Here is a 113528-nt window from a genome sequence, read left to right as displayed (position 1 = left end):
TTCCTTCAGCTCGTACAGCCTGTCGCCCTGACGGCGATAACCGATATAGTCGCCATCAATTTGGATAAAGCCCTCATCAACCCGCTCGAGGTGGTTAATGGCCCGCAGCAGAGTGGATTTCCCCGAGCCGGAAGGCCCGAGGATCACCGTTACCGTGCCGGGCTCTATCTCAAGGGAGACATCGTCCAGCGCCTTATGGCGGCCAAAATATTTGCTGACGCCGGTAATCGAGATGTGGCCGTTATGAGAGTTGGGCATGGACGGGCTCCTGCGTCTGCGGTGAACGAGAGGCTTCGGCAACGCGAGTGCGGCGCGGGCTGTTTACCGCCGAGCGGCGCTCGCTGCGCGCCAGCGCACGTTCGACCAGATATTGGATAAGCGACAGTACGCTGGTGATCGCCAGGTACCACACCGCGCCGACCATCAGCAGGGGGATCACTTCCTGGGTGCGGTTGTAAATCATCTGAATAGTGTAAAACAGCTCCGGCATCGCCAGGACGTAGACCATCGCCGTCCCCTTGGCGAGGCTGATAATTTCATTGAAGCCGGAGGGCAAAATAGTGCGCAGCGCCTGCGGCAGAATAATGCGCAGGGTACGCCGCCACGCCGGCAGGCCGAGCGCCGCCGCCGCTTCATACTGACCGTGATCGACGCCGAGGAAGCCGCCGCGAATAATTTCCGCGGTATAGGCGCTCTGCACCAGCGTCAGCCCGACTACCGCGGTGGAGAACTGCCCCAGCACGTTGATGGTTTGATAGCTGCCCCAGCTGATGCTGGTAAAGGGAATACCGAGCGACAGCGTGTCGTACAGATAGGAGAAGTTGTAGAGAATAATCAGCACCACGATCAGCGGCAGCGAGCGGAACAGCCAGATATATCCCCACGAAAGGCTGCTCAGCAGCCACGAGGAGGAGAGCCTGGCCAGCGCCAGCAGGCCGCCAAAGATCACGCTCAGCACGGTACCGAGCAGGGTCAGCAGCAGCGTTTGCCCAAGCCCTTCGAGGATAACCGGATCAAAGAACCAGCGCGCGAAGACCGCCCACTCCCAGCGGGGGTTAAAGGCCACCGACTGCACGACGACGGCCAGCACCAGCAGCGCCAGCACCGCGCCGACGGCGCGCAGCGGATAGCGCGCCGGGATAACTTTTATCGTTTCAGATGTTTTCATCATTGCTCCTCAGGCGCTCTGGCCTAGCGCGCTAACCGCCAGCGCTTTGCTAAACCGCAGCCGTCCGTCATAGGGCGGCTGGCTGTACTCTTCCGGGTTGCGGTCGAGGTCGAACTGCGGCTCATAGCCCTGGCTCAGATAGAGCTTCACCGCCTCCGGCTGACGAAAGCCGGTGGTCAGGTAGATATGGCTGTAGCCCGCCAGCACCGCCCGACGCTCCAGCTCCTGCACCACCTTTGCCGCCAGCCCCTGCTGGCGCAGCGCGTGGTGGGTCCAGATGCGTTTAATTTCGGCGGTGTTGGCGTCTTTGGGCTTGTAGGCGCCGGTGGCGATAATCTCCCCCTCGCGCTCGAGTACGATAAACAGCCCCTGCGGCGCCAGATACCATTCGGTTAGCTCAACTTCGGCATCGCGGGAAAAATAGTCCCCGTAGCGCGAAGCGTACTCGGCAAACAGGCCGTCAATAACCGGCTGCAGCTCAAGGGCTTCGGGTGAAACATCGCGGAATACGTCGCTCATACTGACTCCTGTTAATCGCCCAGTCCGGCCGGATTAATCTCTGACTGCGGGATGCTCTCGACGCCTTCCCCCCAGCGGTTAAGCACTTTGGCGTAGTCGCCGCTCTGGATAGCGCCATTCAGCGCCGTCTGCACCGGGGTGACCAGGCCGCTGCCCTTTTTCACCGTCACCGCGATATGCGCCGCCTTCGGCCAGCCGCCATCGACGCTGCCAACCAGTTTGGTTTTGCCGGTGAGCGCCGCTTTCCATGCGCCAATCACGTTGGGGCCAAAGAAGGCATCGGCGCGGCCGGACTGCAGGGCGAGGGTCAGCGCGGCGTCATCCTTGGTGTAGATCGGGGTAAAGGGCTTCAGCCCCTTCTTCAGATTCTCCGCGTTCCACGCCAGCAGAATGGCCTCCTGGTTGGTGCCGGAGCCGACGATAATGCGCAGGCCGGCAATCTCCTCCGCGGTGTCAATTTTGTTCAGCGGGCTGGTGCTCTTGACGTAGAAGCCCAGCGAATCCTTGCGGTAGGTGGCGAAATCAAACTTCTCTTTGCGCTCTTTGGTCACCGTAATATTGCTGATCGCGGCATCATATTTGCCGGAGACCACGCCGAGCGGCCAGTCCTCCCACGAGGTCGGGACCACGTTCAGCTGCAGGCCGAGGCTATCGGCCACCAGGCGGGCGATATCCACCTCGCTGCCGAGCAGGGTTTTGTTATCGTCAGAAAAGACGGTGAGCGGCGGCGAGTTCAGCGCCGCGACCGCGACGGTGAATTTTCCCGGTACCGCGAGGCGCAGATCCTTCGGCAGCTGGGCAATCGCCTGCGGATTTTTTGCCGTATGCACCGGCGCTTTGTTGGCTTCGAGGCTGACCCCGGTGCCGTTGATATTGACGTTCTGCGCCCACGACGAAGCGCTTGCGGCCAGGGCGAACGCGAGGATAAGTGACTTTTTCTGCATAGCGGGTGTTCTCTTATTATTGTTTATTGTTGTTGGAATTGATTGACCGGCTCGGCCAGCCCTAAGCTTGCACGCAGGGTGGTGCCGGGATACTCCTCGCGGAACAGCCCCCGCTGCTGCAGAAGCGGCACCACCTGGTCAACAAAGCGCGGGAAGGCGTCCGGCGTGCCGCCCTGGATAATAAAACCGTCGGCGGCCCGCTGTTCAAACCACTGCTGCAAACCGTCGGCGACCTGCTGCGGCGTTCCGGAAAAGCGCGGACGCGGGCTGGCGGCTTCCAGCGCCACCTGGCGCAGGGTCAGGCCTCGCTCGCGGGCGCTGCGCTTGATCTCATCCGTGGTGCTGCGGAAGCTGTTTTGTCCGAGATCGCCGATGTCCGGGAACGGCGCATCAAGCGGGTACTGCGCAAAGTCGTGATGTTCGAAATAGCGTCCGAGGTAGTTCAGGGCATCCTCAATCGAGACCAGCGCGGCGGTGGTCTGATACTGCTGCTCCACGTCTTCGGCGCTGTCGCCCACGATGACGCTGACGCCCTGGAAAATATGCAGCGAATCTTCCTGACGGCCGTGCGCCGCGAGCTGACCTTTAACATCGCGATAAAACGCCTGCGCCTCCTCAAGCGAGTCCTGATGGGTAAAAATGGCGTCGGCATGGCTCGCCGCCAGCTTTTTACCATCATCAGAAGCGCCTGCCTGAAATATAATGGGGCGCCCCTGCGGCGTGCGGGCAATATTCAGCGGACCGGCTACCTTAAAAAAGTCGCCATGATGATCGAGGGCATGCAGCTTATTTTTATCAAAGAACTGGCCGCTGGCCTTATTGCGCACGAAGGCGTTCTCTTCCCATGAATCCCACAGCCCTTTAACCACCTTTAGATATTCGTCCGCGATGCGATAGCGCAGCGCATGGTCGGGGTGCTGAGCGCGGGAGAAGTTTTTTGCCGAGCCCTCCAGCGGCGAGGTGACGACGTTCCAGCCCGCCCGCCCCTGGCTGAGATGGTCGAGGCTGGCGAACTGCCGCGCGGTGGTAAAGGGCTCGCTGTAGGAGGTTGACAACGTACCTACCAGGCCGAGGTTGCGGGTCACCGCCGCCAGCGTGGAGAGCACCGTCAGCGGCTCAAAGCGGTTTAAAAAGTGCGGGATGGATTTCTCGTTAATATACAGGCCGTCGGCGACGAATATAAAGTCGAGCTTACCCTCTTCGGCTTTTAACGCCGTTTGCTTAACAAACTCAAAATTAATGCTGGCATCCGCCTGCGCTAACGGGTGACGCCAGGCGGACATATTTCCCGAGGCGCCGTGTAATATGGTGCCAAGACGCAGCTGTCGTTTTTCAGACATAGTTCACCCTTCCCTTGCCGGTAATTAAAATTTAAATTTGCTGTAAAGCCCGTTCCGCCAGGGTCGCAAAATAGCGCGCCGCCGGGGCGATTAAATTCTCATCCGGATTAAATCCGGGATGGTGGAGACCGAATTCGCTGGCGCTGCCGATGCTGACAAAGGCGCCGGGAATATGCTGCAGGTAGACGGCAAAATCTTCCCCGCCCATATGCAGGTCCGCGTGATGGGTGCGGTAGCCGACCTCGTCGGCAACCTCGCTGGCAAACGCCGCCCAGCGATCATCGTTCACCAGCGCCGTTGGCCCGGAGTACCAGAAAACGTCGATCTGCGCGCCGAAGGCGCTGGCAAAACCGGCGGCGATTTCGCTTACCCGCGCCTTCACCCGCTGCTGCACTTCGCTGCTGTGGGTGCGCAGCGTCCCTTCCAGCTCCACGCTCTCCGGCAGGACGTTCCAGGTGTTGCCGCCCTGGATCCGCGTCACGCTCAGTACCACCGAATCGAGGGTATTAACCTCCCGGCTGGCAACGCTCTGTAGCAGAGTGACCAGCTGGCTGGCAAGCAGGATGGCGTCTTTGCCTTCGTGCGGGCGAGCGGCGTGAGCGCCTTTGCCGGTGACCTTAAAGACGAAGCGATCGACGTTGGCATAAAAGGCGCCGCCGCGGGTGGCGAACTCCCCAACCGGCAGCCCCGGCTCATTGTGCATCCCGAAAATGGCCGCCACCCCTTCCAGGGCGCCGGCGCGGATCAGCGTTTTGGCGCCGCCAAAATTCTCTTCCGCCGGCTGGAACAGGATCCGCACCCGGCCCGGCAGCTGCGCTTCGCGCTCTTTGAGCAGCAGGGCGGCCCCCAGCATCACGCTGGTGTGAATGTCGTGGCCGCAGGCGTGCATCACGCCTTCGTTTTGCGAGCGATACGCGAGGCCGGTCGCTTCTTCGATCGGCAGCGCGTCAATATCCGCCCGCAGGGCAATGAGCTTTTCGCCGCTGCCCACCTCAACCACCAGGCCAGTTTTCAGCTCGTAGGGCAGCAGGCGCAGGCCGCCGCTTTGCAGCCAGTCGCGGATGCGCGCGGTGGTAGCCACCTCCTGCAGGGAGAGCTCCGGGTACTGGTGCAGCTCGCGCCGCCAGCGGATCAGCTGTTCAGCAAAGCTCATGGCAGCACCTCCGCACCCTGATGGGCCTGGGCCAGCAGGCGCAGCGAGTTGAGCCGCGCCTCACCTTCGGCGACCGGCGTATCGATGATGAATTCGTCAATTCCCCACTCCGCGTGCAGCTCGTCCAGCTGCGCTTTGACCTCCTCGGCGGTCCCGGCCAGCAGGGAGGATTCGCGGCGGGCGATGCGCGTTGGGGCGCTCCCCGCCTGGCGGGCAAAGGCGATCCCCTGAGCCTCGCTGCCAACGGTCACCCGCTGGCCGTTTTCCAGCTCCACGCCCCAGACCTCAACCTGCTGCGCGAGATCCCGCGCCGCCGCGCGATCCTCGGCGACGATCGCCTGCACGGCGATAATGGCATCCCGGCGGCTCAGCGTGCGCCAGCGGGTCAGCACCTCGCGAAGCAGCGCTTTATCGCCGTTAAGGTGGGCGGCAAAGACAAAGTTCCAGTCAAGCTGGGCGGCGAGACGAGCGCTCTCAAGGCTGGCGCCGAGCAGGAAGCCGTCCGCGCGCCGGGGCGGGATCGGCGTTGCCCGCACGCTCTCTTCGCCTTCAGCCTCGGTCAGCGACAGCCAGTTATCAAGCTGGGCCAGCTGGTCGGCAAAGGTGCCCTTATCTTCCTGATTCAGCCCCTGCTGCAGCGCGCGGGTGGAGAGCGGCATGCCGCCGGGCGCTTTGCCGACGCCAAGATCCACCCGGCCCGGCGCAATAGAGGCCAGCAGGTTGAAGTTTTCCGCGACTTTATAGGGACTGTAGTGCTGGAGCATCACCCCGCCGGACCCGACGCGAATCTGCCGGGTCTGGCCGAGGATCCAGGCGATCGCCAGCTCCGGCGACGGGCTGGCTAATTGATCGGTATTATGGTGTTCGGCTATCCAGAAGCGATGATATCCCCAGGCCTCAGCCTGTTGCGCAAGGGTTAAAGTTCGGGTCAGTGCCTGAGCGGCCGTTTCCCCAGCCCCAAGCGGACTTTTATCCAGAATACTGATTCGATAAGACATTTCGCAGACTCGTATTAACTAACGTGTCTGCATTATTAGAATCTGGGGAGGCGGCTGAGAAACAATTTATTTACATGTGCTCTGCCGGAAAATAGATATACGGGCTTAATGCTGAGCAGGCTGCGCTGTCAACTGGCGGAGAAAATCCTCCGTCTGACGCCGGTTACGCAGGCGCACAAAGCGGATATGCTGCCAGGCCGGGTCGGCCATATCGGCAAGGTAGCGCTGGCGATTGTGACGCCAGGTTTTGATGGTCCACCAGATAATGGATTCGCGGCTAAAAAAGGAGCGACGGAAGCTTTCGCAGTTGCCGGTACCGGGCCACAGCTCCTGATGGCGGCTGGCGCGGGCGGCGGCGCGACACACCGCCTGCCGCAGCGTGCGGCAGAATCCGTAGTCGAGCCAGACCACCAGATCGACATCGCGCCATTTGATCTGACGGCTGCGGTTATAGTTGCCGTCCAGCACCCAGCCCGGCGCGGCGGTAGCGGCGGCTAATTTGGCGAAGAACGCTTCGTCCGGCGTGCCCTGCCACTGCGGAAGCCAGTAGAGCCGATCCATTTCGATACAGGGAAGCGCCAGCTGCCGGGCAATCCGCCGGGCGAGAGTCGATTTTCCGACGCCGCTGGTCCCTACTACGTTTATTTTCATCCTGCGCTCTCAGCCGTCCTTTGGGGTAAGAATATTAACCCACAAACGGCGCGTCGGGGATGAAAATTCCGGCTCAGCGCCTGCGCTACCCGGCTACGGTCGCGTTTAGCAGCCCTGGTACTGCTCGTCGCTGACGTGCTCCTGCCAGGTCACCGGGCTGCCGTTCTCCGCTTCGGCGATGGCAATATGCACCATGGCGGTGGTGCTGCTGGCGCCGTGCCAGTGCTTCACGCCCGGCGGGATCCACGCGATATCGCCCGGGTTCAGCGCCTGCGGCTCTTTATCCCACTCCTGCAGCCAGCCGCGTCCCTGGACCACAATCAGCGTCTGGCCCAGCGGATGCGTATGCCAGGCGGTACGCGCGCCGGGTTCGAAGGTGACCGTCGCGCCGCCCACTTTCGCCGGCTCGGTGGCCTGAAAAGGCGCGTCGATACGCACGTCGCCGGTAAACCAGTCTGCAGGACCTTTTCGTGATGGCTGTGAGCCGCTGTGGCTAATATTCATGATGCTCTCCTCTTAGGTGTTGCACTAAAGATAGCGCAAGCGCCGGGCCGCGATTAGACTGCAAAATAAGAAAGGAACCATGAGCCAAATTCATTAATCCGGAAAACGATGCTTAAAGACAATATTAACGACCTGCTGTCATTTATGGCGGTGGCCCGCGAGCGCAGCTTTACCCGCGCCGCCGCCCAGCTCGGCGTTTCCCAGTCGGCGTTGAGCCACGCCATGCGCAACCTGGAGGCCCGGCTCGACGTGCGCCTGCTGACCCGCACCACCCGCAGCGTCGCGCCAACCGAGGCCGGCGAAAGGCTGTTTCAGCGCCTCGGCCCGCATCTGCAGGAAATTGAGCAGGAGCTCAGCGCCCTGCGCGACACCCGTGAGCATCCGGCCGGCAATATCCGCCTTACCGCCGGCGAGCACGCCGCCAGCGCGGTGCTCTGGCCGACGTTGAAACCCTTTATGCTGCAGTATCCTGACATTCATATCGAAATTACCGTTGATAACGGCCTGACCGATATCGTCGATGGGCGCTTTGACGCCGGGATCCGCCTCGGCGAACAGGTGGCGAAGGATATGATTGCGGTGCGTATCGCCCCCGATATGCGCATGGCCGTCGTCGGCTCGGCGGACTACCTTGCGCGCTACGGCACGCCGCAAACGCCCTATGAGCTCGACCGCCACCGCTGCATTAATATGCGCTTACCAACCCTCGGCGGTATTTATGCCTGGGAGTTTGCGCACGAGGGGCGCGAAGTGCGCGTCCGCGTTGACGGACAAATCACGCTAAACAGCCTTCCGCAGCGCATAGATGCCGCCGCCGCGGGCCTCGGGCTGGCCTATGTCCCGGAGGATTCCGTTGCCGAAGCTCTCGCCGACGGCCGGCTGGTGCGGCTCCTCGAAGCCTGGACACCCTCCTTCACCGGTTACCATCTTTATTACCCCAGCCGCCGCCAGCACACCGCCGCCTTTTCCCTGCTTGTGGACGCTCTACGGCGCTGAACCCATTGATATATAAGCAAGTGCGGTGCAGAAATGTTTTACGTGCGTCACTATCACGTTGCGTGTAGGATGCTGCGCCATGCTCTGCTTATCTCCTACGCCAGAATGATGAGAAAGCCAGCATAACGTGCTGCCAGTCGGCGGTGCGAGGACCACTCATGGACATTGACAGGAAAATGGGTACATCAATGAATACAAAACACAACGCCGCGGCCGAGCATCAGGCCGCAAAACGTCACTGGCTCAACTCGCAGGAATCGGGTTACCACAAGGCAATGGGCAACCGCCAGGTGCAGATGATCGCCATCGGCGGCGCAATCGGCACCGGTCTGTTCCTCGGCGCCGGCGCGCGCCTGCAGATGGCGGGGCCCGCGCTGGCCCTGGTGTATCTGGTCTGCGGCCTGTTCTCCTTCTTTATCCTCCGCGCGCTGGGCGAACTGGTGCTGCACCGGCCCTCCAGCGGCAGCTTCGTCTCCTACGCCCGCGAATTCCTCGGTGAAAAAGCGGCCTACGTTGCCGGCTGGATGTACTTTGTCAACTGGGCGATGACCGGCATTGTCGACATCACCGCCGTGGCGCTCTATATGCACTACTGGGGCGCGTTCGGCGACGTTCCGCAGTGGGTCTTCGCCCTCGGCGCGCTGGCGATCGTCGGCACCATGAATATGATCGGCGTGAAGTGGTTTGCCGAAATGGAGTTCTGGTTTGCGCTGGTCAAAGTGCTGGCGATTGTTGCGTTTCTCGTGGTCGGGACCATTTTTCTCGGCAGCGGAAAACCGCTGGACGGCAACACCACCGGCTTCCACCTGATTACCGATAACGGCGGCCTGTTCCCGCACGGCCTGATGCCGGCGCTGGTGCTGGTGCAGGGGGTGGTGTTCGCCTTTGCCTCCATCGAACTGGTCGGCACCGCCGCCGGGGAGTGCAAAGAGCCGCAGACCATGGTGCCGCGCGCGATCAACAGCGTGATCTGGCGTATCGGCCTGTTCTACGTCGGCTCCGTGGTGCTGCTGGTGCTGCTGCTGCCGTGGAATGCCTATCAGGCGGGGCAAAGCCCGTTCGTCACCTTCTTCTCGAAGCTCGGCGTGCCCTACATTGGCAGCGTGATGAATATCGTGGTCTTAACCGCGGCGCTCTCCAGCCTCAACTCGGGCCTGTACTGCACCGGGCGCATTCTGCGTTCGATGTCGATGGGCGGCTCCGCGCCGCAGTTTATGTCGAAGATGAGCCGCCATCAGGTGCCTTATGCCGGGATTCTGGCGACGCTGGCGGTCTACGTCATCGGCGTATTCCTCAACTATCTGGTGCCGTCGCAGGTCTTTGAGATCGTGCTCAACGTGGCTTCGCTGGGGATTATTGCGTCGTGGGGCTTTATTGTGGTTTGCCAGATGCGGCTGCGTAAAGCGATCGAGGAAGGTAAGGCGGCGGAGGTGAGCTTCAAAATGCCGGGTGCGCCGTTCACTTCCTGGCTGACCCTGCTGTTCCTGCTCAGCGTGCTGGTGCTGATGGCCTTTGATTATCCGAACGGCACCTACACCATCGGTTCAATTCCGCTGATTGCGGTGCTGCTGGTCGCCGGCTGGTTTGGCGTTCGTCGCCGGGTAGCGGCGGTTCATAGCACCGCACCGGGTGCGCAGACGGCGCAAAAATAGCGCGATTGCGGTTTGGCCGAAACCGGTCAAACCGCACTTTTCAACGACGATCCAGACTTAGTTATCTTTAACCAGCTGCGAAACGTCGCTGCTGTTAATTTGACGCTGGTTGCCCGATTCGTCGGTGTAGCTGGTCATGCCGGTATCTTTATCCAGCTGTGGCTTGCCGTGGGTCACAATGGTCTGCCCACTTTTCGTTGTCATCACATAGTTTGAAGTACAGCCCGCCAGTAAAGCCAGCATCGCGCCGGCGCACAGAACCATAAATGGCTTATTCATATCGTCTCCAGAATGATTACCACTCTCCCGCAGCAGGCGGGAAAGCGCTGATTGTAAAGCCATTACGTTAATACGGCTAACAGGTGTTTGTAACAGAGGGTGATGCAGGCGAGCAGGAGGGGTCTCCCCCTCCGCTAAATCTTTACAGCGCGATGCGGATAACGTCATCCGGCTGAGTGGCTTCTTTCTGACGGGTTGATTCCTGCTTCACGCTGACGTACAGCGTTTTACCGTCGGCGGAGAGCGCGAGGCTGTTAGGGTAGGTTGGCGTTTTGATGGTTTTCACGACCTTGTAGGTTTTACCATCGATCACGCTGACTTCGCCGGCCTTACGATGGGTCACGTAGGCTTCATTGCGGGTTGGGTTGAACAGCACCGCCAGCGACTCCGGCGCGGCGATTTTCTCCAGCACCTTGCCGTCGCGCAGATCGACAACCAGCACTTCCGGCTGCTTGCCGTCGGTGACAAAGGCGCGATGGCCCGCGGTGTCGAGGCTCAGGTTCAGGTAGAAATGCTCCTTACCGTCATCCTGCAGCTTTTTACGGCTCAGAATTTTGTTGCTGTCGCTGTCGATAGTCAGCAGCTCGCCGTCGGCATTGGTGGTGTAAATGCGCTTCGCGTCAGCATCCACCGCCAGCCCGGTCGCCATCGCGCCGGTGTTGGTAATGGTCTCTTTCAGGGTCAGCTTGTCGCCATCAACCACCCAGATAACGCTCTCTTTACCCAGCCCGGTAATATAAACGGTGTTGGTCTTCTCATTCACCGCCAGCTCGCGCGGCGCCAGCGGGCGCACGGTTTCGCTGCGCTTGCGGGAGTCAAGCACCAGGCGGCCTTTCACGGCGCCGGTTTTGGCATCAATTGCGGTAACGGTGCTGTCGGTGGTGTTGCCAAACCACAGCGTCTGGGTCGCGTTGTTGATCGTCGCCCCGAACGGCTTGAGGTCGTTATGGATAACCTGAGTGACCTCCAGCGTCGTCGGGTCGAGGCGATAGACGATCCCGCCTTTATCCAGCGAACGACTTTGCGAAGTCGCGACCCATAGCGCATTTTCCTGCTGGCTATAAGCCATCTCGTATGCGCCCTTTCCAACCGCCTTGCGCAGCATTTCTTCCGCCGCGTGAGCGCTGAAGCTCCCCGCCAGCAGCAGTGAAGTTAACAACAGTGAACGGCGCAGACGCGGCGTGGACAGATGACGTAATGACATGACGACTCCCTTTGATAAAACAAATATGTGCCTGCTCGACAGTGCTTCCGTGACGTAAAGTCATGGCTTTACGCTATTTTATAAATGCGAATAGTAATCATTATTTAACGCAAAGTGGAGCGTTAATTGCGCTCGCGGGCGAAAAAAATAGCCAATAGTTGCCATTATTTAACTAAACTTCCGTTAATAATTTTCAAAAAATTACAAAAGAGTTAACATATGGAGATATGTTCCGTTTGGTTCGTTTTGCGAGTGTTTACATGAAAATCCTTTCCGTGCGCACGGTTGCGCTTCCCGCCCTCCTCTTGCCGCTGGTCGCTATGGCTCAGTCCAGCCCCGAAGGCGAGCAGACGATGGTCGTCACCGCGGCCCCAACGACGGTCTCTGAACTCGATACCCCCGCCGCCGTCAGCGTGGTCAACGGCGACGAAATGCGCCACGCCGCGCCGCGGGTCAACCTTTCCGAGTCGCTGGGCGCGGTGCCCGGCCTGCAGGTGCAAAACCGGCAGAACTACGCTCAGGACCTGCAGCTCTCGATTCGCGGCTTCGGCTCTCGCTCCACCTACGGCGTGCGCGGGCTGCGGATCTACGTTGACGGCATTCCGGCCACCATGCCCGACGGCCAGGGGCAAACCTCCAATATCGATATCGGCAGCGTAGAGTCGCTGGAAGTTCTGCGCGGGCCCTTCTCCGCGCTGTACGGCAACTCCTCCGGCGGGGTGATTAACGTCACCAGCCAGAGCGGCAGCCAGCCGCCGACCATCGAAGCCAGCAGCTATTACGGTAGCTTCGGTACCTGGCACTACGGCATGAAGGCCACCGGCGCCGTCGGCGACGGTACCCATGCCGGGGACGTCGATTACACCGTGTCGACCAACCGCTTCACCACTCACGGCTACCGCGATCACAGCGGCGCGCGGAAAAATCTCGCCAACGCGAAGCTCGGCGTGCGTATCAACGACGTCAGTAAGCTGACGCTGCTGTTCAACAGCGTGGATATCAAAGCCAACGATGCCGGCGGCCTGAGCTACGACGAGTGGCAAAGCAACCCGCGCCAGTCGCCGCGCGGCGATCAGTACAACACCCGCAAGTCGACCAAACAGACCCAGGCCGGTTTGCGCTACGAGCGCCAGCTGAGCGAGCGCGACGACCTGAGCGTGATGATGTACGCCGGCGAGCGTGAAACCACGCAGTATCAGTCGATTCCGCGCGCGCCGCAGCTTAACCCGAGCCACGCGGGCGGCGTGATTGACCTCACCCGCCACTATCAGGGCATCGATACCCGCTGGACCCACCGCGGCGAGCTGCTGGTACCGGTAACCTTCACCACCGGGCTTGATTACGAAACCATGAGCGAGCGCCGCAAAGGATTTGAAAACTTCGTGATGGCCAACGGCGCACCGCAGTACGGCGAAGAGGGCAACCTGCGCCGCAACGAACGCAACCTGATGTGGAATATCGACCCTTATCTGCAGACCCAGTGGCAGCTTACGGAGAAACTGACTCTCGATGCCGGGGTGCGCTACAGCTCGGTGTGGTTCGATTCAAACGATTACTACATTGCACCGGGTAACGGCGACGACAGCGGCGACGCCAGCTACCACAAATGGCTGCCGGCGGGTTCACTGAAGTATGCGCTGACCGATGCGTGGAACGTCTACGCTTCCGCCGGTCGCGGCTTTGAAACGCCGACCATCAACGAGCTCTCCTATCGCTCCGGCAACCAGGGCGGCCTGAACTTTGGCCTGCAGCCCTCAACCAACGAGACGTTCGAAATCGGCAGCAAAACGCGGATCGGCAACGGCCTGTTCACCGCCGCCTTGTTCCAGACCGATACCGATAACGAGATTGTCGTTGACGCCAGCAGCGGCGGTCGCACCAGCTATAAAAACGCCGGCAAAACCCGCCGTCAGGGAATGGAGCTGGGGCTGGATCAGCAGTTCGCTGAGAACTGGCGCCTGAAGGCCGCCTGGACATGGCTGGACGCCACCTACCGGACCAACGTCTGCGATGACGCCAGCTGCAACGGCAACCGCATCCCGGGGATCGCCCGCAATATGGGCTACGCCTCGTTTGGCTATCAGCCGGATCGCGGCTGGTACGCGGGCAGCGATATTCGCTATATGAGCGACATTATGGCTAACGATGAGAACACCGCTAAGGCGCCGTCGTGGACCGTCGTTGGGCTCACCAGCGGCTATAAGTGGAGCTACGGCAACATGGATATGGACGTTTTCGGCCGTATCGATAATCTGTTTGACCGCAGCTACGTCGGGTCGGTGATCGTCAACGAGTCCAACGGCCGCTACTACGAACCGGCGCCGGGACGTAACTACGGCGTTGGCCTGAACCTCGCCTGGCGATTTGAATAATACCCAGCCGCCGCCCGGGGAGTCATGCCGGGCGGCGGCGTTAACGCGCCGCTCCGGCTACGACCTCATCGTCTCTCTTCGCCCCGGCAAGCGCGGACCAGGCGGCAAGCCTACATACGCCAGCCTGTAGTCGGGAGATTCGTCTTCCCCCATCATCATAATGCGGCGTGCATCACGCTTTGTTTTATCCTCCCTCGTCTGTTGTGCTCCCTGGCGTTACCCTTATCACAAATATCGCCCATAAAAAGGAGCCGCTATGGCACTGCCAATCATCCTTGATTGCGACCCGGGTCATGATGACGCCATCGCTATCGTTCTCGCCCTCGCCTCACCCGAACTGGACGTCAAAGCCATCACCTCCTCCGCCGGTAACCAGACGCCGGAGAAAACCCTGCGTAACGTGCTGCGCATGCTGACGCTGCTGCAACGCCAGGATATTCCGGTGGCCGGCGGCGCGCGTAAGCCGCTGATGCGGGAGCTGATCATCGCTGACAACGTTCATGGCGAAAGCGGGCTCGACGGCCCGGCGCTCCCGGAGCCTGATTTTGCCCCACAGAACTGTACCGCCGTCGAGCTGATGGCCAAAACGCTGCGCGAAAGCCCGCAGCCGGTGACGATTGTCGCCACCGGCCCGCAAACCAACGTCGCCCTGCTGCTGAACGGCCACCCCGAACTGCACGATAAGATCGCACGCATCGTGATGATGGGCGGCGCGATGGTACTCGGCAACTGGCAGCCCGCCGCCGAGTTTAATATCTACGTCGACCCGGAAGCGGCGGAGATTGTCTTCCAGTCGGGTATTCCGGTGGTGATGGCCGGGCTGGACGTCACGCATCGGGCGCAGATTCATGACATGGATATCGAACGTTTCCGCCAGGTCGGTAACCCGCTAGCCACCATTGTTGCCGAGCTGCTCGACTTCTTTATGGAGTATCACAAGGATGCTAAATGGGGATTCACCGGCGCCCCGCTGCACGACCCCTGCACCATCGCCTGGCTGCTGAAGCCGGAGCTGTTCACCTGCGTTGAGCGCTGGGTGGGCGTGGAAACCCAGGGGAAATATACCCAGGGCATGACGGTGGTCGATTATTACTTCCTGACCGGTAATCAGCCGAATACCACGGTCTTGCTGGATGTCGACAGGGAGGGTTTTGTAGACCTGTTAGCCGAGCGGCTGGCGTTTTATGGCTGAATTTAGATTCAGCGAGACGTTAAGCATTGCGATACTGCCTTCTGGATAAAGACGTGCCGACAGGAAGCGTCGACAGTTTGCAGCGTATCAGGCGACAAGTTTATCAGGCCCTGTACCTGTCTGTCGTTCGTCAATGCTCCTGACTTTGGTCTGCCAGGTTGGATCGATCAGAGCGTTAAATTCAATATCGTGACCGACAAAAAGCGTTTACACGGGAAAGGTATACAAGGATAACGGCTCCGCAGAGCCGTTATGACTAGCGGTGTATCAGGTCCACTCTTCATAGCCGTTCTCGTGGATCCAGACAATCCCTCCTGGACATTCCTCAAATGTGAACCACAAGCCAGAGTATAAGTCCTCTTCGCATTATTCCCCTGTATGTTACTTCCCCCGTCCCCCAACACCTGCGCGAACTCCTTCCCGAACATATTGAGCTTATCGCTACTCTGTTTTGGATTAAAAACTTTAACTAACTGGCCAGTATTGGTTTTCTGAAAGGAGAACGAACAAAGAGATGGGTTAAGGAAAACCCCGGAGAGCACGCCATTTCTGGCACCTTGCCGACCCTCGCCCCGGCGCGCGGCGGCGCCGGGGCATAAGCGTTACTCGTCCGGCGAAACGCGGACCACGACTTTACCGAAGTTCTCACCCTTCAGCAGGCCGATCAAAGCGCGCGGGGCGCTCTCCAGCCCGTCGATTTGCTGCTCGCGGTACTTGATTTTGCCTTCCTGCACCCAGCGCCCCATCTCCTGCTGGAACTCGGCGATACGGTGGCCGTAATCCTGGCCGATAATGAAGCCCTGCATCCGAATCCGTTTTTTCAGCAGCGTGCCCATCAGCAGCGGCAGACGGTCCGGCCCGTCGGGCAGCGAGGTCGCGTTGTAGCCGCTGACCAGGCCGCACACCGGCACCCGCGCCGCGGTATTGAGCAGCGGCAGCACCGCATCAAACACCTTGCCGCCGACGTTTTCATAATACACGTCAATACCCTGCGGGCAGGCCTGCGCCAGCTGTTCGGCAAAATCAGATGCCCGATGGTCGAGGCAGACGTCAAAGCCCAGCGTCTCGACCGCATAGCGACACTTCTCGCTGCCGCCAGCAATTCCGACGGTGCGGCAGCCTTTAAGCTTAGCAATCTGCCCTACCGTTGCGCCCACCGGCCCGGTGGCGGCGGCGACCACCAGCGTCTCGCCGGCCTTCGGCTGTCCAATATCCAGCAGCCCCATATAGGCGGTAAAACCGGGCATGCCCAGCAGGCCGAGCGCCCAGGACGGATGCTCCGGCTGCGCGCCCAGCTTCACCAGCCCGCTGCCGTCAGACAGCTCATAATCCTGCCAGCCGCCGTAGCCCAGCACCCACTCCCCAGGCGTAAAGTCAGCATGATTTGACGTCACCACCCGGCTCACCGTACCGCCCACCATCACCGCGCCGATGGCAACCGGCGGCGAGTAGGACGGTGCATCGCTCATGCGGCCGCGCATATAGGGATCTAAAGAGAGAAACACGGTGCGAAGCAGCACCTGTCCCGGGCCCGGAGACGGCACATCGCCCTCTTCCAGACGAAAGTTTTCTCCGGTCGGCTCGCCGTGTGGACGAGAAGCCAACACCCAGCGACGGTGACGTTGCGAATTAAAAGCCATAGCAAACTCCTCTTTTAAAGACCTGTACTGAGGCTAGCCGCAATTACCGCCGCCTGCATTGGCATTATGAGGCAGATTGATTCAGCCTGACGACCAGATAGATGCAGGAGGAGGCGGATTCATTGATAAAGCGGCAATCGTTCGGCGGCCCCAGCTCCAGGCAGTCCCCCGCCTGCATTTCATGGCGCGTGGCGCCTTCAACAAACACCAGCTCGCCCTGCTGCAGCCAGATCAGCTGGCGCGCCAGCGCATAGGAGGCCGCGGGCATCGGAACATCGCTGCCGGCGGGAAGTTCCACCTGCACCAGATCGATAGGCAGGTCGCTGCGCGGCGAGACGTGACGGCGCAGATAGTGGCTCTGCGGATCGCGCCACACCGGCTGGTTGGCAAAACGCAGCAGCTTACCTTCCTGCATCTCCGCCCGGGCGATCAGCGTCGACATGCTGATGCCAAAGGCGCCGGAAAGACGCCCAAGCATCGACGCCGTCGGGCTGCTCTCAGCGCGTTCGATTTTGTGGATCATCGCCCGCGACGCGCCGGCCCGTTCCGCCAGCTCGCTCAGAGACCAGCCTCGGGACTCTCGTTCGATCCGAATGCGGGCGCTGATGCGCTGATTGATGTTGTCTTCGATAGTATTCATAGCGTAGTACTATAGTGTATGGCAGGCGGCGTAACAAGGTGATGAAAGCTAAGGTATTTGCACGGCTCTGATTCACGCATCTTCGCCTGAGACCGCGCCGGCCAGGGCCGCATAGCAAAAAATTATGCCTAAAACAGATGACAGCGTCGCGTACATTATTGTAATAATAACGTACTACTATAGTGTACAAAACTTGAGGTTTGCTATGACCATCCGCTATGCCTGTAAAGAGGATTGTGCGGCAATTGCCGGGATCTACAACCACGCGGTGCTGCACACCGCCGCTATCTGGAATGATAAAACCGTCGACACCGATAACCGCATTGCCTGGTTTGAAGCGCGCCAGCTGGCCGGTTTCCCGGTGCTGGTGAGCGAAGAGGACGGCGTGGTGACCGGCTATTCATCCTTTGGCGACTGGCGCGCCTTCGACGGTTTTCGCCATACCGTCGAGCATTCGGTCTACGTACACCCCGATCACCAGGGAAAAGGGCTTGGCCGCACCCTGCTTGTGGCGCTGATTAATGAGGCCCGCCGCCTGAAGAAACACGTGATGGTCGCCGGCATTGAGGCGCAGAACCACGCGTCGCTGCATCTCCATGAAACCCTCGGTTTTGTGACCACCGGCCAGATGCCGCAGGTCGGCACCAAATTCGGCCGCTGGCTGGACCTGACCTTTATGCAGCTCCAGCTCGACGATCGCCGCGATCCGGATCCCGAGGCATGAATCAGTCGCTGACGCTGGCCTGCCTTATCGCCGCCGGGATCGGGCTGGTGGTGCAGAATACGCTGATGGTGCGCATTACCCAGTCCGCCTCCACCATCCTGATTGCGATGCTGCTTAATTCGCTGGTCGGGATTGTTATTTTCGTCACTATATTGCTCCTGCGCCACGGCGCGGCGGGCTTTCATGAGCTGGCGGTTAGCGTGAAGTGGTGGACGCTCATTCCGGGCCTGCTGGGGTCGTTTTTTGTCTTTGCGAGCATCAGCGGGTATCAGAACGTTGGCGCGGCGACCACCATTGCGGTGCTCATCGCCAGCCAGCTGGTCGGCGGCCTGATCATCGATTTAGTGCGCGCCCACGGCGTGCCGTTTCGCGCACTGGTGGGGCCGTTTTGTGGAGCGGTCATGCTGGTGATTGGCGCCTGGCTGGTAGCCAGACGCCAGTTCTGATGCGGATATCAGAGGATAGCGCCACCCCTGGTCAACTGCTCACGCCGCCCCTCCTGCTCTTCCTGGTGCTGGCGTCCGTGATGAGCAATGGTGGTGCGTAGACGCTGCTGCTGGGTATAGCGATCGTCGCGATCGAGTTCAGCATCATCGCTCAGCTCGATCAGCAGCTCATTCATATCGGTAATCACCCCTTCGGCAATCGCCGCGTCTACGCGGGCGATAACCTCATCCAGATGTGCCATCCAGCTCTCCTTGTGGCTTAATTCAGTTTAACCTTCGAAAAATCGCTGCCCATCAGGCTCACGCTATAGCCGCTGACGTTGCTGCGCGTGGCGTAGAAGGTTTTGCCCGTTGCCAGGGTAATCCACGGCGCCTGCTGATAAAAAATCTCCTGTGCCTGGCCGTACAGCTTGGCCCGCGCCTGCGGATCGCTAACCAGCAGCGCTTTTTTCACCAGCGCGTCGTAAGACTTATCGCACCAGCGGGCAACGTTAGAGCCGGTTTTGATGTTATCACAGCTTAAAAGCGTGCCGGCAAAGTTGTCCGGATCGCCGTTATCCGACATCCAGCCAAACAGGGCGCTGTCGTGTTCGCCTTTACGCATCCCGGCGAGATATTCACCCCACTCGTAGCTGACGATTTTAGCCTTGACGCCAACCTTGTTCCAGTCGCTCTGAATCATCTCCGCGATGCGGCGAGAGTTCGGGTTATACGGCCGCTGAACCGGCATCGACCACAGGGTGACCTCTGCACCATTTTCCAGGCCGGCCTGCTTGAGCAGCGCTTTAGCCTTCTGCGGATCGTAGTCGTAGTCCGGGAGATCTTTCTTATAGCCGAGCATATTGGCCGGCAGCGGCGATTTCGCCACGGTGCCGGAATCGAGGAATACCGCTTTAACGATCGCCTGCTTGTCCGTCGCGTAGTTCAGCGCCTGACGCACCAGCAGATTATCGAACGGCTTTTTCTCGGTGTTAAACGCCAGATAGCCGACGTTCAGCGCCTCAACCGAGTGTAGCGCCAGATCCTTATTGCCTTTGATGACCGGGAACTGCACCGGTGAAGGCGCCGGAATGATCTGACACTCGTTGGTTTGCAGCTTCGCCAGCCGCGTCTCAACGTTTGGCGTGATTGAGAAAATCAGATGTTTTGTCGGCACCTCGCCTTCCCAATAGTGCGGATTGGCAATATAGCGGATCTGGGAATCCACCTTATACTGCTGCAGCGCGTACGGGCCGGTACCGATAGGCCAGGTATCGACGTACTCCGGGGTGCCCTTTTTCAGCATCGCGTCGCCATACTCCGCGGAGAGAATGGAGGCGAAATCCATGCCCCAGTCGGCGAGGAAAGCGGCATTGGGCTCAGCCAGCACGAACTGGACGTGATAATCGTCGAGCTTTTTCACCTCTTTGATCAGCTTATCCAGCCCGACGTCGTGGAAGTACTCGTAGCTGCCCTGGGAAACGTTATGGTACGGGTGTTTTGCATCCTGCTGGCGCAGCACCGAGAAGAGCACGTCGTCGGCGTTGAAATCGCGGGTCGGCTTGAAGTATTTATTGCTGTTGAACTGAACGCCTTTGCGCAGGGTAAAGGTCCAGGTTTTGCCATCCGGCGAAACGGTCCAGTCGGTGGCCAGCGAAGGAACCGGCGTATTTTTCTGCGGATCGAAGGTAATCAGGCGGTTGTAGAGCACCTGCGAGCTGGCCACAAACGAGGGGCCGGAGCTGGCTATCTGCGGGTTGAAGGATTCCGGCGAGGCTTCGGAGCAGTAGACCAGCGTATCGTTACCGGCCGCCGAGGCCGCAGCGGCCGGCAGCAGCAGCGCGCTCAGCGCCAGAGCAAGGCGAGTTTTCCCTGTAGACATGGTTATAAACCTTATTAATTTGTTATATGCCCTCTAATAACAGCACAGCAGGAATCAACCGGCAAATAATCAATCGGTATCAGGTTATGCTGAAAACGCCGTTTTCGCCGATTTATTCAACACTCGCCGCCTTTTTGCACCGTTTAATCGGCTGAAGTTGTGAACTGCCTAAAAAGCTTGAAAAATAGCGTGCGATAACCGCCCTCTCTGCCCCGCGAAATCTCCCCGCCCGGTACACTCGGAAAAACGCGAAAAGATGAGGTTTCCCGATGAGCTTAACCTGCAGCCTGTACACCAACGGCCGGTGGCACGACGCCGACGGCGGTGCCACCTTTACCCGCAGCCATCCGCTGAACGCAGAGGCGCCCTCCACCGCTGCCGCCGCGAGTCTCGCCGACGCCCGGCGCAGCGTTGAGGCCGCGGCCGCGGCATTTCCACAATGGCGCGATACTCCCCCTGGCGAACGCCGTCGCCTGCTGCTGAGCGCTGCCGAACAGATGCTGCTGCGCGAAGCCCGCTTTATTGCCGCTATGGCGGCAGAAACCGGCGCAACGGCGCACTGGTCCGGCTTTAACGTCCATCTGGCCGCCGATATTTTGCGCGAAGCCGCCGCGCTCACGACCCAGATTGAGGGACAGATAGTGCCGTCAAACGTGCCGGGAAATCTGGCGATGGCCGTGCGCCAGGGCGCCGGCGTCGTGCTCGGGATGGCGCCGTGGAACGCGCCGCTGATCCTGGCGACGCGGGCGATTGCCACTCCTCTGGCCTGTGGCAACACGGTGATCCTCAAGGGCGCCGAGCTGTCGCCCGCCTCTCAGGGATTAATGATTGAGGCCCTCGCCGCTGCCGGCTTCCCCGACGGCGTGATCAACTATCTGACCTGCGCGCCTGAGGATGCACCGGCGTTGGTCGAGTCGCTGATTGCCCATCCCGCGGTGCGGCGGGTCAATTTTACCGGCTCCACGCCGGTGGGCAGGATCGTTGCCCGCACCTGCGGCCAGCATCTGAAGCCCGCGGTACTTGAGTTGGGCGGTAAAGCCCCGCTGCTGGTGCTCGATGACGCCGATCCCGAACAGGCGGCGGCGGGTGCCATATTTGGCGCTTTCGCCAACGCCGGGCAGATCTGTATGTCAACCGAACGCATTATCGTCGACCGCGCGATTGCCGATGAGTTTGTCGCACTCATCAGCCGCCGCGCGGCGAACCTGCCCGCCGGTTTGATCGGGCCGGTCGTCGATATGAAGACCGTGACGCGCTGCAATGCGCTGATTGACGATGCGCTGACAAAAGGCGCCAGGCTGCTGTGCGGCGGCAAAGCCACGTCGGTGCAAATGGATGCCACCCTGCTGGACGGCGTCACCCGCGACATGCGCATCTGGAGCGAGGAGTCGTTTGGGCCGGTGAAAGCGATTATCCGCGTCAGCGGTGAAGAGGAAGCCCTGGCCGTCGCGAATGAGAGCGAATACGGGCTTTCATCGGCGGTATACAGCCGGGACAGCGCCCGGGCATGGAACGTCGCGCAGCGCTTACAAACGGGGATTTGCCACATTAATGGCCCCACCGTTCACGATGAGGCGCAGATGCCGTTCGGCGGCTGTAAATCCTCCGGCTACGGGCGCTTCGGCGGGCGCGCAGGCGTTGACGAGTTTACCGAACTGCGCTGGATAACCCTGCAAATGCAGCCCCGCGAGCTGCCGTTTTAACCCATTCCGCCGGCTGGCGTCGACAGCCTCAGCAGCCGCTGGCGATCGCGGCCGCCAGCGCGGCAGGATTTTCCCAGGCCATCGAATGCCCGGCGTCGGGCACAACCCGCAGCGCGATCCCTTGCGCGACGACGTCCTCGGCTTCCTGTGCCGGGAGCGACAGCTCGCCATAGATAAGCGTCTTCGGACAAGAGAGCCGGCAAAAAAGGGTGAACCACGATGGCGTTACGCCGCAGACCAGGCTGCTTGCCCCTCTCCAGACGGCCCAGGGGGCGCTGTTCTGCAGGCACCCGGCCCAGGGCGAAGACTCCGCCGCCAGCATCTCAGCATAGCCTCTGGCGACAAACGCCGCTTCGCTCTGCGCGGCAATCGCCCGGCTGTATATCCCGCCGCCGGCGTACAGGTTGGGCTCGGCCACCAACAGCGCAAGCACGCGTTCACCTAAGCGTTCAGCCGCCTCGATGGCAATACTGCCGCCCATGCTATGGCCGTATAAATAGCAGCGCGACAGCTGCAGGTGGTCAAGGAGTTCTACCACCACCTGCGCCTGCTCCGTGGTGCTGTAACCAAACTCAGCGGGTTTATCGCTGTAGCCGTAGCCCGGCAGATCGATAAGCACCACCCGTCGCCCGCTCAGCGCGGGATCGGCAGCCACTCGAGGATAATCGTACGAAGAGGCGCACCCCAGACCGTGGATAAAAACGATCGGCTCGCCATCGCCGGGCAGATCGAGCCAGCGCACGGTGGCGCCGGCCAGAGAGGAGAAGAAACCGTTCATAGATAAGCTCCCGTCAATAAATACTGTGTTTTTATACAGTATTTATTGACGAATGCCAACGCTTTCTGCATCAGAATAGCGAAACGAGGAGCGCGGTCGGGAAGCTAAACGGCCAGGTTGCACCGATCAGCAGCGCGGCCAGCAGGCGAATCAGACGGCTCTCTTTGGTTAAAAACCAGCTGATAACGGCGCAGATAAATCCCATCACCGCATAAAAAATCAGCATCTTTTGATATAGGGTCATTCTTAGTCCTTCCCTGAAAACGCCTTTACGACGCGCCTCTTTCAACTGCGGAAAGCGGACCAGAGATTAATGCATGACAATGTAAAAATGCTGCGCGTAGCCGACAGAAAACGCCCGATTCATCCTTGTCTGATAGCACATCCTGTGACCTCGTACTATACCTGTAAGGGCTTACTCATAAAGGTGGCGTTATGGATGTTTCCAGCAAAACCGTAATTCTGATTAATGTCGGCGCAGCATTTGCGCTTATTAGCCTGTTATCCGTTCGTTTTGGTTGGTTTTACTGATTTATTTCTCAGCAAAGAAACCTAAAAAAGCAGCCTTAATGGGCTGCTTTTTTACGATTTGATAGCGACCGTATGGGCGGCTTCCGCCTGTGAAGTAGCCTGCAGCACGGCGATAGCCTTGAGGTTCTCAGGGTTATACGCCGGCAGCGGATTGATCTTTTCGCTATCCCATTCAGCGGAGAGACAGACGGCTTCACTTGCCCCCTGCTGTTCACAATCTAAAACGCGCTGAGCGGGCAAGTTGCCATAGAGAATGGCGCTGGCGCAGGCCACCAGCACAAAAAATGCTATGTTTTTCAAAACAAAATCAACTTCAAAGTAACAAATTATGACAAATTTTCGCATGGCCTCCCCGTTAAAGTCAAACGCCAAACGGCCGCAAACATTTAATAGATACAAACTTGATCTAACCATTAACATTAATTAAACATTAACTTTAATTAATAAAGTCATTGCTAAGAAATAAATCTGAAATACATTTCGCCAATACTGCTGATACGCTTAAAAAAAGAGTCCGGGGCGGCGCATGGGCTGGCAAATAGCATTACAAAATAAATGGATATAGAAAGTGAGGATGCCAGGGAAATAAATTAACCGCACTTTTTCAGGAAAACGATCCTCCTCAACCAGAGATCCGCCCTTTGCCGTCAGGAAGTATCAGATTATGCTTAAAAAATCAGCATAAACTCACGTCTAAAGACAACTAACAATAATGTATGACGAAGCGTTCTATTAGCGGAAAATGCGATACTTCTTAAATCTCGTTTTGCTGAAGGAGCGACGACTAAGCCGACAACCTCAAGGTTGGTGCGGCCTTAAGCCGATCCCTGGCGTCCTGACCTGCCGGCGCTTCATTTGAAACGGTACAAATACTATTTGCGTTATCTCAAGGATGAATTTACATTCATAATCATTGGTTATGAATAATTTTCCAGTTGCTCATTTTAAATTTGAGGTGGTATATGTCCGGGATTGCCGTGCTTATAGTGGCGTTAATATTGCTGGTTATCGCAGTCTACAATCTTATTTCTTACGTGCGCGAACGCCGTCAGTCAAGCCTGCCGAGTAAGAAGAATAAACGCTAGGCACATGGATTTACCTGCCTGAATAGTATCGGCAATAGCGAACACTTTAATTTACCCTGCCCTTTTGTGCGTATTAGCTCGCGCGCTTAGCTGCGTGAGAGCGTTGCGCCGCTGCACCCTCTTTCAGACATTGATGGTGTAGACCGCCCCTTCCCTGCTCCCGCTGCCCGTTTTTATTATTTCCCGCGCTAGCGCTGCCGCCTGCTGAGTATTGCAAAGTGGCCCAGGGTTACGCGCATCGGGAAAACGGCGAGAACGCAGGCGCGCATCCACAACCGTCCGCCAGGGCAAAATAGCGGCCGCGTTTTGAACGATGCACACCTCAGCCTCGCTGGGGTGAGTCCCCTGGAGAGGAGGCGCATGGCGGCCAGCGAGGCCGGTCGGGACGAAGGCGCAAAAAAAAGCCCCTGCACTGTTAATGCATGGGCGGGGATATTTGCGAGCCCCATCCGGCGCTTATCTCCGGCACTCATCATGGCTTAGCTCTTGAAGGGGCGTAAGAATAATCTCATATCACTGCGCCATTTGTCTTAGCAATTCCTGCCATTGATGACTATTAGCACGCTAACATGATTGCAGGGTGATTATTGCGCGCCCGCGCCTGCGGTTTGCCGCCGCCGACGGGCCTGAACGGGCCCCGTCGGCGGCGTGCTGCTCATTAGTGCTTGATCATCACATGGCGCACGACGGTGTAGTCCTCCAGGCCATACATCGACATATCCTTCCCGTAGCCCGACAGCTTTTGCCCACCGTGCGGCATTTCGCTCACCAGCATAAAGTGGGTATTCACCCAGGTACAGCCGTACTGCAGGCGCGCGCTGAGGCGATGGGCTCTGCCGACATCCCGGGTCCACACCGACGAGGCCAGACCATACTGCGAATCGTTGGCCCACGTCAGCGCCTGCTCCTCATCGCTGAACGCGGTGACGCTGACCACCGGGCCAAACACCTCGCGCTGGACAATATCATCCTCCTGCTTCGCCCCGGCCAGCAGCGTAGGCTGGTAGTAGTAGCCTTTCCCCGGCGCTCTGCTGCCGCCGGTCACCACTTTGATATGCGCCAGCGCGCGCGCGGCGTCGACGGCGGCGCTCACCCGCTCGAGGTGCGCCTGCGAGCTGACCGGCCCCAGCTCCGTCGCGCCATCCTCCGGCGGGCCGATTTTCAGGCTGGCAACGGCGGCCCCCAGTTTCTCCACCAGCTGGTCATAAATGCCCTGCTGAGCGTAGATGCGGCAGGCGGCGGTACAGTCCTGGCCGGCGTTATAGAAACCGAAGGTCCGCACGCCCTCCACCACCGCGTCAATATCCGCGTCGTCAAAGACGATAACCGGCGCCTTACCGCCCAGCTCCATATGCGTACGCTTAATCGAGGAGGCCGTATGGCCAATGATATGCGCGCCGGTGGCTATCGACCCGGTCAGCGAGACCATCCGCACCTTATGATGGCCGGTCAGCGGATCGCCAACGGTTTTGCCGCGGCCAAACAGCACGTTGAGGACGCCAGCCGGGAAGATGTCTTTTGCCAGCTCGGCCAGCTTCAGCGCAGTTAGCGGCGTAATCTCTGAAGGTTTAATCACCACGCAGTTCCCCGCCGCCAGCGCCGGGGCCAGCTTCCAGGCCGCCATCATCAGCGGGTAGTTCCACGGCGCGATGGAGGCCACCACCCCAACCGGATCCCGGCGGATCATCGAGGTATGCCCTTCAAGATACTCACCGGCGGCCATTCCGGGCAGGCAGCGCGCGGCGCCGGCGAAGAAGCGAAACACATCCGCCACCGCGGGCAGCTCGTCGTTAATCACGCAGTGCAGCGGCTTGCCGCAGTTCAATGACTCCAGTTTGGCGAGGGTATCCGCATGGGCGGTAATCACGTCCGCCAGCTTGAGCAGGCACTCCGCGCGGGTTTTCGGCGTGGTCTGACTCCAGCTGACAAAGGCCAGGTCCGCCGCCTCAACGGCCGCATCCACCTGGGCCGCCGTCGCCTCCGCAATCTCCAGCAGGGCTTCACCATTAGCAGGATTGAATACCGGCACCAGTTCGCCTTCACCCGCCACTAATTCGCCGTTGATCAAAAGGTTATGTTGCATAGTATGATCCTGTACACGTCAGTTATTTACCGTTTTCAGCGCTTGTGTCGCCGTCACGGGTGAGCCACCAGGCTCCTAAAATCGGAATGGTCGTCACCAGCATCACCAGCAGCGCGACAACGTTGGTTATCGGCACATCGCGCGGGCGTCCCAGCTGATTCAGCAGCCATAGCGGGAGCGTGCGCTCGTGTCCGGCGGTAAAGGTGGTGACGATTATTTCATCAAACGACAGCGCAAACGCCAGCATTCCTCCGGCCAGCAGCGCCGACCCCAGGTTGGGCAACACCACGTAGCGGAAGGTCTGCCAGCCCGTAGCGCCTAAATCCATTGACGCCTCCACCAGGCTCCAGGAGGTCCGACGAAAGCGGGCGATCACGTTGTTAAAGACCACCACCACGCAGAAGGTGGCGTGCCCGACAACGATGGTAAAGAGACCCGGTTCGAGGTTAACCGCCTTAAACGCCGTTAGCAGCGCCAGGCCGGTAATGATCCCCGGTAGCGCGATGGGTAACAGCAGCAGCAGGGACACGGCGTTCTTGCCAAAAAAAGCGCTGCGCCACAGGGCTCCTGCAGCCAGCGTGCCAAGTACCAGCGCAATAGCGGTCGATAGCGCGGCAATTTTCAGTGACAACGTCACTGATTCGATGATATCGCCCCGCCCGGCCGCTTCGCTAAACCAGCGCAGCGTCAGGCCCTGCGGCGGAAAGCTGAAGGCAGCGTCTTCGGTGTTAAAGGCGTACAGGGCGATGATCAGCAGTGGAAAATGCAGGAAGATAACCCCGCCCCAGGTTGCTATTTTCAGGAGCAGCGGCGCGCGTTCAGAGTGCATCAAACGCTCCCAGGCGTTTAACAAACGCCAGATAGAGGGCAATCAGGACAATCGGCACGAGGGTAAACGCCGCCGCCATCGGCATATTGCCAATCGCCCCCTGCTGGGAATAGACCATATTGCCGATAAAAAAGCCCGGCGGCCCCACCAGCTGCGGCACGATAAAATCGCCCAGCGTCAGCGAGAAGGTAAAAATCGACCCGGCGGCAATACCGGGAATGGCCAGCGGCAGCACCACGTGGCGAAAGGTTTGCCGCGGCCGGGCGCCGAGGTCGGCCGACGCCTGCAGCAGCGACGCCGGTATGCGCTCCAGCGCTGCCTGCACCGGCAGGATCATAAACGGCAGCCAGATATAGACGAAGACCAGGAAGCGGCCCAGCCCCGAGGTCGACAGCGTATTGCCGCCCACCGCCGGGATCGTCAGCAGCAGATTCAGCGCGCCCTCCAGCCCAAGGTGGCGAAGAAACCACTGCGCCACGCCATCCTTTGCCAGCAGCAGCGTCCAGGCGTAGGCCTTAACGATATAGCTGGCCCACATCGGCAGCATGACGGCGATATAGAAAAATGCCTTCATCTTGCCGCTGGTGTAGCGCGCCATATACCACGCCATCGGCAGCGCCAGAACCGCGCTGGCCAGCGTGACCGCCAGCGCCATCACCAGCGTGCGGATAATAATGTCGTAGTTGGCCGGGTTAAACAGCGCCTTGAGATTAGCCAGCGTCAGGTCGGTAGTGACCGACATGGTGAAATCGTCGAAGGTGTAGAAGCTTTGCCACAGCAGCGTTAGCAGCGATCCCAGATAGACGATACCAAACCACATCAGCGGGCCAAGCAGCAGTAAAAACAGCCCCAGCGAGGGCCGGCGCCAGAAAAGTCCTGACAGGCGGCCGGAAGGCGCGTTGGCGATGAGCGTTGCCATATCAGCCACCGTTATCCAGAGAGACCATCGCCGCGCGCGACCAGGAGGCCAGCACCCTTTGCCCCGCCTGCGGCGCGCTCAGCGCAGCAGCACCGTCGCTATTGGCCTGGCTCACCAGCAGCCTGCCGCCCTCCGCCAGCTTTAGCTCGATTCGCGTTGCCGCGCCCTGATACTGCACCGCCTGCACCACGCCCTCGACCTGAACCTCGCCGCCGCCGTTGAGCCGGATATGTTCCGGACGCAGCGACCAGCTGCCCGCCATGCCGCACAGCCGGGCCGAGAGCTCGGCGTCAAAGACGTTGGCCGTGCCGACGAACCCGGCGACGAAGGCCGTTTTCGGCCGCAGGTAGAGATCGTGCGGCGCGTCGACCTGCTCGATGCGCCCGTGATTAAACACCGCCACCCGGTCGGACATCGACAGCGCTTCGCCCTGGTCGTGGGTGACAAAAATAAAGGTGATCCCCAGCGCCTGCTGCAGCTTTTTCAGCTCCAGCTGCATCTGCTCGCGCAGTTTTAAATCCAGCGCCCCCAGCGGCTCATCCAGCAGCAGCACCCGCGGCTCGTTAACCAGCGCGCGGGCAATCGCCACCCGCTGGCGCTGGCCGCCGGAGAGCTGGGAGGGTTTGCGCGCGTGGACAAAGTCGAGGGCCACTTTTTCCAGCGCCTCCTGCGCGCGGCGGTGACGCTCTTTTTTGCCAATCCCCTTCACCATCAGCCCGTAGGCGACGTTATCGAGGATCGACATATGGGGAAACAGCGCGTAGTCCTGGAAGACGGTATTGACGTCGCGCTGCCACGGCGGCAGCTCGCTGGCCTGCTGGCCAAAAATGGCAATCTCCCCGCCGGAGAGCTGTTCAAAACCGGCAATCAGCCGCAGGCAGGTGGTTTTGCCGGAGCCGGACGGCCCCAGCATCGAGAAAAACTCGCCGTCGCGGATGGCAATGCTTACGCCATCCACCGCGCGCACGTCGCCATACAGCCGCGAGACGTTATGGAACTCTACCGCATACGTCATTTCACGCCTCCGGCCGCTCAGCGGCCGCCCATAATCGCGATATAGTCCTGAGTCCAGCGGCTGTAAGGGACGAACTTGCCGCCTTCCGCAATCGGGGTCTTCCAGAAGGCGATTTTGGCGAACTGATCATAGCCGTTGGTTTCGCAGCCTTTTTCTCCCAGCAGCGCGCTGGCTTTACAGCCCTGCGGCACCACCGGCAGCGAACCGAACCACGCCGCTACGTCGCCCTGAACCTTCGGCGTCAGCGACCAGTTCATCCATTTATAGGCGCACACCGGGTGCTTAGCGTCGCTGTGCAGCATGGTGGTATCCGCCCAGCCGGTCACTCCCTCTTTCGGGAAGACGGTGGCGATAGGCTGGCCTTCAGCCTTGAGGCCGTTGGCCTGATACGGCCACGCGCTGGAGGCGACCACGCCTTCGTTTTTGAAGTCGCTCATCTGCACGGTGGTGTCGTGCCAGTAGCGGTGAATCAGCCTGCGCTGATCGCGCAGCACCTTCAGCACCGCCTGGTACTGCTCCTCGGTAAGCTGATAGGGGTCGGTAATACCGAGCTGTGGCTGGGTGGCCTTGACGAACAGCGCCGCGTCGGCGATATAGATCGGGCCGTCGTAGGCCTGCACCCGGCCCTCGTTGCTTTTACCGTCGCTAAGATTTTGTTTTACAAACACCACGTTCCAGCTGTCCGGCGGGGTCGGGAACACTTTGGTGTTGTACATCAGCAGGTTTGGTCCCCACTGGTAGGGCGTACCGTAGACTTTACCGCCCACGTTGAACCACGCGCCTTTCTCCACCCGCGGGTCGAGGGTCTTCCAGTTGGCGATCAGCGCCGGATTAATCGGCTGCACGCGCTTGCCCATAATCAGGCGCAGCGACGCGTCGCCGGAGGCGGTCACCAGGTCATAGCCCCCTTTCGCCATCAGGCTGACCATCTCATCAGAGGTGGCGGCGGTTTTAACGTTGACCTGGCATCCGCTCTCTTTTTCAAACTGGGTAACCCAGTCGTAGTTTTTATCCGTCTGACCGCGTTCGATATATCCCGGCCAGGCAATGATATCCAGCCGGCCTTCGCCTTTATCCAACGATGTCGGCGGCTCGGCGGCCTGCGCGGTCAGGAAGGCCATACCCAGCACACAGAGGCTGCCACGGGCAATTTTTTTGCTCATCGGGTGTTACTCCTGTCACAACAAAATTAGCGGCAGCCGTGCCGTAAAAATATCTCCCTTAATAACAGTAGACGGCGCGCTATGCCCCTCACGGGAAATTTATTCAGGTTGTGACAAGGGGCGCATTCCGTAAAAATCGGCAAAAGCTGGACAACAATATGGATTATAGACAAGGAGTTAGGGACAGAGAATGGGTATGCGAATTTCCTATGATCGATACCGGTAAAATAATGACCGGTATCGTTGGATGATAATATTTAGTTATTTTCCGCGAGGCGTTAAGTCGTAGAAAAAATAAGTCTAAGGCTCAGCCAGCAGCTCACGAATAAGCTCGCCCAGGCGTTTAACCCCCTGCTCTTCTCTCTCCCCCCAGCCCCAGGCGGTATTGAAGCGGAAGAATGAGGTCCAGCTGGCGGTGGTGGAGAACATTTTTCCCGGCGCAATGCTGATGTTGTCGCGCAGGGCGCGCGCGCTCAGCTCCCCGGCATCGGCGCCCGCCGGCAGCTCAAGCCAGAGAAAGTAGCCGCTGTCGCTATGGTGGATTTTGACTTCGGCGGGCAGATGGCGCAGCAGCGCTTGCCAGGCCTGCTGCTTGCGCTCGGCCAGCTGGCGGCGCAGGCGCCGCAGATGGGCGTCGTAGCGGCGGGTCGACAGATAGTCCACCAGCGCCATCTGCATTGGCGAGCTGGTCGACAGCGTGCTCATCAGCTGCAGCTGCTGAATGCGCCGGGCGTGTTTGCCGGCGGCCACCCAGCCGATGCGAAAGCCCGGCACCAGGCATTTGGAAAAGGAGCTGCAGTGGAGCGTCATATCCTGGCGGTCCCAGAATTTGGCGGGCAGCGGCTTCTCGCGGCCAAAATAGAGCTCGCTGTAGACGTCATCTTCAATCAGCACCACGTTGTAGCGCGCCAGCAGCTCGACCAGCCGCGCCTTTTTCTCCGCGCTGAGGGTAAAGCCGAGCGGGTTCTGGCCGTTGGTCATCAGCCAGCAGGCCTTCACCGGATAGCTCTGCAGCGCCTGCTCCAGTGCCGCCAGATCGATCCCCTCTTTGACGTCCGTCGCCACCGACAGCGCTTTCAGCCGCAGCCTTTCCAGCGCCTGCAGCGCGCCGTAGAAGCAGGGATTTTCCACCACCACCCAGTCGCCCGGCTCCGTGACCGCCTGCAGGCTGAGGTTGAGCGCCTCCAGCGCGCCGGCGGTGATCACTATCTCATCCGGTGAAATGTTCATTCCCTGCAGCGCGTAGCGGCGGGCAATCGCGTGGCGCAGCTCGTCGTTACCCGGCGGCAGGTTTTCAATCACGCTCATCGCCGTTGCGGTTTTGCTGACCTGCGCCAGGGAGCGGTTTAGCTGCTGGAGCGGAAACAGGCGCGGGTCGGGAAAAGCGGAGGCAAAAGGCAGCATCGAGGCCTGACGACTGGCCTGCAGCACTTCAAAAATGTAGGTATTAATATCCACCGATTCGTGCCGGGTCACCTGCGCCGGCGGCGCCGGCTGGCGCGACTTAACCGGCTTAGGCGCAACGTAGTAGCCCGACTGCGGACGGGCGATGATCCGCCCCTGGCTCTCCAGCAGCTGATAGGCGTGGCTGACCGTCATAAAACTCATTCCGCTACTGACCACCTGCTCGCGCAGCGAGGGCAAGCGGTCGCCGGGCTGCCAGACGCCGAGCGCAATCTGTTCGGTCAGCTGCTGTGCCAGCTGTTGGTACTTTTTCATAGGTGAGTCCGCGGATGAACGTTGTGGCCTATAGTATAACAGCTGATAAATAATGGCAGTTTATAAAAACTGTTATGCACTAAGCCTGCGGGCTATCTTTTAACCCGCCGCTGCGTCGTGCGGATAGTGCGCCGCAGCGGGGCAGCGTTTATCCCAACGCCGCCTATTCCCGCAGACCATTCGGCAGCGGCGGCTGAGAAAAATCCATAACAGTCACCCGACTGTTATGGGAAAAAAGAGCCTTTCTGCCTCTGCAACCAAAGGCAGGCGACGCCTAAAATTGCGCTGAATCAATTTTTATTGCGGAGCACTGCATGTTTGGTCTTGATGCATTCCACCTGGCGCGAATTCAATTCGCCTTTACCGTGTCGTTTCATATTATCTTTCCCGCCATCACCATCGGGCTTGCCAGCTATCTGGCGGTGCTGGAAGGGCTGTGGTTAAAAACCAAAAATCCCGTCTGGCGATCGCTGTACCACTTCTGGTCGAAAATTTTCGCCGTCAACTTCGGCATGGGCGTCGTCTCCGGGCTGGTGATGGCCTATCAGTTCGGCACCAACTGGAGCGGTTTTTCTGAGTTCGCCGGCAGTATTACCGGGCCGCTGCTGACCTATGAGGTGCTGACGGCCTTCTTCCTCGAAGCCGGGTTCCTCGGCGTGATGCTGTTCGGCTGGAACCGCGTCAGCCCCGGCATGCACTTCTTCGCCACCTGCATGGTGGCGACCGGGACCATAATCTCCACCTTCTGGATCCTCGCCTCCAACAGCTGGATGCAGACGCCGCAGGGCTTTGAGGTGGTCAACGGCCAGGTGGTGCCCGTCGACTGGTTTGCGGTGATCTTCAACCCCTCATTCCCCTACCGCCTGCTGCATATGTCGGTCGCGGCCTTCCTCAGCAGCGCGCTGTTCGTCGGCGCCTCGGCGGCATGGCATCTGCTGCGCGGCAATCAAACTCCGGCCATTCGCGCGATGTTTTCGATGGCCCTGTGGATGACGCTGATCGTCGCCCCCATCCAGGCGATGATTGGCGATATGCACGGCCTGAACACGCTCGAGCATCAGCCGGCAAAAATTGCCGCCATTGAGGGACACTGGGAAAACCGGCCGGGGGAACCGACGCCGCTGCTGCTATTCGGCTGGCCGGATATGCAGCAGGAGCGCACCCGCTACGGCCTCGAAATCCCGGCGCTCGGTAGCCTGATCCTCACCCACAGCCTCGATAAACAGGTACCGGCGCTGAAGGAGTTTGCGCCAGAGGACCGCCCCAATTCGACCATTGTATTCTGGTCATTTCGCCTGATGGCCGGCCTCGGCATGCTGATGATCCTGCTCGGCGCGCTGGCGCTGTGGCTGCGCTACCGCCGGCGGCTCTACCACTCGAAGCCCTTCCTGCGCTTTGCGCTTTGGATGGGGCCATCGGGGCTGATTGCCATCCTCGCCGGCTGGGTGACCACCGAGGTGGGCCGCCAGCCGTGGGTTGTCTATGGCGTGCAGCGCACCGCCGACGCCGTTTCCGCCCACGGCGACCTGCATATGACCATCAGCCTGCTGACGTTTTTCGTGGTCTACAGCTCGGTCTTTGGCGTCGGCTATAGCTATATGCTGCGCCTGATCCGCAAAGGCCCGCAGGAGGTCAATCCGCCGGTAAGCGGCACCCCGGCGCGTCCGCTTTCCGCCGCCACCGGCAATCTTGAGCATAAGGAGTCCCACTAATGGCTATCGACCTGTCGGTAATCTGGTTTGCCATCATCGTTTTCGCCACCCTGATGTATATCGTCATGGACGGCTTCGATTTAGGGATTGGCATTTTATTCTGCACCATCCGCGACCCCGAGGATCGCAACGTGATGGTGAACAGCGTGGCCCCGGTGTGGGACGGAAATGAGACCTGGCTGGTGCTCGGCGGCGCGGCGCTGTTCGGCGCCTTTCCGCTGGCCTACGCGGTCATTATCGACGCGCTGGCGATCCCGCTGACGCTGATGCTGGTTGGCCTGATCTTTCGCGGAGTGGCCTTCGAATTTCGCTTCCAGGCCACGCCGTCGCACCGGCCTTTCTGGGACCTCGCTTTTCTTGGCGGCTCCCTGCTGGCGACCTTTGCCCAGGGCGTGGTAGTCGGCGCGGTCATTAACGGCTTCCCGGTCAGCGGCCGCGCCTTTAGCGGCGGTATGCTCGACTGGCTTACGCCGTTCACCCTGTTTTCCGGCCTGGGGCTGACCATCGCCTACGCGCTGCTGGGCGCCAGCTGGCTGGTGATGAAAAGCGAGGAGCCGCTGCAGGAAAAAATGCGCGGCGCGTCGCGGGCCCTGCTGCTGGCGCTGCTGGCGGTGATGGCCGCTATCAGCCTGTGGACCCCGCTGGCGCAGCCCGCTATCGCCGCGCGCTGGTTCAGCTTACCGAACCTCTTTTTCCTGCTGCCGGTTCCGCTGCTGGTGCTGGCACTCAGCGTCTGGCTTTGGCGGGCGTTAGGCAGCCACGACCATCACGCCCGCCCTTTCCTGCTGACGCTTGGGCTGGTGTTCCTCGGCTTTAGCGGGCTGGGGATCAGTATCTGGCCGCATATTATTCCGCCGGCCATCACCCTGTGGCAGGCCGCCGCGCCGCCGCAGAGCCAGGGATTTATGCTGGTAGGCGCGGCGCTGATTATTCCGGTGATCCTCGGCTATACCTTCTGGAGTTACTACGTATTCCGCGGCAAAGTGCAACACGGTGAGGGGTATCATTGATGAATCGATTATGGCTTAAGCAGATAGTCTGGATGGTTGCGCTGTGGGGCGGCAGCGTGCTGGCGCTGGCGGCGGTGAGTATGGGTTTTCGCCTGTTAATGACCGCTGCCGGGCTAAAAGTCTAGCGTTTTATCTTAACCGTCAATCAACCGGCAGCGCATCTGCCGGTTTTTTTATCTTCCGTCAGCCGGCGCTGACAGAGCCTTTTCCCTTCTTTGACTGGCGTAGAAAAAAGCTCAACAACCAGCAGGCATAGTGGCTGCACTCGCCCCCATACGGAACAGGATATGATCAGGAGATGCGTTGCGACGCTGCTGCTGCTGTGTGCGCTCTTTTCCGGCCACCTGCTGGCCCGCCAGCAGGGACACGACTACTTCCCGGTCCCCAGCCTCGAACAGCGGCTGCTGCACGAGGCCGATTGCGACGAATTACGCAGCCAGTACGACGATGCGGCGTCGAACCTGCGCGAACAGCACCGCTGGCAGAACGCCCGCCGGGCTAAAACCTATTCCCGCAGCTAATCCCGGCGTCGATCAGGCGCCTTTGCGTTTGGGCAAGGTTTTCAGCAGCTCGTCCGGGCTGACGGAGGCAACGATGCTCCCCGGAAGCGGCATTTTCAGAATATGGTTCTTCATTTTGCCCACCACGTGCATTTCGCATGGACGGCAGTCAAACTTCAGCGTCAGCACCTCGTCGCCGTGGATCAGCTGCATCGGCGTAGCTTTCCAGCTCTTAATCGAACCTTTAGCCTGTTTCGGGCACAGGTTAAAGGCAAAGCGCAGGCAGTGCTTGGTGATCATCACCGGCACGTCGCCTTTCTCTTCGTGCGCTTCATAGGCGGCATCAATCAGCTTCACGCCGTAGCGCTGATAAAACTCGCGCGCCTTGTGGTTATAGACGTTCGCCAGGAACGAGAGATGGGTTTCCGGATAGACCGGCGGCGGCACGGACACCGGCTTGCGCTGGCCGCGAGGCACGGCGTCCAGGCGCGCCCGATCGAGACGCTCTACCGTTTCACGACGCAGCTGATTGAGCAGGCCGTTGGGCACAAACAGCGCGCCGGGCAGCGCTATCTCAACGTTGCGGGCGAAATAGATGGTCTGGCCTAATTTCGCCACCCCGTCGCGCAGGTTAGCCAGCGCCTTATCGGCCTGGGTCGCTTCGGCAAACTCACCGTCGAGGGTGTGGGTCACGCTGACGCCATCCTCGCAGGTCATCGTCAGCACCAGCTGTTCCTGCCAGCCGCTGAGGGTGATATCTACCGCAATCCGCCGCTCGCTGGAGGTCTTTTGCAGCGCCTGCTGCCAGTTGTGGTCGAGATTGCGGTTCAGCGCCTGATGCGGGCGCGCCTTATAGAGATCCGCCGGCATTTCGTTTGGCCATACGCGGTAGCGGTTTTCACCGGTTTTCTCTACCGTATTGGCGCGAAAACCGACAATTTCGCGCTTGATCATCACGTTCAGACCGTCGCCGTTGGTCAGCGCTTCGCTCACCTCAACGTCAAGATGGTCCTTGCCCACCTTCAGCACTTCGCCCACCGGCAGGCCGATAAACTTCGGCGAATCGAACGCGCCGATATCCCCTTTACGCGCGTTAACGAAGTAGTCGGTGCTGCCGCGATGGAAGGTTTTATCCGTGGACGGCACGAAGAAATGCTCGGTACGTCCGGCAGAGGAGCGCGCAAGATCGCCGCGGTCTTCAATGATTGCGTCCAGCATCTGACGATAGTGGGCGGTAATGTTCTTCACGTAGCTCATGTCTTTGTAGCGGCCCTCAATCTTGAAGGAGCGCACGCCGGCGTCGATCAGCTGGGCCAGGTTGGCGGTCTGATCGTTGTCTTTCATCGACAGGAGGTGTTTCTCATAGGCCACGACCCGGCCCTGGTCATCTTTCAGGGTATACGGCAGGCGGCACGCCTGAGAGCAGTCGCCGCGGTTGGCGCTGCGGCCGGTCTGCGCGTGGGAGATATTGCACTGACCGGAGTAGGCTACGCACAGCGCGCCGTGAATAAAGAACTCAATCGTCGCGTCGGTGTGTTCGTAGATGGCCTTGATCTGCTGCAGATCCAGCTCGCGCGCCAGCACTATCTGGCTGAAGCCGACGTCGGAAAGAAACTTCGCTTTTTCAACGCTACGGATATCGCACTGGGTGCTGGCATGCAGCTCAATCGGCGGGATATCCAGCTGCATCACCCCCATATCCTGCACGATCAGCGCATCAACGCCGGTTTCATACAGGTCGGTAATCAGGCGCTGCGCGGGCTCAAGCTCATCATCATGCAGGATGGTATTCAGCGTCACAAAAATCTTCGCACCGTAGCGATGGGCGAAAGGCACCAGTTCGGCGATATCGCTGAGGCTGTTGCTGGCGTTGTGGCGCGCGCCAAAGCCCGGTCCGCCGATATAAACCGCGTCCGCACCGTGTAAAATAGCTTCACGGGCGATCCCGGCATCGCGGGCAGGGCTAAGAAGTTCAAGATGATGGTTTTGCAGGCGCATACGATCGTCGTTATCCGTTATAGGGGGCGAAATGGCGGCTATTGTAGTCAGAAGTGGGCAGAGACCAAAACAATTTCCGCCGCCGCCGCGGGGTGAATTTTCAGATTCTGGCAAAGCATTGAAGGAAAAGCTATTTCCCAGCGAAAACGGCGCAGGGTAAAGTCACCGCGTATTCCGGATTTTCCTCGTCACGTTGTGGATTGTTTTTATCAGTCATCTTGATTGGCCGCCGGCTAACCCCCGGCGGCTTTTTCTTTGGGGTAGTGAATGAGCGAATGAAAATGGGCCGTCTGCGCGCCGCTGTTGCGGTAGGCATGCGCCAGGTCGCCGGCAAAGCGCCGCCCTTCCCCCGCCTGCAGAGTCTGCCACTGCCCTTCAAGGCACAGCTCCAGCGCTCCGCTTATTACCACCACGTGCTCGATCACCCCTTTTTCATGCGGCGTTGACTCGCTGAGCGCGCCGGGAGCGAGGGTGATAGAAAAATGGTCAAAACGCAGCTGCGGATCCCACGGGAAAACCGGCGTCACCACCATTGCCTGCTGCTGCGGGTCGAAGGCGGCCGGCGCGTCGGCATCATCGGCGACGATAAACGTCGAGAAGGCCACGTTCAGCCCGGTGGCAATTTTCCACAACGTCGCCACGGTCGGGCTGGATTCGTTGCGCTCAATCTGCCCGAGCATCGCCTTCGACACCCCGGTCTCCTCCGCCAGACGCGACAGGCTCCAGCCGCGCTGTTGGCGCAGCGTTTTCAGGGTTGCCGCAAGATGTTGCGCAATATTCATTCCACCTCCTGATTTTCTCAGCAGAAATTATACGCGTATTAATATGATTCTACAGGGCGTTTAATTGCGAAAAGCGCCGGCGGTACTCCCGGGGGCCCACGCCAAACTGCTGATTGGTTACCGGAAACATATCGCACAATCCTGAGAAGCGGATGAAATTAGCTGCTGGCAACATAGAGCAATCTGCTATCGCCGCCGGGAGTCGATAGCGATCACATTTCTGCAGCGGCAGGCGGAACCGATCGCCGCGCTTGTGCGCTATAGCGCACAGTGATACATTTCACCGGATGTTATAACGCACAAGAGGTTATCATGCGCTCGTTCTCCCTACCGCTGCCGACGCTGCTCGCCGGCTTTATCGCGGTGCTGGTCGGCTACGCCAGCTCCGCGGCCATTATCTGGCAGGCCGCCGCCGCCGCGGGGGCCGATGCCGGACAAATCGCCGGCTGGATGACGGCGCTGGGTTTGGGCATGGGGGTCAGCACCCTCGCGCTGACCCTGTGGCGTAAGGTGCCGATCCTCACCGCGTGGTCCACTCCCGGCGCGGCGCTGCTGGTCAGCGGGCTGCAGGGCGTAACGCTGGAGCAGGCGGTCGGGGTGTTTGTTTTCGCCAACGCCCTTATCGTGCTCTGCGGGGTGACCGGCCTGTTTGCCCGCCTGATGAAGATCGTGCCCCACTCGCTGGCGGCGGCGATGCTGGCCGGGATATTGCTGCGTTTTGGCCTGCAGGCCTTCTCCAGCCTGCAGGGTAATCTGCTCCTCTGCGGCGGCATGCTCGGCGCCTGGCTTATCTGCAAGGCCCTGCTCCCGCGCTTCGCGGTCGTGGCCGCCCTGCTGGTGGGGGCCGCCATCGCCTGGGCCAGCGGCGAGGTGAGCGGTGAACACCTCAGCCTCTCTTTCGTTGCGCCGGCCTTTATCGCACCGCAGTTTACCCCCTCTCTGCTGCTCAGCGTCGGGCTGCCGTTTTTCCTCGTCACCATGGCGTCGCAAAACGCCCCCGGCTTCGCCACGCTGCAGGCCTCCGGCTATCCGGTGCCGGTGTCGCCGCTTATCGTGGCGACCGGCGGCCTGGCGCTGCTGCTGTCGCCGTTTGGCGTTTACTCCATCTGTATTGCCGCGATCACCGCCGCGATCTGTCAAAGTCCGGACGCCCATCCCGACCCTCAGCGCCGCTGGCTTGCGGCGGCGGCGGCCGGCGGTTTTTATCTTCTGGCGGGCATTTTTGGCGGTTCGATTACCGCGCTGATGTCGGCCCTGCCGGTGGCGTGGATCCAGATGCTCGCCGGGCTGGCGCTGCTGGGCACCCTCGGCGGAAGCCTGTTTCAGGCGCTGAATCATGAGAGCGAACGCGATGCGGCGGTGGTGGCCTTTCTGGTTACCGCCAGCGGGGTGACGCTGGCGGGCATTGGTTCCGCCTTCTGGGGGCTGCTACTGGGCGGGGTGAGCTACGCTCTGCTATCAGCGCTGCGCCGCGCGTAGCTGCGACGGCGTCAGGCCGGTGGCGCCTTTGACGCGGTTGCTGAAATGGCTGGCGGAGCTGAAGCCGCAGGCCAGGGCGATATCGGTGAGCGAACGAGCGCTGTGGCAGATAAGCTCCTGCGCGCGGAGCATGCGCCGCTGCATGACGTACTGATGCGGCGCCATTTTCATCGACTGGCGGAACATGCGCGCGAAGTGATATTCGCTGAGCGCCGTTTCCTGGGCCAGGTCGGCCAGCGTCAGCGGCTGGTCAAGGTTCTCTTCAATCCACGCCAAAAGCGTGCGCAGAACGTGCGGCGCCAGGCCGCCGGTAACCGTTGGCAGGCGCCACTGGACGTTCGAATAGTGCTGGATAAGGTGGGTCAGCAGCAGCGTGCTGGCGGAGCTTAGGGTCAGCTGGTTGGCCTGCTGCTGCCAGTCGTAGTCGAGGAGAAACTGACGATAGACCGCGGTGATTTTATCATCCCGGGAAAAGGTCTGTTCCTGCAGGCTAAACGAGGCCGGGCTGCGGTCCCAGACCTGTTCCCCGACGCGTCGCAGATGCGCATCGGTGCAGTAAAGGTGGACAAAAGAGAGGTCGCCGCGGATATCCCAGGTACTCTCCGCCCCCTTTGGCATCAGGCAGAAGCGATCCGGCCCGCCGCCGTTTTTCCAGCCCTGCGGCGTTTTCTGATAGCTTTCGTAACCGTCGGCAACGTACAGGCTGAGCGTGTGGTGGTCGCTACGTACCGTCACCGTATCGAGGTTGTTGTACCACGCCGCCAGCTGAATGCCGGAGTTCAGCTCCACCGTTTCCCGCAGCACGGCTTTTTGTTGACGTAATGTTTCGAAAGTCCCGTAAGCCATAGCCTTCACAAATCAGATTCCGCAAACCCGTAGTCTATGAAGAGTCGACGGCGGATACCAGACCTCGCGGTCTCCTGAAGCAAAATAAGCGCAAGAATTTGCAAGTCGGCAACAAGATGGTGACAGCGGCGCGGGCCAAAAGCGGCCACACTGCCCGGGAGTGTTCTTACGGGAGAGATATTTTGAACGCATTACTCTATGGGCTGGTCGTCGTTATCTGGGGCACCACGTGGATTGCCATCTTTCTACAGCAGGGGCCGGTCGCCGCGCCGGTATCGATTTTTTGGCGCTTCGCCGTTGCCAGCCTCACCATGCTGGCGATCCTGCTGGTTACCCGCCGCCTGCGCCCGCTGGCGTGGCGCGATCATCTGTTCTGCGTCCTGCAGGGCTGCTGCGTGTTCTGCTTTAATTTCTGGTGCTTTTATACCGCAGCGGCGCATATCAACACCGGGCTGGAATCGGTGATTTTTTCTATGGCGGTGCTGTTTAACGCCATCAACGGCTTTATTTTCTTCCGCCAGCAGCCGCCGGGTCGTTTCTGGCTCGCCGCCGCGCTGGGCCTCGCCGGGATCGTGACGCTGTTCTGGGACGATCTGCTGCAAAACGGCCTGAACGCCTCTCTGCTGTGGGGCATTGGCCTTAGCGCGCTGGGAACCTACGGCTTTTCGCTGGGGAATATGCTCAGCATCCGCCACCAGCGCCGGGGTCTGGAAACGCTGACCACCAACAGCTGGGCGATGCTCTACGGAACTCTGGTGATGGGTGCCATCGCCCTGATACGCGGCGATGATTTTTCGCCCCAGTGGACGCTGAGCTACATGGGCGCGCTGCTCTATCTGGCCCTCTTCGGTTCCGTTATCGCCTTCGGCGCCTACTTCACGCTGGTCGGGCGAATCGGCGCCAGCAAGGCGGCCTACAGCACCCTGCTGTTCCCGCTGGTTGCGCTGACCATCTCGACCTTTTATGAAGGCTACGTCTGGCACGGCAATGCCATCGCCGGACTGGCGTTGATTCTGGTGGGTAATCTGGTGATGTTCGCCCGGCCGGAGCAGTTTTTCCTGCGCCGCAGGCTGGCGTAAACGGCGGTCGCTATCCGCGCTTCCCGGCGGCGCGATACCGCCGGGAAGACGATCGTTCGCGCCGTCGACGGACGGCGCGGCGGGCTTATCTCTGCGTCGAGTCGAATTTCACCGCGTCGATAGCCATGTCGTCGATAACCTGCTTCAGGGTATCAATGGTCATCGGCGTATTTTCGTTGGCCAGGTTTTTCCCCTCACCTTTACGCACCACTTTGATCACCGGCTTGTTGGTGGCAGCATCAATCAGCTCCCCTTCAAAGTAGAGGCTGGTATCCATCGTACGGTGCCCGGTTGCCATTTCGGTCCCCGCAACCACCATCGCCACCGGCACCACTTCATAGAACTGCAGACCCTCTTTGCTGGAGTCCACGCCGGTGATCGCGCCGCGGAAGATCAGGCTGCGCGGGCCTGCGGTGGTCGCCAGCGGTTTACGCTCGGCAATCGCCTGCTTCATCTGCTTATTGGTGTAGTTAAGGATATCGCTCAGCGCTTTGGCCCCAACCTGGGTGGAGGGTTTCGGGATCGGGTAATAGGTGATTGGGTTGTAGACCACGTTATCGTAGTTTTTCGGATTGTAATCCGGGGAGATCCAGCGCAGTTCCGGTTTACCGGACGCCGAGGTGGTCTCTTTTAATTTGGAATAATCTTTTAAAAACCCTGAATACCGATCGGGTTGGGCAATTTTAGCCGCACAGCCGGTTAAGGCTAACAGACCAGCAAGAGCGGCAGCTTTAAATATAAAATGAGTACGCATGATGAATCCCTGTAAATGCAGTTGTCGGCAAGGTTTATAGCAAAATAGCAGAATAAGTGTTGTGACAAAAAGGGTGAAATGCCAGAGGCTGAGAAAAATAAATCCGCCACGGTGGGCGGATTGAGATAAGCGCTTTATTTTATATCAACCTGATAAAAAATATGCTTGCCAAACGGGTCAATCTCGTAGCCGGAGACATCTTTACGCACCGGTTCAAAAATAGTCGAGTGGGCAATCATGACCGCCGGCATTTGATCGTGCATCATCTGCTGGGCCTGTTTGTAGAGCGCCTCGCGCTGCGGACGATCGCTTATCGATTTTGCCTCGCTAATCAGCTTATCGAACGGCGGATAGCACCACTTCGCCGAGTTGGAGCCGCCGTTGGCCGACTGGCAGGTAAACAGCGGGCCGAAGAAGTTATCCGGATCGCCGGTTGCGGTCGTCCAGCCCATCAGGGCCGCCTGATGCTCGCCGTCTTTGACGCGCTTGAGATATTCACCCCACTCGTAGGTCGTGATTTTGGTCTGTACGCCAATTTTCGCCCAGTCCGCCTGAATCATCTCCGCCATGCGCTTAGCGTTGGGGTTATACGGGCGCTGGACCGGCATCGCCCACAGGTCGATGGTCATGCCGTTGGCCATCCCCGCTTCCTGCAGCAGCGCCTTCGCCTTCTGCGGGTCATAGTCATAATCTTTCAGCTCGGCGTCCGCGCTCCAGACCCCCGGCGGCAGCAGATTTTTCGCCGCCGTCCCGGTGCCGTGGAATACGGCTTCGATGATTGCCGGTTTATTAATCGCCAGCGCCAGCGCCTGGCGCACTTTGACATTATTCAGCGGCGGCTTTTGGGTATTGAACGCCAGGAATCCGGTATTCAGACCCGCCTTACTGAGCAAATTAATATTGTTATTTTCCTTCATTCTCGGCAAATCCGCCGGGTTAGGGAACGGCATAACCTGGCACTCGTTCTTTTCCAGTTTGGCATAACGCACCGACGCGTCCGGGGTGATGCTAAATATCAGGCGGTCAAGCTTCGCCTTGCCCTGCCAATATTCCGGGAAGGCAGTATAAAGAATGCGCGAATCTTTTTGGTACTGGGCGAGCTTAAACGGCCCGGTGCCGATTGGATCGTTGTCGACGCGCTCGGGGGTTCCCGCTTTGAGCATCGCATCCGCGTACTCCGCCGACAGAATCGAGGCGAAATACCAGCCGAGATCGGCGACAAACGGCGCTTCCGGATGGGCTAAGGTAAAGCGCACCGTATATTCATCAGGCTTATCAATTGCGGTGATCAGCTGACCAAATTCGAGGCTTTCGAAATTGGAATAGTTGCCGTTGGAGACGTTGTGGTAAGGATGCTGCGGATCCTTTTGCCGCATAAAGGAGAAGATAACGTCATCGGCATTAAAATCCCGCGTGGGGGTAAAGTACTTGTTGCTTTGAAACTTCACGCCCTTGCGCAAATGGAAGGTGTAGGTTTTACCATCCTCGCTGACCTCCCAGCTTTCGGCGAGGCTCGGCTGCAGCTCGGTGGTGCCAACCTTAAAGTCCACCAGCCGGTTATAGACCGGAACCGCGCTGGCATCGACGCTGGTACCGGAGGTGTAGAGTTGAGGATTGAAGTTCTCCGGCGATCCTTCGGAGCAGTAAACCAGCGTTTTGCCCGCAACGGTGGAACTGACCGTCAGAGCGGCGAATGCCAGGGCAAGCGTTGTGAGTTTGCGTTGCATCAGGTTTCCTTTTTAATTTGTCAGCTAATGAATAGCTTGTTGTTTTCTTATCCATACATAACACTAAAGCCTGATTGCAAACACCTGAAAAAATAATAAATAAGGAACGTCTATGTCATCTCCACTCGCCGAACGGCTCACCCAGCGCTTCTTCCGCTATCTCGCGATTAGCAGCCAAAGCGACCCGCGCGCCACCACGTTGCCAACCACCCCAGGGCAGCACGAGATGGCGCGCGAACTGGCGCAGGAGCTGCGTCAGCTGGGGCTAGACGATATCGAAATTGACGAGCATGCGACCGTCACCGCGGTGAAGAGAGGCAACGTTCCCGGGGCGCCGCGGATCGGCTTTATCACCCATATCGATACCGTCGACGTCGGGCTATCGCCGGACATCCACCCGCAGATCCTGCGCTTTAACGGTGAAGACCTGTGCCTGAATGCGCAAAAAGAGATCTGGCTACGGGTTGCCGAACACCCGGAGATCCTCGCCTATCCCGGAGAGGAGATTATTTTCAGCGACGGCACCAGCGTACTGGGGGCCGATAATAAGTCGGCGGTGACGGTGGTGATGACGGTGCTGGAAAGCCTGACCCCGGAGCATCGCCACGGCGATATCGTGGTGGCCTTTGTCCCGGATGAGGAAGTCGGCCTGCGCGGCGCGAAGGCGCTCGACCTGAGCCGTTTCGCCGTCGATTTCGCGTGGACCATCGACTGCTGCGAGCTGGGGGAGATTGTCTATGAGAACTTCAACGCCGCAGCGGCGGAAATCCGCTTTACCGGCGTCACCGCGCATCCGATGTCGGCGAAGGGCGTGCTGGTCAACCCCCTGCTGATGGCCACCGAGTACATCAGCCACTTCGATCGCCAGCAGACCCCCGAACACACCGCCGGACGCGAAGGCTACGTGTGGTTTAACGGCATTCAGGGGGACCAGAGCAGCACCCTGCTGCAGGCCAGCATTCGCGATTTCGACCTCGACGGCTTTAACCGCCGCAAGCAGCAGATTGGCGAGGTGGCGGCTAAAATCGCCGCCTGCTACCCAACGGCAAAAGTTGACTATCAGGTGAGCGATACCTACAGCAATATCAGCAATGCGATCGGTGAGGACCGCCGGGCCATCGACCTGCTGTTTACCGCAATGGAGAGCCTTGGGATTACGCCCAAACCGACGCCAATGCGCGGCGGCACCGACGGCGCGGCGCTATCGGCAAAAGGCCTGCTGACGCCAAACTTCTTTACCGGCGCGCATAACTTCCACTCAAAGTTCGAGTTTCTGCCGCTGTGCGCCTTTGAGGCCTCTTACCACACCGCGTTCGCGCTCTGCCTGCTGGCGGCGCGCTAGTCCGCCTTACGCGCCAGCATGGTGGCGAAGCGCAGCTTGATACGATGACCGTTGGCGTCGGTGCGGTGTAGCTCACCGACCTCTTCGTTGTACTTGAGGAACGTCCAGCCGGCGTAGTAGCTACGCAGCTCTTCCGGCTTAAAGGCAAACGGGAAGCCAACGGTGCACGGATAGTCTTCGGTATCCATCGCCGCCACGATCAGGTTATAGCCGCCCGGTTTAGTGCAGCGCTGCATGTTGGCGATAAGGCCGGGGATAGTTTTCGCTTCGAGAAACATCATCACCACGGTGGAGAGAATAAAATCGTACTCCCCGTCAAAGCTCAGCGTATTGAGGTCCTTGATTGCCGACTGCAGGTTATCAATCCCCTCCTGCGCGCGAATCGACTCCAGATTATCAATGCTCGCCGGATTTTTATCCCAGGCGGTAACGTCATAGCCGTTGGCCGCCAGATAGAGGCTGTTGCGCCCGTTTCCGCAGCCGAGATCGAGGGTTTTGCCCGGCTGCATCAGCGTCGCGGCGTGGACCACTTCGGAGTGGGTGCGGGTCATACCATATTTTTCAGTAAAGTAGTTTTCGTCACGGATAGTCATGCTTAATCCTTATTTTTTAACAGAGTGGCGCGCTCGACGCGGATCAGCAGCTTACCGCGCACCAGCAGCAGGAAAGTGCGAATCAACAGCAGCCCGATAATCAGATTGGTAAAGACGAACAGCGGGATCGCCAAAAAGTGGAAAAAACCGTTCGGCTGGCTATGCCCAAGATGCAGCCCGGTCGTCGCCAGCGCCGAGATGCCGAACGAGAAGCTCCAGAATGAGGCGTTGAACGGCTGCTGCAGATACCACGGCATCAGCCGCAGCATAAACAGCAGCTGCAGCAGGCCGTAGCCGAACAGCAGCTTAGCGAAGGTGTCCGCCTCCCCGCCGTTGACGCTCAGCCAGGCGCTGCAGGCCACCAGCGCGGGCGCCAGCTGAATGCCCAGCGAGGTGCGCAGCGCGGCAGGCAGCTCGCCGTCACTGCGCAGCCGCTGCAGAATAACCGGCTCCAGGCTCAGCCAGGAGAAAATCCCGGCGCCAAGGAACACCAGTCCGGCATCGTTAAAGCCCAGCGCGCCGCAGGCCATGGCGCTGATGAAGTTATTGGCGACCGTCGGCAGATAGAGACCCGGCGTCGTCGCGTCGCTGGGGTGATTGCCGCGCCACAGCCCGGCGCTTTGCCAGGCCGAATAGGCGAGCTGCAGCGCCACGCCGATGATAAACAGGCCCAGCGAGAGCGGACGACACCACGGCACGAAGCCGATGGAGACCAGCATGGTGGTTGCCGGAAACAGGCTGACGAAGCTGCCGGCAACCGGGTGGCGCATCTCCTGGCGAACGCTCCACGGAAAGCGGATCGCGCGGGTGATAAACGCGATGGCCAGCAGCGCCCATATCGTGGCCGCCAGCACCACCAGGCCATCGCCAACGCGGCGGCTTACCGGCCAAATGGTGCTGGCATAGCGCCAGGCAAAGCCCATACCGATAATGCCCAGCACCATGCCAAAATAGCCCGCGGGTAGATTCAGCACCCGCTGCCCCGACTGTTGTTTATTCATTTTATTTAATTTTTCAATTTATCTTTAAGGTGCATTTTAAAAGAACCTTCAAAAACGCGCTACGGAGATTTTTGCTATGTTTATGTTACCCAAAAGTAAAGGGAGCCGCAGATGAACAAATATTGCCTGGGCGCGCAGGTTCGCCAGTTTCACTATCAGGAGGACGGGGTTAAACATAGCGTAAATCTGCGGCAAATTGTGGCCTTACGTGATTTCGCCGACGTCAAAGCGGGCAGCGAAGGCGGCTGGCTGGACGACGAGGCCGCCCTGAGCCAGGAGGGTGAGTGCTGGATTGATGATGCCAACAGCGCCGTTTTCGCCGGGGCGCGGGTTGAAGGCAACGCGCGGCTCAGCGGCACCTGCACCGTCAGCCATTACGCGGTCATCGGCGGCAACGCCCGGCTGGAGCGCGCCGACGTCAGCCACCACGCCCATATTAGTGACAACGTCACCGTTATCGATTCGCAGGTGCGCGGCCGCTGTCGGCTGGCCGACGAGGCGCGGATCCTCCCCCGCTGCCTGATTATCGCCGCCCAGGGTCTTACCGACGACGGCGACAAAATCCTGCAAATTTACCAGCGGGCTACGGTCAGCGCCTCGCGGATCGTCCATCAGGCGCAAATCTACGGCGACGCCTTTGTCGAGCGGGCCTTCGTTGAGCATCGGGCGGAGATTTTTGACCACGCCCGGCTGGAGGGCAACGAGATTAACGACGTCTGGGTTTGCGATAATGCGCGGGTGTATGACCACGCGCGGCTGATCGCCGGGCGCGAAGAGGATGCCATCCCGACCCTGCGCTACAGCTCTCAGGTTGCGGAAAATGCCGTGGTTGAGGGCAACTGTCTGCTTAAACATCGGGTGATGGTCGGCGGTCACGCCCGGCTCTGCGGCGGCCCCATCCTGCTGGATGACGAGGTGCTAATTCAGGGCCACGCCCGCATCAGCGGCGACGTGGTGATCGAACATCAGGTGGAAATTACCGATGACGCGCTGATTGAAGCCCTTAACGGGGAGGCCATTCACCTGCGCGGCCGCAAGCTTATCAACGGCGCGGGGCATATTACCCGCACGCCGCTGGCCGGCTTTCTGTCACCGTGAATCACTCCTCGCCGACGCGATAGTCGATAATCCGCCCGTAGATATTCTGGTCGTCATAGGCGCCGTTGAGATACTCCGCCTGCTGCAGGCAGCCTTCGAGGGTAAAGCCATTGCGCAGCGCCACCTGGTTACTTTTGTGGTTGGCAACCCGGCACTTAATCACAAAGCGGCGAACGATACCGCTGCGCGCGTAGTGGTCGATAAAGGCCTGCAGCGCCTGCGAGAGCAGCCCCTGGCCCTGGTGGCTTTCGTCAATCCAGTAGCCGATATAGGCCGTTTTGTTGATTGGTTCAATCTGGTTAAACGACAGGACGCCAACCATTTCATCCTGCAGGAACAGCAGGAACATTTTGGCGTAGCCGCGCTGATGGAGCATGACGTTGCCCTGCACGTGGCGTCGGGTTTCATCTTCACCGCTCACCGCCGCCGGCCAGCTCAGGGAGTTCTGCAGCCAGCGCTGGTTTTTTTCCACCAGCCGGTGCAGGACGGTGACGTAGCGTTCATCAACGGCGCGCAGCACCAGCCCGTCGTTAACGACGATCTCTTCCGCTGCGGGGGTATTTTCTGTGGTCATAGCACTCTCTCACTACGCGCAGGCCGACCCGGGCGCATTCGTCCAGGTCGGCCTGCCGGGTGGTTACTTCATCACCCGGTCATCGACGTAGCGACGCTCGTCCGCGGCCGGTGGGAAATACTGATACAGCCAGGTTTCGCTGATCGCATCGCCCTGGCAGCGCAGGAACATGCGCATCTCTACCGGGTCGGTGGAGTCGTTAGTCGGGTACCAGTCAAAGAGGATCCGGTAGCCGTCAAAGGGTTCAACGTAGAGGATCTCTACCTGCTTTGCCTCACCGCTGGAGAGGGTGATCACCGGCTCGATGCCTCTCGGCGCCGCGGCCTTCAGGTCGCCGCCGACAAAATCAATCGCAAAGCGGCGGGCCCACTTGTCCGGATAGTGCTCGCCAGGCGCCCAGCCTTCCGGGAAGCCGCCCATACCGGTGCGGGTTGCCAGCACGCGGGCCAGCGGTGAACGGACCGGCGGCTGCGCGCTCCAGTAGAGGCGGTAGCTGAAGTCCAGCTCATCCCCCGCCTTGATCGCCTTTTCCGGCTGCCAGAAGCAGACGATATTATCCAGCGTCTCGCCGGTGGTCGGGATCTCCATCAGGCTGACCGCGCCCTTGCCCCACTGGTTACGCGGCTCGACCCACAGGCTTGGGCGCTTGTTGTACCAGCCCATAATGTCCTGATAGTGCGAGAAATCGCGGTCGAGCTGCAGCAGGCCAAAACCGCGCGGGTTTTTGTCCTGGAAGGCGTTGAACTGCAGCTTCTGCGGGTTATTCAGCGGACGACACACCCACTCGCCGTTGCCGCGCCACATGGCGAGACGATCGGAGTCGTGAATTTGCGGGTGGATAGTATCGCAAGTCCGGCGCTCGTTGTTGCCGCAGCTGAACATGCTGGTCATCGGCGCGATGCCGAGCTGCTTGATGTCCTTGCGGGCGTAGATGTGATTTTCCACATCCATGATCACCTGCGTCTCCTGGCAGTTGATGACAAACTTGTAGGCGCCGGTCACGCTCGGGCTGTCGAGCAGCGCGTAGACGGTAAAGACGGTGGCGCCCGGCTTGACGGTTTCAAACCAGAACGAGGTAAAGTCCGGGAACTCTTCCGGCGTGTCGGTAAAGGTATCCACCGCCAGGCCGCGGGCGGAGAGCCCGTACTGGTAAGTGCTGTCCACCGCGCGGAAGTAGCTCGCGCCGAGGAACGCCACGATATCGCGACGCGCCAGCTCCGGCGCTTTGAAGGCGCGGAACCCGGCGAAGCCGAGGTCGGTCTGCCCGACCAGCTGTTTGGTGTCTACGCCGGCATCGTTGTAGTTAAACAGCTCCGGGCGGAAGTGAATTTCACGCGCCTGCTGGCTCTGCGTATCCAGCGAGAACATACGCACCCGGCGACGAAAGCCCATGCCGACGTGGAAGAACTGGATATCCAGCTTGCGATCTTCGATATTGTTCCACAGCGAGTGCCCGGCATCGTACTGAATGCTGTTATAGGCCTGCGGGGTCAGATTCGCCAGCGTCGGCGGCAGGTCGCGCGGAGCGCCGCCCCAGGGCTGACGGGAGAGATCGTGGGCCATCCCTTGTAACACGGAGAAGTCAAAGCGGCGCGTCAGCCCATCGGCAATGCCTGATTCTTCAGCAAGCGCGGCTTTTGAGAAAAGAGAGGCGACTCCTGACGTTCCGCATACGGCGGCAACTGCCATGGAGGATTTAAGAAAACGTCTGCGGTTCATGCCTGAGAAAGCGTCCTTCTGTTGTGCCAATTGGGAGGCAACGCGACAAACAGATGCGTCGTGAATTTCGCTCACTCTAGACAAAAACGATTAATAATCCAATTGTTGGCGACAGAAAAAGCGTGAAAAAAATATGTCCACCGGACCAGACCTAATTCCCCGCCGGAGAAACCGGCGGAGAATGACGCATTATTTGACGCTCACGTCGATGCCCGGGAAGTATTTCGCCGCCAGCCGGGTGATGGTGCCGTCGGCCCGCACTTTATCAATCGCCGCATCAAGCTGTTTTTTCGTCGCTTCATCGCCCTTGCGCAGACCGTAGCCAATCCCGCTGCCGAGGATGGTATCGTCAGCCACCGGCTTGCCGATAAAGCCAAAGCCTTTGCCCTGCGGCTTGCTGAGGAAACCGGCCTGCCCGGCGGCGGACATCACCAGCGAAGCGTCGATGCGCCCGTTGAGCAGGTCGGCCCACGCCATATTCTGATCTTTATAGGAGACCACGCTGACGCCGTGCTTCTCCCAGTGCTCTTTGGCGTAGGTCTCCTGAATCGAGCCCTGCAGCACGCCGATGGTTTTCCCCTTCAGCCCTTCCGGGGTCGCCTGCATACCGCTGTCGGCTTTACCGACCAGCTGTGACGGAATGCGGTAGATAGGCTGGGTAAAGTCGATACTCTTGCGCCGCTGCTCGGTAATGTTCATCGCCGAGTTAATGGCGTCGAATTTCTTCGCCACCAGCCCCGGGATCAGCGCATCAAACGAGGTCTCCACCCAGCTGCACTTGAGCTGAGCGGCCTGGCAAATCGCCATCCCCAGATCGATATCGAAGCCTTCCAGATCCCCGGCCGAATTACGGCTTTCGAACGGCGGGTATTCCGCTTCCACGCCGTAGCGTAATTCGCTGGCGGCGAGCGAAGAGAAGGTGCAAATCATCCCCAAAGCGAGGGTAAAGGCTTTTATTTTCATCGTGTGGCTCCTCAACGCGGCTTAACGTGACACAGCGCCTGCGCGCCGGCCCGTAACGTGGCTTCATCTTTAGCAAAAGAGAGACGTATCAGTTTGTTATCAGTACCATCCGCGTAAAACGCCGACAGTGGAATAGTGGCGACGCCGTAGTCGACGATCAGCCTCTTCACCATTTCGCTGTCGCTTTCGTCGCTGAAATGGCTGTAGTCCGCCAGCATGAAGAAGGAGCCGGCGCTCGGCAACAGGCGGAACGGCGAATCCGCCAGCTGCTGGCGCAGCAGATCGCGCTTTTGCTGATAAAACGGCGCCAGTCCCAGCCAGGATTGCGGGTCAGTCATCTGCTCAGCAAACGCGTACTGCATTGGCGTATCGGCCGAAAACATCAGAAACTGATGCACCTTGCAGATTTCCTCCATCAACGCCGCCGGCGCAACGCAGTAGCCTACCCGCCAGCCGGTCACGTGGTAGGTTTTACCGAAGGAAGAGACGATCACGCTGCGCTCTGCCAGCTGCGGATGGGTGGCCATCCCGTGATGCTGCGCCCCGTCGAAGACCACGTGCTCATACACCTCGTCCGACAAAATAACGATATCGGTATTGCGGGTCAGCGCCGCCAGGCGGGCTAAATCGTCGGCGGAGAGCACCTGGCCGCTGGGATTGTGCGGCGTATTGATAACGATCATCCGCGTCCGCGGCGTGATGGCGGCGGCGACTTCGTCCCAGTTGATGGCAAAGTCGGGCACCGTCAGCTTGATCGCCACCGGCGTGGCGCCCTGCAGGCGCACGATCGGCCCGTAGCTGTCGAACGCCGGTTCGAAATAGATAACCTCATCGCCGGGATGCACCAGCCCGCCGATGGCGGAGTAGAGCCCCTGGCTGGCGCTGGCGGTAATCAGCACTTCGTCGTCAACGTCGTAGCGGGTGCCGTAGAGCGCGGCGATTTTCTCGGCGATACGCTCTTTCAGCACGCGCAGCCCGGTCATCGGCGCATACTGGTTATGCCCTTCGGCCATCGCCCGCGTCACCCCCTCAACCAACCGGGTATCACAGGCAAAATTGGGCGCGCCCTGAGAAAGGTTGATCGCATTATGCTGCGCGGAGAGCTGGCCGATGACGCTAAAAATGGTCGTGCCGACATCGGGTAGTTTGGAGCGGGTGGTCACCGGAGAAGTGAGGCGCATGGTTAATCCTTTCTCATTATATTTGCATAACCATTCAATCTAAAGGGACCGGCGGCGACAAACGAAATGTTGTCATAGTAGCCATGAGCGCTGATCATGGCTGAGGGGAAAAGAGGGCCAGCCGCAGGCCGGCCGCGGCAGGAATTACTTGCTGGTTAAGGTGTTAAAGCTGGTCATCAGATTGCGATAGTCCGGGATGTGGTTCGAAAACAGCGTCCCCAGCCCTTCAACATCATTTCTCCAGTCGCGATGCAGCTCACAGGCTGCGCCAAACCACGACATCAGCTGCACGCCGGCCTGCGACATCCGATCCCATGCCGCATCGCGGGTAATCGGGTTAAAGGTCCCCGAGGCGTCGGTTATCACGAAGACATCGAACCCCTCTTCGATGGCCGACAGCGCCGGAAACGCCACGCACACCTCGGTGACCACCCCGGCGATAATCAGCTGCTTCTTGCCGGTCGCCTTTACCGCCTTAACGAAATCTTCGTTATCCCAGGCGTTAATGTTCCCCGGTCGGGCGATATAGGGCGCATCCGGAAACTGCGCCTTCAGCTCGGGTACCAGCGGGCCGTTGGGGCCATTTTCAAAGCTGGTAGTCAGGATGGTTGGCAGGCCGAAGTACTTAGCCATGTCGCCAAGGGCAAGGACGTTGTTCTTGAATTTATCGGGGTCGATATCGCGTACCAGCGACAGCAGCCCGGCCTGATGATCGACCAGCAGCACGGCTGCATCACTCTTATCCAGACGAACGTAGGGTTTAGCCATGACCTTTTCCTCATATCAACAACGGGTGATCCCACCGGAACGGGCGCTCCGGCAGCTGTTTTTGCAATAGGGCTGATAATAGTTTAAGCGCGGGCCGCTGATTAGTCGGTGAAAGTGCAACGCATTGTCCCATTCCCGGAACGAAGCGTGGCATACTGCCTATGATCAAAATGCATAGCTGGAGACGACATGTCGCGGAGCGCCCTGCCTTTTAATACCGTCGAGACCTTTCTGGTGACCGCCAGACACCTCAACCTGACCCACGCCGCGCGCGAGCTGTGCCTGACCCAGGGCGCGGTGAGCCGCCAGATTGCCGCGCTGGAAGGCTGGTTCGGTTTCCCGCTGTTTGAACGCCACGCGCGCGGGCTGCGCCTGTCGCCTCAGGGCAGCGCCCTCTATCCGGAACTCCAGTCGGCGTTTGGCCGCCTAGTCACCGTCGCCGAGCAGGCGCGTCAGCAGCAAACGGTGGTGCGCCTGAAGGCGCCAACCTGCGCCATCCGCTGGCTGGTGCCAAAGCTGGTGGCGATAGAGCAGCGCCACCCGGAGCTGCAGATAGCCCTGACCACCACCACCGAACACAGCGTTAACTTCAAAACCGAGCCCTACGACGCGGCGATCGTTTTCGGCACCCATTACAGCGCCGGCGATCTGCTGTTCGAAGAGGCGCTGACGCCGGTCATCAGCGGCAGCACGCCCTGCGACGCCCGCCTCGACGGCGCGACGTTTTTACATCCGACGCGGGATAAAACCGACTGGTCGCTGTGGCTGACGCACTTCTCCCCCGATGCGCCGCTGACGATGCGCAAAAACCAGCACTTCGATACCATGGATCTGGCGATCACCGCCGCCATGCAGGGGCTGGGGATCGCCATCGCCGATGCGACGCTGGTGGCGGAAGATCTGCGGGTTGGCCGCCTGGTGCGTCCTTTTACCCTGAGCGTGAAAACCGGCGCCAGCTACCGCCTGCTGGTGCGGGCATCGCAGAGCAAAGCCGATGGCCTGGCGCGGTTTCGCGAGGAGCTGGTTAGTCCAGCGTCACGTGATGGCGCATCACCCGGCGGAACAGCGCCAGCCGCGCGCGCATAAAGCGGTTCTCCAGCTTAAACCCCACCCGTTTATGCAGCCCGATACGCAGTAGCCGATCGCGACCGCGCCGGCAGGCCAGCCAGCGCACCGGACCCGGCAGCTCGCTGCAGCCGCTGCCGGCGAGGCGGGCGAAGCTGGCCCAGTAGTCGGCTATCTGCCCGGCAAAGGCTTTATCGCCCTCATCGGCGTAGCCGCGCACCGGCTCGGCGAGCGCGAGGGTATCAAAGACGTAGGGAACCTCGTCCCCGTGCCACGCGCCGTGCGGATAGGCCTCATCCGCAGCCTGCGGAACGTAGTCGAACCAGTAGCGCCAGCAGGGCTGTCCGACCCGCTGCTGGGCCTGCATCACCACGTAACCGAGGGTGGTGAACGCCATGTCCCGGCACACTTCGCGCCCGAGCGCCGCGTCACCCTTCACGCCGGGATAGAGCAGCTTAATCAGGCCGAGGCCGAAGCGCCGCTCGCGGCGCAGCTTCTGGATCTGCCCGGCGATATCAACGCCGAAGACCGCCATTACGCTGGCCTCGTCGCTGTTCGAGCCGATCATCACCGGCATGGGATGCTGACGACCGGCGAAGAAGGTCTCCAGCATCGGCTGCGGCAGCACCGCATCGCCGACGATGGGCGCCGGGCCAACGCTCAGCGGCGCGGTCAGCGACCAGAAGGCGTCGGCGGGGATCGCCCGCAGCTGCTCGGCGCTGGCGTCCGGCAGCGAAAAATGCGCCGCCAGCAGCCGCCCTTTCTCCAGCGCCCTGGCGCGCGGAAGGTCCGGCAGCGTATAGCCGCTTTGGACGATCGCTTTATGGAATAGTCCTTTGGTCTTCGGCGAGACCATCAGCGACAGCACGCTGCGCGCGCCGGCCGATTCGCCAAACAGGGTGACGTTTGCCGCATCCCCGCCGAAGGCGTGAATGTTCTCCTGCACCCACTGCAGGGCGGCAATTTGATCGAGCAGCGCGAAGTTATATATCCGCTCGCCCTCCTCGCCCTCCAGCGCCGGGTGCGCGAAGAAGCCGAGATGCCCCAGCCGGTAGTTCACCGTCACCACCACGACGTCCCGGCCCGCCAGCGCCTGCCCGTCGTACGGTGGCAGGCTGCCGGCGCCGATGGTAAAGCCGCCGCCGTGCAGCCAGACCATCACCGGCAGCGGCTGGGTGCGGGCGGCTGGTGCCCAGACGTTGAGATAGAGGCAGTCTTCCGAGAAGCGCCCGGGATCGCCGCCCCCCAGCTCGCGGCAGTACTCAATGTCCTGCCAGCTGGCGGCGGAGAAGGCGTCGGCCCGGCGGACGCCCTGCCAGCGCGCCGGCGGGCGCGGGGCGCGCCAGCGCAGTTCACCAACCGGCGGCGCGGCGAAGGGGATGCCGCGCCAGATGTGGATCCCCTGCTCGGCGATCCCGGATAACGTGCCCTGGCGGGTTTTCACCAGCGGCGTAGACGGATTCTGCATGACCTGCTTCCTTTTACGGTTTATGCCAGCAGAGTACCGGTTTCAGAGCAGACCGCAACGCCGTTTACTGCGTTCCTCCGCCTGCTGATAGAGCGCAAACTCGTCGAGCACCAGGCAGCCGAGGGCCGTTTCAAAGGCGTCGCGGCTGGCGTTGCCGTGGCTGCGGGCCTGCGTTTCGTTACCCAAATTAGACTGGAAAATCCCCGCCGCGCTCACCGGCAAAAAGTCTTCATAAATAATCGGTTGGGCAATCAGCCAGCCGCGCTCGATCAGCGGCTGCGGATCGTCGCCGGGGCCAAAAGCCTGGCGATGGGCTTCTCCCGCCGGCGTCAGCCGATAGCGGAACCACGCCAGCCCCTGCTGGCGCAGCAGAAACTCGCTGTCCGGAAACTGGCTGAACACATCCTGCAGGTGGCGCTGATGATGGAGGTTGTCTTTACCCACTCCGGCCTCGTTCAGCAGGCGATCGTACAGCGCCCGCCCCTTCGGCGTCAGCGCGATCCCGCGCTGCTCGATTTCGCCAAAACGCGCGCTGTGGGTACCTTTATGCTCCCCGGCGAAGATAACCGGCTCCTCCAGCGCCTTAAAGCTGGTCTGGCGCAGCAGGATCGGCACCTCCCGGCGCGGCGGGCCTTCAATCAGCGCCTTCGGCACGATGCCGCACTCCGGCATCAGGGCCTGAACCCGGTCGATATCCAGCGTGCGCGGCGTCAGGTGATTGATATGGCAGCCCGGGAAGCAGACCACGTCGGCAATCAGCCGGTGCTCGTTCTGCAGGGCGTGATAGGTTTCATCATCTACCGTAGCGTGGCTGTGCCAGCGGAAGGTCTCCAGCGCCTCGCGCACGAACTCCCGCGCTTCAGCGGGCGTGAAGGCGCCGCGCTCTTCGTGCTGTGCAATCAGCTCCCGACAGCGCGGGGTAAAAATATCGCGCTTAGCCAGAATCTGCGCCGCCCGCTGACGCAGTTCGTCGCTGGCGATCAGCTCGAGGCGCAGCAGCGAGGTGAAGATACGGAACGGATTGCGCGCCAGGGCGGCGTCGTCAACGGGACGAAAGGCGGTGGAATGGACCGGCACTCCGGCCTGGGAGAGATCGTAATAGCTCACGGGGTACATCCCCATGATGGCAAACATGCGGCGCAGCGTCGCCAGCTCTTCGGCGGTGCCGACGCGGATCGCGCCGTGGCGCTCAACGTTCAGCCGGGCCAGCTCATCGGCGTTCGCCAGCTGCTCATGCAGCCTGGGGTTGTTCTCCAGCACCGCCAGATTAACGTCCGCGACCAGCTCGAGGAGCGTCCCGTACTGCGGAACTTCCTGCTGATACATCGCCGACATAGCCTGTGAAAATTGTTCCCGAATCTCATCAGCCGTGATGGTGTTCGCCATGATGTCTTACCTCCAGTGAATACTTCCTGGAGTGTAGAGAAGGCCTCCCGCGCCAGCAGGAAGAATTTACAAACTGTGATGCGGGTAACCTGCCCCTGCCCTTTGTCCCGCGTGGGACATAACCCTGAGTTATGGAATAGACCCTTTAATTTCACTTTAAATTAACAAAACATTTACACACACTGTTTCTGGCGACATTAAAACAACAAGCCCTGTACCGAATAAAACGGAGTACGTACCCTATGAACGATAAATGGTCCCCGCGCGAGGTGGTTCATCGCGACTATAACAGCCATCCTCCCGCTTACGCCCCAGGCTACAAAACCAGCGTTCTGCGCTCGCCGCGCAATGCGCTGATCTCCCTGCAGAACTCGCTTTCTGAAATTACCGGCCCGGTGTTCAGCCACGATGACCTCGGGCCGCTGGATAACGACCTTATCCTTAACTACGCCAAAGAAGGTCTGCCGATCGGCGAGCGTATCATCGTCCACGGCTACGTTCGCGACGGCTTTGGCCGGCCGATGAAGAACACCCTGGTGGAGGTCTGGCAGGCCAACGCCGGCGGCCGCTACCGGCATAAAAAGGATAGCTATCTGGCGCCCATTGACCCCAACTTTGGCGGCTGTGGGCGGGTACTGACCGATGAAAACGGCTACTACTGTTTTCGCACCATCAAGCCAGGGCCCTACCCGTGGCGCAATCAGGTCAGCGACTGGCGTCCGGCGCATATTCACTTTTCCCTCTCCGGCGACGCGTGGGCGCAGCGCCTGATCACCCAGATGTATTTTGAAGGCGACCCGCTGATTAAGCAGTGCCCGATCGTCAAAACCATCAATAACGACGATGCCGTTCGCACCTTGATTGCCGAGCTGGATACCCATGCCGCCGTGCCGCTGGACTGCCTGGCGTACCGCTTTGACCTGGTGCTGCGCGGCCACCGCGCGACGCTATTTGAAAACCGCACTCAGGGGGCCGCCCGATGAAAGACTATTTACCCGAAACCGCCTCACAAACCGCCGGCCCCTACGTTCATATCGGACTGGCGCCGGATGCCGCGGGCTTCCACATTTTCGAGAATAACTTTGGCCCGCGGCTCACCGCTGCGGATACCGAAGGCGAGCGTATTACCATTGAGGGGCGGGTTATTGACGGCTCCGGCACGCCGGTGCGCGACGTGCTGCTGGAGATCTGGCAGGCCAACGCCGCCGGGCGCTACGCGCACCCCGACGACCGGCAGGCCAGCAAACAGCGCGATCCGGCGTTTCGCGGCTGGGGCCGCAGCTGCTCCGACTTCGACACCGGGATCTGGCGCTTTGAAACCATCAAGCCGGGCGCGGTTGTCGGCCGCGATGGCCGAATGATGGCGCCGCACGTCAACCTGTGGGTGGTGGCGCGGGGGATTAACATTGGCCTGAATACGCGGATGTACTTTGCCGACGAAGAGGAGGCCAACCGGGCCGATCCGGTGCTCAATCTGATCGAGTGGGAGGTTCGCCGTCAGACGCTGATTGCCCGGCGCGAAGTACGCGGCGGCGAAATTGTCTATCGGTTCGATATTCATCTGCAGGGCGAGAACGAAACCGTCTTTTTCGATCTTTGAGACCCTTGCGCCCCCGGCATGCCCCGGTTCTACCCGGGGCATCGGCTTTTTGGCGTCAGGTAAAATTATTTGTAATATAACAAGAGTAAATGTTAATAATATTTTGCCATTGGGTTATCAAATTTAAACAATATCGCTTGTCACTCATACCGCTCTGTTTTTAGTATCAATTATGGAAAAAAACGCTCTCTTTAGTCAGCGCATTCGCTTGCGCCATCTACACACCTTCGTGGCCGTCGCTCAACAGGGAACGCTGGGGCGCGCGGCTGAAACACTTAATCTTAGTCAACCCGCTTTATCAAAAACGCTCAACGAGCTGGAGCAGCTGACCGGAACGCGGCTTTTTGAGCGCGGGCGGCTCGGCGCGCAGCTGACGCTGGTTGGGGAGCAGTTTCTCACCCACGCGGTAAAGGTCCTCGACGCGCTCAATACCGCGGGCCAGGCGCTCAACCGCAAAGAGGGAATGAACCCCGACGTGGTGCGTATCGGCGCGCTGCCTACCGCCGCGCTCGGCATTTTGCCGACGGTAATCGGCCAGTTTCACCAGCAGCAGAAAGATATCACCCTGCAGGTCGCCACCATGAATAACACCATGCTGCTGGCGGGTCTGAAATCGGGGGAGATTGATATCGGTATTGGACGCATGTCCGACCCGGAGCTGATGAGCGGCCTCAACTATGAGCTGCTGTTTCTGGAGTCCCTGAAGCTGGTGGTTCGCCCAGGTCACCCGCTGCTGCAGGAGACGGTGACGCTCAGTCGGGTGATGGACTGGCCGGTCGTCGTTTCACCGAAGGGGACCATTCCCCGCCAGAATGCCGAAACGCTGCTGCAAAGCCAGGGATGTAAAATTCCCGCGGGCTGCATAGAAACGCTCTCGGCGTCGCTATCGCGCCAGCTGACCGTCGATTACGACTATATCTGGTTCGTCCCTTCCGGGGCGGTGAAGGACGATCTGCGGCGCGGCCTGCTCAGCTCGCTGCCGGTACCGACCCAGGGCGCCGGGGAACCGATCGGTATTCTGACCCGGGTTGATGCCACCCTCACCTCCGGCGCGCAGACCCTGCTCAGCGCGATTCGAAAATCGATGCCCGCCTGAGCCTCAATTCCGGACGGAGCGCCGCCCCTCGGCGCCTCTTCCGGGCAAACCTGCCCCCCTTTCGGCATCCGTAGCCTCCCGCCAGGCCCGGTTTGACTCCCGCCAGGCTCGGCGGCGCCCGAGCGTGGATAACGCCGCTTGCTTAGCAGCGTAATCAATTAGTGCGAAATTATTTATTAACAATTGCGCAAACTTCAGTAACAGATTTATCATTGCCACGATTTCACCATACGGTTCACATGAAATCAAAATTAGCGAAAAACCCTCTTTCATGAAGCCATTTATCGCTTCACTCAAAAGACACACATTTATTTTTTGATTCATTTGGTTCACACCTGAGAACGGGTGGTTAAGGAGACAACATGACAACGGGTCACGCGCCACGAGGATTCCCCCGGATCCTGAAGTGGCTTCTCGCCGGGCTGATGCTGATAATCGGCCTGGCCATCGGTATTCCTGGCATAAAGCTCGCCACGCTCGGCGGCAGCCTCTATTTCAGCCTGATGGGGCTGGCGATGGTTATCGCCTCCGTACTCATCTTCCGCAACCGTCGCAGCGGCATCCTGCTGTACGCGCTGGCGTTTGTCGCGTCCATTATTTGGGCCATCAGCGATGCCGGATGGACCTACTGGCCGCTGTTCTCGCGCCTGTTTGTCTTCGGCGCGCTGGCGCTTCTTTCGGCCCTCGTCTGGCCTTACTTGTCGGCTAAAGCGACCGCCAAAGGCCCGGCCTTTGGCCTCGCCGTAGCGCTGGCCGTGGTGCTGGCCGTCAGCTTCGGCTGGATGTTCAGGGCACAGCCGCTGGTGAGCGCCACCGAAGAGGTGCCGGTTAAGCCGGTTGCCGCCGGCGAACAGCAGAAAAACTGGGAGCACTGGGGCAATACCACCCACGGCGATCGCTTCGCCGCGCTGGATCAGATTAACAAGCACAACGTGAATCAGCTGCAGGTGGCGTGGGTCGCCCACACCGGGGATATTCCGCAGAGCAACGGCTCCGGCGCGGAAGATCAGAACACCCCGCTGCAAATCGGCGATACGCTGTATGTCTGCACCCCTTACAGCAAGGTGCTGGCGCTGGACGTTGATAGCGGCAAGGAAAAATGGCGCTACGATTCAAAAGCCACCGCGCCGAACTGGCAGCGCTGCCGCGGGCTCGGCTATTACGCGGACGGTGTGGCCCAGTCGGCCCCGGCGGCTGACGTTCAGCCCGCCGCCTGCTCCCGTCGTCTGTTCCTGCCGACAACCGACGCGCGCCTGATCGCCATCGACGCCGATAGCGGCAAACCCTGTGAAGCCTTTGGTGAACACGCCGTCGTCGATCTGAGCGTTGGGATGGGTGAAATCAAAGCGGGCTACTACCAGCAGACCTCGACGCCTCTGGTGGCGGGGAACCTGGTGGTGGTCGGCGGCCGCGTGGCGGATAACTTCTCCACCGGCGAGCCTCCGGGCGTGGTGCGCGCCTACGACGTCCACAGCGGCAAGCTGGCGTGGGCGTGGGATCCGGGTAACCCGAGCCTGACCGGTCTGCCGCCGGAGGGCCAAACCTATACGCGCGGTACGCCTAACGTCTGGTCAGCCATGTCTTATGATGCGAAGCTGAACCTGATTTATCTGCCGACCGGCAACGCCACGCCGGACTTCTTTGGCGGCGAGCGCACCGCGCTTGACGATAAGTACAGCTCGTCGATCGTGGCCGTCGATGCCACCACTGGCCGGGTACGCTGGCACTACCAGACGACCCATCACGATCTGTGGGACTTCGACCTGCCGTCGCAGCCGCTGCTGTACGACCTGCCGGATGGCAAAGGCGGGACCACCCCGGTGCTGGTACAGACCAGCAAGCAGGGCATGATCTTTATGCTCAACCGCGAAACCGGTGAGCCGGTTGCCAAAGTTGAGGAGCGTCCGGTTCCGCAGGGCAACGTGGCGGGCGAGCGCTATTCGCCAACCCAGCCCTACTCCGTCGGCATGCCGATGATCGGTAACGAAACGCTGAAAGAGTCCGATATGTGGGGCGCCACGCCGGTCGATCTGCTGATCTGCCGCATTGCCTTTAAATCCATGCGCCATGAAGGTATTTTCACCCCGCCGGGCGAAGATCGTTCATTACAGTACCCGGGCTCGCTGGGCGGCATGAACTGGGGTAGCGTGTCGGTCGACCCGAATAACGGCCTGATGTTCGTCAACGATATGCGTCTCGGCCTGGCAAACTATATGGTGCCGCGCGCCAAAGTGGCAAAAGACGCCAGCGGGATTGAGATGGGTATCGTGCCGATGGAAGGTACGCCGTTTGGCGCAATGCGCGAACGCTTCCTGTCGCCGCTGGGCATTCCGTGCCAGAAACCGCCGTTCGGTACCATGTCGGCGGTGGATCTGAAAAGCGGGAAGCTGGTGTGGCAGGTGCCGGTCGGCACCGTTGAGGATACCGGCCCGCTGGGAATTCGGATGCATATGCCGATTCCAATCGGCATGCCGACCCTCGGCGCATCGCTCTCGACCCAGTCCGGTCTGCTGTTCTTCGCCGGTACCCAGGACTTCTACCTGCGGGCGTTTGATACCGCCAGCGGTAAGGAAATCTGGAAATCCCGTCTGCCGGTCGGCAGCCAGTCCGGTCCGATGACCTACGTTTCGCCGAAAACCGGCAAGCAGTACATCATTATTAATGCGGGAGGCGCGCGTCAGTCTCCGGATCGCGGCGACTATATCATCGCCTACGCGCTGCCTGACCAGCAGTAAGCGCGGCATCCTGTAAAAGTCATACCTGCCGGTGAAGCCACCGGCAGGTATTTTTTTGCCCAGGCGAAGCGCCTCGGCGTCGACGGTAGCAGGCCGCGATGCCTGCCAGCCGTGATTACTGGTCGCCGAAATGAATAACGGTACGAATTGATTTACCTTCGTGCATCAGGTCAAACGCTTCGTTGATCTGATCCAGCGGCAGGCGATGGGTGATAAACGGATCGAGGCGAATTTTGCCCGCCATCGCGTCTTCAACCATGCCCGGCAGCTGGGTGCGCCCCTTCACGCCGCCGAATGCGGAACCGCGCCATACGCGACCGGTTACCAGCTGGAACGGCCGGGTTTTAATCTCCTGACCCGCACCGGCCACGCCGATAATCACGCTCTCGCCCCAGCCTTTATGGCAGCACTCCAGCGCCGAACGCATGACGTTGACGTTGCCGATACACTCAAAGCTGAAGTCCACGCCGCCGTCGGTAAGCTCAACGATGACGTCCTGTACCGGCTTTTCGTAATCACGCGGATTGATAAAGTCGGTCGCGCCCATTTCTTTGGCGAGGGTGAACTTATCCGGATTGGTATCGACCGCCAGAATGCGCCCGGCTTTCGCCTGTACCGCGCCCTGAATCACCGCCAGACCGATTCCACCGAGGCCAAATACCGCCACCGTATCGCCTTCTTTTACCTTCGCGGTGTTGTGAACGGCACCGATCCCGGTGGTCACGCCGCAGCCCAGCAGGCAGACTTTCTCCAGCGGCGCCTGAGGGTTAACTTTCGCCAGCGAAATCTCCGCACACACGGTGTATTCGCTGAAGGTGCTGGTGCCCATATAGTGATAAATCGGCTCGCCGTTATAGGAGAATCGGGTGGTGCCATCCGGCATCAGGCCTTTGCCCTGGGTGGCGCGAACCGCCTGGCAGAGGTTGGTTTTGCCGGATTTACAGAATTTGCACTCGCCGCACTCGGCGGTGTACAGCGGAATAACGTGGTCGCCCGGCTGCAGGCTGGTCACCCCTTCGCCGACTTCAACGACAATGCCGCCGCCTTCATGCCCCAGCACCGCCGGGAATACGCCTTCCGGATCGTCGCCGGAAAGGGTAAAGGCATCGGTATGGCAGACGCCGGTGTGGGTGATTTTGACCAGCACTTCGCCTTTTTTCGGCGGCGCGACGTCAATCTCAACGATCTTCAGCGGCTGGCCTGGGCCAAACGCGACTGCTGCACGTGATTTCATAGGGGTCTCTTCCTTCGTCGTGATTTATTTTAAGTAGGATCGTAGCAGATGGCCGACTTCCGCCATTCTTATCGCTCTCTGGTCGGGGGTGGTTTCGCCGCTTACCAGCTCATCCTGGAGATGAATTTCCACCATCTCCCCCATCAAACCGTTGGTTGCGCCGCGAATTGAGGCGATCTGCTGCAGGATTGTCATACAGGACTCGCCGGACTCCAGCGCGCGCTCAAGCGCCTCGACCTGCCCGCGAATACGGCGCACGCGGCTCAGCGCGCGTTTTTTGTCTTCAGGTGAATGTGGCACGGTGACGCCCTCCATATCATATAGGGGGGTATACTATATTTAATTACGCAAGCTGGCAAATTGAAACGCCGCTTTAACCGTAGCACAGCGGCGCCGTTTTGGACTCAGTTCAGCTCCAGCGCCATATCCACGCAGCGCAAATCGGCGTTAGCCAGCTTTGATGGCAGCCATTTTTCACCGAGCGCGACAAAGCCGTGGCGCAGATAGAAACCGGCGGCGTTGGGCGTGGCTTCCAGCGTGATCCGCGTCAGCCCCCGGCGGCGCGCCTCGGCGATTATCGCCGTCACGATGAGCCCGGCGTAGCCCTTACCGAAGCACTCCGGGCGGGTAAAAATCGCCTCCACGCTGCCGCCGCGCAGGTCGAGATAGCCGGTGGCGGCCGTTCGCCCGCCCTCCTCTTCAACCACGTAAAAGGGGTTGTCGCGCACCGCATGACGATAGCCTTCCGGCATCATCTCCGGCGTCCAGGCCCGCAGAACCTCAGCCTCATAGCTTTCACGACAGCCGTGGCGTATCGCCTGATTGCGGATCTCCCATAGCGTCGGCGCTTCGTCCGGCGCGGCAAGTCTGACTCTCATCTTCATTCCCCTTTTCCCGTGGATGCGATCAGATGTATCACAGTCTGCGGCAAAAGAGATAAAAAAACCCCGCACGAGGCGGGGTCTGAAGGTAGAGAGCCAACGGGCGCTAGCGCCTGCGCGGCATCATGCGCAGTAGCGTATTGTCTTTCCACAGATAGTGATGCATCAGCGCCGCCAGCGCATGCAGGCCAACGACAAAGTAGCCGATATTCGCCAGCAGGCTGTGCACGCCCTTCAGCGTGTCCACCAGCTCAAAATTACTTTGCGCCGCATAGGGCATCGTCAGACCAAACGCATACCACGGGTTACCGCGGTTATACATCATGACCATGCCGACGATCGGCAAGGCGATAAACAGCAGATAGATAACCAGATGTCCGAGGTGCGCGAAGCCGGTCATCATCGGCGATGGCTTCGGCACAATCGGCGGTGCGGGCGACTTCAGACGCACCAGCAGGCGCACCACCATCAGTACGCAGATGGAAATGCCGCAGGAGACGTGAATCATATTAATCAGCGGCCGGTCGCTGCGGGGGAAAAAGCCCCGTAGTTCCATGGCAGCATAGGCGCCAACCACTAATAAAAATACCAGCCAGTGGATGCCTATCTGCAGGCCGGAGTATTTATCGCGCATGGAAAACCCTTAACAAAACTGTGATGTCGACAACATAACGACCTTTTGTTAAAAATTCATTAACTTTTACGTAGTTAGAAAAAACAATCGCAACGAATCATGCATTTATTGGCAATACAAAGAGTTACAACGTCGCGCCCGGTACCAAAGTCCTGGTGCTGAGCGAACGCAATGAATAACTACACCTCGCTCCTGTTCACTGGGATACGCGCCCAGGTGGTGGGATAAACCTGCGCTCATCAATGCTCGTGTAGAAACCGCAGCAACCAGCCGGATGTTTAGGCCTCTCTGGCAACATGGCGGGCGATCTGTTTTGCGGATGGCTGGTTTGAGTGGAGCATGAAGGTGACAAGAAACAGCCCTATTTCATCCACAGGAAAGACGGCAACCCCATCTTCATGGCTGCGATCGGCAGCGTGCCTTTCGAGCGCGGGGATGAAACTGAGGGATTTTTGATGGTGACCGCTGCCGCCGCTCAGGAGTTGGTCGATATCCACGACCGTCGGCCGCTCGTTATGGTTCCTGAAGCTGCGCGCGGTGGGTAACGTTAAGAATCTGGGGCAGGAATTGATTGAGGCTATCAAAAACCTATAGCTTTGATAATGTACGGAATGTGCTGTGAGTTAAACCGATGGATGCAACACATTGATTAAAAGGGAACGGGTCAAAGTATCTTTATTGCGCTGCTAAATGCGCAACTATAATTAAAACGGTTGTTTTTTTAATGGATGAAATTATGAGTTCACTCAACATGCATTTCAACATTCTAGCCGGCTACAACGCCTGGGCGAATGAACGGTTATATTCCAGCGTTGGAAAGATTGGAGAAGATGCTTACCGTAAAAACTGCGGCGCTTTTTTTGGGTCTATCGAGGCGACGCTGAATCACCTGCTAGTGACGGACAGGATATGGAGGCATCGTTTAAACGCATTACCTGAAACAGGGTATCGGCTGGACCAGATACTGTTCGATAGTGATTTTCCCGGTCTGGAAACGGCGCGAAGAGAAGAAGATAAAAAGATCGTTGATTTTATCCTCGGATTATCAGAAACCGATTTAGCTGGCATAGTCTTCTACCGGCGGGCTTCAACACCAGAACTTAAGCAGCAGGTAATCTGGTCTGCTCTGGCTCACTGGTTTAATCATCAAACCCATCACAGAGGGCAGGTCCATGCAATGTTGCACCGCGTATCCGAGGAGGCACCCGAACTGGACTTGCTGATATATCAAAGGCAGCTAAACGATAAATATTAAGTCGGTTAACTTCATCCAAAGTGAAAAACGCCGCTGCGTGAGCCGTCATCAGAATCCCTCGATGGTGAATCTACGTGACGGACACCACAACTTTGCTCTTACACCTCAACTTCGCTTAAGGCGTTTTATTTTCAAGGTGACCTCATCGCGCTGGTGTTTCCCAGCCAGCGAAGTATGTCTGCGGCAAGCCTGTCGCTGGCCAGGCCAAAGGCCTCGACGACCTCGCTCATCGAACTACCGCTTATGGGCTGGTGTATCACGAAACGCTGGCTGGCTATCACGCGACGATCGGATGTTTGCACCAGACGCGCGTCAAACTGAATCAGCACTTCGCCTTTTTTACCGCTATAGACCCCCTGGAATGATGATAAATCCCCCCCGAGTTCAAAATCAGCCTGCAAATTATCTTCATCACTGCTGACAGAAATGAAACGGCCATCAGTGCGCAATTCCTGCGTCAGACGATTACGAATCAATACGGGCACCGAATCACTCCAGCGCGCCCCGCTGTAGACTGTTATCTCAGCACCCTGAGGCTGAACCGCAATGCGTGAACTGTTGATAAACTGGCTGGTACCAGGCTGCATAACACGCAGCGATCGGTTTGTGGTTTGACCGCTGGCAGGCGCTCCCGGATGAGCGGGCAATAACCAAACCTGCGAAACAGGTCTTTGCGGCAACACCGTGCATGCGGCCAGCGGCAGACATACCAGCACAATCAGCAGCCTTAGCTTCTTGAGAGGTAAACAGGAAAGCCTAAGAGTAAAAACGGCCATTATGGGGTAAACTCCTTCATACGTTCAGGGCCTCTTAACAAGGCGGCTGGGTTTGCTTCCAGGCTGTTGATCGCTCCGCGTAAAGTGGCCAGGGTTTTGCGTAACTCAGTTAAGGCTGGCCCCAATTCGTTAAATCCCTGAATGCCGTTGTTAAGTGAATGCTGATTATCGATGACGATCTGATTCAACAGACTGCTCGTCTTTTGCAATAGTGCCAGGGTATTGGCCGCATTATTAACCAGATCTTTCCCCTTACCGTCCAGCAGCACGTTTGCATTGCGCATCAGACGGTTGGTTTGCGCCAGCGTCTCGTTACTTTGTTTTGTCACTATCGCCAGTTGCTGCAGGATGGTACTGATATCTTCACGCTGACCGGCCACGGTATCAGTAATTTTTTCCAGGTTGTCTAACGTTTTGACTATTCGCTGCTGATTTTCCGTAGTGAGGACCTGATTTAAGCGTAACAGGACCTCATTAACGTTGGTCATTACATCTTCGCCATTTGTAAGCAACTGGTTCAGCGGAGAAGGGGTGGCAATGATTACTGGGATCCTCTCGTTATCTCCCTCCAGCACTGGGCTGGTTTCACTTCCACCGCTAAGCTGAATAATTGATGTCCCGGTAATACCGGCCATAGCCAGCCGTGCCTGGGTATCCTGGCGAACGGGCGTAGAGGCCTCAACTCTGATCCGGGCCCAAACCTTACCGGGGTTATCCCTGTCCAGGCGAAGCTGAACCACCTCACCGACCCTGATCCCGCTGAAATTAACCGTACTTCCCTGGGAAAGGCCGCTCACGGCTTCGCTAAATACGATATCGTACGTATGGAACTGGCGATCTCTGTCAGATTTGCTCAGCCACAGGCTAAACAACAGTACCGCTGTGAAAATAATGAGAGTGAACAATCCAATGAGAACATGGTGAGCGCGAGTTTCCATTTTTTACTGCCTCTCTTGTAACGTCGCCAGGGTCTGCTGTGCTGCTCGCCCGCGTGGGCCGTGGAAATATTCCTGAATCCAGGGCTCCGGCGTTGCTGCCACCACGTCCAGTGAATCCACGACTAAAACTTTTTTTTGTGAAAGTACCGCTACCCTGTCGCAGATTGTATAAAGGGTATCCAGATCGTGGGTAACTAAAAATACGGTTAATCCCAGCGCATTGCGTAGCGTGGCAATGAGATTATCAAACGCGGCGGCGCCGATAGGGTCCAGCCCAGCGGTTGGCTCATCAAGGAACAGGATTTCCGGGTCCAAAGCCAGCGATCTCGCCAGTGCAGCGCGTTTCACCATGCCTCCTGACAGTGAGGATGGATATTTATCTCTGGCGCTGGCTGGCAAACCGGCCAGCGCGAGTTTAACCTGCGCCAGCTGCTCGGCGCTGCGACGATCAAGCCCCGCGTACTCAATAAGCGGCAGGGCCACGTTCTCCGTGACCGTCAGCGAGCTGAACAATGCCCCTCGCTGAAACAGGACGCCAAAACGTCTTTCTAGCACGGAGCGGCGCACGCCGCTGAGTTCCGTGAGATTTTCACCAAAGACCTCAATTCGTCCGTCCGTCGGGCGACGAAGACCGACGATGCTACGCAGGAGCACTGACTTTCCGGTACCCGATCCGCCCACTACGCCCAGTATTTCGCCACGCCGCACGTCGAGGTCGAGGTCGACGTGTACACATTGCGGACCGAAGCAGTTACGCAGTTTACGAATGCGAATAATGGCATCCTGACTCATGTCTTTTACCATCCCATCTCCATGAAAAACAGTGCCGCAACCGCATCCAGCAGGATCACCACGAATATTGAATGCACAACGCTCGCGGTTGTATGCTCTCCCACCGATTCCGCGCTTCCGCTGACCTTAAACCCTTCAAGACAACCGATGACGGCAATCAGAAAAGCAAACACCGGCGCTTTAATCATTCCCACCCAAAAATGCTCAAGGCCGACGTTGTTCTGCATTATGGTTAAAAACATTGTCGGGGAGATATCCAGCGTTAAAGCACAAACCACAAGCCCACCCAAAATCCCGCTGATCATGCCGATGAAGGTCATCATTGGCAGCGCCACTAGCAGCGCCAGCACGCGTGGAAGCACCAGCAGTTCAACCGCATTTAGCCCCATTGCCTGGATAGCATCAATTTCTTCATTGGCCTTCATCAGGCCAATCTGTGCAGTGAAGGCACTGGCGGTTCGCCCGGCCATCAGTATTGCCGCCAGCAGCACGGCAAATTCGCGCAGGAATGAAAACGCCACCAGCTGAACGGTAAATATACTGGCGCCGAAAGTGGAGAGTACCGTTGATCCCAGGAAAGCAATTACCGCGCCGACCATAAAGGTCAGCATCGCGATGATAGGCACGGCATTCAGGCCAATTTGCTGCAGATTAGCGACCAGAGAAGTCACCCGCCAGCGAGCAGGACGCAACAGGGTGGTAAAAAGTGCCTCCATCGTCAGCCCGATAAACCCAATGAGGGCAACCAGGTTCTGCCAGAAGCTTTCCACCGACTTACCGATGTTCGCCAATAGCTCGGTCACTATCCCCGGCTGATGCTGCGCAGGAGGCGCGACGTAATCCGCTAGTGCCGATCTGACTGTTTGCAGCAGGACACGACGCTCTATGGGAAGCGTTGGTGCAATACGTTCGAGCTCAAGTACCTTTTCTTCACCCATAAGCTTAACCAGCAGCGTGGCACCCGCGGTATCAAGTGTCCCTAACTGGCTCAGGTCGAAAATGGCGTTAGAAAGGAGTTGCGGCTGCAACGCCCTGACGGCAGGCTCCAGATGAGCATAATGCGCTAGCACCCAGTCACCGGAGGCAGTGATACGCGGAGGATTTACCGTCTGATCAATATTGAGCAATGTAGCGAGCGTCTGTTCAGTCATCATGAGGGCCTGTAATTACTCAATCTGTTCACGTGGCCTGAAGTCAAACCAGAAAAAAGATGTCATTACTCAAAACCTGTTGCCGGGTTGAAACAATGAACCCGCAGCATCCTTTTGAAAGTCGATATCATAATAGGCCCCCAATAGTACGCCGAACGCCAGTTACTCAGGGTGCCTTTACAAAAATTTTATCAGGAAAAATAAATACCTGGCCGGGATATTAATCACACCAGGTAATGAAAGTTGACGCTTCATACCGTACGGTAAGCATAGCAGCAATGACCCGCTCCCCGTTGATTAACACACCGCTATGTTAGTAATGTCTTCATAAGTCACATGAGGACGTCCCCATGAAGAAGCGTTTTTCCGACGAACAGCTCATCAGTATTCTCCGCGAGGCCGAAGCCGGGGTTTGTGCCCGTGAGCACGCCATTTCAGATGCCACGTTACATGGCGTAAGAAGCATGGCGGTATGGAGGTGCCTGAGGTTAAGCGCCTGAAGTCGCTTGAGGAAGAGAACGCCTGACTCAAGAAGCTGCTTGCTGAAGCCATGCTGGATAAGGAGACGCTTCAGGTGTTTTTTGAAAGGCTTTTCGGATCCGCCAGCAGACGTGGAAGGGCCATAGGAACCTCCCAGTACGTTTTAGGATCAACCAGTATAACCCGGGCGACATCCCGTAACTGATAAGCAATCTGATGCCCTGCGGCACCGCCGCCAATGATGACGACAGTTTTTTTAGTATGAGAACGGACTGACATGATTTTTTCCTTCATTTCAGCGAGAGTTTCAGCGCGATAGTAGCAAGAAACTTTTGTGACTAGCAGTCTGACGCATCAGGCTATGTAATTAAAGTCCGCTGCGTGCCAGAAGCGGAAGTTGCTTACATCGTGCTATGTAAGTTTAATAGGAGCAGGTCAGCTGGGGTGAATTGACTATCATCCCAAACACCCCATTATAAAGTTTATTTATAAATTCTGGCAAATCAGAGGTCAATAACAGTAATAAGCATGGGCCGGACTCGTCCGACTCGCTGAGCATACTGTACATCCGTATTTATTTAAATCTTTGGTGACTACATCATGTGGATGATATTTTGTTGGAGTTGCACACTGGATAAAGCATACTTTCTCAAGATCAAAGCGTGTGGCATTATCCGCAGCCCAGCAATGTTGAGACCCATGATGCGGTACCTGTACTCCGATGAGTGATAACCAGCGATGTTGTCCAAAATGGGTTTTCATATCTTCAATCACATCACTCGTCAGATTTATATCGCCAGTAAATAGCGTTCCAAAATCTCTGCGCTTTGTCAGTGGTGCTGCATACATGCATAAGGAAATATTATTCTTAGCTTCCCCAGTACTACCGAAGTGCATCTCATATGAATCCTTAAGCGTTTGCCGCCAGTTTACTGGTAAATTGGTAATATTTTGGTGTAAACCGAGAGAAATGATCGTCGCTTCAATGTCATCTTTAACTTCAGACATACGCATATTTGAAACTTTCGCATACATTTCACCACCTGATTCATAAACAAGCCCAAGTGCTGAAAAAGGTTTTTCCGCATTATAAAACATAAACTCGAAGGAGTTATTAGCAGAATATACCGCCTGACTTTGGTGTATTTTTGCCACTTTGATAATCGTTGTCGCTGCCTGGTTTCTCAGTTTAAAAAAAACATTATCGGCGGCTACATTATCTGACGGAAATTCTTGGTTGCCCTCAGGCAACGGAGGTGTATTTTCATCTGGAGTATCAGATTCAGGATCAAACGCAGAATGTTCCTTCCATTTAGGGCTATCGTTATCAGGATTATCAGGTGAACTATCTGTCTCTTCAGGACCACCATCCCCTTGCACCAACAGAATTTCACCTACTCTATCAATAAAATTATTGATCTCTAACCACTTTGAAGGATTAATTTGTAAGAGAGCGACCGAAGGAGAGATTCCTTTCGGTCCCATCACCGAGATTTCGCGAATACTCTGCGGCCATTCAGTAAAAGGTAGAACCAGCCTTCTGACATAATAGTTCTGAAGCAGCGTTTCGAGTCCATTAACATGATCATTATCAAAATGGGAAATCACTAACATATCGATAACATTGCGTGGTCCAAACCAATTTGGTAGATCAGCTATTGTGCTAAGTACGGTTTTTTTACTGGTTGAGCCGCAGTCATACATCCAGTTAAAAATGTCGTCACTGTTTTTATCATAAATTTTCCCGGTAAATAATGTTCCATTCCCGACCGCATGAAAGCATTTCCACACTTGGTGTACCATCAGCGCTATTCCTTTAAATAATGTCAGAATTAATACAAGAGAAATATGGATTACGCCCGGAGTGCTAACAAGCGCAACAGAAAAAAATATTATATCAGAAGCGTAGAAATTTTATCATAGATATATAAAGTATTACATCCATAAGGTTGACCTAGTCAATGGATTCTGTCTTGGAAGTGCTAGCCAGCAGAAGGCTTCAAAACGGCACCACTTGATCGAATCCAGACTGATCAATTTCAGACTTGAGTGCAGTCGGTACAGGGGCTGATGTCTCTGTTACAGCGCCTCCATCAAATACAGTGTTCCCTTCTTCGCCAACAGCCGTCATTGGCTGCTGCTCTGAGATATCTTCCGGATCAAGATCAACATATGAATCGCCCATCATCATTTTGTAATGTGCATCATGCTTAGCTGCTTTGAATATCTTGAAGAAAATTTTCAGGTAATTTGCTGCCATATTGTCGCTAATGGCCACATAAAGCTCATCCGGAGCGTAATGCGAGCCATCATTTACCCAACTCATCAAAGACTGGCACTGTATCTTTTCGATACCCTCAAATTTGTCGACAAGATGGTATGTATCGACACCACCCAAAATCTTGAAATAGTTCTCCAAAATCCGACGCATGGTGTTCTGCAACGTAAGGACTGGCACCGGTGTTCTTTTCAGCTCGGCCCAGAGTAGTTGATAAGAATTCCGGATTGGATTACTTGAATGGAACTCAATTACTGAATACTCATTAGGTTTGCGGACAATCCAAAATGTCTCGTCAGCAAGCGAAGTATTGGTCTTTCGACGTTGATCGTACGTGACTTCTTTATGGAAATGCACATTGTGGGTAAGCACCACAACTTGTTTAAGATGGCTATCACTCTTTCTAACCTCGGCGAAGAGCTCCTTGATTAAGCTACTCACAATAAACAATACATCACTATCAAGGCTAGAAACAGGGTCATCGATGATCACGATCCGATCAGTGGTGATACCGGACGTCGTAATACTTCCTCTCAGCAGATGGTAGAAATAAAGGAACGTTACGAAGGTCTTCTCGCCTTCGCTCAATGTTTGCTTGGCATCCTTCCCATCCGCCCGGATAATTCTATAAGAGTTATCTATACATGCAGGATCTAGAGAAAAGCTGAGAAAGCCAAAATTCTTCAAAATTTTATTTATAGCAATTACCGTAGGTTTTACGCTGGTAAGTTCCGCCTCAATCTTATCGATATCGACATCAGTAGCAATAATACTTTTCGTGGCCTTATCCCGACTTAATGTGATACCCAAAATAGATTTTTGTAATTTATTTTTCTCAGTAGTGTAATCAGCCAAGGTATTCTTTAACTCAGCGTCGATAATATATTTCCACACTTCCCCGGTTAACCTACGCTGCTCAGTAGTGAAGCTTGCAACTAGGCGATTTTGTTCGGATATTTTCGTGTTCGCCGCATTAATAATAGCAGCAATATCCGCCTGAATATCCTCTAGCTCCTCAAGAAACACCTCAGTACTTGGAGTGGTAACTTTATTGTCCATCCGACCTTTATTGACAAGAACAACAGCATCCAGTGCTTGAATCTTAGGGTTAAGTTTTTCCTTGTCCAGTTCTTTGCAATCCAAAGCCAACAGAACATATGCCTGAGCCAAAAGATCCTCAGCAATTTGGAAATAATTATTACGCAGGGTAGAGACCGCCTTTGAATCCGCTTCAAAAGTCTCATCGAAGTAATCAGTAAGTTCCTTCTCGAAGTCATGGGGCAGAGTCTGCTGACAGAACGGACATTGTTCATCCGTATGTTCCATAAATCTCATACCCTGTCTGACCCAGTCGCTATTACCTAACCGCTGAATAATCGCGGATATGCAGACATCATCTTTACCTACTACCTTTTTAACCAGAATCGGGTTTTTCTCGAATGCTATCAACCGTGATAAATCCAAGGTCGAAACAAGATCTATTTTCGAGGGTTGGTCACCATATAAAACCGTAGCTCTAGTCTTGAGATCAACCAAATCAACCAAGGTGTATTTGTTATTCTCATGCTCTTGAAGAACCTTTGCCTTGAATGCTTCCTTATTATTCCTTAAACCAGTAAATGCCCCCTTAAAATATTCATCATGCTTAACTTTCTGTTCCCAGCATCGTCCAACTAACTTTGCTTCCAAAGAAATCAACTCAGCATTCTTTCCGGGTTTTCCATCTTCACCATCAAGCGAGATGATTAACTTGGCTCTCAACTGTTCATGGCGCTTTCTTTCATCTTTAAGTTCTTTGAGGCGATCGAGCTGAACTTTTTCGGCCTTGCCGAGTGTAAATACTCCCTGAAACTCTTTGGATTCTGAAAAGTTGGCAGTGATGAAGTCGTTGTTATAGATCATTGCTGGCACTGGCGTATTGTTGAGCCAGGTAATGCTGGAGTCTATTGAAAGACTAGGTTTCTCAATAAGTCGACTGATTGTGGTCTTACCCGCCCCATTTGCTCCATAAATAAAATTGATCTTTTTTAGATTAATAACTTCCGATTTGTCAGGACGATAGGTGGCGATGTTGGAGAGGCTAATTGATTCTATCATAGCGGGTCATCCCTGTACGCAACGTCACTAAATTGGCCGCTGCTCAGTAAAATTCTGAAGGTCCAGGCAATTGAACGACTACCTAAACATTTTACGATCATATGAAGGCTATTGGCTTGATAAACATATATGGAATGGTGATTTATGTAAAGGCCAGCAGTATAAAGAGGACTAGGACTGGTGCAGTTTTACCTACTCTACAGATTAGGGATGGTATAAGTGCTCCTGCAAATTGTGTCACTTAATTTTAAGGCTTCCCCCATTTAAGGCTGCGTCCGCAGATCGCTCTAAGCAGACTTTAATAGCTGCAAAACCCCTAATGTTAATGGCTGAATCACCTGACTTTGAATCGGTCACAGAACCTCGTAGTATGGCGCGGTGATGGCATTTCTCGCTTCATCTGCCATGCGGTCTGGATTCCCTGCCCTGCAAAATACAGCATCCCCCTGCCGTCCTTCGCGTTGAGATGGTCGCCGCGGCGATTACATCCCGGCTGTCCTGGGTCGGGGTCAGTAGTTTCACTGATGCACTATTGCCGTAATACGGCTCGTGCACCGTCACTTCCGAATAAAATCCACGAAGGCCCGCAGCGGCATCGGCAGATGCCTTCGCCCGGAGTAGTAGAGAAAAAAACAACCCGCTGGCGCGCTAAAGGCATCCAGTAAAACCGACAACCTGCCTGCGGCCAGGTCCTCGCGGACCATCGCCTCGTAGACGTACGCAATACCCGCTCCGTCACGGGCGGTCTGGATCATCAGTTCGTCGTCGTCTAAAACCAGCGGGCCGCTGGCTTCGATGATCAACGGCCTGCCCTCAGACTGGAATTCCCAGCAATAGCGTTGACCGCCCGGGAAGCGACGGGAAATGCAGGCATGAGCGAGCAGTTCGCCAGGCGTTTGCGGTACGCCGCGTAAGGCCAGGTAGGACGGTGCCGCAACGCACACGAAACGCTGTGGCTCCCCGACCGGCACGGCTACCATATCCCCGGCCAGGCTCTCGCCAAAGCGAATACCTGCGTCGAATCCATCATCCACGATGTCGACCATCCCGTCGTCGGTCACAATCTCAAGCTGCACGCGCGTATACTTCGCCACGAAACTGGCCAGGATTGGCGCCAGCACCAGCTTTGCCGCCGGACGCGGTACATTCAGGCGCAGCGTACCCACGGGCTCAGCCTGTAAGGCCGTTATATCCACCAGCGCGTCGGCGACATCCCTGAGTGCGGGAGTTAGCCGCGCCAGCAGGCGCAGACCTGCCTCGGTCGGCGTTACGCTGCGCGTGGTGCGGTGGAGCAAACGCACGCCCAGCCGTTCTTCCAGACCGCGCAGGGCGTGGCTTAAAGCTGAGGCGGATACACCTCTCTCGGCTGCAGCCTTACGGAAGCTCCGGTGGCGCGCCACCGCGGCAAAAGCGTCAAGTTCATGCAAATTGATTGTCATATTAATGAATATTATTCAGTAGTTCATCAAGGATACCACGGCTTATCGCTTACTCCATACCGTGTGACACTGTTGTTTTCTAATAGGCAGGAAGGTTTAAGCATGAAACAGCAACGACTTGGTTGTGCCGATTTCACGATATCGCCCATTGGCCTGGGCACCTGGGCGATCGCTGGATCGGGCTGGGAATTTGGCTGGGGGGAACAGAATGACGCTGAAAGCCTGGCGGCACTGGAATATGCGGTGGAACGCGGCGTCAACTGGATCGACACCGCTGCGGTCTACGGTCTGGGCCATGCCGAGGAAATTGTCGGCAAGCTCCTGCGCCGCGTGCCTCCCTCGCGTCGCCCGCTGGTATTTACGAAGGGCAGCCTGGTCTGGGATCGAACGAGCCGGCAGATTTCTCACTCGCTGTCTCCGGAGTCGCTGGAACGGGAGATTGACGACAGTCTGCGTCGCCTGCAGATCGAGACCATCGATCTGTATCAGATCCACTGGCCGGCGTTCCCTTCAGGTGGCCCGGACGAAGGCATTGAGGCGGCCCTTACGGTGCTTGCCAGGGCTCGTGAAAAGGGCAAGATTCGCGCTATCGGCGTATCCAACTTTGACGTGGCTCAGCTCAGGCGTGCCAGGATGGTAACGGAGATCGCCTCGCTGCAGCCACCCTACTCGGCGCTTATGCGCGATGCTGAATCCAATATCCTGCCGTTCTGCGAGCAGACCGGCACCGGCGTCATAGCCTATTCCACACTGCAATCGGGTCTGCTTACCGGCGCGATGACCCGCGAACGCATCGCCGCCCTGCCCGACGACGACTGGCGTAAAACCCGCAGTTCGGACTTCAAGGAGCCACGCCTGACCAGGAACCTGAACCTGGTCGAATCCTTCCGCCGTATCGGGCAACGCCACGGGCTGACTCCTGCAGCGGTAGCGATCGCCTGGGTACTTCGTCATCCGGCAGTGAGCGGGGCAATTGTCGGCGTACGCCAGCCAGCGCAGGTTGATGGGCTGCTGGGCGCCGCGAACTTAAGCCTGAGTGCGGCCGAGCTGGCCGAGATCGCGATGTCGCTGCCTGAAGGCTCGGGCACCAACGTCCCCGAGGCTGCGGCCTCCTGAAAGGCGATTTGTTATAGCACCACCTCACGCTCCCCCCGGCATTGAGGTAAACGCTGAGGTAAATCTTAAATCCTTTACCGGGCGGGAGTTTTAATATTTCGGCCATATCTTAAATGGTAAAATCCGCGCCGGTTGTAGACCCCCTATGACCAAGGTCCGCCCTTGTGCTCTGGCACAGGGATCCCGGGCGGGCCACCTCATCACGCCCCGGCATCGAACCGGCATGTCGTGCGAAATGTAACCGGGACGGTCAACGTGCACCGTCGCATGCGAAGCGCAACAAATAGCGGCACCTGGGCTGTGTCAACCCAATGATCTGGCAGTTGCCTGCCGCGGCTTCAATAAGCATGGTTCATCGCGCTGATAGCCTCATGCGTTATCAACTGGAACCTGTCGGCCCATATTAAGAAGCTGAGCCGCCCTGCTTAACCGCATCGTACCCGGCACGCCACCGGTACTTGTCGAGCCGCAGCGACGTGAGGAAAACGTTGCCGCAGGCGGGCTTCACGTCGTTGCCAGCGAAAATCCATTAATCCGCATGCGGTAGCGCGGTCAGCGCCACGTTAACCGCCGCCAGCAGCCGCGATTGCGCAACGCCGTCGCGAGCCTGAACCGACAGCCCGTGCAAAAAGGCGGCGAAATAATCACCCAGGCCGTCAGCGTCGGTCGCGGCTGGCAGCTCGCCGCTTTGCACCGCCTGCCGCAGCCGGTCGATAATCTGCTGCGTGCGCTGAAGACGATGCTGGGCCAGCCAGGTTTTGATGTCGTCATTGTCCGCGCTGACGCTGGCCGCGGAGGCGACCACCATACACCCCTGCGGCAGATCCGGCTGGCAGTACAGATGCACAGCATCCATCAGCAGCGTTTCAATTGCCTGGCGCACGCTGTTCCCGGCGGCAAAGGCGCGATCCGCGAAGCCCCCTTCCCGCTGTTCATAATCCGCAATTGCTTCCCGAAAAAGCTGTTCTTTTGAACCGAACGCCTTGTAAATACGCGCGGAGGCGATACCCAATTCGGCCACTAAATCCGACATTGACGTCCCTTCATAGCCCTGTCGCCAGAATAGATTGCGCGCTTTCAAAAGCGCCAGCTCACGATCGAATTCGCGCGGTCTGCCTGCCATTACGTTGCTCCAGTTTGCCCGATATTGAGTGCGACAGGATCGCTTAAATCATTGAGTTTACCAACGCATTTATAATTTTCGCTTGCGGTTATCCGTTTTTACCCCTATTGTTTGTCAATCGACAAACAATAGGGGTTTACGATGAGAACGCTCAAAGGTCCATCCTTGCACCTCGCTCAGTTCAGCGACGAGGTTGCCCCGTTCAACAGCTTACCTGCGATTGCCCGGTGGGCCGCGGAAACCGGCTTTAAGGCATTGCAGATCCCGGCATGGGATCGGCGTCTCTTCGACGTGGCCACCGCGGCGGAAAGTCAGACCTACTGCGACGATATTACCGGTATGCTGGCGGAACACGGCCTGGTGGTCAGCGAACTGACCAGCCATATTTTCGGCCAGCTGATGGCGGTACATCCGGCCTACGACAGCTTATGCGACAGTTTTGCGCCGCCCGAAGTGCACGGCAATCCGCAGGCCCGCGGCGAGTGGGCCCGACAACAGCTGCTGATGGCCGTCAAAGCCTCCGCACGCCTTGGCCTCAGCGAACTGGGTACGTTTTCCGGCTCGCTGGCCTGGCCGTATCTCTTTCCCTTCCCGCAGCGTCCAGCCGGGCTTATCGAAACCGCTTTCGACGAGCTCGCCAGACGCTGGCTGCCGGTGCTCAACGCCTGCGAGGATTGGGGGATTAATCTGTGCTATGAAATCCACCCCAGCGAAGATCTTCATGATGGCGTGACGTTCGAAATGTTCCACCAGCGGGTGGGCGAACATCCCCGCTGTCGGGTGCTTTTTGACCCCAGCCACATGGTGCTACAGCAGCTCAACTACCTGGAGTTTATTGATATTTATAAGGACGTGATCGGGATGTTCCACGTTAAAGACGCCGAGTTTAATCCCACCGGTCGTCAGGGGATCTACGGCGGCTATCAATCATGGATCGATCGCGCGGGCCGCTTCCGCTCACTGGGTGACGGTCAGGTTGATTTCAAAGCCATTTTCGCAAAGCTTGCGCAATACGATTATGCCGGCTGGGCAACGCTGGAGTGGGAATGCTGCCTGAAGAATCCGCTGGACGGTGCCCGTGAGGGGGCGGAGTTCATCCACAGCCACATTATTCACATCACCGATAAGGTATTCGACGACTTCGCCGGCGCGCCGGTAAATCCTCATCAAATCAAAAAATTACTCGGCATTCTCTAGGCCAGAACATTTCAAGGAACCCCTCATGGAACAACAATACGACGAGATCCTCTACGCGGATCTTGAGGCGCAGCACGTCTATCCGAAGGTTAACGGGCAGCGCATCCACTGCGTCGTGGCGGGAAAAGGGCAGCCGGTACTGCTAATACCCGGCTGGCCCCAGACCTGGTATACCTGGCGCTACGTCCTCCGCGCGCTTGCCGACGCCGGTTTTCAGGCGATCGCGGTTGACCCGCCCGGCATCGGCGATTCTGATAAGCCTCTCGGCGGTTACGACACCGGCAGCGTTGGCGCCGTGCTGCACGCGATCATGGCGCAGCTGGGGCATCAGCGCTACAGCCTGGTGGGCCACGATATTGGCATGTGGATTGGCTACGCCATGGCGAGCGATTTTCCACAGGCGATTGAGCGACTGGTGCTGACGGAAGCGGTGATCCCGGGGCTGGCCCCTGCCCCGTCGATTTTTGTCGCGCCGGAGGAGAATATTTTTCTTTGGCACTTCATGTTTAATCAGCTGGCTGATTTACCGGAAACCCTGACCTACGGCCGTGAATCACAGTATCTCAGCTATATATTCAACCGCTGGTCTCATCGCCGCGATCGGGTAGCCGCGGAGGTTTATATCGCCGCTTATTCGACTCCGGGCGGGCTGCGCGCGGGCTTCGATTACTATCGAGCGATCCCGGAGACCATTCGTCAGAACCAGCGCCGGGCGAAGACGCCCTTAACGATGCCGGTGCTGACGGTGGGAGCTGAATATGCAACGGGTGATGCGCCGCTGACGACCCTGCGCGGAAATGCCCACGATCTGCGCGGCGAGACGGTGGCCGACTGCGGCCATTTTATTACCGAAGAGCGTCATGAGGCGTTTATCGGCCTGATCGTCCCCTTTCTGTCAGAGGAAACTCACTATGCCGCTTGATCCGCTTATTGCCGACTTTCTCGCCGCGTCGTCGCAAGCGGATGCCCCACCGCCCGCCACGCTGGCCGAGATGCGCGCGGCCACGGAAGCCGGTTTGCTTCAGCTCCAGGGGGAGATGGAAACCAACGGTGGCTACAAAGACTATGTCGCTACCGCTGATGATGGTCACGGTATTGCCCTTCGTGTCTATTCGCCAGCCGGCTTAAACGCAGAAGTCGCGCGGCCGGCGATGCTGTTTGCTCACGGTGGCGGCTGGTGTCTGGGATCGCTGGCGCTGTACGATCGGCCCTGCCAGGCGCTGGCCGATGCTACCGGGCGGGTAATCGTGTCCGTGGATTACCGACTGGCGCCCGAGCATCCGTTTCCACGACCGTTAGAGGATGTTTACCAGGCGCTATGCTGGGTCTACGAGCAGGCGCCGCGTTTAGGTATCGACAGCTGCCGCCTGGCGGTGGGCGGCGATAGCGCCGGCGGGAACCTTGCCGCGGCGACCGCGCTGCTGGCACGGGATCGCGGCGGCCCACGCATTGAGCATCAGCTGCTGCTGTATCCGGCGTTAAGTCGCGATATGGCAACCGAGAGCTATCGCGCGTTCGCTGAGGGCTACTATTTAACGCGCGATGCGATGACGTTTTGCTGGCACAGCTATCTGGGAGAGCGTCGCCATCCTTACGCCGAACCGCTACACGCGGCTTCACTGTGCGGTTTGCCGCCGGCAACCATCCTGAGCTGCGAATACGATCCGCTGCGCGATGAGGCCGAAGGATATGCGCTTCGGCTTGAGGAGGCCGGGGTGGCGGTACGCTGCGAACGACTGCCGGGCATGGTGCACGCCTGTATCCATATGTCAGGGTTGACCCCGGCGGCGCGTCGGCTGTTTGAACTGGCACGCAGCTAAGCAAGCCTGACGGCACGTCCCCGACGCCTGTTATCAACAATGGTCCGGTTCAGCCAGGCGGCTATTGGTGATAAAAATCAGGGACGTGCCGCTTGCAGCCCAACCTCCGCTCTCCCCGCAGCCAATACCTTCGAGAAGCAGACCGCCTCTTCTCGGCCGATATAGGGGCCGTAGTTTTCAATCCGCGCGTAACCATTTTTCTCATAAAAACGAACCGCCCGGTGGTTAACTCGCCGGGTCTCAAGCCAAAGCTCGCGATATCCCATACCCTTTGCCGATGTCTCCAGCAAAGCGAGTAAGGCGTGACCAATACCATGAGCGCTGCGGTCGGAATACATCCTTTTCAGCTCGGCAATATCCTGCGTTAAGGGCCGGATCGCGCCGCATCCTACGGCATCACCGCGCGTATTTCTTGCCAGAACCCAGAGCGTTCGCTCCCCGTCCATTGCGTCAACGGTGAAATGGCTCTTGCCACTGTCGCCGGTGATCGCGGCAAGTTCAGCGGACAAAGACTCGATCAAGCCACAGGATTCGGGCGAAAATGGATCCGCTTTCTCTACTGTTATCATGGGAATAGGTCCTTTATCAAAGCGTTGGTCAGCATAGAGGATGCTGGACTGGAGTCGATAATAATGAATCACGAAGGCAGCCTTGCCGGCTGCCTCGATGGACGCTGCGCGCAATATCCTGACGTATACGGCACTCACCTGTCAGAATCAAAGTTCCAGTCAACAGCGGTCGAAAGCGTGACAAACGGGCCCGCCAGCGTTCTGTTGTGGTGACCAATAATTTCGTTTGCCGATAAATGCGGGTTATCCATTGTGGTATGCGCATCTGCAATCAGCACGGTCCTGAAGCCCAGCTCCGGCGCTGCCCGGCAGGTGGTGTCGACGCAAAACTCTGTTTTCATTCCGGCGATAACCAGCTGCTTGATGCCTCTGTGGCTGAGCTGAAGCTGCAGTTCGGTATCGCGAAAACAGCTGGGATACTTTTTAGTCAAAACGATGTCCCGCCCGGCGTCCACGTCGAGTTCGGGTATCAGCTTTGTTAGCGGGCCGTGCTCTGAGAAGGGGGAATCGTCAGGCCCAATGTGGCGAACAAAAAATACCGGCACCTGAGCACGCCTCGCTTTGGCGATGAGCAGACGGATATTTGACAGAACCGCGTCTGCACAATGCGGAGCAGCCGGGCCCCGGAAGAGCCCCTCCTGCATATCGATAACGATTAGCGCTTGTTCAGATGAAATCATGATGTGTCTCCATTCAAAATGTGATGAACGGAGAGCCGTGCCTCCCCGTCCGGACTGGCGGGGAGTGGGTATCTGTTTTGTCAGGAGCCAGCCACAGATACGCTCACACCGCCGCAGGTTGCGGTGGTGGTTGTGGTACGCGTCGTTGCTGGCTGAACTGACTGAATCATTTTCCGACCTTTACGTATTCGTTGAGCAGCGATAACCAGAAATAGCAGGCATCACTCAAAAGTACTCTCATCTTATAGCACCGCTTAAATACCAAATTCAAGAGAGGAGCACGGCCCTACCCGCCCTCTTTTTTCGCTCTGTGCCGAGCTGCGCCCGACCTGGACCCCAGGCGGATACTATTCGATTTAAAGATATCGTTAACCCTGGCCCATCGCTCCACGTTCCCTCCATAATCTGAGCAATATAAATCAATCATCCCCCGCCAGAATGTTCATTCTACTCAGGGGGAACCATGAACAAACTCAATTACTCGCTTAAATATATCGAATATTTACTCAGAAAAAGCAGAGTCTTTTTTACCACAGATCTTTACTATCATACTGCCGCGCTGACTAAAGCTTCAGGAAACGCATCAAACCTAAGAAACCCAGTGACGCTGAATGAGAAAATTTGTCATCGAATGATATTTGACCGCAACGCATTTTATACCTTACTGGCTGATAAGCTGGCGGTGAGAGAGTATGTAAATTCAAGAACCGAGTTGGTTAAAACCATCCCTTTAATTGGTGTCTACAACAGAGCCGATGATATCGATTTTAACAAGCTGCCTGAAAAATTCGTTTTAAAATGTAACCATGATAGCGGTAGCGCGGTAATTTGTACGGACAGAGAAAAGTTCAACCCGGTTAACGCGCTAAAAAAACTACAGCTGGCACTTAAAAAGAACATGTATTACACCACCAGAGAATGGCAATATAAGAACATCGCTCCCGTCATTCTCTGTGAAAAATTTATCGACTTATTTTCCGACAAGGATAAAAGCAACACCCCAGAAATGTTAAGAATACATTGTTTTCACGGCGTGGCTTGTTTTGTCGAGGCGGATTTCACTAATGAAAACGGCAACGAATTCATTAATGTATATGACAGATCGTGGAATTTGCAGCCATTTCAGATGGAATACCCAAATACGCCAGACGCCGTAGCGGAACCAAAGTCATTTCATAACGCCATCGCCGCCGCTCAGGAACTGGCCAAAGAAATTGACTATTGCCGCGTTGACCTGATGTTGCAAGGCGATGAGGTCTATTTCAGTGAAATCACATTAAGCCCAAAACGAGGAAAACTTAAAATCACTCCGGCGCTGTGGGATGCTAAGCTAGGAGAAATGTGGCAATTACCTACCTAAAATAAGGCTTAACGGAGCCTTATTTATCAGTAGGCTTTTTCAACCTTCGCAGCTGGCCATGATAGCCTAAACACTGAGTGATTATCGCCTGTTAACGTATAGCTAACGTCACCTCCGTGCGCCAGCATAATAGCCTTAACGACCGATAGCCCTAATCCACATCCATCAGGGTTAACGCTTCTTGCATATTCGCCACGCTGAAAAGGTTGGAATAAATATTTCTGTAGCTCTTGCGGGATCCCTGGCCCCTTATCCTGCACCAGGATAAAATTATTTTCCCCTGAGACACCATTTTTCAAAATTAACGTTCGTGATGTTGAGTATTTCAATGCATTATCAAAGAGAACCGTCAGGCACTGAATAATCCGCAACGGATCGCAGATACAGTGCTGCTCTTTGAGCTCAGTTAAAATAGTAAACTGCTCTCGTCGAAACTCCGGTAAAAAGGTATCAAGGGCGCTGGTCATGGTGGCGGAAAGATCGACCTTCTTGAGCGTAAGAGTATACCCGGCGCCTCCGGAGGAGCTGACAACCCGCAGGTCTTCGATCAGATTAGTTAACCCTTCCGTTTGCTTAAGCAGGTTTCTGAACAGTACCGGTTCGGGCTGAAACACCCCGTCAACCAGACCCTGAAGCCTTCCTCGCAGAATCGTCACCGGCGTTCTGAGCTCATGAGCGATCGCCGCATTCCATAAATTCCGCTGAACATCCAGGGTCTGCAGTTTTTGCGCCATTTCATTGAAATCATTCACCAGATTATTCATCTCCCCCAGCTGATAGCGGGTGCAAGATGCCCGTGCATCAAGGTTTCCCTGGGAAATTTGTTTCAGGCTGGAGGCGACAGCGTTTAGCGGAGTCAGTATTCTTGACGACAGCTTAATGGTAAAGAACAGGGAAACGACAAGACTGGTTACCGAAGCCATCGCGATCCACATCCAGTCCTGCATGGTCATAACATCTTCATTACCTGCGGCTGCGCCTCCCGGCAGATAGTCGATCAAAAAGCTGTAAAATAAATAAGACCCCACTACGGCGATAGCAATAATAGTGAAGGTGAGTGACAGCATATACGTCAATATTTGCCGACTCAGGATCGTTTCTTTATTCATTTCTTTATTCATTTATTTTCACCCAAACGGTAACCCAGACCTCGAACGCTTTCAGGGATCCCCTTGAGGCCCGCTAGTTCGAGTTTTTTCCGCAGCTTACTCATGTGGCTATCCACCGTGCGATCGAGGGTATCACCTTCCGGCAGGCAGGCATCAAGCAGCTCTTCGCGGGAGCACACCTTTCTGGGATACCTTGCCAGATAGGTCAGGAGTTTGAATTCAGTTGTGGTTAACACCGGGGTGACGGACCGATCCCCAACGGTAATTTCAATAAAGAAATCATCCGGGTAGATTGTCATAAATGGCGTTCTTAAGGGCCTTGAATTCACCAGTTCGGTATTCTGCCTGGTTCGCCGGAGCACCGCTTCGACTCTCGCGATAACTTCAGAGGGATTAAACGGTTTTATTACATAGTCATCTGCTCCCAGCCTCAGGCCCATCAGCTTATCGACGTCCTGATCCAGGGCGGTGACCATGATGACCGGTACATTGCTCTCTCTGCGCAAGGTCGTCAGGACGCTCCAGCCATCATACACGGGCAGATGGATGTCCAGTAAAATAAGGTCTGGCTTATGTAAACGATTCAGGTTCAGGGCCTGCTCGCCATCGGCAGCCCTGAGCGCCCTCATCCCCGCCCGATGCAAATAGCTTGTAAGTATGTCGGCAATTTCATCATCGTCTTCGACGACAACGATCAGATTATTGTTGTTCATTTTATCTCCTGCCCGTACGGATCATCGCTATTATTTTACGCTGAAAAGCTGGCCTGTCGTTATTAATTTACCCGTACTGAAGAGACTCATCGCAGGGGAATAAATGGCGCATAATTTAGCTGTCCGATAACGACGTGACCATCAGACCATCGGGTTGTAAAAAAGTTGCAACGGCCATTAATTTTTACGGCGGTGCAAAAATACCCGTAGGGAAAGTGCCAGACAACCTGTCCATACTCTCTACACAATTCAGATATAAATGCTCAACATTGTCATGCAACACTCGGCCATTAATAGCCATTGCTGAATATGATTCCGCTCATAACAGCAATTCTCGATAATACAATCGAATGGTCATAGACTACTTCATTATGGTAATGAGCATGCATATTATAAAAAACGTCTGCCCCCAAAAAATTATCGATTCTATTTTATTCATTCTAACGTCATGGGGGATGTTGTATGCCTGGCTGTTTCTGATACATCATGTCGAAGAGAGAGTCGCTACCACAATACTATCATCACCGTTCATTTATATCTGCATAGCCGTATCGGTCCTGTTGTTCCTCAAGCAAAAACAGGCGGGGGCGTTTAAAGATCTCTCGATCGTGACGTTCTGGCTTGCAGTGATATTTATTTATAGCGCTGTGGTTTTTAATCTGCTTTTGAACATAATGCCGGGAATCGCTGATATCGTATTTTATTATGAGTTTTTCCTGGTGATATTCTTCTGTGGCTCACCCATGTTTTTACTTATCCGCTTAATCTAAGCCACGCATTAACATGAGTACTCCTGACAGCTCAACCCGGCGTAAACGCAGTTTCGAGGAAAAGCCCGCCATTATTTGCCTCCACACTGTCTCCATAAACATCTCATACAGGGTCAATATCAGCCTCGTAGAATCAGCATGGTGCTCAATCTTACCCGGGCTGTAACCGGGGTTTTGAGCCCAAAAACGCAACCATTTTGGGCCGGTGATGCCCATGACAGAACGGATGCGCTTTCAGGCGCACAAGATGAAATAACGATGATTTATAAAGATACCGCGCATCCACCAGCCCCTTCCGAGGTGGGTAACTCACTTAAAATCCTGGCAATCCGCCACAGAAAAAAACTGTTCGTCACTTTTTTTCTTGTCTTTGCCGAAAATATCGCCTTTCTGCTCTACCCCGTAGCGGCGGGTATCGCGATAAATGCCATTCTTGCCGGACAGACGGTCAGCGCGGCCATATATGGCCTGATGGTTCTGTTTATGTGGTTAATCGGCGCGGCAAGACGCAGTATCGATACGCGTACCTTTGCCAGGATCTACGCCAGGCTTGCCGTGTCGGTGGTGGTCTCCCAGCGAAAATACTCGCTTAATCATTCGACCATTGCCGCCCGCGTGACGCTCTCGCGCGAGTTTGTTGATTTCTTTGAAATGCATCTCCCTCTGCTTATCACGTCGGTCATTTCACTTTTTGGCGCGGCAATAATGCTGTTATTGATTGAGTTCTGGGCAGGGGTTATCTGTTTGGTCATTGTGGCAATCCTGATGTGTTTTGTATCCGGATATGCAGATAAAAATGAGTCGTTATACCGACGCCTGAACAATCGTCTGGAAAAAGAGGTCGAATATGTTCACAAGGCGGTGCCGCTGGCGCTGAGCAGGCATTATTCCATCCTTGCGCGTCTCCGTATCGCATTATCAGACAGGGAAGCGTGGGGATATTTAGCCATTGGTATCCTGATATCTTTACTTTTTACCATAACCATCATCTGGATGACGCTAACACCGGGCACCAATGCCGGCCATATTTATTCCGTGATGACCTATATGTGGATGTTTGCGACGAGCCTGGACGACGCGCCGCAGCTCCTTGAGAAATTCTCACAGCTCAGGGATATCGGCAAACGAGTCACGGCGGATGATGAGGTTCGTGTATCAAACGAATCGTTTTGATTTTCCTGAACGTTATATTTGTTGACTGGAAGTTTATCTGATGCCGCATTTTTTTATTGAACGTCCCATTTTCGCCTGGGTGGTCGCCCTGTTTATTGTTCTGAGCGGAATACTGTCGATCCCGCGCCTGCCGGTAGCGCAATATCCGGCTGTCGCTCCGCCGGGTATTATTATCTCGGTCAGCTACCCCGGCGCCAGCCCGGATGTAATGAACACCTCTGTCGTTTCGCTTATCGAACGCGAGATTTCGGCTGTGGATAATTTACTCTATTTTGAATCCTCAAGTGATACCACCGGCATGGCTTCAATTACGGTCACCTTCAAGCCGGGAACCGATATCAAGCTCGCCCAGATGGACCTGCAAAACCAGATTAAGATCGTGGAGGCGCGTTTACCGCAGGCGGTGAGACAAAACGGCATCAACGTTGAGGCGGCTAATTCCGGATTCCTGATGATGGTGGGATTAAAATCCCAAAGCGGAGCATATGAGGAAGCAGATTTAAGTGACTATTTCGCCAGAAATGTCACCGATGAACTGCGACGCGTGTCGGGTGTCGGGAAAGTGCAGTTATTTGGCGGGGAAAAGGCCCTTCGCATATGGCTGGACCCAATGAAATTACACAGCTATGGGCTTTCCGTCACGGACGTATTAACCGCACTCAGTCAACAAAACGTGATTGTTTCCCCCGGCAGAACGGGAGATGAGCCTGCCGTTCCCGGCCAGGGCGTCACCTACCCGATTAACGTCAGAGGACAGCTCTCTACGGTTGAGGAATTTCGCAATATCACGATTAAATCGGAGGTCTCAGGCGCGCGCCTGAAATTATCTGATATTGCCCGCGTAGAGTCCGGGTTACAAAGCTATGCATTTGGCATTCGTGAGAATGGCGTTCCGGCAACGGCAGCGGCTATTCAGCTTTCGTCGGGAGCAAATGCTATCAGCACGGCATCGGGTATTCGCGCGCGGCTGACGGAGTTATCAGCCGTGCTTCCTGAAGGAATGGAGTTTACGGTTCCTTTTGACACCGCGCCTTTTGTTAAGCTTTCAATCATGAAAGTTGTGCAGACCTTTGCCGAAGCGATGGTGCTGGTCTTCCTCGTGATGCTGCTTTTTCTGCATAAAATCCGCTGCACTATTATTCCCGCCATCGTGGCCCCTGTGGCTTTGTTGGGAACCTTTACGGTGATGTTATTAAGCGGCTATTCGATCAACATACTGACCATGTTTGGCATGGTGCTGGCGATCGGTATTATCGTCGATGATGCGATCGTTGTGGTGGAGAACGTCGAACGTTTGATGGAGGAAAAAGGGCTCTCCCCCCGCGAGGCCACGCGAGAAGCTATGGATGAAATCACCCCGGCAATTATTGGCATTACGCTGGTACTGACCGCGGTATTTATTCCTATGGGTTTTGCCAGCGGATCCGTCGGAATTATTTACCGACAATTCTGCATTTCTATGGCGGTGTCCATTTTATTATCGGCATTTCTGGCGCTGACGCTCACCCCTGCCCTCTGCGCAACGCTGCTCAAGCCGCACAGCGATGATCAAAGTAAAAAAAGATCCTTTTCCACGTGGTTCAACGCGCGTTTTAATCGCCTCAGCGCCTTTTACGAATCCGGACTGGGATTTGTTCTGAAGCGGAGCGGACGCATGATGATGCTCTATGCCGCGCTATGCTTTGCGCTGTATGCCGGACTCTCGTCATTGCCTTCGTCATTTTTACCGGATGAAGATCAGGGCTACTTTATGTCGTCAATCCAGCTTCCAGCCGACGCGACGATGCAGCGAACGCTTAAGGTGGTGCAAAAATTTGAGGATGAAATCGCCACTCAGCAGGCCGTTGAAAGCAACATTATGATCCTCGGATTTGGCTTTTCAGGCTCAGGCCAGAACTCGGCTATGGCGTTCACCACCCTGAAGGACTGGAAAAAACGCGTGGGCACGACCGCGCAGGATCAGGCTGACTCTATTCAGTCCACAATGGAAAACGTGCCTGACGCGGTAACGATGAGTCTGCTTCCCCCGGCTATTTCCGATATGGGGACATCATCCGGATTTACCTATTATTTGCAGGACCGGGCCGGTAAGGGCTATCAGGCACTCAAAAAGGCGGCGGACGATCTCGTGCAGCACGCGAATCAAAGTCATCAGCTGTCAGACGTCTATATCGATGGGCTCCCGGAAGGCACCAGCCTTGCTCTCGACGTGGACAGAGAAAAGGCGGAAGCGATGGGCGTGTCGTTTGACGAAATCAATCAAACGATTTCTGTCGCCACGGGTTCGAATTATGTCAATGATTACACCAACAAGGGCCGGGTTCAGCAGGTGATTGTCCAGGCCGATGCGCCGCACCGTATGCAGCCGGAGCAATTATTAGCCCTATCGGTCAAGAACCGTTCGGGGCAGATGCTGCCTTTAGCCACCTTTGTGACGCTATCCTGGAACGTCACCCCGCAGCAGCTGAGCCGCTATCAGGGGTATCCTGCCATACGCATTACCGGCAGCGCCGCCGCAGGGCAATCCACAGGTAACGCCATGAAGGCAATGGAGGCGCTGTCGCAACAGCTGCCGTCGGGTTTCGCAGGAGAATGGGCGGGAAGTTCATTGCAGGAAAAAGAGTCCGCATCGCAGTTACCTGGGCTAATTGTGCTCTCGGTGTTGGTCGTATTTATGGTCCTGGCGGCGCTGTATGAAAGCTGGTCTGTTCCATTCGCGGTTATGCTTGTTGTTCCCCTGGGCCTGCTCGGCGCGGTTATCGCCGTTACCGCGGTCAATATGACCAACGACGTCTTCTTCAAGGTAGGCCTGATAACCCTTATTGGACTTTCCGCCAAGAATGCAATCCTGATTATTGAATTTGCCAGACAATTAATGAGTCAGGGTATGGGTTTGCCCGAAGCAACGCTGATCGCGTCGAAGCAGCGTTTACGCCCGATCCTCATGACATCGCTGGCTTTTACATTAGGCGTCGTACCCTTGATGCTTGCCAGCGGGGCGAGTGACAGCACCCAGCATGCTATAGGAACGGGCGTGTTCGGGGGCATGATTAGCGGAACCTTACTGGCTATCTTCTTTGTTCCCGTATTTTTCGTCGTCATTACGCGGTTTATTAAAACCCGCAAAAAAGAGTGGGTTCAGTAGCTGATTAAATACGATGTCCGCGCCTGGCAGACCTGCATCTTAACCCCTGCTCATGCCGCCGATAGCGCGCAATTAACGGTATGTTATATTGCCTCTACTTATTTCATTACCAGACTGTACCCATATGGACATTACCTTAATGCGGCACGGGAAGCCTGAAATCGCAGCCCGCCGCGGCGGGCGCTGGCTTAGCGCCCATGAAATGCACGCCTGGATAGCGGATTATAATGCGGCCAAGGTAGCTGAAATGCCCTGCCCGAGGACAACATCCGTCTGCGAGGCCGGCGACTATTTCGTGTCCAGCCCCCTGCCGCGCGCGCTTACCTCTCTCTCTACGCTGGGTGCAAACCCGCACGCTATCCTCCACGAACTCAGCGAAGCGCCGCTGCCGGTTATCAACGTTCCGCTGATAAAATTCCCCTCCGCTATCTGGCTGATACTGTTCCGCCTGCTCTGGCTTACCGACCTTGCGCGCGGTTCTGAAGCAAAAGCTGAAGTCCGGATGAGAGCCGCCAGGATGGCGCGGGAGCTGATCGACGCGGCGGCGCGATACGGCCACGTGGTCAGCATGGGACACGGCATTTTAAACAAATTTATTTCGCTGGAATTAACGCGGCTGGGCTGGATAAAAATTGCGAGTACCGGTTCAGGCTACGGGAGCTATGTCACCTGGCGTTCCCCGACGGGTAGGCTCTGACCGCCCCTGATATCACATAAGCTGCTGCGATTAGCACCCCGCATAGCGGTGCACCATAATGGCGGTCGGCCGCCATTGTCAGAACCTGCTGTCAGCCGACGGAGCGGCAGAAGCGGCTTATGTTCTGCGCTAAAAAACTGATAAAATGCGCAAAATTTTTAAGATACGTGAAAACCTATGCCAGGAAAAAAACTGCATCTGCGCACTCTCATGCTGATGTTGTCCGTCGGAGGGATCCTGCTGACATCAATGCTGCTGCTCAGCGCCCTGACGTTTTTCCAGAAGGGCAATATTGAGAACCGGCTGCTTGAGAACAACCTCGCTTACGCCCGTAAGCTGGCGGATACCACCGACCGCTACCTGGTGACGGCGCAGCGGGAGCTCACCTACAGCGCCGGGCAGATAAAAAACCTTAATGACCCCCAGCAGCTGAAGAGCGAGGCGGAAAGGCTGCGCCTGCAGTCCGGCTTCTTCAACTCGGTGGTTATCGTTAATTCCGACGCCGTTATTGCCGCCGCCTCCCCGGAAAGCCTCAAGCTGGTGGGAATTAAACTGCACTCGAGCGCCAGCCAACAGGCCATTACCTCAAAGAAGCTCTTTATCTCTGAACCGTTCATTTCGGCGGCGGGTAATTACGTGGTGTTTGTCTCGCAGCCATTATTTAGCCCCGGCGGCGACTATCTCGGCTATATCGGCGGCAGCATCTACCTGCAAAAAGAGAGCATGCTCAGCGATATTCTAAGCATGCATTTCTATGAAAATACGACGGACGTCAGCGTTATCGATAATGACGGAAAAATCATCTTTAATCGCAATCCGGCGCGCGTGGGAGGCGAGTTTCGCCCCACTCCCGGCCTGCAGGAGCAGATTATTAACGCGCAAAACGGCCACTTTTTTGGCGATGACAAAAGCGCAGACAGCCTGGTGGGCTACGCCAGCCTGAAGCAGGCCGACTGGAAGATTATCATCTCGGGGGCGTCGGAAAGCGTATCGCGTATATTAATGCAGACGGTGGTTAACGCCTTCTGGTTCACGCTCGCGATCATCTTCCTGACGGTGACAACCGTGACGATTTTTGCCGCCATCATTTCGGCCCCGCTCGAGAAACTCGCCGAATTCACCCGCGCGGAAAACAACGCGTCCACGCGCAAAAAGCTGGCCAACATTAACGTCTGGTACAAGGAAGCGGAGCGCCTTAAAGAGGCGTTCAGCCAGCATCTGCAAATCATGGCCCGCCGGGTCAACGCCCTCAGCGATGAAACGATGACGGACCCGCTTACCGGACTCTATAACCGCAAAGGGTTCAGCACGCTGCTGAAACAGTCCTCCCATCGCACCGAGCGCTGCGTCATTGCGATTGATATCGACCATTTCAAAAAAATTAACGATCTGCACGGCCATGACGGCGGGGATGCGGTGCTGGTCACGTTCGGCGAGAAGCTGCGCAACCTCTGCGCCGACGGGCAGGTTGCCTGCCGGTTTGGCGGCGAGGAGTTTGTCGTATTCCTCCCGGACACCGGCCTGACCGCGGCAGCGGAAGTGGCGGAGCGTATCCGGGTGGAGATCGAGCATGCCGATTTCCCCCACGCCGAAAAGGTGACCATCTCCCTCGGCGTTGCCGGGTTCAGCGAGAGCGTAAACGACGTTTACAGCGTCCTGCGCAAAGCTGATTTAGCGCTCTATGAAGCCAAACGCGCCGGCCGCAACGCCGTGGTTATCGCCGACGCCGAAGGCTTTTCCCGCATCTGAACGGCCGCGAACTACTGTGCCACGCAGGTGCCATAATGCTGAGAGGCAAAAATGCCTCCCGGCATAACCATATTGCGGCTATGCACCGAATCACCGCTGCGCGTCATTGTCGTCACGGTGACGTTGCCCACCTCTGAGGTTTCAATAAAAGAGATGCCGTCTACGCCATTGGGCACGATGGTCACCTCGGCCGAACCGACGTTTCCGGCGATATAGGCCTTATTCGTTCCGCTATCGATAATAAACGTAAATACCAGCGGATTTTTTGCCGCATGATTGCCGCTTTGATCGCTGTAGGTCGGATAAGAACACTTAACCGACGTTGTTTTCGCCGTTGCCGCAAACGAGGCGCTACCCAGCATCAATACGGCCAAAAAGCAGCCGCTCGATATATTCATTACTCATCCCTTTTTGTGACGGTCACTGACAATAGATAAAGCGATCGTCGCGCGCGTATTTGACATCGCTTATGCAGATTATCCGAGATAATGCCCCTCCTGAGGCTCGCGACGCCAGGCCTAATTCATTCATCATGCAAATACATTCCTCAGCATTCACAGCCACCATCGCACCGTCAACATATGGAATGATTGGCGCCCACTTTTCAGGAGGCGTTATGTCAGCTTACTCTTCATCTTTACCCCATTGCCCTGCTTGCAGCTCAGCGTTAACCGCGGCAATCCCCTGGGGAGATTTTCATATTTTAACCTGCCCCAATCATGGAACCTTCACCGTAACGGACACCGCCGTGGCCATGGCAAACGCCAGCCAGAAGCACAAAGCCGCTCTGGCGGTAAAAGTGGCGGAAGGGAGCGGTGCGGGAAGCGCGGCGATGATTTGGTCAGGCGATCTCGAGAGCGCCTGAGCCCGGCAGGAGCAGGCCCGCAAACTCGCTTTTAGCGGCCAGCTTCCGCCCTCTCCGCGATGAGCAAACGCATGAATGTTTCTGTCGCGTTTTTTCAAAAGCTTAGCCGCCCGGTCGATTTTGCGGGTTGCCCAAATCGACCGACTGGAGTATGCCTGTATGAGTTTTACCCTCTAACCGACTCACCAGGAGATTTTCCATGAGCAAGCTTGGAATTAATGGATTTGGTCGTATCGGACGTCTGGTATTACGCCGTTTATTGGAAGTTAACAGCCCGCTGGAGGTCGTTGCCATTAACGATCTCACCTCGCCAAAAGTGCTGGCCTATCTGCTAAAACATGACTCTAACTACGGTCCCTTCCCGTGGAGCGTGGACTTCACCGACGATGCCCTGATCGTTAACGGTAAGAGCATCACCGTCTACGCGGAGAAAGAGGCCCGGAATATTCCGTGGGAAAGCGCGGGCGCGGAGCTTATCGTTGAGTGCACCGGCTTCTATACCTCGACGGAAAAAGCCCAGGCCCACCTTAGCGCCGGGGCGAAAAAGGTCCTGATCTCAGCCCCCGCCGGGGAGATGAAAACCATCGTCTACAACGTCAATGACGACACCCTCACCGCGGACGACACCATTATCTCCGTCGCCTCCTGCACCACCAACTGCCTGGCACCGATGGCGAAAGTGCTCCACGATGCGTTCGGCATCAGACTCGGCACGATGACCACCATTCACGCCTACACCGGCACCCAGTCGCTGGTGGACGGCCCGCGCGGTAAGGATTTACGCGCCTCGCGCGCGGCGGCGGAAAACATCATCCCGCACACCACCGGGGCGGCGAAGGCGATTGGTCTGGTGATTCCCGAGCTCAGCGGCAGGCTGAAGGGCCACGCCCAGCGCGTGCCGACCAAAACCGGATCGGTCACCGAGCTGGTGTCGATTCTTGAGAGAAAGGTCACCGCCGAAGAGGTCAATCAGGCGATGAAGAACGCGGCGGCGAATAATGAATCCTTCGGCTATACCGAAGAGGAGATTGTCTCTTCCGACGTAATTGGCAGCCACTTTGGTTCGATTTACGACGCCACCCAGCTCGAAATCGCCGAGGCCGGCGACGTTCAGCTGGTCAAAACCGTGGCGTGGTACGACAACGAATACGGCTTCGTCACCCAGCTCATCCGCGTGCTGGAAAGGTTCGCTAAATAAGCAAATAAAAGCGGATAGCCCTCGGCTATCCGCGTCTTCACCCGCCGCTTAGGCCTGCAAATAGACCACCTGGGTCTGCAGGTACTCGTTCAGACCGTGGCGACCGTCGGCGCCGCCGATGCCCGATTTGCGCCAGCCCGCATGAAAGCCCTGCATGGCCTCAAAGTTTTCGCGGTTGATGTAGGTTTCGCCGAACTTCAGCCCCTTAATCGCCTTCATCGCTACGTTCAGGTCGCGCGTATAGATGGACGACGTCAGCCCGTAGTCGCTGTCGTTGGCCATCGCCAGCGCCTCCTCAAGCGTGTCAAATGCCACCACCGGCAGCACCGGACCAAAGGTTTCTTCGTGGACAATATCCATATCCTGGCGCACGTCCAGCAGCAGCGTCGGCGGATAAAAATAGCCGCGACCGCCGGTTGCTTTGCCGCCGAGCGCCAGGCGCGCGCCCTGGGCCAGCGCTTTGGCTACCTTCTGCTCGACCCGCTCCAGGGCGGCGGCGTTGATCAGCGGCCCCATAGCGATATCATCCCGCTGCGCCGGGTCGCCAAACTGCACCGCTTTCAGCGCTTCGCCGAGGCGGTTAACAAAGCGATCGTAGATCCCCTTCTGGACGTAAACGCGCTCGACGCAGTTGCATACCTGCCCGCTGTTGATCACCCGCGAATCGACCACCGCCCGAACCGCCAGCTCGAGGTCGGCATCATCCATCACAATCGCCGGCGCCTTGCCGCCCAGCTCGAGGCACACTTTGGTGATATTTTTCGCCGCGGCGGCCATGATTTTTTCACCCGCGCCCACGCTGCCGGTCATGCTGACCATCGCCACTTTCGGGTTCGCCGCCAGCTCCTGGCCAACGGTCTCCCCGCGGCCCAGCACGAGGTTAAACACCCCTTTCGGCAGGCCGATATCATCGACTATCTGCGCAAAAGCGATGGCGTTATTGGGGGTGAACTCGCTCGGTTTGATCACCATCGTGTTGCCGGTCAGCAGCGCGGGGGCAAGCTTACGGGCAATCAGGAAGAACGGGAAGTTCCACGGCAGAATGCCGGTGGTCACGCCGAGGGCGCGTTTGAACACGAGGATATTCTCACCGGGACGGTCGCTTTGCACGATTTCACCTTCGTAGCGCCGCGCCCACTCGGCCATATAGTCGAGATAATCGGCGGTAAAGGAGACCTCCACCGCCGCCAGCTGCTGGGTCTTCCCGCCCTCGGCAACGATAAGCGCCGCAATCTCGCCCGCGCGTTCGCGGATCCCGACGGCGATTTTACGCAGCCAGCCGGCGCGCTCGATAGCCGGCAGCGCCTCCCAGCCCGGCTGCGCGCGTTCTGCGGCATCAATGGCCCGCTGCGCGTCTTCGGCGCTGCCGTCGGGAATGCGGGAGAGCAGTGCTTCGGTGGCAGGATTAAGCACGTCAATCCAGGCGTCGCCGCGCCCGGCAACAAACTGACCATCAATATACATCGGGTGCTGAACGGGTGCTGTCATAGCCTGCTCCTGTGGATTTATTGTTTTTAACAAGTGATTTATTTGTTAAAAATCTATCCATAACGGGCAGCCGGAGCAGTGCATACGCGTGATTATGTGAATTACTTCATAGAATCGGGCCCTAAGCCCGGAGAAAAAGTTACATTCAGGTAACACAAACTGCCCGTTTGCGGCAAATCCGGCGCAAACGGGCAAAAATCATCAGCCTAAGGTGCGATCCCCGAGGGCGTGGGTCAGGAGGCTATCTTCACGCAGCTGGCGCCACGCGCTGACAATCTGCGGAGGCGTATCAACGTGGGCAATAAAATCTTTGCCCAGCGGGCCGTATCCCTGGGGGCTGTCCTGCAGGCGCGGCAGCTCGCCAAGGAGTAGCGCCAGATAGCGCCCCACCGGCCACAGCCCCTGCGCCGCGCCGCTGAACGCGAGGCCGCTCTCCGCCGTATTGTGCAGCTGCGGCACGTAGCCCGGGTAGCTGTACCAGCGCGGGAGCGGATCTTCTCCCTGCCAGACGCGGGCGAAGGTGGCCATCGTGCGCCGCTGCATGGTCGGGTCCTGGATAACCACCCCGACGCGGTGCGCCAGCCCCTCGGCCTCGAGCACCTCGCGGCTAAAGCGCGCGTTCTCGCCGCAGTTGGTCGAGCGCGCTTCCGCGACAATCCGCTCGCGCGGTATGTGCCAGTACTGATGGGCGATATCGGCAAGAATATGCGCCTCGGCGCGCCCCGCAACCGGCAGCGAGCCATAACGCGGGTCGTTGCGTACCGCCTCATAGAGGAACGACGTTGAATGGCCAATTCCGCCGCTTATCAGCAGCGGAACCTCGGCCTCGGCCGCCAGCCGGCAGGCGGCATCAATGGTTGGGATCACCGCGTTGCCCGCCAGTACCACCACCTCAAACGGCGGCTTCTGCGCCAGGGTGGAAAAATCGTCCTGCGCCAGCCATGCGCCAACGAGGTTCGCTGCCGCCAGCGTATCGGCGGACAGCGCCGGGAAATTATCTGACATACTCTCTCCTTTTCAATTTGCGCGGCGACAACGTCCTGCTTTATCGCCGCGCAGCCGATTAGGCCGATTGTATCCCGTCAGGCGTTAAGTTTCTCCAGCCGCGTTTGCCCTTCTCGCTTCTGCTTTATCTTCCAGCACAGCCACAGCGCGATAAACCACAGCGGCGTGGCGATCAGCGCCTTTAGGGTATCGGGGTCGAAGATCATGATAAAAATAGCGAAGGCAAAAAACAGCAGGCTTAGCCAGCTCATCGCCACGCCCGCCGGCATCTTAAAGGTCGAGCTTTCATGCAGGTCCGGGCGCTTTTGCCGATATACCAGGTAGGCGACGAGGATCATACCCCAGCTGAAGACCACCATGATGGCCGCCAGCGTCGAGACGATGGTGAACAGGGTCATCACGTTCGGCACGAGGAACAGCAGCAGCGTGCCGCTGAGCATGCAGAAGCAGGAGAACAGCAGGCTGCGCACCGGAATGCGGGTGTGGCGCGACAGGATGCGGAACTGCCCGTGAGCATGCTTCTCAACCGACAGGCCGTAGAGCATGCGGGTGCTGGAGTAGACCCCGCTGTTGGCCGACGACATCGCCGAGGTCAGGGCTACAAAGTTAATCACCGCCGCGGCGGCGGGCAGGCCGGCTTTGGCAAACAGGGTCACGAACGGGCTGGCATCGGGCGACACGCCCGGCCACGAGGCCACGGCAATAATCACCACCATCGACAGCAGATAAAAAATGATGATCCGCAGCGGCAGCGCGTTGATCGCCTTAGGTAAAATCTTCTGCGGATCGCGGGTCTCGGCGGTCATCGTCCCGAGCAGCTCAATCCCGGTGAAGGAGAAAATCGCTATCTGGAAGCCGGCCAGGAACCCGGTGACGCCGTGGGGCATAAAGACCGTCGGGTCGGTGATATGGTGCAGCGAGGCCTTCACGCCGTCCGGCGAGGTCCAGCCGATGGCAATCATCCACGCGCCGGTCACAATCAGCGCGATAATCGTAATCACCTTGATCAGCGCAAACCAGAATTCAGCCTCGCCAAACATCTTCACCGACAGCAAATTAAACAGGAACAGAATGCCGAGGGTGCTCAGGGCCGGCATCCACGCCGACATCTCGGGAAACCAGTACTGCATATAGCTGCCGCAGACCACCACGTCGGCGATACAGGTCACCACCCAGCTCAGCCAGTAGGTCCAGCCGAGGTAAAAGCTCGCCTGCGGCCCCAGATAATCGCCGACGAAATCGGCGAAAGAGCGGTAATCCAGGCGGGTGAGCAGCACTTCGCCCATCGCCCGCATCACCATATAGGTGAAAAAGCCCACCAGCAGGTAGATCAGCAGGATCGAGGTCCCCGCCACCGCAATATTTCGTCCCGCCCCCATAAACAGGCCGGTACCGATAGCGCCGCCCAGCGCAATCATCTGAATGTGCCGGGCGCCAAGGCCGCGTTTGAGCTGCGACGGGCACTCCCCGTCGATGGCAGGATGCTCCTGCCCCTCGCGTTGATGTTGAGTCATGTCGATTCCTTCAGAGAGGCAAAGAAAGGCATGGCGCGGCAGACTTCAGCAGCAAACCGGCGCGTTGCCCGCGAGCTACTCCCGCATTCGGAAACAGGATATAGGGAGCCTGGGCATCGATAACCCACGTCTTCTCCGCCTGGCGGGCAATGACCTGCCCGGCGGCAAGCGCGGTGAAGTTTTCGATTTTAGGATCGAGGTGCAACGTGAAGCGATCGTCACCCTTGATGATGCTCTCCTGAACCACAAAATGGTGCATCGGCTCCTTAAGGCGCGACGGCAGCGCCCCGCCGCCAATCGTCGCCCGCAGCGCCGCGTCGGCGGCGGCAAACAGGCTCAGATCGTTCTCACCAAAGGGCATCACCTTGCCCAGCTCGAGGGTCGCGCTTTCGGCGGCAAACGCCTCGCCGGTAAAGTGGGTGAAGGTCCCGCCGGGTTCGGTATGCCGCACCACCGCGTCCATGCCGCTGGCGGCGAGCAGCCGATAGAACTCGGCGCTGTACTCCCCCTCCCGCGCGGGCAGAAGCGCAAACTGGCGGTAGCGCGAGCCGCGGATAGCGGTATGCAGATCGAGATGCGCTCTGGCGACGGGGCCGTACGCGTCGGCCGCCGTATAGAACGCCAGGGTCGCCGCCTCCAGCTCTGCCGCACGCCGGGACTCGTTGCCCGGCGCAACGCGCAGATGACGCCCGCCGAACAGGCGGTTGAGGTCGTTATGCAAATAGCGGCGGGAGGCGCGGATCGCCGGCAGGTTGCCGAAGACGATCAGCAGCGCCTGCGACAGCGGCTGCCGGCCCTGGCTCAGCGCATGCACAATCTCCAGCAGCAGCTCTATCGGCGCGGTTTCGTTGCCGTGGATCCCGGCCGAAACGATCGTCGCCTGCCGCCACGGGCTCTGCGGCAGCAGCTGCAGCACGCCATCCGCCAGCCAGCGCGCCTCGATTTGTGCGGGGAACGCCCACTCTGTCAGCCGGCAGTGCAGCAAATCATTCACCTTGTTGTCCATTCCCGGCCCCTTAGCGCTGGAAGTCATAGATGCAGCCCAGGCGCAAAATCTGCGTCAGTTCATCAAGGGCCCGATAGACCTCGTTCAGGAGCTGCGGGTCGGCCAGGTCGCGGGCGTGGAGGCGATCGCGGTAGTGCTTCTCAACCCACTGCGTGAGCTGCAGATAGCGCGCGTCGTCCATCAGGCTGTGCGGATTCACCGCCGCCAGCTCGGCGTGGTTCAGCACCACCCGCAGGCGCAGGCAGGCCGGGCCGCCGCCGTTGCGCATGCTTTCGCGCAGATCGAATACCGCCAGCTCGTCGATCGGCGAGGCGCTGTCGCTCACCAGCCCGCTCAGGTAGTGCCAGACGTTCCTCCGCTGGCGGCACTCTTCCGGCACCACGATCAGCATTTTGCCGTCCGGCTTGCTCAGCAGCTGGCTGTTGAACAGGTACGAGGCGACGGCGTCATTGAGCCCTACCTGCGCCTGCGGAACCTCAACGCTGACAAACGGAATATCCAGGCGCGCCGCTTTTTCCCGCAGGGTCTCCAGCAGCGCCTGCTGCTGCACAAAGGCCTGCTGATGATGGAACAGCACGTGGCGATTGCTCACCGCTATGACGTCGTTATGGAACACGCCGCCGTCGATGGCCGCCGGGTCCTGCTGGGCAAAGACGGTATATTCCGGGTTCAGCCGATGCAGCCTCGCCACCGCCTGGCTCGCCTCAAGGGTCTGGCGCGCCGGATATTTTTGCGGGGCCACGCCGCCGCTGGCGCGCCTGCCGTAGACAAACAGCTGCAGCCCCTGACGGCCGTAGTCGTAGCAGAAGCGGTTGTGGTTTGCCGCCCCTTCATCGCCCAGATCGCCGTGCTGAGCGAGGGCATGGTGATGAACGAAATAGTTTTCGTCGGCAAAAGTCGCGCGCAAAATCGCCGCGGTGGTGGGCGCTTCCTGGGAGCGGTGCAGCTTATTGGTCAGGTTGGCGACCGTAAAGTGCAGCCTGCCGTCGGCGCTGTCGGCGGATGGCGATACCGTTGCCGCGTTGGCGGTCCACATCGATGACGCGGAGCTAAAGGCCGAGAGCAGATGCGGCGCGTCGGCGGCGGCGCGGGTAATCACCTGCTCATCGCTGCCGTAAAAGCCCAGACCGCGCAGGGCGGCGATATTCGGCCGCGGCTGCGGCGGTAAAACCCCCTGAATAAAGCCCCTGTCGGCGAGGGCCTTCATTTTGCATAAGCCCTGCAGCGCCGCCTTCTTCGGGTTGGATACGCCGTCGCGGTTATTTTGCGAGGCTTCGTTACCGACCGACAGCCCGGCGTAGTGGTGCGTTGGCCCAACCAGGCCGTCAAAATTAGCTTCAAAACCAGACATAGTGTCCTCACAGAATCCGTTGTCAGAATGGCAGGCCGGGCGACGTTGCCGCCGGCAGCGTCAGCGTTTCGCTAATCAGCGAGGCCATCGGCCAGGCGCAGTAGTCCGCCGCGTACCAGGCCGACGCCCGGTGGTTACCGGAGGCGCCCACGCCGCCAAACGGCGCTTTGCTGGAGGCGCCGGTCAGCGGCTTGTTCCAGTTGACGATCCCGGCCCGCGCTTCGTCGCTGAACCTGGCGAACAGCGCCGGGTCGGCAGAAATCAGCCCCGCCGCCAGCCCGTAGCGGGTGTTGTTCGCCATGCGGATCGCCTCATCAAACTGCTCATAGCGCGCCACCGTCAGCAGCGGGCCAAAATACTCTTCGTCGGGCACATCGATCCCGGTGACGTCGATAATCCCCGGCGTGAGCAGCGTGGAGTTCGGGTCCGGCTGGGTCATGCGCAGCAGCACCTTACCGCCGAGGCGTTCCAGCTTGTCCTGCGCCGCCAGCATTGCCTGCGCCGCCTGCAGCGAGATAACGCCGCCCATAAACGGCTGCGGTTCGGCATCCCAGCGGCCGGCGCGAATACTGGCGCTGGCGGCAACCAGCCGCTGCAGCAGCGCGTCGCCCTGCTCCCCGTGTCTGACCAGCAGCCGGCGGGCGCAGGTGCAGCGCTGCCCGGCGGAAATAAACGCCGACTGGATAATCACGTGCAGCGCCGCGTCGATATCGGCCGCGTCGGCGACGATCAGCGCGTTGTTGCCGCCCATCTCCAGCGCCAGCATCTTCTCCGGCTGGCCGCCGAGATAGCGGTGGAAGTGGGTGCCGACGGAGGCGCTGCCGGTAAACAGCACCCCGTCGATATCGCGGTTTTCCAGCAGCGCCTGGCCGGTCTCTTTGCCGCCCTGAATCAGGTTGATAACCCCTGCCGGGATCCCCGCCTGCTGCCACAGCTGAACGGTCAGCTCGGCGGTTGCCGGGGTCAGCTCGCTGGGCTTAAAGACCACCGTGTTGCCGGCAATCAGCGCCGGAATAATATGACCGTTCGGCAAATGGCCGGGGAAGTTGTAGGGGCCGAAGACCGCCATCACCCCGTGCGGCTTGTGGCGCAGCAGCGCTTTGCCGTCCGGCATCGCCGATTCGCGATCGCCGGTACGCTCGGCGTAGGCGTCGATGGAGATCGCCGCTTTACCAATCATCGCCTGTACTTCGGTGCGGGTTTCCCACAGCGGCTTGCTGGTTTCGCGAGAAATCATCTCCGCCAGCGCCTCTTTATGCGCATCCAGTAGCGCGGCAAACCGCTGCACGCAGGCAATGCGCTCCGCCAGCGCAAGATGAGACCACGCATAAAAAGCGCCGCGCGCCGCCGCGCAGGCGGCCTGCACCTCCGCCGCTCCCGCGCTGGCCGCCTGCCACAGCGGCGCCTGGTTTTCCGGCGCCAGCTTGGTTAACGGCGCGCCCGAGCCCTGCAGCCACTGTCCCGCTATAAAATGTGCGTTTATCGCCATGATGTTCTGCTCTCCGGATTGAGTGTTACCGCATGAACCCGGTCAGTCTCGCTAACCTCGAGGGCGTCCAGCGCGGCGTGTTCGCATTGGTGATTCTCTTCCGGGGTCAGCAGCACCGCGCGGAAGCGTTCAAACTGGTTATTGGCGACGATGATCGGCGCCGCCCGCTGCGCCATGACGTGCATGGCCGGGATAAACTGGCTCTCGCCGATCGCTCTGATGCTGTCGGTTTGCGCTTCAAGCACCGGGCCGGCGTCAAAAATGTCGACCGACCCGCGCCAGCTGAAGCCCTCTTTTTCGAGGATCGCCCGCGCCGGTGAGGTATTGGCATGCACCTCGCCAATCGCCTGGCGGGCGTTTTCCGGCAGCAACGAGACGTAAATCGGATACGCCGGCATCAGCTCGGCAATAAAGGTTTTCATGCCGGTGCCGGTCAGCCGGTCGGCGTCGGCAAACGGAATATCGAAGAAGTGGTGGCCCAGCGCATCCCAGAACGGGGAATTGCCCTGCTCATCGCTGCGCCCGCGCAGCTCGGCGAACAGATGCGGCGAAAACAGCTCCCGGAAGGCGGCGATAAATAAAAACCGCGCTTTCGAGAGGAACAGCCCGTTGCGGTTTTTTTGATACTCCGGGTCGAGAAACAGAGTACAGAGCTCGCTGTGGCCGGTGTGGTCGTAGCTCAGGTTCAGCAGCTCCTGATTTTTATAGACTCCCAGCTCCTTCGAGGCGCGAACCGTGCGCTGCAGGCGGAAATTGTAAAAGGGTTCGTCGAGCCCTACCGCCACCTCAATGGCGCTGACGCCTACCGCCCGCGACAGGTCGGTATCCTCCAGCACAAACAGGAAGCCCTGCTGCCCGCGAGGGAGCCTGCCGGCAAAGGTGTCAACGCTGCGCTGGATCCGCGCGGCCAGCCGCGCGGGATCGTTGGGGAGCGACGTCATGCCAACCCCCGCCCGTGATGCGAGGCGGATGATGTCGTCGAGATCGTTTTCCCTGACGGGACGAAATAGCATCATAAACCGTCTCCCGAATTAACGCGTCAGGCGGGCGACGGCACGATCGAGGCGCACAAAGGCTTCCTCAATGTCCGCCAGCGGAATATTGAGCGCCGGGGCAAAGCGCAGAACGTCAGGCCCGGCAATCAGCGCAATCAGCCCCTCCTGCGCCGCAAGGTTAGTCAGCGCTTTGGCCTGGCCGCGCAGGCGGCTCGCCAGCTCGGCACCAATCAGCAGCCCGACGCCGCGCACCGCGCTGAAGAGATCGTACTTCGCGTTGAGGGTATTCAGCCCCGCGACGATCGCGTCGTGGCGCTCGCCAACCCCGGCCAGCAGGGCCTCATCGAGCTGTGCCAGAACGCCGTTGGCCGCCGTTGCCGCCAGCGGATTGCCGCCGAAGGTGGTGCCGTGGGTTCCCGGCTGGAAAACCTGCGCCCACGCCTCTTTCGCCAGCATGGCGCCAATCGGGAAGCCACCGCCCAACCCCTTGGCGCTGGTGAGGATGTCCGGAACCACGTTGTAGTGCTGGTAGGCGTAGAGCGCGCCGGTCCGCCCGGCGCCGGTCTGCACTTCGTCAAAAATCAGCGTGACGTCATGCCGATCGCACAGCTCGCGCAGCGTGCTGAGAAACGCCGGGTCGGCCGGAACCACGCCGCCTTCGCCGATGATCGGCTCAACGATAACCGCGCAGGTGCGCGCTGAGATGGCGGCGGTAAGCGCCGCGATATCGTTATACGGCAGATGGGTAATATCCGGCGGCAGCGGCGCGTAATCGCAGGAGTATTTCGGCTGTCCCCCTACGGATACGGTAAACAGCGTGCGGCCGTGGAAGGCGTTATTGAAGGCAATGATTTCGCTTTTATCGGCGCCGAACTTGTCGTGCGCATATTTGCGCGCCAGCTTCAGCGCCGCTTCGTTGGCTTCTGCCCCGGAGTTGCAGAAGAAAACCTTATCGGCAAAGGTGGCGTTAACCAGCGTTTTAGCCAGCTGCAGCACCGGCTCGTTGGTATAGCCGTTGCCGATATGCCACAGGCTGTCGAGCTGCGCCTTTAGCGCCTCCACCAGCGCCGGGTTGCAGTGCCCAAGAGCGTTAACGGCGATACCGCCCGCCAGGTCGATATACTCTTTACCCTGCCGATCCCATACTCTCGAACCCGCCGCTTTCAGCGGAATAAACGGGGCTGGAGCGAAGCAGGGAACCATATAAGAATCAAAATCTTCACGAGTAATACTGCCTGACATAACACTTCTCCGGAACAATGGTTGACAATATTTAAATTTGTCAGTCGTGGATATTTGAAATTAACAATTCCCGGCCGCCGTTTTTATTGCGAGCGAATCCATTGCGCGGAGATGAAATTCAGCGCAGGAAATAAAGCCCTTATCAATGCAGGGGTAATTGTTAAGTCACGGTTAACACCTTGTGTATTGCATGCTCTCATGCTGGGGCCTGTCGTGCCGTAAAGTCAATACGGTATCACGGCATTTATTCACTTTTTGAAGATCATCAAGGTAATGAAAAATATAGATAATTTATTTTTATATTCACTAATTTGCATAGAATATGCATATAAATGCACTGCATGAGGTGGGTTTTCAGTGCTTAGTTATTCACTTAAAAAATAAAATTTCTAACAAAAATGTAAAATTCGCCATTGCCGTCAAATACTGCTTTATAAAATTGGTGATATTATTCTTCACACAGAGTTTACTGCTGTAGCTATTCCACGGTTTCACACGATATAAATAACACTGAGAACAGGACTCTTATGGAAAAGTTATCTTACGCATCTGAAAGTAGTGCATCTCCCTGGACCACCTATCTGCGCCAGATCGACCGCGTAGCGCCTTACCTGGGCGACCTTGCCTACTGGGTGGAAACCCTGCGTCACCCGAAGCGCGCGCTGATCGTCGATATCCCGGTGCAGATGGATGACGGCACCATCCGCCATTTTGAAGGCTATCGCGTACAGCACAATCTTTCGCGTGGCCCGGGTAAAGGTGGTGTTCGCTACCATCCGGACGTTGACCTCAACGAGGTGATGGCGCTTTCTGCCTGGATGACCATTAAGTGCGCGGCGGTCAATATTCCTTACGGCGGTGCGAAAGGCGGCGTTCGCGTTGACCCGTTCAGCCTGTCGGAAGGCGAGCTGGAGCGTCTGACCCGCCGCTACACCAGTGAAATCGGCCTTATCATCGGACCGCAAAAGGATATCCCGGCGCCGGACGTTGGCACCAACGGCAAAGTGATGGCGTGGATGATGGATACCTACTCCATGAACCACGGCACCACTATCACCGGCGTGGTCACCGGTAAGCCAATCCACCTCGGCGGTTCTCTCGGCCGCGAAAAGGCCACCGGTCGCGGCGTGTTTATCACCGGTCGCGAAGTGGCTGGCCGCTTCGGAATTGAAATTGAGGGCGCGAAAGTTGCGCTACAGGGCTTTGGTAACGTGGGTAGCGAAGCGGCCCGCCTGTTCTCCGAAGTTGGCGCTCGGGTGGTGGTGATTCAGGACCACACCGCAACGCTGTTCAACGAGGGCGGGATTGATATGGCCGCCCTGACCGCATGGCAGGCGGAGAAGAAGCAAATTGCCGGCTTCCCTGGCGCCCGCGAAATCGACAAAGAAGCCTTCTGGACCACGCCGATGGATATTCTGATCCCGGCGGCGCTGGAGGGTCAGATCACCCGCGAGCGCGCGGAAAAAATCAGCTGCAAGCTGGTGCTGGAAGGCGCGAACGGCCCGACCTACCCTGAAGCCGATGACGTGCTGGCCGAGCGCGGCGTAATCGTGGTGCCGGACGTTATCTGTAACGCCGGCGGCGTGACCGTCAGCTACTTCGAGTGGGTGCAGGATATGGCGAGCTTCTTCTGGAGCGAAGAGGAGATCAACGCCAAAATGGACCGCATCATGACCGATGCAATCGTCCACGTCTGCGAGAAAGCCTCCGAGAAAGAGTGCTCTCTGCGTACCGCAGCCTACATCGTTGCCTGTGAGCGTATTCTGATGGCGCGTAAAGATCGCGGGATCTATCCGGGCTAAGGCTCGACGACGATCGCCACGACAGCCCGGGCCCTGGTCCGGGCTTTTTTTTGCCCTTTCATCGCCCGACGCGCGCGTCTTCTTGCGGGGACGTGAGCAAGAGTGCTGTTTATTTCTGCAGATTATCAGCACGGTGGCGTTTTCCGTTATCGATCGTTCCCTATTCCTTAACAATCTCCTCCACGGGTAAACGGCAAGAGGGCGTTTCGCCCGCCCCCGTGAGCCCGGCATGGCGTTGAAAATTGCCGCTGCGCGATACCGTCTCAGCATCCAACTTCCACCGCCGCCCCGTACATTTTACGTACAGTCCATTAACAATTTTTCTATTTAACCTTGAATTCGCCAATCCGTCGGGCATAAACTCATTAGAGCTCTAATGACTTTGCGGAAGATTATGGATAACCGACAGCTCACCTTTTCCCATTTACTCTACCTCACCGCCCATCACTGGCGGCTGGCGGTCAACCGCCGGCTCAAGGACCTCGGCATGAGCCAGGCCAGCTGGGTCGCGGTCTCGGCGATTGCCCGCAACGAGCAGCCGCTCTCGCAAAGCGAGCTGGCCCAGGAGCTGGGCGTAGAGAGCGCCACCATCGTCCCGCTGATCAACCGGCTGGTGGAGCTGGCGCTGGTGGAGCGCGTAAAAACCGACAGCGACCGGCGCAAGCGCCTGCTGGTTGCCACCGACAAAGGCCTTGAACTCTATCTGCAGGTCAAAACGGTGGCCGATGATTTACGCGAAGAGATCTTAAGCGCCATTAGCCCCGAAGAGCGGCAGCAAACCCACCTGGTGCTGGAAAAGCTGCTGCGCGAGGTGGAGAAAAAGTAATGCCTCGCCGTCCTGAAAACCCCTACGTGCCCCACGACTGGGCGCCGCATGAAAAGCCGGCGATCCTCGGCTCGCCGTCGACGCCGATTCACTCGACGCCAAAGCGTATCGCCTACGGCATCGTCGGGCTGCTGGTCTGCCTGACCGGCGCGCTGGGCAACGCGGTGGTCACCGCCAACCTGCAGAACCTGCAGGGAACCTTCGCCGCCTGGTCGACGGAGATCGCCTGGCTGCCTGCGGTCTACGTTATGACCAACGTCTCGATCAACCTGCTGCTGGTAAAATTTCGCCAGCAGTTCGGCCTGCGCGCCTTTACCGAAGGCTTCCTGGTGCTGTACGTGCTGGTGACCTTTTTCCACCTCTTCGTCAACGATCTCAGCTCGGCCATGATGGTTCGCGCCGCGCACGGCATGGTGGCGGCGGCGCTCAGCTCGCTGGGCATTTATTATCAGGTGCAGGCGTGGCCCGCCCGCCACCGCCTGAAGGCGCTGACCATCGGGATAACCGGCTCATCGCTGGCGATTCCCCTCGCCCGCCTCTTCTCCACGGAGCTGCTGCAGCTTGACGAATGGCGCGGCCTCTACTTTTTTGAACTGGGGCTGGCGCTGGTCTCACTCGCCTGCGTGATGGTGCTCAAGCTGCCTCCCAGCGATCGCAAGAAGGTGTTCGAGAAAAAGGACTTCATTACCTTTATTCTGCTGGCCCCCGGCATGGCGCTGGTCTGCGCCGTCCTCTCGCTGGGCCGTCTTGACTGGTGGTTTGAGGCCCCGTGGATCGGCTGGGCGCTGGCGGGCGCGGTGGTGCTGATTGTGTCGGCCATCGCCTTCGAGCACAACCGCAGCAACCCGCTGCTCAACACCCACTGGCTCTCCAGCGGCAGTATCCTGCGCCTGGGATTAATTATGCTGCTGATGCGGATCGTGCTGGCGGAACAGAACACCGGGGTTATCGGCTGGCTGCAGTACGTCGGGCTACAGAACGAGCAGATGACCCAGCTGGCGTGGTCGATCTTCGCCGGGATCCTCTGCGGAATTATCGCCAGCTGCCTGACGCTGAACCCGCAGCGGCTCTACTGGCCCACCGCCACCGCGCTGGCGCTGATCATGGTAGCCTCGCTGCTCGACAGCCAGTCGACCATCCTGACGCGTCCCGAGCAGCTGATGTTCAGCCAGTTCCTGCTCGGCTTCGGCAGCGCCTTCTTCCTGGCGCCGGCGATGCTGGCCGGGATCGGCGGGGTCATTGCCGACCAGCGCAACCTGGTGAGCTTTTCGGTGCTGTTTGGTATGAGCCAGAATATCGGCGGCCTGCTGGGGTCGGCGATCCTCGGCACCTTTCAGACCTGGCGGGAAAAGTTTCACTCCAGCCAGCTCGCCGACCAGATAACCACCCTGAATCCGCTGATTGCCGAGCGTCTTCAGCAATACAGCCAGATGTATCAAAGCCAGATTGGCGACAGCACGCTGCTGAACGTTCAGGCCAGCACGCTCTTGCAGAACGCCTCAACGCTGCAGGCCAATATTCTTGCCTACAATGACACCTATCTGCTGACGGCGATGATTTCCGCCGGCACGCTGATCTGGGTGTTCTGGCGCCTGATAAGGCTGCGTATTACCGCTCGCATTGCGCTTAAACGCGCGACAGGAAACAAATAACAAAGATAATTTTTACTCTGGAGTCGTTATGAGTCAGCAGGATGCCGCCAGGCAACAGGCCAATACCCGCAATAATATTCGCGTGGTCTCTATTTTTACCGCCGCCGCCATTGGCCTCGTTGGAGTGCTGGTGATTTTATACGCGTGGCAGCTGCCGCCGTTTACCCGCCACAGCCAGTTTACCGATAACGCCTACGTGCGCGGGCAGACCACCTTTATCAGCCCGCAGGTCAGCGGCTATATCACCGCCGTCAACGTTCAGGATTTTGCCCAGGTTAAGCCCGGGCAGACGCTGTTCCAGATTGACGACCGGATCTACAAGCAGCGCGTCCATCAGGCGCAGGCCACCCTGGCGATGAAGGAGTCGGCGCTGAAAAATAACCAGCAGCAGCGCAGAAGCGCCCAGGCGGTCATTGCCCGCAACGAGGCCGCGCTGCAAAACGCCCGCGCGCAGAATCAGAAAACCCAGGCCGATTTAAAGCGCGTGCAGGATTTGACCGCCGACGGCTCGCTGTCGATTCGCGAGCGCGATTCGGCAAGGGCCAGCGCCGCACAGGGCGCCGCCGATATTGAGCAGGCGAAAGCCACGCTGGAAATGTCGCGTCAGGATCTGCAATCCACCATCGTCAACCGCGACGCCCTGGAGGCCGACGTTGCCAGCGCCAGGGCCGCGCTGGAGCTGGCGGATATCGATCTGCAGAACACGCGGATCGTTGCGCCAACCGACGGACAGCTGGGGCAAATTTCCGTCCGGCTCGGCGCCTACGTCAGCGCCGGTACCCACCTGACGTCGCTGGTGCCGCCGCAGCACTGGGTGATCGCCAATATGAAAGAGACCCAGCTGGCGCACATTCGCATTGGTCAGGCCGCCACCTTTAGCGTCGATGCGCTCAGCGGCGAGAAATTCAGCGGCGTCGTCCAGAGCATCTCCCCGGCCACCGGGGTTGAGTTCAGCGCCATTTCACCGGACAACGCCACCGGCAACTTCGTCAAAATTGCCCAGCGAATTCCGGTGCGCATCGCGGTTGATGAGGGGCAGAAAAATAGCCAGCATCTGCGCCCCGGCATGTCGGTGCAGGTCACCATCGATACCCGTGAGGGAGAGAAGCCATGATGCGCCGACTCTCCCTTGCGCTGGCGCTCGGCGTCGCGCTGGCCGGCTGCCGGTCGGCAGACGTGCCTCCTGCCACGCCGTCGCTGCAGATCCCCGCCGCCTGGCGTGCCGATATCGGCCCCGCCAGCCCGCTTGAGGGCTGGTGGTGGCGCAACTTTCACGACAGCCAGCTCAATCAGTACGTGGAGCAGGCGCTGCGCTATAACAGCGATGTGCTGATCGCCCGCGAGCGGGTGAATGAGTATCAGGCGCGGGCCTACGCCGCCGACAGCAGCCTGTTTCCGTCGCTTGACGCCTCGCTGACCGGTAGCCGCGCCCGCGCGCAGTCCGCCGCCACCGGCCTTCCCATCCACAGTACGGTCTATAAGGGCGGACTGACCGCCAGCTATGACGTCGATATCTGGGGAGCCAACCGCAGCGCCGCCGACGCCGCCGAGGCCACTCTTGAGGCGCAGAAGGCCGCCGCCGCTGCCGCCGATCTGACCGTCGCCACCTCGGTGGCCGCCGGCTACCTGACGCTGCTCTCTCTCGACGAGCAGCTGCGGGTCACCCGGCAGACGCTGAAATCCCGCGAGGACGCCTACAACATGGCGAAACGCCAGTTTGAGACCGGCTACACCTCGCGCCTCGAGCTGATGCAGGCCGATTCAGAGCTGCGATCTACCCGGGCGCAGATCCCGCCGCTGGCGCATCAAATTGCCCAGCAGGAGAATGCCCTTAGCGTGCTGATCGGCAGCAATCCGCAGGCCATCAGCCGCCAGGACTTTGCCCATTTGACGCCGCTGGCGCTGCCGTCGCAGCTGCCCTCCAGCCTGCTGAACCGCCGACCGGATATCGTGCAGGCCCAGCGCCAGCTGCTCGCCGCCGATGCCACCCTTGCCTCTTCTCAGGCCCAGCTGCTGCCGTCGATCAACTTAACCGCCACCGGCAGCATGCAGGACCGCACGCTGCCCGACCTGCTCGATAACCCGCTGCGGCTGTGGAGCCTCGGCGGCAGTATTCTCGCCCCGCTGCTTAACCGCCAGGCGCTGAACGCCCAGGTTGACGTCTCGATGGCCCAGCGTAACCAGGCGCTGTACGGCTATGAGAAAACGGTGCGCGGCGCGTTTCGTGAGGTCAACGATAGCCTGGACGCCATCACCCGCTACGGCGAGCAGCTGACGGAGCTGCAGGATCAGGAGGCGGTGGCGCAAGAGACGCTGCGGATAGCCGGAAACCGCTATCGCAACGGCTACTCCTCTTATCTCGACGTTCTTGACGCCCAGCGCACCCTGTTCTCGACGCAAACCAGCGTCGTGCAGGTGAAAAATAACCTGCTGCTGGCGCAGGTTGATTTATATCGGGCGCTGGGAGGCGGCTGGTCTGTTTCATCAGGGACGTAATACAGGAAATTAGGCATGCAACAACAATGGTCTGCTGTAGATAGTTATCTTGTTGAATCGCTGATCCCGTCCGACCCGCTATTGCAGCAGGTGTTAGAGAATAACCAGCGCGCCGGCCTTCCGCCTTACGACGTTGCCGCCAACCAGGGACAGTTTCTGGCGCTGCTGGTGCGCATCACCCGCGCCCGGCGGGTGCTGGAGATCGGCACGCTCGGCGGCTATAGCACTATCTGGATGGCGCGCGAGCTGCCGTCGGACGGCGAGCTGCTGACCCTGGAAGCCGACTCGCACCATGCGCAGATCGCGCGGCAGAATCTTCAGCTGGCGGGGGTGGACGATCGGGTTGTGCTGCGCGAAGGCCCGGCGCTGGAGACCCTTGAGAGCTTCGGCGATCGCCCGGCGTTTGATCTGATCTTTATCGATGCCGATAAGCCCAACAACCCGCACTATCTGCAGTGGGCGCTGCGCTACTCCCGCCCGGGAACGCTGATTATCGGCGATAACGTGGTGCGGGAGGGTGAAGTGACCAATCCGCACAGCGCCGATGAGCGAGTCCAGGGCGTGCGGCGGTTTATTGAGATGATGGGCAGCGACCCGCGCCTGACGGTGACGGCGCTGCAGACGGTGGGCAGCAAGGGCTGGGATGGGTTTACGCTGGCGTGGGTCAACGGGTAGCGTTTGTACGGTTCGGGTCGGGCTTAGCTGATGGATCGCCGTGAAACGGTGGTTTGGGCGAAGGCTGCTTTTTAAGCTCCGTTCATTTCCGTGGAATGTTCCGTTCATTTCCGTGGAATGTTCCGTTCACGTTGAATCCGACGTTTTTCTCACACCCGCTACGT

104 protein-coding genes and 5 pseudogenes (1 of these 109 running past the window's edge) are annotated in these 113528 nt (G+C 58.1%); 43 read left to right on the top strand and 66 right to left on the bottom strand.

The genetic code is table 11. The annotated features are described in order from the left end of the window. From RTE01_RS00545 to RTE01_RS00505, 8 genes and pseudogenes are all read right to left on the bottom strand, one after another. Positions 1-258, bottom strand: partial view of an amino acid ABC transporter ATP-binding protein gene (locus RTE01_RS00545; protein ID WP_041145377.1) — the beginning only. 522 nt of this gene lie to the left of the window's left edge; only the first 258 of its 780 coding nucleotides appear in the window; it begins with the start codon at positions 256-258; the stop codon falls past the left edge of the window. Continuing rightward, on the bottom strand, positions 242-1168 hold the full coding sequence (locus tag RTE01_RS00540) for an amino acid ABC transporter permease (protein WP_041145376.1): 927 nt from the start codon (positions 1166-1168) through the stop codon (positions 242-244). The genes RTE01_RS00545 and RTE01_RS00540 overlap by 17 nt, the downstream gene beginning before the upstream one ends. 9 nt (positions 1169-1177) lie before the next feature. After that, positions 1178-1687 (bottom strand): GNAT family N-acetyltransferase, encoded by a 510-nt coding sequence (locus RTE01_RS00535; protein ID WP_041145375.1) that lies wholly within the window; start codon positions 1685-1687, stop codon positions 1178-1180. An 11-nt stretch (positions 1688-1698) separates the two neighbouring features. Continuing rightward, positions 1699-3971 (bottom strand): annotated as a pseudogene (locus tag RTE01_RS26305) (NtaA/DmoA family FMN-dependent monooxygenase). Positions 3972-4002: 31 nt separating this feature from the next. Next, positions 4003-5124, bottom strand: a complete 1122-nt coding sequence (locus RTE01_RS00520; protein WP_134525827.1) for an amidohydrolase — start codon at positions 5122-5124, stop codon at positions 4003-4005. After that, complete coding sequence (locus RTE01_RS00515) at positions 5121-6122, bottom strand: LLM class flavin-dependent oxidoreductase (protein ID WP_134525825.1); 1002 nt, start codon at positions 6120-6122, stop codon at positions 5121-5123. The genes RTE01_RS00520 and RTE01_RS00515 overlap by 4 nt, the downstream gene beginning before the upstream one ends. A gap of 105 nt (positions 6123-6227) precedes the next feature. Then, positions 6228-6773, bottom strand: coding sequence for a P-loop NTPase family protein (locus tag RTE01_RS00510; protein WP_041145370.1), 546 nt, complete (start codon positions 6771-6773; stop codon positions 6228-6230). Positions 6774-6878: 105 nt separating this feature from the next. Next, complete coding sequence (locus tag RTE01_RS00505) at positions 6879-7277, bottom strand: (R)-mandelonitrile lyase (RefSeq protein WP_115192862.1); 399 nt, start codon at positions 7275-7277, stop codon at positions 6879-6881. Between the two features lie 108 nt (positions 7278-7385). On the opposite strand from RTE01_RS00505, the gene RTE01_RS00500 reads away from it, so the two are divergent. Together RTE01_RS00500 and ansP are read left to right on the top strand one after the other, a co-directional pair. Next, the gene (locus RTE01_RS00500; protein WP_115192863.1) at positions 7386-8273 is read left to right on the top strand and encodes a LysR family transcriptional regulator; all 888 of its coding nucleotides are present in this window, start codon (positions 7386-7388) and stop codon (positions 8271-8273) included. 188 nt (positions 8274-8461) lie between these two features. Further along, complete coding sequence (ansP, locus tag RTE01_RS00495; protein ID WP_115192864.1) at positions 8462-9925, top strand: L-asparagine permease; 1464 nt, start codon at positions 8462-8464, stop codon at positions 9923-9925. A 57-nt stretch (positions 9926-9982) separates the two neighbouring features. Here ansP and RTE01_RS00490 read toward each other — a convergent pair whose 3' ends face one another. Continuing rightward, a complete protein-coding gene (locus RTE01_RS00490; protein WP_041145366.1) occupies positions 9983-10204 on the bottom strand; it encodes a YgdI/YgdR family lipoprotein in 222 nt (73 codons plus the stop codon). A 142-nt stretch (positions 10205-10346) separates the two neighbouring features. Continuing rightward, the gene (gene yncE, locus RTE01_RS00485) at positions 10347-11408 is read right to left on the bottom strand and encodes a 7-bladed beta-propeller protein YncE (RefSeq protein ID WP_076947241.1); all 1062 of its coding nucleotides are present in this window, start codon (positions 11406-11408) and stop codon (positions 10347-10349) included. Positions 11409-11668: 260 nt separating this feature from the next. On the opposite strand from yncE, the gene pqqU reads away from it, so the two are divergent. Both pqqU and rihA read left to right on the top strand, forming a co-directional pair. Beyond that, positions 11669-13780, top strand: a complete 2112-nt coding sequence (gene pqqU / locus RTE01_RS00480; protein WP_041147610.1) for a TonB-dependent receptor PqqU — start codon at positions 11669-11671, stop codon at positions 13778-13780. A gap of 256 nt (positions 13781-14036) precedes the next feature. Then, positions 14037-14972, top strand: coding sequence for a pyrimidine-specific ribonucleoside hydrolase RihA (rihA, locus tag RTE01_RS00475; RefSeq protein ID WP_134525823.1), 936 nt, complete (start codon positions 14037-14039; stop codon positions 14970-14972). Between the two features lie 267 nt (positions 14973-15239). Here rihA and RTE01_RS00470 read toward each other — a convergent pair. The 3 genes and pseudogenes from RTE01_RS00470 to RTE01_RS00460 all read right to left on the bottom strand — a co-directional run. Beyond that, positions 15240-15317, bottom strand: a pseudogene (locus tag RTE01_RS00470) (DUF596 domain-containing protein); the annotation flags it as partial. A gap of 257 nt (positions 15318-15574) precedes the next feature. Further along, positions 15575-16612, bottom strand: coding sequence for an NADP-dependent oxidoreductase (locus RTE01_RS00465; RefSeq protein ID WP_134525821.1), 1038 nt, complete (start codon positions 16610-16612; stop codon positions 15575-15577). Between the two features lie 64 nt (positions 16613-16676). Next, entirely contained in the window at positions 16677-17252 is a 576-nt protein-coding gene (locus RTE01_RS00460) for a helix-turn-helix domain-containing protein (RefSeq protein ID WP_041145362.1), read from the bottom strand. A 205-nt stretch (positions 17253-17457) separates the two neighbouring features. Between RTE01_RS00460 and RTE01_RS00455 the strand changes: the two genes are divergently transcribed. Next, positions 17458-17976 carry a GNAT family N-acetyltransferase gene (locus tag RTE01_RS00455; RefSeq protein ID WP_041145361.1) on the top strand — a complete coding sequence of 173 codons (519 nt, stop codon included), beginning with the start codon at positions 17458-17460 and terminating at the stop codon, positions 17974-17976. Next, a complete protein-coding gene (locus RTE01_RS00450; RefSeq protein WP_041145360.1) occupies positions 17973-18422 on the top strand; it encodes a DMT family transporter in 450 nt (149 codons plus the stop codon). The genes RTE01_RS00455 and RTE01_RS00450 overlap by 4 nt, the downstream gene beginning before the upstream one ends. An 8-nt stretch (positions 18423-18430) precedes the next feature. Here the strand turns inward: RTE01_RS00450 and RTE01_RS00445 are convergent, their stop codons facing one another. Then, the gene (locus RTE01_RS00445) at positions 18431-18664 is read right to left on the bottom strand and encodes a YdcY family protein (protein WP_134525819.1); all 234 of its coding nucleotides are present in this window, start codon (positions 18662-18664) and stop codon (positions 18431-18433) included. Positions 18665-18681: 17 nt separating this feature from the next. Then, positions 18682-20283, bottom strand: a complete 1602-nt coding sequence (locus RTE01_RS00440) for an ABC transporter substrate-binding protein (protein WP_141334529.1) — start codon at positions 20281-20283, stop codon at positions 18682-18684. A 269-nt stretch (positions 20284-20552) separates the two neighbouring features. On the opposite strand from RTE01_RS00440, the gene RTE01_RS00435 reads away from it, so the two are divergent. Then, entirely contained in the window at positions 20553-21986 is a 1434-nt protein-coding gene (locus tag RTE01_RS00435; RefSeq protein WP_134525817.1) for an aldehyde dehydrogenase, read from the top strand. Positions 21987-22014: 28 nt separating this feature from the next. On the opposite strand, the gene RTE01_RS00430 is transcribed toward RTE01_RS00435, so the two are convergent. Both RTE01_RS00430 and RTE01_RS00425 read right to left on the bottom strand, forming a co-directional pair. After that, on the bottom strand, positions 22015-22764 hold the full coding sequence (locus RTE01_RS00430) for an alpha/beta fold hydrolase (RefSeq protein WP_041145356.1): 750 nt from the start codon (positions 22762-22764) through the stop codon (positions 22015-22017). 70 nt (positions 22765-22834) lie between these two features. Beyond that, entirely contained in the window at positions 22835-23008 is a 174-nt protein-coding gene (locus tag RTE01_RS00425) for a GhoT/OrtT family toxin (RefSeq protein WP_071844920.1), read from the bottom strand. A 191-nt stretch (positions 23009-23199) separates the two neighbouring features. Here RTE01_RS00425 and yncL point away from each other — a divergent pair, with 191 nt between their 5' ends. After that, complete coding sequence (gene yncL / locus RTE01_RS00420) at positions 23200-23295, top strand: stress response membrane protein YncL (RefSeq protein ID WP_071844919.1); 96 nt, start codon at positions 23200-23202, stop codon at positions 23293-23295. Positions 23296-23346: 51 nt separating this feature from the next. On the opposite strand, the gene RTE01_RS00415 is transcribed toward yncL, so the two are convergent. After that, the gene (locus tag RTE01_RS00415) at positions 23347-23640 is read right to left on the bottom strand and encodes a hypothetical protein (protein ID WP_115192870.1); all 294 of its coding nucleotides are present in this window, start codon (positions 23638-23640) and stop codon (positions 23347-23349) included. A gap of 617 nt (positions 23641-24257) precedes the next feature. Here RTE01_RS00415 and RTE01_RS00410 point away from each other — a divergent pair. Further along, positions 24258-24380, top strand: coding sequence for a small membrane protein (locus RTE01_RS00410; protein WP_095097533.1), 123 nt, complete (start codon positions 24258-24260; stop codon positions 24378-24380). A 658-nt stretch (positions 24381-25038) separates the two neighbouring features. On the opposite strand, the gene patD is transcribed toward RTE01_RS00410, so the two are convergent. The 6 genes from patD to RTE01_RS00380 form a co-directional block, all read right to left on the bottom strand. Continuing rightward, on the bottom strand, positions 25039-26463 hold the full coding sequence (gene patD / locus RTE01_RS00405; RefSeq protein WP_134525815.1) for an aminobutyraldehyde dehydrogenase: 1425 nt from the start codon (positions 26461-26463) through the stop codon (positions 25039-25041). A 22-nt stretch (positions 26464-26485) separates the two neighbouring features. Next, positions 26486-27292, bottom strand: a complete 807-nt coding sequence (locus RTE01_RS00400; protein WP_041145353.1) for an ABC transporter permease — start codon at positions 27290-27292, stop codon at positions 26486-26488. Continuing rightward, a complete protein-coding gene (locus RTE01_RS00395) occupies positions 27282-28211 on the bottom strand; it encodes an ABC transporter permease (protein ID WP_041145352.1) in 930 nt (309 codons plus the stop codon). The genes RTE01_RS00400 and RTE01_RS00395 overlap by 11 nt, the downstream gene beginning before the upstream one ends. A gap of 1 nt (position 28212) precedes the next feature. Continuing rightward, entirely contained in the window at positions 28213-29226 is a 1014-nt protein-coding gene (locus tag RTE01_RS00390; protein WP_041145351.1) for an ABC transporter ATP-binding protein, read from the bottom strand. 17 nt (positions 29227-29243) lie between these two features. Further along, positions 29244-30389 (bottom strand): putative ABC transporter substrate-binding protein YdcS, encoded by a 1146-nt coding sequence (gene ydcS, locus RTE01_RS00385; protein ID WP_123551416.1) that lies wholly within the window; start codon positions 30387-30389, stop codon positions 29244-29246. 300 nt (positions 30390-30689) lie between these two features. Next, entirely contained in the window at positions 30690-32108 is a 1419-nt protein-coding gene (locus RTE01_RS00380) for an aminotransferase-like domain-containing protein (RefSeq protein ID WP_041145349.1), read from the bottom strand. A 314-nt stretch (positions 32109-32422) separates the two neighbouring features. Here RTE01_RS00380 and RTE01_RS00375 point away from each other — a divergent pair, with 314 nt between their 5' ends. The 4 genes from RTE01_RS00375 (at position 32423) to RTE01_RS00360 (ending at position 35351) form a co-directional block, all read left to right on the top strand. After that, the gene (locus RTE01_RS00375) at positions 32423-33820 is read left to right on the top strand and encodes a cytochrome ubiquinol oxidase subunit I (protein WP_134525813.1); all 1398 of its coding nucleotides are present in this window, start codon (positions 32423-32425) and stop codon (positions 33818-33820) included. Continuing rightward, positions 33820-34830 carry a cytochrome d ubiquinol oxidase subunit II gene (cydB, locus tag RTE01_RS00370; protein WP_134525811.1) on the top strand — a complete coding sequence of 337 codons (1011 nt, stop codon included), beginning with the start codon at positions 33820-33822 and terminating at the stop codon, positions 34828-34830. Before RTE01_RS00375 ends, cydB begins: the two co-directional genes overlap by 1 nt. Continuing rightward, complete coding sequence (locus tag RTE01_RS00365) at positions 34830-34955, top strand: DUF2474 domain-containing protein (RefSeq protein ID WP_071844918.1); 126 nt, start codon at positions 34830-34832, stop codon at positions 34953-34955. The genes cydB and RTE01_RS00365 overlap by 1 nt, the downstream gene beginning before the upstream one ends. A gap of 162 nt (positions 34956-35117) precedes the next feature. Continuing rightward, positions 35118-35351, top strand: a complete 234-nt coding sequence (locus RTE01_RS00360) for a DUF2554 family protein (RefSeq protein ID WP_041145346.1) — start codon at positions 35118-35120, stop codon at positions 35349-35351. A gap of 12 nt (positions 35352-35363) precedes the next feature. Here RTE01_RS00360 and RTE01_RS00355 read toward each other — a convergent pair whose 3' ends face one another. Both RTE01_RS00355 and RTE01_RS00350 read right to left on the bottom strand, forming a co-directional pair. Further along, positions 35364-37328 carry a peptidase U32 family protein gene (locus RTE01_RS00355; protein WP_041145345.1) on the bottom strand — a complete coding sequence of 655 codons (1965 nt, stop codon included), beginning with the start codon at positions 37326-37328 and terminating at the stop codon, positions 35364-35366. Between the two features lie 233 nt (positions 37329-37561). Beyond that, on the bottom strand, positions 37562-38110 hold the full coding sequence (locus RTE01_RS00350) for a helix-turn-helix domain-containing protein (RefSeq protein ID WP_134525807.1): 549 nt from the start codon (positions 38108-38110) through the stop codon (positions 37562-37564). A 312-nt stretch (positions 38111-38422) separates the two neighbouring features. Between RTE01_RS00350 and RTE01_RS00345 the strand changes: the two genes are divergently transcribed. Further along, on the top strand, positions 38423-39589 hold the full coding sequence (locus RTE01_RS00345; RefSeq protein ID WP_041145343.1) for a benzoate/H(+) symporter BenE family transporter: 1167 nt from the start codon (positions 38423-38425) through the stop codon (positions 39587-39589). Here the strand turns inward: RTE01_RS00345 and RTE01_RS00340 are convergent. Next, complete coding sequence (locus tag RTE01_RS00340) at positions 39569-40435, bottom strand: helix-turn-helix domain-containing protein (RefSeq protein WP_115192875.1); 867 nt, start codon at positions 40433-40435, stop codon at positions 39569-39571. The genes RTE01_RS00345 and RTE01_RS00340 overlap by 21 nt on opposite strands. A gap of 182 nt (positions 40436-40617) precedes the next feature. On the opposite strand from RTE01_RS00340, the gene RTE01_RS00335 reads away from it, so the two are divergent. Further along, positions 40618-41514, top strand: a complete 897-nt coding sequence (locus tag RTE01_RS00335) for a DMT family transporter (RefSeq protein ID WP_041145341.1) — start codon at positions 40618-40620, stop codon at positions 41512-41514. A gap of 85 nt (positions 41515-41599) precedes the next feature. On the opposite strand, the gene RTE01_RS00330 is transcribed toward RTE01_RS00335, so the two are convergent. After that, on the bottom strand, positions 41600-42268 hold the full coding sequence (locus RTE01_RS00330; protein ID WP_141334527.1) for a DUF3313 domain-containing protein: 669 nt from the start codon (positions 42266-42268) through the stop codon (positions 41600-41602). A 134-nt stretch (positions 42269-42402) separates the two neighbouring features. Further along, complete coding sequence (locus RTE01_RS00325) at positions 42403-43995, bottom strand: ABC transporter substrate-binding protein (RefSeq protein ID WP_135184739.1); 1593 nt, start codon at positions 43993-43995, stop codon at positions 42403-42405. A 112-nt stretch (positions 43996-44107) separates the two neighbouring features. Here RTE01_RS00325 and pepT point away from each other — a divergent pair, with 112 nt between their 5' ends. Continuing rightward, positions 44108-45337 carry a peptidase T gene (gene pepT / locus RTE01_RS00320; RefSeq protein WP_141334525.1) on the top strand — a complete coding sequence of 410 codons (1230 nt, stop codon included), beginning with the start codon at positions 44108-44110 and terminating at the stop codon, positions 45335-45337. Here pepT and tehB read toward each other — a convergent pair. Then, complete coding sequence (tehB, locus tag RTE01_RS00315; protein WP_076948056.1) at positions 45334-45930, bottom strand: tellurite resistance methyltransferase TehB; 597 nt, start codon at positions 45928-45930, stop codon at positions 45334-45336. The genes pepT and tehB overlap by 4 nt on opposite strands. Positions 45931-45932: 2 nt before the next feature. Next, on the bottom strand, positions 45933-46931 hold the full coding sequence (gene tehA, locus RTE01_RS00310; RefSeq protein ID WP_041145336.1) for a dicarboxylate transporter/tellurite-resistance protein TehA: 999 nt from the start codon (positions 46929-46931) through the stop codon (positions 45933-45935). Between the two features lie 111 nt (positions 46932-47042). On the opposite strand from tehA, the gene ydcK reads away from it, so the two are divergent. Beyond that, positions 47043-48029, top strand: coding sequence for a YdcK family protein (gene ydcK / locus RTE01_RS00305; protein WP_041145335.1), 987 nt, complete (start codon positions 47043-47045; stop codon positions 48027-48029). A 1-nt stretch (position 48030) separates the two neighbouring features. Here the strand turns inward: ydcK and rimL are convergent, their stop codons facing one another. The 5 genes from rimL to ycaC all read right to left on the bottom strand — a co-directional run bounded on the left by rimL (position 48031) and on the right by ycaC (position 53234). Beyond that, positions 48031-48603, bottom strand: a complete 573-nt coding sequence (gene rimL, locus RTE01_RS00300; protein ID WP_134525806.1) for a 50S ribosomal protein L7/L12-serine acetyltransferase — start codon at positions 48601-48603, stop codon at positions 48031-48033. A 63-nt stretch (positions 48604-48666) separates the two neighbouring features. After that, positions 48667-50322, bottom strand: a complete 1656-nt coding sequence (locus RTE01_RS00295) for a glucan biosynthesis protein D (RefSeq protein ID WP_041145333.1) — start codon at positions 50320-50322, stop codon at positions 48667-48669. Between the two features lie 189 nt (positions 50323-50511). After that, positions 50512-51285, bottom strand: coding sequence for a transporter substrate-binding domain-containing protein (locus RTE01_RS00290; RefSeq protein ID WP_141334523.1), 774 nt, complete (start codon positions 51283-51285; stop codon positions 50512-50514). Positions 51286-51296: 11 nt separating this feature from the next. Continuing rightward, positions 51297-52466: a pyridoxal phosphate-dependent aminotransferase gene (locus tag RTE01_RS00285; protein ID WP_076948051.1), complete on the bottom strand. Its 1170-nt coding sequence runs from the start codon at positions 52464-52466 to the stop codon at positions 51297-51299. A 144-nt stretch (positions 52467-52610) separates the two neighbouring features. After that, entirely contained in the window at positions 52611-53234 is a 624-nt protein-coding gene (ycaC, locus tag RTE01_RS00280; RefSeq protein ID WP_041145330.1) for an isochorismate family cysteine hydrolase YcaC, read from the bottom strand. Positions 53235-53423: 189 nt separating this feature from the next. On the opposite strand from ycaC, the gene RTE01_RS00275 reads away from it, so the two are divergent. Beyond that, positions 53424-54320 carry a LysR family transcriptional regulator gene (locus RTE01_RS00275; RefSeq protein WP_134525805.1) on the top strand — a complete coding sequence of 299 codons (897 nt, stop codon included), beginning with the start codon at positions 53424-53426 and terminating at the stop codon, positions 54318-54320. Here RTE01_RS00275 and RTE01_RS00270 read toward each other — a convergent pair. Both RTE01_RS00270 and hglS read right to left on the bottom strand, forming a co-directional pair. Beyond that, positions 54259-55767 carry a carboxylesterase/lipase family protein gene (locus RTE01_RS00270; RefSeq protein ID WP_134525804.1) on the bottom strand — a complete coding sequence of 503 codons (1509 nt, stop codon included), beginning with the start codon at positions 55765-55767 and terminating at the stop codon, positions 54259-54261. The two genes, RTE01_RS00275 and RTE01_RS00270, sit on opposite strands and share 62 nt — an antisense overlap. 42 nt (positions 55768-55809) lie before the next feature. After that, positions 55810-57153 carry a 2-oxoadipate dioxygenase/decarboxylase HglS gene (gene hglS / locus RTE01_RS00265; protein ID WP_134525803.1) on the bottom strand — a complete coding sequence of 448 codons (1344 nt, stop codon included), beginning with the start codon at positions 57151-57153 and terminating at the stop codon, positions 55810-55812. A 242-nt stretch (positions 57154-57395) separates the two neighbouring features. Between hglS and pcaH the strand changes: the two genes are divergently transcribed. The 3 genes from pcaH to RTE01_RS00250 all read left to right on the top strand — a co-directional run bounded on the left by pcaH (position 57396) and on the right by RTE01_RS00250 (position 59849). Next, complete coding sequence (gene pcaH / locus RTE01_RS00260) at positions 57396-58136, top strand: protocatechuate 3,4-dioxygenase subunit beta (RefSeq protein WP_123551404.1); 741 nt, start codon at positions 57396-57398, stop codon at positions 58134-58136. Next, a complete protein-coding gene (gene pcaG, locus RTE01_RS00255; protein ID WP_041145325.1) occupies positions 58133-58753 on the top strand; it encodes a protocatechuate 3,4-dioxygenase subunit alpha in 621 nt (206 codons plus the stop codon). Before pcaH ends, pcaG begins: the two co-directional genes overlap by 4 nt. A gap of 172 nt (positions 58754-58925) precedes the next feature. Next, positions 58926-59849, top strand: a complete 924-nt coding sequence (locus tag RTE01_RS00250; RefSeq protein WP_041145324.1) for a LysR substrate-binding domain-containing protein — start codon at positions 58926-58928, stop codon at positions 59847-59849. A 3-nt stretch (positions 59850-59852) separates the two neighbouring features. Here RTE01_RS00250 and RTE01_RS00245 read toward each other — a convergent pair whose 3' ends face one another. Further along, on the bottom strand, positions 59853-60173 hold the full coding sequence (locus tag RTE01_RS00245; RefSeq protein WP_141334521.1) for a hypothetical protein: 321 nt from the start codon (positions 60171-60173) through the stop codon (positions 59853-59855). A gap of 38 nt (positions 60174-60211) precedes the next feature. On the opposite strand from RTE01_RS00245, the gene RTE01_RS00240 reads away from it, so the two are divergent. Then, the gene (locus RTE01_RS00240) at positions 60212-62584 is read left to right on the top strand and encodes a glucose/quinate/shikimate family membrane-bound PQQ-dependent dehydrogenase (RefSeq protein ID WP_134525802.1); all 2373 of its coding nucleotides are present in this window, start codon (positions 60212-60214) and stop codon (positions 62582-62584) included. 115 nt (positions 62585-62699) lie between these two features. Here RTE01_RS00240 and RTE01_RS00235 read toward each other — a convergent pair whose 3' ends face one another. The 4 genes from RTE01_RS00235 to cybB form a co-directional block, all read right to left on the bottom strand. Beyond that, positions 62700-63818, bottom strand: a complete 1119-nt coding sequence (locus tag RTE01_RS00235) for an S-(hydroxymethyl)glutathione dehydrogenase/class III alcohol dehydrogenase (RefSeq protein WP_041145321.1) — start codon at positions 63816-63818, stop codon at positions 62700-62702. 24 nt (positions 63819-63842) lie between these two features. Beyond that, a complete protein-coding gene (locus RTE01_RS00230) occupies positions 63843-64118 on the bottom strand; it encodes a metal/formaldehyde-sensitive transcriptional repressor (protein WP_041147608.1) in 276 nt (91 codons plus the stop codon). A 104-nt stretch (positions 64119-64222) separates the two neighbouring features. Further along, positions 64223-64696, bottom strand: a complete 474-nt coding sequence (locus RTE01_RS00225; RefSeq protein ID WP_134525801.1) for a GNAT family N-acetyltransferase — start codon at positions 64694-64696, stop codon at positions 64223-64225. A gap of 109 nt (positions 64697-64805) precedes the next feature. Beyond that, positions 64806-65333: a cytochrome b561 gene (cybB, locus tag RTE01_RS00220; protein ID WP_041145319.1), complete on the bottom strand. Its 528-nt coding sequence runs from the start codon at positions 65331-65333 to the stop codon at positions 64806-64808. Between the two features lie 125 nt (positions 65334-65458). Here cybB and RTE01_RS00215 point away from each other — a divergent pair. Both RTE01_RS00215 and RTE01_RS00210 read left to right on the top strand, forming a co-directional pair. Continuing rightward, positions 65459-65869: pseudogene (locus RTE01_RS00215) on the top strand (SOS response-associated peptidase family protein); the annotation flags it as partial. A gap of 200 nt (positions 65870-66069) precedes the next feature. Then, positions 66070-66588 carry a DinB family protein gene (locus RTE01_RS00210; protein ID WP_234577778.1) on the top strand — a complete coding sequence of 173 codons (519 nt, stop codon included), beginning with the start codon at positions 66070-66072 and terminating at the stop codon, positions 66586-66588. A gap of 131 nt (positions 66589-66719) precedes the next feature. Here RTE01_RS00210 and RTE01_RS00205 read toward each other — a convergent pair whose 3' ends face one another. The 4 genes from RTE01_RS00205 to RTE01_RS00190 are packed head-to-tail and all read right to left on the bottom strand — an operon-like array spanning position 66720 to position 70245. Continuing rightward, the gene (locus tag RTE01_RS00205; RefSeq protein WP_123551400.1) at positions 66720-67364 is read right to left on the bottom strand and encodes an ABC-type transport auxiliary lipoprotein family protein; all 645 of its coding nucleotides are present in this window, start codon (positions 67362-67364) and stop codon (positions 66720-66722) included. Continuing rightward, entirely contained in the window at positions 67364-68302 is a 939-nt protein-coding gene (locus tag RTE01_RS00200; protein ID WP_041145316.1) for an MlaD family protein, read from the bottom strand. The genes RTE01_RS00205 and RTE01_RS00200 overlap by 1 nt, the downstream gene beginning before the upstream one ends. A 3-nt stretch (positions 68303-68305) precedes the next feature. Continuing rightward, on the bottom strand, positions 68306-69106 hold the full coding sequence (locus RTE01_RS00195; protein WP_134525799.1) for an ABC transporter ATP-binding protein: 801 nt from the start codon (positions 69104-69106) through the stop codon (positions 68306-68308). Further along, positions 69100-70245: an MlaE family ABC transporter permease gene (locus tag RTE01_RS00190; RefSeq protein WP_134528471.1), complete on the bottom strand. Its 1146-nt coding sequence runs from the start codon at positions 70243-70245 to the stop codon at positions 69100-69102. Before RTE01_RS00190 ends, RTE01_RS00195 begins: the two co-directional genes overlap by 7 nt. 350 nt (positions 70246-70595) lie before the next feature. Here RTE01_RS00190 and RTE01_RS26555 point away from each other — a divergent pair. Next, positions 70596-70870, top strand: a pseudogene (locus tag RTE01_RS26555) (transposase); the annotation flags it as partial. On the opposite strand, the gene RTE01_RS00180 reads toward RTE01_RS26555, so the two are convergent. The 5 genes and pseudogenes from RTE01_RS00180 to RTE01_RS00160 all read right to left on the bottom strand — a co-directional run bounded on the left by RTE01_RS00180 (position 70816) and on the right by RTE01_RS00160 (position 76539). Further along, entirely contained in the window at positions 70816-71004 is a 189-nt protein-coding gene (locus tag RTE01_RS00180; RefSeq protein ID WP_134525797.1) for a hypothetical protein, read from the bottom strand. The pseudogene RTE01_RS26555 and the gene RTE01_RS00180 sit on opposite strands and share 55 nt — an antisense overlap. A 231-nt stretch (positions 71005-71235) precedes the next feature. Then, positions 71236-72528 carry a ComEC/Rec2 family competence protein gene (locus RTE01_RS00175; protein WP_134525794.1) on the bottom strand — a complete coding sequence of 431 codons (1293 nt, stop codon included), beginning with the start codon at positions 72526-72528 and terminating at the stop codon, positions 71236-71238. Between the two features lie 196 nt (positions 72529-72724). Beyond that, a complete protein-coding gene (locus RTE01_RS00170) occupies positions 72725-75100 on the bottom strand; it encodes an AAA family ATPase (RefSeq protein WP_134525792.1) in 2376 nt (791 codons plus the stop codon). A 334-nt stretch (positions 75101-75434) separates the two neighbouring features. Next, positions 75435-75667 (bottom strand): annotated as a pseudogene (locus tag RTE01_RS26115) (DUF4113 domain-containing protein); the annotation flags it as partial. Beyond that, positions 75658-76539, bottom strand: coding sequence for a LysR family transcriptional regulator (locus RTE01_RS00160; protein WP_206110924.1), 882 nt, complete (start codon positions 76537-76539; stop codon positions 75658-75660). The gene RTE01_RS00160 and the pseudogene RTE01_RS26115, both read right to left, overlap by 10 nt. 102 nt (positions 76540-76641) lie before the next feature. Here RTE01_RS00160 and RTE01_RS00155 point away from each other — a divergent pair, with 102 nt between their 5' ends. Further along, entirely contained in the window at positions 76642-77655 is a 1014-nt protein-coding gene (locus tag RTE01_RS00155) for an aldo/keto reductase (RefSeq protein WP_123551389.1), read from the top strand. 529 nt (positions 77656-78184) lie between these two features. Here the strand turns inward: RTE01_RS00155 and RTE01_RS00150 are convergent. Further along, entirely contained in the window at positions 78185-78778 is a 594-nt protein-coding gene (locus tag RTE01_RS00150) for a TetR/AcrR family transcriptional regulator (RefSeq protein WP_041145306.1), read from the bottom strand. Positions 78779-78919: 141 nt separating this feature from the next. On the opposite strand from RTE01_RS00150, the gene RTE01_RS00145 reads away from it, so the two are divergent. Genes RTE01_RS00145 through RTE01_RS00135 form a run of 3 tightly spaced genes read left to right on the top strand, consistent with a single transcriptional unit; the run spans position 78920 to position 81795 of the window. Beyond that, complete coding sequence (locus RTE01_RS00145) at positions 78920-79975, top strand: sugar phosphate isomerase/epimerase family protein (protein ID WP_134525788.1); 1056 nt, start codon at positions 78920-78922, stop codon at positions 79973-79975. A gap of 25 nt (positions 79976-80000) precedes the next feature. Further along, a complete protein-coding gene (locus tag RTE01_RS00140; RefSeq protein ID WP_134525787.1) occupies positions 80001-80897 on the top strand; it encodes an alpha/beta fold hydrolase in 897 nt (298 codons plus the stop codon). Beyond that, positions 80887-81795 (top strand): alpha/beta hydrolase, encoded by a 909-nt coding sequence (locus RTE01_RS00135; protein WP_134525785.1) that lies wholly within the window; start codon positions 80887-80889, stop codon positions 81793-81795. Before RTE01_RS00140 ends, RTE01_RS00135 begins: the two co-directional genes overlap by 11 nt. A 77-nt stretch (positions 81796-81872) precedes the next feature. On the opposite strand, the gene RTE01_RS00130 is transcribed toward RTE01_RS00135, so the two are convergent. Further along, positions 81873-82364: a GNAT family N-acetyltransferase gene (locus RTE01_RS00130; protein ID WP_134528468.1), complete on the bottom strand. Its 492-nt coding sequence runs from the start codon at positions 82362-82364 to the stop codon at positions 81873-81875. A gap of 134 nt (positions 82365-82498) precedes the next feature. Next, positions 82499-83044: a cysteine hydrolase family protein gene (locus tag RTE01_RS00125; RefSeq protein ID WP_134525783.1), complete on the bottom strand. Its 546-nt coding sequence runs from the start codon at positions 83042-83044 to the stop codon at positions 82499-82501. A 463-nt stretch (positions 83045-83507) separates the two neighbouring features. On the opposite strand from RTE01_RS00125, the gene RTE01_RS00120 reads away from it, so the two are divergent. Next, positions 83508-84404 carry an ATP-grasp fold amidoligase family protein gene (locus tag RTE01_RS00120; protein WP_134525781.1) on the top strand — a complete coding sequence of 299 codons (897 nt, stop codon included), beginning with the start codon at positions 83508-83510 and terminating at the stop codon, positions 84402-84404. A 26-nt stretch (positions 84405-84430) separates the two neighbouring features. Here the strand turns inward: RTE01_RS00120 and RTE01_RS00115 are convergent, their stop codons facing one another. Together RTE01_RS00115 and RTE01_RS00110 are read right to left on the bottom strand one after the other, a co-directional pair. Beyond that, a complete protein-coding gene (locus RTE01_RS00115; protein WP_134528464.1) occupies positions 84431-85513 on the bottom strand; it encodes an ATP-binding protein in 1083 nt (360 codons plus the stop codon). 8 nt (positions 85514-85521) lie between these two features. After that, positions 85522-86226 carry a response regulator gene (locus tag RTE01_RS00110; protein WP_041145299.1) on the bottom strand — a complete coding sequence of 235 codons (705 nt, stop codon included), beginning with the start codon at positions 86224-86226 and terminating at the stop codon, positions 85522-85524. 350 nt (positions 86227-86576) lie between these two features. Here RTE01_RS00110 and crrC point away from each other — a divergent pair, with 350 nt between their 5' ends. The 5 genes from crrC (at position 86577) to RTE01_RS00085 (ending at position 93760) form a co-directional block, all read left to right on the top strand. Beyond that, positions 86577-86996, top strand: coding sequence for a colistin resistant protein CrrC (gene crrC, locus RTE01_RS26675; protein ID WP_457920872.1), 420 nt, complete (start codon positions 86577-86579; stop codon positions 86994-86996). A gap of 258 nt (positions 86997-87254) precedes the next feature. Beyond that, on the top strand, positions 87255-88169 hold the full coding sequence (locus RTE01_RS00100) for an ABC transporter six-transmembrane domain-containing protein (protein WP_141334653.1): 915 nt from the start codon (positions 87255-87257) through the stop codon (positions 88167-88169). Positions 88170-88209: 40 nt separating this feature from the next. Continuing rightward, positions 88210-91314: a multidrug efflux RND transporter permease subunit gene (locus RTE01_RS00095; protein ID WP_141334517.1), complete on the top strand. Its 3105-nt coding sequence runs from the start codon at positions 88210-88212 to the stop codon at positions 91312-91314. 295 nt (positions 91315-91609) lie between these two features. Next, positions 91610-92011, top strand: coding sequence for a hypothetical protein (locus tag RTE01_RS00090; protein ID WP_134525779.1), 402 nt, complete (start codon positions 91610-91612; stop codon positions 92009-92011). Between the two features lie 177 nt (positions 92012-92188). Continuing rightward, complete coding sequence (locus RTE01_RS00085) at positions 92189-93760, top strand: sensor domain-containing diguanylate cyclase (protein WP_134525777.1); 1572 nt, start codon at positions 92189-92191, stop codon at positions 93758-93760. Between the two features lie 11 nt (positions 93761-93771). Here the strand turns inward: RTE01_RS00085 and RTE01_RS00080 are convergent, their stop codons facing one another. Next, on the bottom strand, positions 93772-94158 hold the full coding sequence (locus RTE01_RS00080; protein ID WP_115192903.1) for a hypothetical protein: 387 nt from the start codon (positions 94156-94158) through the stop codon (positions 93772-93774). 666 nt (positions 94159-94824) lie between these two features. On the opposite strand from RTE01_RS00080, the gene gap reads away from it, so the two are divergent. After that, a complete protein-coding gene (gap, locus tag RTE01_RS00075) occupies positions 94825-95823 on the top strand; it encodes a type I glyceraldehyde-3-phosphate dehydrogenase (RefSeq protein WP_041145294.1) in 999 nt (332 codons plus the stop codon). Between the two features lie 48 nt (positions 95824-95871). On the opposite strand, the gene aldA is transcribed toward gap, so the two are convergent. The 8 genes from aldA to RTE01_RS00035 all read right to left on the bottom strand — a co-directional run bounded on the left by aldA (position 95872) and on the right by RTE01_RS00035 (position 105913). After that, a complete protein-coding gene (gene aldA / locus RTE01_RS00070) occupies positions 95872-97311 on the bottom strand; it encodes an aldehyde dehydrogenase (RefSeq protein ID WP_041145293.1) in 1440 nt (479 codons plus the stop codon). Between the two features lie 201 nt (positions 97312-97512). Next, complete coding sequence (locus RTE01_RS00065; protein WP_134525775.1) at positions 97513-98316, bottom strand: YdcF family protein; 804 nt, start codon at positions 98314-98316, stop codon at positions 97513-97515. 77 nt (positions 98317-98393) lie between these two features. Then, entirely contained in the window at positions 98394-99830 is a 1437-nt protein-coding gene (locus RTE01_RS00060; RefSeq protein ID WP_041145291.1) for an amino acid permease, read from the bottom strand. Between the two features lie 10 nt (positions 99831-99840). Continuing rightward, positions 99841-100836, bottom strand: coding sequence for a succinylglutamate desuccinylase (astE, locus tag RTE01_RS00055; RefSeq protein ID WP_134525773.1), 996 nt, complete (start codon positions 100834-100836; stop codon positions 99841-99843). Between the two features lie 10 nt (positions 100837-100846). Then, on the bottom strand, positions 100847-102187 hold the full coding sequence (gene astB / locus RTE01_RS00050; protein WP_134525771.1) for an N-succinylarginine dihydrolase: 1341 nt from the start codon (positions 102185-102187) through the stop codon (positions 100847-100849). Between the two features lie 22 nt (positions 102188-102209). After that, a complete protein-coding gene (gene astD / locus RTE01_RS00045; protein WP_134525769.1) occupies positions 102210-103676 on the bottom strand; it encodes a succinylglutamate-semialdehyde dehydrogenase in 1467 nt (488 codons plus the stop codon). Continuing rightward, the gene (gene astA, locus RTE01_RS00040; RefSeq protein WP_166793774.1) at positions 103667-104689 is read right to left on the bottom strand and encodes an arginine N-succinyltransferase; all 1023 of its coding nucleotides are present in this window, start codon (positions 104687-104689) and stop codon (positions 103667-103669) included. Before astA ends, astD begins: the two co-directional genes overlap by 10 nt. 18 nt (positions 104690-104707) lie before the next feature. Next, on the bottom strand, positions 104708-105913 hold the full coding sequence (locus RTE01_RS00035; RefSeq protein WP_134525767.1) for a bifunctional succinylornithine transaminase/acetylornithine transaminase: 1206 nt from the start codon (positions 105911-105913) through the stop codon (positions 104708-104710). A 234-nt stretch (positions 105914-106147) separates the two neighbouring features. Between RTE01_RS00035 and RTE01_RS26520 the strand changes: the two genes are divergently transcribed. The 7 genes from RTE01_RS26520 (at position 106148) to RTE01_RS00005 (ending at position 113364) form a co-directional block, all read left to right on the top strand. Further along, positions 106148-106258: a hypothetical protein gene (locus RTE01_RS26520; protein WP_307723805.1), complete on the top strand. Its 111-nt coding sequence runs from the start codon at positions 106148-106150 to the stop codon at positions 106256-106258. 182 nt (positions 106259-106440) lie between these two features. Continuing rightward, a complete protein-coding gene (locus RTE01_RS00030) occupies positions 106441-107715 on the top strand; it encodes a Glu/Leu/Phe/Val family dehydrogenase (protein ID WP_041145285.1) in 1275 nt (424 codons plus the stop codon). Positions 107716-108109: 394 nt separating this feature from the next. Then, positions 108110-108541, top strand: coding sequence for a MarR family winged helix-turn-helix transcriptional regulator (locus RTE01_RS00025; RefSeq protein WP_041145284.1), 432 nt, complete (start codon positions 108110-108112; stop codon positions 108539-108541). After that, positions 108541-110193, top strand: a complete 1653-nt coding sequence (locus RTE01_RS00020) for an MFS transporter (protein ID WP_041145283.1) — start codon at positions 108541-108543, stop codon at positions 110191-110193. Before RTE01_RS00025 ends, RTE01_RS00020 begins: the two co-directional genes overlap by 1 nt. A 28-nt stretch (positions 110194-110221) precedes the next feature. Beyond that, positions 110222-111307: an HlyD family secretion protein gene (locus RTE01_RS00015; RefSeq protein WP_115192911.1), complete on the top strand. Its 1086-nt coding sequence runs from the start codon at positions 110222-110224 to the stop codon at positions 111305-111307. Beyond that, the gene (locus tag RTE01_RS00010) at positions 111304-112689 is read left to right on the top strand and encodes an efflux transporter outer membrane subunit (RefSeq protein WP_134525765.1); all 1386 of its coding nucleotides are present in this window, start codon (positions 111304-111306) and stop codon (positions 112687-112689) included. Before RTE01_RS00015 ends, RTE01_RS00010 begins: the two co-directional genes overlap by 4 nt. A 15-nt stretch (positions 112690-112704) precedes the next feature. Beyond that, complete coding sequence (locus RTE01_RS00005) at positions 112705-113364, top strand: O-methyltransferase (protein ID WP_123551367.1); 660 nt, start codon at positions 112705-112707, stop codon at positions 113362-113364. The last annotated feature ends 164 nt before the right edge of the window (positions 113365-113528 follow it).

Origin of the sequence: Klebsiella terrigena, from assembly GCF_006539725.1 — a bacterium.
Taxonomy (GTDB): domain Bacteria; phylum Pseudomonadota; class Gammaproteobacteria; order Enterobacterales; family Enterobacteriaceae; genus Klebsiella; species Klebsiella terrigena.
This window is presented reverse-complemented; position numbering and strand designations above follow the sequence as displayed.

Coding starts and splice junctions, on each gene's coding strand:
- RTE01_RS00540 (WP_041145376.1), bottom strand. CDS start 1,168: ATGAAAACATCTGAAACGATAAAAGTTATCCCGGCGCGCTATCCGCTG.
- RTE01_RS00535 (WP_041145375.1), bottom strand. CDS start 1,687: ATGAGCGACGTATTCCGCGATGTTTCACCCGAAGCCCTTGAGCTGCAG.
- RTE01_RS00520 (WP_134525827.1), bottom strand. CDS start 5,124: ATGAGCTTTGCTGAACAGCTGATCCGCTGGCGGCGCGAGCTGCACCAG.
- RTE01_RS00515 (WP_134525825.1), bottom strand. CDS start 6,122: ATGTCTTATCGAATCAGTATTCTGGATAAAAGTCCGCTTGGGGCTGGG.
- RTE01_RS00510 (WP_041145370.1), bottom strand. CDS start 6,773: ATGAAAATAAACGTAGTAGGGACCAGCGGCGTCGGAAAATCGACTCTC.
- RTE01_RS00505 (WP_115192862.1), bottom strand. CDS start 7,277: ATGAATATTAGCCACAGCGGCTCACAGCCATCACGAAAAGGTCCTGCA.
- RTE01_RS00500 (WP_115192863.1), top strand. CDS start 7,386: ATGCTTAAAGACAATATTAACGACCTGCTGTCATTTATGGCGGTGGCC.
- ansP (WP_115192864.1), top strand. CDS start 8,462: ATGAATACAAAACACAACGCCGCGGCCGAGCATCAGGCCGCAAAACGT.
- RTE01_RS00490 (WP_041145366.1), bottom strand. CDS start 10,204: ATGAATAAGCCATTTATGGTTCTGTGCGCCGGCGCGATGCTGGCTTTA.
- yncE (WP_076947241.1), bottom strand. CDS start 11,408: ATGTCATTACGTCATCTGTCCACGCCGCGTCTGCGCCGTTCACTGTTG.
- pqqU (WP_041147610.1), top strand. CDS start 11,669: ATGAAAATCCTTTCCGTGCGCACGGTTGCGCTTCCCGCCCTCCTCTTG.
- rihA (WP_134525823.1), top strand. CDS start 14,037: ATGGCACTGCCAATCATCCTTGATTGCGACCCGGGTCATGATGACGCC.
- RTE01_RS00465 (WP_134525821.1), bottom strand. CDS start 16,612: ATGGCTTTTAATTCGCAACGTCACCGTCGCTGGGTGTTGGCTTCTCGT.
- RTE01_RS00460 (WP_041145362.1), bottom strand. CDS start 17,252: ATGAATACTATCGAAGACAACATCAATCAGCGCATCAGCGCCCGCATT.
- RTE01_RS00455 (WP_041145361.1), top strand. CDS start 17,458: ATGACCATCCGCTATGCCTGTAAAGAGGATTGTGCGGCAATTGCCGGG.
- RTE01_RS00450 (WP_041145360.1), top strand. CDS start 17,973: ATGAATCAGTCGCTGACGCTGGCCTGCCTTATCGCCGCCGGGATCGGG.
- RTE01_RS00445 (WP_134525819.1), bottom strand. CDS start 18,664: ATGGCACATCTGGATGAGGTTATCGCCCGCGTAGACGCGGCGATTGCC.
- RTE01_RS00440 (WP_141334529.1), bottom strand. CDS start 20,283: ATGTCTACAGGGAAAACTCGCCTTGCTCTGGCGCTGAGCGCGCTGCTG.
- RTE01_RS00435 (WP_134525817.1), top strand. CDS start 20,553: ATGAGCTTAACCTGCAGCCTGTACACCAACGGCCGGTGGCACGACGCC.
- RTE01_RS00430 (WP_041145356.1), bottom strand. CDS start 22,764: ATGAACGGTTTCTTCTCCTCTCTGGCCGGCGCCACCGTGCGCTGGCTC.
- RTE01_RS00425 (WP_071844920.1), bottom strand. CDS start 23,008: ATGACCCTATATCAAAAGATGCTGATTTTTTATGCGGTGATGGGATTT.
- yncL (WP_071844919.1), top strand. CDS start 23,200: ATGGATGTTTCCAGCAAAACCGTAATTCTGATTAATGTCGGCGCAGCA.
- RTE01_RS00415 (WP_115192870.1), bottom strand. CDS start 23,640: ATGCGAAAATTTGTCATAATTTGTTACTTTGAAGTTGATTTTGTTTTG.
- RTE01_RS00410 (WP_095097533.1), top strand. CDS start 24,258: ATGTCCGGGATTGCCGTGCTTATAGTGGCGTTAATATTGCTGGTTATC.
- patD (WP_134525815.1), bottom strand. CDS start 26,463: ATGCAACATAACCTTTTGATCAACGGCGAATTAGTGGCGGGTGAAGGC.
- RTE01_RS00400 (WP_041145353.1), bottom strand. CDS start 27,292: ATGCACTCTGAACGCGCGCCGCTGCTCCTGAAAATAGCAACCTGGGGC.
- RTE01_RS00395 (WP_041145352.1), bottom strand. CDS start 28,211: ATGGCAACGCTCATCGCCAACGCGCCTTCCGGCCGCCTGTCAGGACTT.
- RTE01_RS00390 (WP_041145351.1), bottom strand. CDS start 29,226: ATGACGTATGCGGTAGAGTTCCATAACGTCTCGCGGCTGTATGGCGAC.
- ydcS (WP_123551416.1), bottom strand. CDS start 30,389: ATGAGCAAAAAAATTGCCCGTGGCAGCCTCTGTGTGCTGGGTATGGCC.
- RTE01_RS00380 (WP_041145349.1), bottom strand. CDS start 32,108: ATGAAAAAGTACCAACAGCTGGCACAGCAGCTGACCGAACAGATTGCG.
- RTE01_RS00375 (WP_134525813.1), top strand. CDS start 32,423: ATGTTTGGTCTTGATGCATTCCACCTGGCGCGAATTCAATTCGCCTTT.
- cydB (WP_134525811.1), top strand. CDS start 33,820: ATGGCTATCGACCTGTCGGTAATCTGGTTTGCCATCATCGTTTTCGCC.
- RTE01_RS00365 (WP_071844918.1), top strand. CDS start 34,830: ATGAATCGATTATGGCTTAAGCAGATAGTCTGGATGGTTGCGCTGTGG.
- RTE01_RS00360 (WP_041145346.1), top strand. CDS start 35,118: ATGATCAGGAGATGCGTTGCGACGCTGCTGCTGCTGTGTGCGCTCTTT.
- RTE01_RS00355 (WP_041145345.1), bottom strand. CDS start 37,328: ATGCGCCTGCAAAACCATCATCTTGAACTTCTTAGCCCTGCCCGCGAT.
- RTE01_RS00350 (WP_134525807.1), bottom strand. CDS start 38,110: ATGAATATTGCGCAACATCTTGCGGCAACCCTGAAAACGCTGCGCCAA.
- RTE01_RS00345 (WP_041145343.1), top strand. CDS start 38,423: ATGCGCTCGTTCTCCCTACCGCTGCCGACGCTGCTCGCCGGCTTTATC.
- RTE01_RS00340 (WP_115192875.1), bottom strand. CDS start 40,435: ATGGCTTACGGGACTTTCGAAACATTACGTCAACAAAAAGCCGTGCTG.
- RTE01_RS00330 (WP_141334527.1), bottom strand. CDS start 42,268: ATGCGTACTCATTTTATATTTAAAGCTGCCGCTCTTGCTGGTCTGTTA.
- RTE01_RS00325 (WP_135184739.1), bottom strand. CDS start 43,995: ATGCAACGCAAACTCACAACGCTTGCCCTGGCATTCGCCGCTCTGACG.
- pepT (WP_141334525.1), top strand. CDS start 44,108: ATGTCATCTCCACTCGCCGAACGGCTCACCCAGCGCTTCTTCCGCTAT.
- tehB (WP_076948056.1), bottom strand. CDS start 45,930: ATGACTATCCGTGACGAAAACTACTTTACTGAAAAATATGGTATGACC.
- tehA (WP_041145336.1), bottom strand. CDS start 46,931: ATGAATAAACAACAGTCGGGGCAGCGGGTGCTGAATCTACCCGCGGGC.
- ydcK (WP_041145335.1), top strand. CDS start 47,043: ATGAACAAATATTGCCTGGGCGCGCAGGTTCGCCAGTTTCACTATCAG.
- rimL (WP_134525806.1), bottom strand. CDS start 48,603: ATGACCACAGAAAATACCCCCGCAGCGGAAGAGATCGTCGTTAACGAC.
- RTE01_RS00295 (WP_041145333.1), bottom strand. CDS start 50,322: ATGAACCGCAGACGTTTTCTTAAATCCTCCATGGCAGTTGCCGCCGTA.
- RTE01_RS00290 (WP_141334523.1), bottom strand. CDS start 51,285: ATGAAAATAAAAGCCTTTACCCTCGCTTTGGGGATGATTTGCACCTTC.
- RTE01_RS00285 (WP_076948051.1), bottom strand. CDS start 52,466: ATGCGCCTCACTTCTCCGGTGACCACCCGCTCCAAACTACCCGATGTC.
- ycaC (WP_041145330.1), bottom strand. CDS start 53,234: ATGGCTAAACCCTACGTTCGTCTGGATAAGAGTGATGCAGCCGTGCTG.
- RTE01_RS00275 (WP_134525805.1), top strand. CDS start 53,424: ATGTCGCGGAGCGCCCTGCCTTTTAATACCGTCGAGACCTTTCTGGTG.
- RTE01_RS00270 (WP_134525804.1), bottom strand. CDS start 55,767: ATGCAGAATCCGTCTACGCCGCTGGTGAAAACCCGCCAGGGCACGTTA.
- hglS (WP_134525803.1), bottom strand. CDS start 57,153: ATGGCGAACACCATCACGGCTGATGAGATTCGGGAACAATTTTCACAG.
- pcaH (WP_123551404.1), top strand. CDS start 57,396: ATGAACGATAAATGGTCCCCGCGCGAGGTGGTTCATCGCGACTATAAC.
- pcaG (WP_041145325.1), top strand. CDS start 58,133: ATGAAAGACTATTTACCCGAAACCGCCTCACAAACCGCCGGCCCCTAC.
- RTE01_RS00250 (WP_041145324.1), top strand. CDS start 58,926: ATGGAAAAAAACGCTCTCTTTAGTCAGCGCATTCGCTTGCGCCATCTA.
- RTE01_RS00245 (WP_141334521.1), bottom strand. CDS start 60,173: ATGAATCAAAAAATAAATGTGTGTCTTTTGAGTGAAGCGATAAATGGC.
- RTE01_RS00240 (WP_134525802.1), top strand. CDS start 60,212: ATGACAACGGGTCACGCGCCACGAGGATTCCCCCGGATCCTGAAGTGG.
- RTE01_RS00235 (WP_041145321.1), bottom strand. CDS start 63,818: ATGAAATCACGTGCAGCAGTCGCGTTTGGCCCAGGCCAGCCGCTGAAG.
- RTE01_RS00225 (WP_134525801.1), bottom strand. CDS start 64,696: ATGAGAGTCAGACTTGCCGCGCCGGACGAAGCGCCGACGCTATGGGAG.
- cybB (WP_041145319.1), bottom strand. CDS start 65,333: ATGCGCGATAAATACTCCGGCCTGCAGATAGGCATCCACTGGCTGGTA.
- RTE01_RS00210 (WP_234577778.1), top strand. CDS start 66,070: ATGAGTTCACTCAACATGCATTTCAACATTCTAGCCGGCTACAACGCC.
- RTE01_RS00205 (WP_123551400.1), bottom strand. CDS start 67,364: ATGGCCGTTTTTACTCTTAGGCTTTCCTGTTTACCTCTCAAGAAGCTA.
- RTE01_RS00200 (WP_041145316.1), bottom strand. CDS start 68,302: ATGGAAACTCGCGCTCACCATGTTCTCATTGGATTGTTCACTCTCATT.
- RTE01_RS00195 (WP_134525799.1), bottom strand. CDS start 69,106: ATGGTAAAAGACATGAGTCAGGATGCCATTATTCGCATTCGTAAACTG.
- RTE01_RS00190 (WP_134528471.1), bottom strand. CDS start 70,245: ATGACTGAACAGACGCTCGCTACATTGCTCAATATTGATCAGACGGTA.
- RTE01_RS00180 (WP_134525797.1), bottom strand. CDS start 71,004: ATGTCAGTCCGTTCTCATACTAAAAAAACTGTCGTCATCATTGGCGGC.
- RTE01_RS00175 (WP_134525794.1), bottom strand. CDS start 72,528: ATGGTACACCAAGTGTGGAAATGCTTTCATGCGGTCGGGAATGGAACA.
- RTE01_RS00170 (WP_134525792.1), bottom strand. CDS start 75,100: ATGATAGAATCAATTAGCCTCTCCAACATCGCCACCTATCGTCCTGAC.
- RTE01_RS00160 (WP_206110924.1), bottom strand. CDS start 76,539: ATGACAATCAATTTGCATGAACTTGACGCTTTTGCCGCGGTGGCGCGC.
- RTE01_RS00155 (WP_123551389.1), top strand. CDS start 76,642: ATGAAACAGCAACGACTTGGTTGTGCCGATTTCACGATATCGCCCATT.
- RTE01_RS00150 (WP_041145306.1), bottom strand. CDS start 78,778: ATGGCAGGCAGACCGCGCGAATTCGATCGTGAGCTGGCGCTTTTGAAA.
- RTE01_RS00145 (WP_134525788.1), top strand. CDS start 78,920: ATGAGAACGCTCAAAGGTCCATCCTTGCACCTCGCTCAGTTCAGCGAC.
- RTE01_RS00140 (WP_134525787.1), top strand. CDS start 80,001: ATGGAACAACAATACGACGAGATCCTCTACGCGGATCTTGAGGCGCAG.
- RTE01_RS00135 (WP_134525785.1), top strand. CDS start 80,887: ATGCCGCTTGATCCGCTTATTGCCGACTTTCTCGCCGCGTCGTCGCAA.
- RTE01_RS00130 (WP_134528468.1), bottom strand. CDS start 82,364: ATGATAACAGTAGAGAAAGCGGATCCATTTTCGCCCGAATCCTGTGGC.
- RTE01_RS00125 (WP_134525783.1), bottom strand. CDS start 83,044: ATGATTTCATCTGAACAAGCGCTAATCGTTATCGATATGCAGGAGGGG.
- RTE01_RS00120 (WP_134525781.1), top strand. CDS start 83,508: ATGAACAAACTCAATTACTCGCTTAAATATATCGAATATTTACTCAGA.
- RTE01_RS00115 (WP_134528464.1), bottom strand. CDS start 85,513: ATGAATAAAGAAACGATCCTGAGTCGGCAAATATTGACGTATATGCTG.
- RTE01_RS00110 (WP_041145299.1), bottom strand. CDS start 86,226: ATGAACAACAATAATCTGATCGTTGTCGTCGAAGACGATGATGAAATT.
- crrC (WP_457920872.1), top strand. CDS start 86,577: ATGGTCATAGACTACTTCATTATGGTAATGAGCATGCATATTATAAAA.
- RTE01_RS00100 (WP_141334653.1), top strand. CDS start 87,255: ATGATTTATAAAGATACCGCGCATCCACCAGCCCCTTCCGAGGTGGGT.
- RTE01_RS00095 (WP_141334517.1), top strand. CDS start 88,210: ATGCCGCATTTTTTTATTGAACGTCCCATTTTCGCCTGGGTGGTCGCC.
- RTE01_RS00085 (WP_134525777.1), top strand. CDS start 92,189: ATGCCAGGAAAAAAACTGCATCTGCGCACTCTCATGCTGATGTTGTCC.
- RTE01_RS00080 (WP_115192903.1), bottom strand. CDS start 94,158: ATGAATATATCGAGCGGCTGCTTTTTGGCCGTATTGATGCTGGGTAGC.
- gap (WP_041145294.1), top strand. CDS start 94,825: ATGAGCAAGCTTGGAATTAATGGATTTGGTCGTATCGGACGTCTGGTA.
- aldA (WP_041145293.1), bottom strand. CDS start 97,311: ATGACAGCACCCGTTCAGCACCCGATGTATATTGATGGTCAGTTTGTT.
- RTE01_RS00065 (WP_134525775.1), bottom strand. CDS start 98,316: ATGTCAGATAATTTCCCGGCGCTGTCCGCCGATACGCTGGCGGCAGCG.
- RTE01_RS00060 (WP_041145291.1), bottom strand. CDS start 99,830: ATGACTCAACATCAACGCGAGGGGCAGGAGCATCCTGCCATCGACGGG.
- astE (WP_134525773.1), bottom strand. CDS start 100,836: ATGGACAACAAGGTGAATGATTTGCTGCACTGCCGGCTGACAGAGTGG.
- astB (WP_134525771.1), bottom strand. CDS start 102,187: ATGTCTGGTTTTGAAGCTAATTTTGACGGCCTGGTTGGGCCAACGCAC.
- astD (WP_134525769.1), bottom strand. CDS start 103,676: ATGGCGATAAACGCACATTTTATAGCGGGACAGTGGCTGCAGGGCTCG.
- astA (WP_166793774.1), bottom strand. CDS start 104,689: ATGCTATTTCGTCCCGTCAGGGAAAACGATCTCGACGACATCATCCGC.
- RTE01_RS00035 (WP_134525767.1), bottom strand. CDS start 105,913: ATGTCAGGCAGTATTACTCGTGAAGATTTTGATTCTTATATGGTTCCC.
- RTE01_RS00030 (WP_041145285.1), top strand. CDS start 106,441: ATGGAAAAGTTATCTTACGCATCTGAAAGTAGTGCATCTCCCTGGACC.
- RTE01_RS00025 (WP_041145284.1), top strand. CDS start 108,110: ATGGATAACCGACAGCTCACCTTTTCCCATTTACTCTACCTCACCGCC.
- RTE01_RS00020 (WP_041145283.1), top strand. CDS start 108,541: ATGCCTCGCCGTCCTGAAAACCCCTACGTGCCCCACGACTGGGCGCCG.
- RTE01_RS00015 (WP_115192911.1), top strand. CDS start 110,222: ATGAGTCAGCAGGATGCCGCCAGGCAACAGGCCAATACCCGCAATAAT.
- RTE01_RS00010 (WP_134525765.1), top strand. CDS start 111,304: ATGATGCGCCGACTCTCCCTTGCGCTGGCGCTCGGCGTCGCGCTGGCC.
- RTE01_RS00005 (WP_123551367.1), top strand. CDS start 112,705: ATGCAACAACAATGGTCTGCTGTAGATAGTTATCTTGTTGAATCGCTG.